Genomic DNA, 115,343 nt, shown 5'->3' with positions numbered 1-115,343 from the left:
AAAGTTTGGGGATTACTCCAGCCACCGTCAGTGATTTAACGCAACACTTAATCAACGATCACCTTGTATGCGAATTGGGTGAAGATATGGATAACACACGCGTAGGCCGTCGCAAAATTTTACTTGGCTTAATGTCCGGTCATTCTTACTATCTCGGTGTTGAACTTTTTGAGCACTCGTTCACGCTGGCACTGTCGGATAATCTCAATGAAATTTTAGTTGAAGAAGCCTTTACGTTGGCGAAAACCGACCCTGTGCGACACGATTTTCTGGTTCAAACCATGAAACAATTTATAAAACAACACGATGATTATCCCATTACAAGCATCGGTATCGCCATCCCTGGTCATTACGACGGATCGTCATCTCACATCCTTACCAATAACCACGCTTGGTGTGATTTTTCGCTCGATTATCTAAAAGAACATTTGGATTATCCCGTATTTTTTGAAAATAACGTTAATGCGATGGCAATTCGCGAGCGTTTGTTTGGTCATGACAAGACGGATGCGAATTTCTTATTCCTGCATTTTCGTCGCGGTATTTTCTGTTCTTATGTTTATCAAGGCGACCTTTATGCTCGGAACAATTACTTTGTGGGGGAAATTGGTCATCTTGTTGTAAACCCTTTTGGAGAACAATGTGAATGTGGAAAAGTAGGTTGTCTTCAGACTTATGCCAGCCAAACTTGGTTGCTTCATAAGGCTTCGTTACTGTTGAACAGTTCCGCAAATACATATCTAAAAGAACTTGTAAGTACTTCTAACGAGCTCTCAATGGACATATTATTACAAGCCTATCACTTGGGCGATTCTGCCGTCATTCAATTGCTTGAAAACGCAATTAATTTCTTGGCAATTGCACTCAATAATATCATCGTTACGCTTGATACAGATATTATTTATCTACATGGACAATTGTTTGATGATGAACAATTGGCAGCGTTACTGTTAAATAAAATTCGCGAACACGATTCAGAGTTTATTTCACGCCAAATGATTCAAAAAGAAATCAAACCGTATTCTAAACTCAATGGTGCACGTGCTGCATGCGCACTTGCAATCAGCGAAACGTTACTTCGCGACTAAAAAAAGAGCCACTGGCTCTTTTTTTATATTTTTAGATTACTGCGTATTACGTTTTCCTTTTTTTGTAGCAATGACCACCAATCCCAGTGCAATCATTACGAGACCAAGATATACTGCATAACTTGAAGAAACTCCGGATGCTGGTAATTGTGTTTCTGACTTATCATCTGCTTTATTCTCTTTCTCAGTATCAGTCTTATTCACAATATTCTCTACAACCGCTTCTTGTTCAGGCGACAGATTTTCAACGTTATCATCAGGTGTTGGTTTCGTAACGTCCTTATCGATTTCGTTAGGTTGCTCTGTTACTTGTAGTATGAGTGCTTCAATCGCTTTTTGAATTTGCGAAACCGCAGTATCTAGTTCGGCTTGTGTCACTCCAACATTTTTCAAAAGATTCGTACCCTCTTCTACCATGGATACGAGCATGTTCCATGATTTATCCGTATAATCCAATGAATTAAAGGATGCTACTTGCTCGATAATTTCAATTAATGGTTGCTTATCGATCGCTTCTATTGGAACACCATAATTAATTGCGAACGTTCCCAACTCATGGGTCGTCACTACGACCTCCCCCTCATTTACTGTAAAGGGCTCCTCTAAAAGGGTATCATCGGAAAGAACGCGATATACAGATTGAACCGTATCATTTTGAACACTTCTGAACAATTGTTTTTGATTTTTCGAAGGAATTTTAATGGTTACAGTATTCTCTTTAGATACTTCAAAAGCATCAATCGCAATATGGTAAACATCTAAGTCCATCCAAGGATTAAGATTTTCCAATTTTTGTTTCAGTACATCATCACGTTGAGTTTTAAGCTGATGATCTTTACTTAAAAGCGATGATGAACCTTCTACGATAATTCCTGTATTTTCATCTACAACCTGAATCGTCTCATGTTCTTGAATCATCACGACATGGATATTATCCAACACAATATCCTTGTATGATCTAAAGTTTGCATCTTTATCGTTTGCATCTTGAAGGTTTGGGGCTTTTGAAGTGGAATATATTCCAAACCATGATTGTCCACTAGGTGATCCTTCAAGCTCAAACTCATATGTTTGTGGTCCATCAGCATTCAGTGTAGCCGGCAATGCAATTTGCGTTTCATTGCCCGTAAATTCACCATCCCCCACTACAAGAGCATACGTACCTTCTGACCCCGCTTCATAATCAAATTGAATACGATAGCGTGTATTCGCATTAAAACGAAGGTTTTGAGGAATTGTTTGGTATACGAGGCGTCGGCGTTGTGTCAGTCCATTTGTTTTTAACGACCAATTTCCTTCGATGACATCATGAATTTCTTTGTTATTCCAGCCGCGTTGTGTATATGGCGCATTTTTTTCTGATAGGTGTGTCCGGTTGTCCTCAACGCCTTCAATATTTCCAACTACAAATGGATAAATACCTTGGGCACTTTCCTCAAAATCTTGGAAGAAGACCCCCTCTTCGATAAATGGATTGCCTTCATTTCGTGTAATGCGTACATCATCAAAATAGGTTGCACCATCGCCGGCATCACGAATGAGTTCCAATGTTACCACACTCTTATCATCCGGGGCCGTAAAATATACAGCCATGTTTTGGAAATAACTCGTGTTATCCACAGTCGCCGCATTAGTGTTATGCGCATACGCTTTAACGTAATTTTTCGCAATAGATCGATGAGTGTAGTTTGACTGTATTTGTTCGGTTGTGCTTACACGTAAGCGTGCTGCAGCATCCGAGCGGTTATCCACCCCAACATACGCAATATAGTTTTTTCCCGGTTCAAGATCCAACAACGTTTGAGACACTATTGTTTCATCTTTATTGTCTTGAATGCGAAGCATATCATTGGAAGCCTGTGACTTCACAACCTCCGCTCCCTTTCCTGTTACATTCCATGCATCTAGATTTTGGTGATTAAATCCTGGATCATTAATATGAGCACCTTCACCATAAGTCACATGATGAGGGGCTTGTTTTCCTTGATAGACTGTATATGCCGTATCCGCTTTCGCTTCCAAGGTTACACGTCCATTTTTGACTGGAACTTCCGCAATTTCTTTTTTACCAGTTTCTGTAAGCTCATAGTACATCACAGATGCTACCTTCCAATCATTTGGAAGTTCCCAAGTCGTTTGTCCACCAGTTTTATTGAAATGGTACAATTTCCCTGACTCGAGGGTGTCACCCACCGCATTCCAATTCCATGGTAATAGATATGCATCCCCATCGAGAATTATACGGTCATTTAATTTCATGGTTTTTGAACGGTATAAATCGCGGTTGTTTGTATAATCATTTGACTTTCGTTCAATTACCAACGTATTTTGCGCCGGATCAGTGAGTTCGACCATCATTTCTGGTGTCCATTTAAAATGAGCACCGTCGGGATTAATCATATCTACAGGTGTACCTTCAACCCATCGTGTTACTTCGTAATGTTGAATGAACTTCGTCGGTACATTATTTTCAAAAAGATTAACCATATAGCCATTATAATCATTACGGCCTTGCCATCCTTCAAAGTCTTTCATATTATAACCACCAAGGAGTGGATAATCTGCAGCACCGGAGTATTTCGGATAATCCGCAATCCAAGCATCTCGTTGATGATTGAAAATGAAACGTGCGACATTTGAATTAATTCCCTTTAAGGTATATCCACCGTAGGTTAAGTCAGCTGCCCAATGCTGGAAGGTTGAATCCGGTTCAAATGCATAACCCCATTCGCCACCAAGACGCCAACCTTGATCATTGATTTCTTTCGCCAATTGATGACTCGCCCATGCATTATTATCACCCGACTGACCGTTGCCCCATACGTCTACGTAAACCCAGTCAAGATTATTCTCATCGCCACCAATTGCATTTTTTAAATCTTCGAAACGTCCTCTACGACCATGAGCTAAGTCATAGGCAGCATCGATATTGATTCCTTGATCAATCCAGTTCCAACCATAATTGTAAGTACCATCTTCATTTTTACGCAAACGGTCTTCGGTAAAGTATTTCGATTCGGGATACGTTTCACTAGCATTCACATGAATCCCAATACGAGCACCATAATCGACTGACTCATCCAATAAATATCGAAACTCTTGAATCCCTCCCATACGTTCCCCAATGTCCGCATAGTTTAAGTGACCAGAATCATGACCTTCACTACCATATCCCTTGAGTAGAATTGATTGCCCCAAACCATCCGTATGAAGGTTCACTTTTTTAATGCCATCAAGTGTCATTAAGAATGGATTTTGCGCATGGGAACCAAAATTCATAGCAATACGATAAGCAACAAGATCTTTAACATGTTCTGCTCCCACTGGGCTGTACATAATCTTTCTAAAGGCAATAGCTCCATCTTGCCAGTTTACCTCTTGATCACCATTTAAATCGGGTGTAATCACTACGCTCACTTCCGGTAGTTCTAAGGTGTCTTCATCGTACATCACATCACGATGATAAATCCATGGAGAACTGGAAAGACCCAAGGAATTAAACGATTTATATTCCTTTGCTTGAGCATGAACACGGACAAAATCTCCAGGTCCACCACCTTTTGAATATTGTGAATTACTATGAATTCCTGCCGCAAGTGTATCGTTTGAAACAAATGCATACATAAAATGATGATTATAATTACGAAGTTCCGCATCTACCGGAACCTTTACATCCCCTGATTTGGTTGTATTCGTAGAAATCACCGAACCCATTAAAGTCGCAGTGTTTTGATCTGACTGTACCGAAACGAGGCTATGGTTTGGAATCTCAATTGTGCGTATTATTGCATCATTACTTGATTGATCTTCGTTATGATTTATAATTTCGGTAATTCTAAAACTTAGGGTATTATCGTCTACCACCAGCTGGGATTCAAGCGTCGCATGAATGTTATGCGCTTGATCTTCAACCTTCATCGTATAGAACGCTTTGCTTTCCGAATTTTTTTGATAGCTAACTTCGGGTACAAGTTCATAACCATTAATTTTTAGTGTATTGATGTGTTCAACTTGGCCTTGCATCGTTTCACCGGATGTCATTGTATAATCGAGGACACGCGGAAAACTTTGATCAATACGAACACGCATTGTGGGCGTATTTAGTACATCCTCAATGGTTCCATCCGTTTGCGGTTCTTCCGGACGTATCGGTACAATTCGTTTAACCTTTAATTGGTAAAGATGAACACTCCCCATGCCACGATCTTTAAAGAAGCCAAGAGCACCTGCATCTTTATGAAATGCACTCATCGTCTCTTCAAATACGGGTTTTCCATCTATAAAGAAGGACAAAGTGGTTTCTTCAACACGCATTTTAATAATATGTTTCTCTTCTGTCTTCAATAAGTCACCTTTATGGGTGCTACTCCAATAATTGGATGTTCCGAAATGCTCAGCAAAATATGCACCATCTTCATCCCCCAACACACCATATCCATATGTCGCATCATCTAAAACACGAGCTGCAAGACCAAAGCGTTTTCCTGGTTGGTCCAAACTTATTTCGGCTTCCATCTCATAATTATCCAGTAATGGTGTTTTTCGTAACGTTAAAAGATTTTTCCCTGCAGACTTAAAATCCAACTTTACAGCGTCATCCTCTTTTTGAACATCTACTTTTCCCGTTGGCACATCAAAAAGTGTTTTGACTTCTTCTGCATCAATTTCCGAAAAATCATAAATCAGTTCATAGGGATCATAAACATCCAAAACGGGACGTTCAAATTCCGGTATACTGGGTTCAATATTATCTTGATTGTTTGATTTCATTCGAATTTTAGTCAACTCCGACCCAAAAGTTCCCAATTTAACGGCAATTTGCTCAGACTTTTCCGAAAGTTGTGTTAACACGTGTGCATCCAACATGGTGTCGAAAAGCAGTATGCGCTCTCCATCATCTGTGGTATTCCAAGCAAGCAACTTGTCATCTTTTAAACTAATCTCGAGCGTGTTTACGCTATTGACTTGCGGACCTGCAATACGCTTTGATGTCATCCATGAGCCCTTCCCGTCGACTTTATATTCCCAAAACCATCCCTCTCGGTCGTAACCGATAGAAACAAAGTTTTCTAAATCAGTATAGAAAAGCATGATGTTGAAACGTGTTTGAGAATTTGATGTTAGCGGTATAAAATCAAACACAACGTTTGCTTCTTTCCCTTTAGAAATCCACTGCCCGGATGGTTGAAATACGGCCGCATTCAGTCCATTATCATTAGACTGCGTCGATTCCAATTGGTCATACCGTACATCTTTATGAATGACTTCCTTCACGATCCCCTTTCTCTCTGATACTGAAATCCATGCTTCGCCTTCATCTGCGAAAACTTGCATTGGATTTCGTGTTAATGAAGTAATCATTAGCATAAATACAAGAAATATGTTCAATAATTTTTTCATTGCGCCTCCCTTTATTATCGATAATCGATAACCTAATGTGATTATAACACCCCACACGATGTAAGCGCTTTAAGGATATTAAGGTATCCTATTAGAATGTTGTGGTTCTACAAATAGCCAAACATTTTAACGTGAATCATAAAAAAGACCGTTTGATGTATATCAGACGGTCTTAAATATTTTATTTATAGGCACATACAGTTACAACTTCATGATTATCTTCTGGATTAAAGGTTTCTCCGTAATCACCGAAGAGTTCTACTCGACTAAAACCTGTTTGCTTGATTTTTTGGATCATCGATTCAGTCTGATACCAATGCACGTCAAACACTTGTAGCTCCTTGGAGATAAGTTTGGTGTTATGCCATAATTCATAGGTTAAAAATTGACGTGTTGTTTGTGTTTGCCAGTTTATATCCTCGTGATGGTCTTCCAAAAATAAGGTATGATCCTTATCCGGATATACCGTCGAACGATGATGACTGCCTGGAACAAAACCGTGTGGATAGATTAAATCAAAGATTAACATTCCCTCAGGTTCAAGATGGTCATAAAAATTTTCTAAAACAGCATCAATCTTTGAAAACAAACAGAATGTACCCGTAGGAACCATAATGACATCATAGAGACCATGATTGACCATATCACATACATCTCCCAATTCGACCTTACTCATAACATCGTGTTGTATGCAGTTTTGTTTACACAGTTCAACCATCTCAGGCGAAACATCGATACCTTGAATGGGTAGTCCTTTTTCAAGATAAGGAATAAGCAAACGACCGGTCCCAGCACCGGCCTCTAAGATTGAACCGGCTTGTTTAATTTTTTTGTAATAGAACTCTAAATCGCCACCCAATGAAACACCCACTGGTTTTGATACATCATAATACATTGCACTTAATTTTGGATATATTTTCATAACCTTACCTCCTCATTGACTTTTTTAAATAATTTGTTTTAGATTTATATCGATTTCATTCGCTTCACTCGGATTATTTTCTTTTATTTTTTCAACAATATTAATACAGTGATCGCCTAAGCGTTCCATAGATGCAAGGATATCCACATACAAACTGCTTGCGACAGGATCTTCACAAATACCATCGGAAATTCTTTGGAAATGACGTTCGCGATACTTTTCATCAATTAAGTCTAAATAATCTTCATCTTGAACCAGTTTATCATAACCGTGAAGCGAATCCGACTTAAGCATCTTAAAACATCTCTGAATCATGTTTAGTACCAATTGATACATCGTTTCGAGATCTAACAAGGCATCTTCGGAAAATGCACCTCGATTTTCAAAAATACGTTCATAAAATTCCACAAGGTTTGTGGTAACATCCCCCATACGTTCAATATTTTTTACAATATCAACTCTGGTGGAATATTGTTCTGCCATACGGCCTTCCATTTGTGTTTCCTTTGCGATGGCAAGAAGGTAGCGCGTTAAATTGTAATCCAACTCATTAACCATTTCTTCTAATTGACAGACGACGTCATAGTCTTCCTCATCGCGCGTTTTTAAATAATCATGGGTCGTTTCAAATGCCTCAACGACGAGGTCTGCCATCTGCATTGTTTGCTTCTGTGCAAGTTGGAAAGCACCATCGGGATAGTTTTTGATTAACTCATAATCCAAAGATTCAATTTTCTCACGTTCTTTAATGCGATCTTCACCCGGTATTAAAATCTTCAAGAGACGAATACATACTGGAATAAACGGAATAATCCCAACCACCCAAATTAAGTTAAAGACAAAGTGATTAATTCCTACCGCCATTTCGGGTGAACCACCCATTTTTTGATTAATAAATAAAATAAAATTTGAATATGGATGGATAAAGAGCATCGTAATTAAGGCTCCAAGTATATTGTAAAGGGCGTGGAACCAACCTGCTCGTTTTGTCGATACCGATCCTCCAGCTGAAGCAAGGATGGCCGTTAACGTCGTTCCCACATTAGACCCAAAAACAAATGCGGATGCCGCAACCATCGACATACCACCATTCGCATATATTTTTTGTACCAAGGCAATAACGGCCATTGATGAATTAATAACTGCGGTTCCTACAGTTCCAGCTAATAATGCAAGCCAAGGATTGTCTGACATTTTAACTAAAAATGCTTCAAATTGTGGAACATCTTGCAAGATGATCAATTGATCACTCATCAGCTCTAAACCTACAAATGTAATACCCAAACCAAATAAAATTTGGCCGATATTTTTGTATCGTTTTTTCATCAATAAAAGAAGTGCTCCAAAAAAGACAAAATAGTAACCCAATGCCTCAATATTTAAACCAATCATTAAAGCCGTTACTGTTGTCCCAAGATTGGCACCAACCGAAATTCCAATGGCAGCCTCAAGACTCATTAAACCAGCACGTACCAAGCTGATTGAAATCACCGTCGCAGCCGTACTTGATTGCATCAGTGCAGTAATTACTGTACCTACTAAAATAGCCGATAATAAATTACCCGTATATCGTTCGATATAGTCTCTAATTTTTGAACCAGCAGCATCTTTAAAACCATCTCCCAATAGTTTAATCCCCAACAAAAACATTCCAAAGCCACCTAATATTACATTAAATGCAATATCAGAAAGTTGTGCAGCTTCATTTGCTAGTAGCATCCTGTACCTCCGTTGATTTTTCTCACATAGTTTCTTACCTTAATCGTACCACTCTGTAAGGCTCTTAATGTGATATTTTGTTAACAAATCAATGGATAATCCTTGGGATTGCACGACAAGTAATTTTTAGATTTTACTGCACCTATAATTATTATCTTTATTTAATAACACCTTATACGGCTGAATGATTTCTTTGCTTTACCAATTCTAACTCAAGAATTCAGTATTAAGAAACGCCGATTTTTTTATAGTCTTAACCATTTCTCAATAATTGGAACTGTTTTTCTCAGCCTGTTATCAAACAAAATTTATCTAATGTCTGTGCGCGAATCCTTGAACGATACAGATATAATATTTGTGAACTTCATCTCTTATATTCTTCTGTCCAAACAAAAAAAGCCTATTCAAATTCATAGATTGAAGATCTTTTTACACGTTCTAATTTGCAGTGAAATAGTTAAGCTTTAAGTATTTTAAATATGATATTCTTGCGAAATCAAATCCATTTTATGTAATATATGTAGATATCGCATATAATAGATAAGAGTGGGAAACTGAGCACTCTTCATGGAGGTTAACTATGTGTACGAATATAACTTTAAAAAGTACTGAGAATCAATTTTTAATGGCTCGAACAATGGACTTTTCGTTTGAACTCACTCCTGAAATGATCCTCATTCCACGTAATTATCCCCTTCATTTTACATTTCACGACACCCAGCCAAAAAATCACTTTGCATACCTTGGACTTGCGAAACATATTGGTACGTATGCTTTGGCCGATGGTGTTAATGAACACGGACTCGCCGCAGCTGCCCTTTATTTTGAAGGCTATGCTGAGTACGAACACAAAGAATATAACAATCTCTCCTTAGCCCCACACGAAGTCGTAATGTGGGCTCTTGCCCATTGTAAAAACATTGATGATGTAAGAACGATGTTTAAAGAACATCCTGTAACACATCATGTTATTGAATTCTTGGGTATTGTCCCACCGCTTCACTGGGTTTTCCAAGATGCAGCAGGCGACTCAATTATTGTGGAACCCACGATTCGAGGAATTGAAATCCACGAAAATAAAATTGGTGTTCTTACAAACAGTCCTGACTATACCTGGCATCTAACCAATGTTCGTAATTATATTGGGTTAGATCCGGTACAAGTAGAACCGCGTGTATTGTATGGTCAAATATTTAAACCATTTGGTCAAGGAAGCGGTACTTTTGGGATTCCTGGCGACCTTACCCCACCATCACGTTTTATTAAAACGCTTTATACCAAACTTAGTACACAAAAAGCATCTTCTGAGAAAGAACTCGTAATTGCAGCGAGTCATATCTTAAACGGTGTCGATATCGCAAAAGGAAGTGTTATTACACAACGTAAAACCATAGACTACACCCAATACACTGCTTTTATGGTCACATCGACCCAGTCATACTATTACAATACTTACGATGACTTTACAACACATGCTTTTTGCATTCATGATTTTGAACTAAACGAAAGTGAAATCATTAAATTATAAAAGGAGAAAATATGGGAACATTCTTTAAACTCAATTGGCTTGTTTTTGTAGTTACAATTGGGATTCTATTGGCAGGATATTATGCTGAAAAGACTAAACATTTGGTAAGCCGCCAACTCGGAATTGAAATGAAAAGTTTTTATGGTTTAATAGGATTGATAGGTATCGCAATTGCTGCATTTAACTATATTGCAATTGTAGTCTTCGGTTCATGGCAAACAATGATCTTTGCCACAGTACTTCTTGTGATCATTGGGTACGGAATTTTATACTTTTTAAGACATCGTAATAAAAATTAGAAAAGAGGCTTAATATGAAATCATCTTATTTCGACGGTTCGATTTGGTCGTATATTAAATTACAAATCGTAAATATTATTATTGCACTATTTACACTTGGCTTGGGTACACCTTGGATACTGGTCCGAACATATCGTTGGGAATCTAAACACGCAGTTATTAATGGACAACGATACCGCTTTAACGGTGACGCTGTAAACTTGTTTGGTCACTGGGTTATTTGGTGGATTTTAACGCTTGTTACTTTTGGGATATATGGAATTGTAGTACGTGTTAAACTCATCTCTTGGCGTATTGAAAATACAGAACTATTGGGTGAGTAGGGAACTTTTTCTACCGAAAGATACTTTTTTACTCAAATCCAATTCTCATAATCGAATTCTAATACACTTCCTCTATTATTCTAGGGAGTGTTTTTATTTGTTATGGTTCTAGTATTTCTATCAAAATACTTACTAAACTTATTGGTACCAGTGATTTGTACACGATAATTAAAAATCATCATAAAATTGTTAGCTACTAGCAGACTTGCTACATATATTAATAAAAAAACTGCAATATGGGAACCAAATGAGTTCACCAATTACAGTTTTTTAGTTTATGGGAAGTTCTATCTTCGTCACAAAGATGCTTTCTACATGCTCTGTAGTAAAGTGCCCTTTGTGCGAATCTACAATTTTACGACACGAAAGCAAACCAAATCCAGATGCTTCATCAGTAATTTGATCGTTTCGTTTTAGATTTTTAATTTCAAGATGACACCAAGCATCACGAATTATAAAGTTAAAACAAATTTCAGAGTGAGGTGCTGCGTATTTAAGAACATTAGAAATAATATTTTCAAAAAGACGATCCATGTAATAAAGGTTTAAATTCATATAACGATCCACTTCAGTGAGTTCACGGTGAATTACAACATCAAAACCATTCAGTTCAAGATCTGCTGCCAGTCGTTCGATAACTCCTTCCATAAAATCTTGTACGTGCAAACGTTCTAACGGTAATTCGCTTGCTTCATTCAGAGATAATGTAGAGAAGAGTGAAAACAATTCATCAGAAATTGTTTTCATTTGTAATGCTTTTTGTTCACACCGACTTGCTAGTAACTCAATATCTTCTGAATTTGATTCTAACTTGATTAGTGTAATATAACCAATTAATGACGTGAGCGGCGTTCTTAAATCATGCGCGAGACTCGTAACAAGTTCCTTTAGTGCGTTTTCAGAGATCACTAATTCTTTATTTTTCTGAGATAGTTCGGTAATCAGTGCATTTATTTCTGCACTGAGTCGGCCTAATTCGTCATTACCTTTATCGCTAATATAACTATTGGGTGTCCCAGCACCAATAATCTCGATTTCATTTGTAAGTTGCTGGACACGCTTGGTGATATTACGAATTCCATAGTAGAATAACACTAGAAAAGTTCCCGAAGCAAGAGTTAGTCCAAGATATGTTGCATAATTTTCAACCTCTGCACGGACGGAATACAACATATCAATGTAGTAATATTTTCCACCCATATAAAGCATCGTTGATTCAAGTGATGTATTTCCTACAATTTCCAATTCTTTACTTACAAATAAATAATCATTAGTATAGAGTATGTTATTATTATCAACATCAACAACGTAAATAATCATGTATTTATGATTTTCGAGCCATAACTCTAAATCTTCAATATTCATCGCCGTGATATTGTTGTCAATAATATAGTGTTGTAAATCTTGTTTATCTCGCAACATCCGATTATGGATACGCTCTTCACCTTTAACATAGTTTGCTATGGATTCAATGGAAACAGATTTGGTTACAACAAATACCAATAGCGAAGCAAAAATTGAACCTAAAGTGATAAGAAATATTTTGAGTCCTAATGTTAGGGAACGCTTCGTAGATTTAATCAATTTTATATCCTCTTCCCCATATATTTTTAATAATTTTCGGATTTTCAGGACATGTTTCAATTTTTTTTCGGAGATTTCGAATGTGAACCATTACCGTATTTGCTGATGAATATAAATACTCATCTTGCCACACATTTTCGTAAATGCTCTGAATTGAAAAGATTTTACCTCGGTTCGTTGCAAGCAGCGATAAGATGCGAAATTCTCTTTCGGTAAGGTCTAGAAGCAATCCATCCTTTAATGTAATCCCTTTTTCAAGATCAATCTTAATTGAGTCTATCGTATTAATTTTTTTCGAATCAACCGGTTGCTCTGTTGCACGATCATATTGAATATAACGACGTAATAACGATTTAACCCGGAGGCTTAGCTCAGAAAAAGAAAACGGCTTGCTTAGATAATCATCTCCGCCTACAGAAAAGCCAACAAATTTATCTTGTTCGGTTGCCTTCGCCGAAACGAAAAGTATGGGAACGTTATACTTATTTCGTATCGTTTCACTGACTTCGAATCCTGTTAAATCCGGCATCATTACATCTAGAATCACCAATTTAATCTGCTCATTAAGTAACTGCAAGGCATGATGGCCATCTGAGGCAACTATAACTTCATATCCGTCAATTTCTAAATAACGTTTCATCAAATCACGAATCTCTTTGTCATCATCAACCACAAGTATCTTTTTCATAAGCGCCTCCTTTTCCCTTATTATATGTTTGTTTTACTTTACTTTATAGGTTATTTAAGAAATTTTAAGATTTTTCAACGTTATTGGATGCTTGATTTGTTATTTCACCTGTTGAACGAAGGCATCGTAGTCTTTATCCCATTGTAATTTTTGTTCATTCGAATATGTGCTTTGAATTGAATAATTCTGAGATATATATTGAATCAGCCGCTGCGTTACTTTCTCCGCACCTTTTACATTTAGATGATCACCTTTATCATAAGTATCTTCATTCCAATTAATGCCTATGGCTTCAGCTTCCAAGTTTAAATCTAAAAACGGAATATTGTTCGCTTGAGCATAAGATAGAACTGCATTATGTTTTTCATAATTCCAATTTCGTGGAGATGGTACACTGACAAGTAAAAGCTTGATATTCTTTTCTTTGCATAGCGTTACAATTTGATCAAGATAATGTTGATTCAATGTGGGAATATCACGACTGGATAATGTTTCATGCATATAAGGGCCTCCTTCATATGCACTTTCTTTTTGATTATAACGCCAACCCTTTAAGGGATTGCGTTTGATTTCCACACCCCGAGCTTTTTGAAATGAAAGAATTTGTTTCCAATTATCATGATAATTTAGAATAGGAAATATATTCGCGAGTGTATTTGTCATTGATTTGTCAACAAGATTCGCGAGGCCTCCTATGTTCGTAAAGACTTGGTTTGTTTCTAAAACGATGAGTTTTGGTTTTTGTTTTTGTAGAATATGGCTGATGGTTTTATGACCATCAGCTAAGTTTTGGGAGGCAACTCCAATATTATAGGATTGCACCCCTAATTTTTCCCAAAATCTCATCGGCATGAAACTGGTATAAGATTCGCTATCCCCAGTAAACAACAGATCTAAACTATGATCCTCTTCTGCAAAAACACCATTAAAAGCCGTACTATTTCCTTTAGCAAAAGCATCAATTTCATAGGGAGCAAAAAAAGGGGTAATCATTAGTAAGATACCAATAAAACCAAGGGTGAACATGATTGATCTAATAATTTTCATAAGTCCTCCTAAAAATTTGCATAAATGAGTTCTACAATTGCATAACCATATCCATAGGCACCAAAAATCACGAGGAATAACATAGCCCCGTAATAAAATACTGTACGATAGAACCATTTCCAACTTGAAATTTCAGACCGAATATTGATGCCTTTTTCTTTGATAAGCCCGACACCTACCATCATTATTAGGCCAATCAGTACAATTACAAAATCATGAACATCCATGCCTTTATTCAATAAAGATCCATCCGTTAATTGCACAATCTTAAAATCTTTAACTATTTTCAAGCACATAGTTACTGCTTTTGATACCCCATGTGACCGAAATAACATCATCCCAACATTTACAATCAGCATGGTGCGCAACCATTTTAATCCGTTCATAGCTTTACTATTACGATTAATTTTAGTTTTAATGAAGAATTTCGAAATCATGGGCTCGAGTAACATTCCAAACGAAATGATGAGAAAATAATACACACCATATGCAAGGTATTGCCATTGTGCCCCGTGCCATAACCCATTACATATCCATACAGCAAGCAATGCCCCTAAAGTTGGAATGAGACGACTGACTTGTTTTCCAATCCGTGGTTTTAACCATTTCGTGATGTTTCGATTCATTTTTGATAACGAGATTGGATAAAAGATATAATCTTTGAAAAAGGACCCCAGAGTCATGTGCCAGCGACGCCAAAACTCCGAAGCAGAACGAGATAAGAAGGGTTGATTAAAGTTCTCTGGGAGTTGAACACCAAATATTTCGGCACTCCCAAGAACCAGATCCATTGTCCCCGAAAATTCAGCATACAGTTGCAGCGTATACGCTAAGACTGCGATAAACAAAATCAACCCACCATTGGTATCAATATTTTTAAATACAGAGCCTACAAACGGATCGAGCCGGTCAGCAATAACTATTTTCTTAATTAAACCCCACAACATCCGTTGAAGACCATAGGTTAATGAATGGTAGGTTATCACGTGTCCTTCTGAAAGTTGTGGCACAACATGATCATATCGTGCAATTGGTCCTTCAATAATCGTTGGAAAGAACGATAAGTATAACAGTATCTTGAAAGGGTTGCGCTCTGCTTTTATTTTCCCAAACTTCACATCTGCCAAGTAACTAATGGCTTGGAGTGAAAAAAAGGAAATTCCTATGGGTTGGACAAATTTTTGGTAAGGTATTGTAATTTGAAAGCCTTTAAGAAGTGTATTTAAATTTTCCCCAACAAAGTTGTAGTACTTAAATACCGTGAGTATCCCCAACGGAACAAGTATACCTAGCCAAAGAAAAAGGGTACGATATTTAGGTTTACATTTGGGCAACAAAAGCCCAAATCCATAGGTTGAAGCTGCAATCAAAAGAAGATAAACTATTAATTCAAAACTCAACAATAGATAAAAAACAATACTACCCGCAAGCATGAATAAATAGCGATATTTCTTTTTAATCAATTGATAACCAACCATCATAATAGGGAGGAAAAGAAAGAGATAGATATAATTGTGATAAGCCATCAGTTCTCTCCGCTGAGTCGATTTACCATTTCCCACATATTTTTTAACGTGTTAAAATTACTTGGTTTAATTTCATCGAATGGAATTTCTACATCAAAATGATCTTCAATTTCCGCAACCAATGTAAGAATCGAGAACGAATCCAAGATCCGTTTATCCACCAATTGCTCTTCTACTTCGTAATTTACATTAGGTTTAATATCTTCTAATATTTCTAATAATTTGTTCATTATTTTTGCTCCTTTATTGAGTTTAAAAAATCAATTTGGACGGATTCTCTAACAATTTCCAGTCCAGTTTCATTACGATAAAAACATACTTGCGGTAGATCTCTACTTAGGAAGAGACTGATACCTTCTGTAATACTGTAGGCTCCAACATTCATAAAAGCCAAGACATCTTCTTGCTCTAAGGTTGTTTCAAAATCTTTTACCAAAACATCTGAAACTGTGCACAATGCCCCACATAGATGCCATGATTGAGTCGCTTTATGTTTCGGATTGACCGCGATGCGATTAATAATTGGTTGTTTCATCCCTAAAAACTGTCCGTAATAATTCATATGGTGAATTCCACCATCAAGAATTGCATAGTTTTTTGTGTCATTATGTTTGATATCTACAACCTTGGTGAGATAAACACCACAGGAAGCGACCAAGATTCGTCCCATTTCCAAAACGATTTCCCCTTGAAAATTGAGGTCATCCAATGCTGTACCGAAGGTTTCTATTGATACTTCTGTTTTATCCGCTTCGAAATAGCGAACTCCTAATCCCGGACCAAATTCAAGACAAGGCAAACTAACCTCATAACGTTTTCGAAGTATTTCTATGTATGCTTTAAGTTCTTCAAGTTCCTTTTTAATCTTACAGATTTTATGTTTTTGTGTTCCTGAATATAACTGAATACCATGCCAGTGTAAAAATGGATAATCATTTTTGTTTTTTAAGATTTGTTCAAGCGTTTTAAGATCAACACCGAACTGATTGCCACTAGTCAAGCGAATGAGAACCTTAATTGTTTTTCGATATCGCCTCGATAATTCATCTAATATCTCTAAATGCCTCAACGATTCGATTGTATAAATGGGCTGTTCATCCATTTTGATGATAGACTCTAAATCGTTAGGGTCCTTATAGACTCCCGAAAGAATAATTTTTCGATTTGGTATTTTTTGTCTTTGACAAATACGATATTCCCCTGGTGAGCAGACCTCAAAGGAATCCACAAAGTCTGACATGATCCCTACTAGAAAAGGATTTGCTTTCATGGCATAACACAGTTGTATAGGTCCAGGCAATGCATTTTTTACTGCCTTAATATGTTGTTCGAGTTGGTCCAAATCAAAAAGATAACATGGTGTTTGAATCTGAGGGTTTGCGTGATATATTTCGTTTAAGTTCATGATTGAATCCCTACCTCCATTTTTAATAATTGTCGATCAATTTTTCCGTTTTTTGTGAGAGGAATTTGGTGTACTTGAATGAAGGTATTGGGAATCATATACTGGGGTAGTTTCGTTTCCAAATATGAAATTAATGCCTTTACATCAACATCACCATGATAAATTCCATATATTTTATATTTCTTTTCATGATACACACAACAAGCACGTGATACAGATGGATGCTCCTCAATTTTTTGTTCAATTTCTTCAAGTTCAATGCGATGACCCATATGTTTAATCTGAAAATCTTTTCTTCCTTTAATACATAATGCTCCACTTTCGTTGTAGTATCCTAAATCCCCTGTGCGGTAAATTATGTCGCGATAATATGGATTTCCCGGATTTTGAATAAATGCTTTTGCAGTTTGTTCTTGATTATTATAGTAACCGAGAGCCAAACTAGGACCACCAACACAGATTTCTCCCATCAAACCGGGTGCCATCACTACTTGGTCATTTTCATCTAACAAAAAGACATAATCATCATAGAAGGGCTGACCGATTGGTAACTCTTTTTCATAATCACAGTCTCGTTCTAGAATATAGTAAGTACAATTACAAGTGATTTCAGTAGGACCGTATAAATTCACAAATTCTGCTTGAGGACATGCTTTGCGCCATTGTTTTAAATGTTTAATTGGCATCCGTTCTCCACTAAACATTATTTGCCTCAAGGTTGTTGGCACACGATACGATAACCCTTTTAATTGACTCACAAGACATAATGCGGACACAGCCCATGTCAACACGGTTGCACCAGAGTCACAAATGTAATCAAGTAGGGTAACAGGATTTGAAAAATACTTTTTCGGTATCAACAATAACGTTGCCCCCGTCATCATCGCACTATAGATATCCTTTACGGATACATCGAAATCAAAAGGTGCTTGATTTGCAATTACATCTTTTGTAGAAAAATTAAATTTATCAGTAAAATCTTTAATAAAGCGGATAACCGATTGGTGCGAGACTACAACACCTTTCGGTGTTCCGGTTGATCCAGAAGTAAATAAGATATAGAGTGGATTTGTCGATACATGATGTTGTAATCGTTGTGCTATCCTTGATTCATCGATAGTGGTTAGAAATACTGCGTCTGTATGAATACAGTTAATCCTCGAGTCTATCTGTTGAACACGTTTGCATTGGTCTTCGTCAACAATAATAGAATGACTTTCTAACGTTTTAAGTATTAGACGAATGCGCTCATCTGGCTGCGAAGGATCTACAATGACATAGGGACATCCTGCATATGCTGAACCAAACATCAAACACAATGTTTGAATACTCTTCTCTTTAAAAATAACAATAGGTTCATTCATTTTAAAATATTGAATGAAAAATGAACCTGCCCTTCGGGATTGTTGATACAGATCTTGGTAAGTAATCCATCCCTTTGGTTCAATCACCGCTCTTTTTGTTGGGTATGATGTTGCACTCATTTCAAGACACTTCAATATATGATTCATATCATTACTCCTTTAGTCCGTGCCAATTATAGCACTTCAATTCTTAACACAATCTTAAGAACGGCTTATAGATTCTTAAGCGAAAAAAAAAGACACACCACTCGTGATATGCTTAGATTAATAAGGAGGTCGTATGAAAAATCATGTCATAATTTATCTCGTACCAATTGCTTCGGATGACAATTTAAAATACTGTATTGAAGATTATATTTATCGCAACCATCTTAGTACATCATGGTGCCTTTATCGTACAGAAAATGGCAAGCCCTTAATATTAAAGAATGATTTTTACTACAGTAAGACAATCACTGAAGATTTTATTGCTCATGCATTCAGTCTCATTCCATTAAGCATCGACTTTCAAAAGAGGATTAATAATGACGCTTATCTTCGTGTTGCGCAGCGATTCTATCATCCTGATGAATTAACATTTGTTGTAAAGGCTGGGATTGATGGTTTTTATAAGACATGGTGCGCTAAAGAATGTTATATCAAATATTATGATTTGCGCATCGAGCAAGATTTTCCGCATTTTTCATCCCTTCCGCTTCTTAATAACACCACGAAGCATTTACACTATATTCCTCTTGAACTTAACTTCAATATATATGGAGGACTACTCACTAGCGAACCCGTAACTTATGAATTTATAACATTCCATAAAGACCACTAAACAACAGTCGTTAGACGTCATTCTATCTTTTACGCTACAAGTTCTGTGTACACATCTTACAAGGCGTAGTGAATTAAATAATCACGATATACCAATCCTTTGACAACCCGAAACACGATTTGTAAGTAAATTTTAAAAGACAAAGTGATGTTTTATATATAGGATTCGAGATGTGCGGATTGAATTATTATTATATATTGGATTATCCGTTCAAAAAACGCATAAACCGGTTCACTTGATGAAATATGTGTTAAGATACATGTATTCGATAAGAAAGGAACTATTATGAAAAAACTAAAATTAGCTTTAATTGGGCCTGGATTTCTAAATGATATCGTCGCTCAAGCTTGGGTTGATGGCTACCTCCCAGAATATGAACTCGTTGGTGTCCTCGGACGTAATGCAATGCGTACGGAGGCTTTTGCAAATCACTATGGTTGCAAAGCGTGTTCAACGATTGAAGAATTAATGGCTTTAGAGCCTGATTACACTGCTGAAGCAGCTTCCGTTAAGTCAGTTATAGATTATACAGAAACAGTTCTTAGAGCAGGCTCAAACCTTGTTGTACTCTCTATTGGTGCTTTTGCAGATGCTTCCTTCTATAACCACATTCAAAGTGTCGCTCGTGAAACAGAAAGAAAAGTTCATATTGCAAGTGGAGCCGTCGGAGGATTTGATATCTTACGTACCGCTACTCTTATGAGTCCTGTAAACGTAAAAATGACTGGTATGAAGTCTCCACGCGCACTTGTACATACTTCACTAAATCGTGAAGGATTAATTGATATTCAAGAACCTGTAGAAGTTTTCTCAGGAACAACCAAAGAAGCAATCGCTGCTTTACCAACACATGTTAATGTATCAGTAGCAATTGCTCTAGCAAGTGCAGGTCCAGAAGACACTACACTCAAGATTAACGCAATTCCTGGCTATGTGGGTGATGAACACCGCATCATGCTTGAAGGTGATGAAATTAAAACTGATTTAAAAATCTACAGTCGCACCAGTCGTGTTGCAGGATGGAGTATTGTTGCTGTATTACAAAACGTTGTTGCACCAATTGTTTTTTAAACATTCCCTTCAACCGCAATTATAATCAATAATTTTAAAAAAACTCGATAATCATCGAGTTTTTATTTTCGTGTACGAAGAATGTCCTTAATCTTTATTTTGTTTCCATAATTTAATGATCCAAAACGATAAATATAAACTGAAATACGAGCGATAATATATGTGGAGAACAGCATGATTGCCATTGAAATTAAGATTTCAATGATGCTTACTGACGTTAACATATATCGAATCGGCATCGTGAAGAGGGAAACAAAAGGAACATACGAACTAATAATTGTTAATTGACTATCCGGTACACGTAAACTTGTCGAAGCAATGAAGAATGCGACAACAAATAGTAATGTAATCGGTGTAATTGCTGAACTAACATCTTCGACTTTTGAAATCAAGGACCCTAATGCTGCAAAGATGTAAAGATAGAGAATATATCCAGCAATCGAGAATACTAAATAAACAAGTGCGGTCGATAGCGTTAATGATCCTTGGACCATCATCAAGATATCTGGACTATAATTGACTTTATTAATCATAAAGCCTATGAATGTAGCGAGTAGAATAGCACCTACCTGTAAAATTCCTACCATCCCCATCGCGAAGACTTTTCCTAAAATTAATATCTTAGGATCCGTACTTGTAATAAGCAATTCCATTGTACGGCTATCCTTTTCACGAGCGACTGATGTAGCGACTGATTGTCCAAAGAAGAGAATCAGCATATACATTGCGAAAAGGATTACATAAGCTACAAAAAATCCTTGTGATGAATCTTTTCCAATCGTTTCGACATCTGAATTTATGGTGACTTGCATAGCTTCATTCGCTTGTTCAATATCAATATTTTTAGCTTTAAAATTTTGTTCAATTGCAATTTGACGAAGCGCATCTTCAATCATACCGCTATCAAAACCAAACATGTCTTGATCAATCGTAAGAATTTTGTAGGATGTTGCATTATGGATTATATAACCTTTTTTTATCTCTTTATCCACAACGGCTTGTTTGAGTGCATCTTCACTTTCAAACTGATTCAGTTTTTCTTGTCCCAAAAGCGTCGCTAATTGATTCGAATTGATGGTTTCATCTTCAATAATATACCCTTGATCATTGTTTACTACTTCACCTGCAATTGGCACAGTTTCTGATTCGTTTTTATCTGGAAATAGTTTCTGTATGGAAGGAATGGAAGTCATTACAATCATAGTGATACAAATAACCAGTGTTGTTGCTTTGACACTTCGCTTACGAAGCATCTCTAGAAGTTCAAATTTAAATACCGTTTTAAATTTACTCATTATGATCCCCCACTTTCCCTACAAAAATATCTTGGAGACTTGGTTCATAGTCAGATAATAACTTAACGTCAATATCCGATTCTACAATGGAGCGCATCCATTCTTTTTTACTCATAGATTCTGGTAGTTGAACAATCACTGATTTGTCGTCTAGGTCAACACGAATATCTTTCTGCGCCAAAATATTCATGAGGTCTTTATGCGTATAATTATGCGCAGCAATCTGAATTTTGTCTTTCCCTAATTCTTTTTTAATTTCTTTAAGGGAACCGTTAAGAACGATTGTTCCTTGATTAATAATTGCGATATCATCGCAAAATGTTTCAACATAACTCATTTGATGGCTGGAGAAGATGATTATTTTATCTTCAGCGATAAATTCAGTTAATGCATCTTGAAAAACTTGGGAATTAACGGGATCTAATCCACTAAAGGGTTCATCTAAAATTAAGATGTCCGGATTATTAAGGAATGCTTGCGTAATTTGTACTTTTTGTTGGTTCCCTTTCGAAAGGGTTTCTAATTTGCGGTCCAGATAATCTTCAATTTTAAATCGCTTTGCCCAATGCTTAACAGAGGTAAGTGCTTCATCTTTTGTTGCACCCCGAAGCATTGAAAAATAAACTAATTGGTCAATTACGCGTGTCTTTGAATACATACCTCTTTCTTCTGGAAGATATCCAATACGATAATCTTCAGGTTTAAATGGTTTCCCATCGATAGTAATCGTGCCTGAGTTTGCTTTGAATACATCCATTAAGATTCGGATTGATGTTGTTTTTCCAGCACCATTTCGACCAAGATATCCAAAAATTTGTCCACTATTCACCTCAAAGGATATATCCTTGAGAACGTGATGCGTATCGAAATATTTATTAATTTGATTAAATTTTAATTTCATAGCTTTCTCCTTCAATAACTGTCTCTAGATTAACACGATAATTTAGGAAATAACCAAGATCTTGCTAATTAACCAAAATTCGGACCTAAATGACATAAACAAAAAAATAATTAATCCTTTGAAATTCGAAAAACATTTCAAAAAAACCACGATTATTAAAATCGTGGTTCAAACCTTTAGTCTTTTTTAGTTTTTGGAATTAAGATAAATCCGAGACCCATTAAGGCAAGACTTAACCATAATCCGGATTGATTATCGCTAACACCTGCTTGAGGAAGATTTTCAGAATTATTTCCATTTGAGCCCGGTTTATTAGGTTCTGTAGGTTTTACAGGTTTTTCCGGTTTCGTTGGATCAACTGGCTTGCTTGGTTCATCGGGTTTCGTTGGACCAACAGGTTTCGTTTCTTTTTCCCATTGTGCATATAAATCAACATTTGCTATCATTGTTAATTTTTCATCCACTAACACATTTTTTCCTGTTCCGTCTGCTGCAGTATTCCACCCAATAAACTTGAATCCATCTTTAATCATCGATTCGGCAGATTTTACAGTAGCATCCGTATTTTTTAAGTATTGCGTTGTATCCGTAGGAACAATACCTGCTGTATTCCCGTTTCCATGGTAGGTTACGGTATATTCTTCAACAACAGGAATGATAATTTCTTCCCATTTTGCATATAAATCAATATTTGCTGTCATACTTATGATTGTATCGATGGCGATATCTTGTCCATTTCCATCAGCTGCACTATTCCAACCAACAAACTTGAATCCATCTTTAATCATCGTTCCTGCATCTAAAATTGTTGCGGAATCATTAGTATCATAAAGTTTATTATCGGTTGGGACAACACCGCCTGTATGTCCATTTCCATGATAGGTTACAGTAAATTCGTCAGCAACGCGCCATACTGCATAAAGTGTTACATTTTGTTCTCCAACTTGAATCGGTGTATGACCATTGAGTGGGAAGTCAGGTTGCGTTGCACCTTGTGTTGTTGACCATCCTGCAAATTTATAGCCAGGACGAGTAGGATGTAATCCATCTTCTGTTTGTTCTTCTTTCGAACTATCGGCTGAAAGGATATCATAATAATTATGAATTTCAGAAGACGCATCTTTTTCATAATATGCTTCCCCTTCATAGTCAGCCATATCCACAAGGTCAAATAATCCACCATTGGCATCGTATTGAATCCATAATAACTCAACAGCACCAATATCTTTTAGTCGTTTTTTACCACGTTGGTCATAATTTCCAAGGGCCTTCGTGTGTGTATATGTATCATCAGCATTTCCTTGAGGTTTAATTGGCAATGTCGGAATAATTTCATCTTCCATACCTGCAATAATATCGGATTGATCAATGCTTAAATGAGGATTTGTGATTCCAAATACATCACGTTTTGCTTGTGCTGCATCTGCAGCAGTACCTTGGTCTGCTTTCAAGATATTATTTCCTTGAGCATTCGTTACAAAACCTGAAATATCTTTTCCACCGCTATTTTCATTAATAACGCCATCCTCGTAAACTTTATTGCCTAGATACAAGGATCCATTTGTATTTACCGCTGCAGTTGCGAACCATCCGGCACCACTCCGTCCGATTGCACCACCTGATTGTTTCCCAGAGGTATCTTCATTACCGGATTCATTATCCACAAAGGTTGTTCCGGAAATATAATTATCCATTTGGGATGAACCACCATTTTTAAAGTACTGGATTGCGCCACCAGAAACATGACCGCCATTCACTCCGTAAGCTTTATTACCATAGAAGGTGCTGTTAGTGATGTTGGTTGTAAGTCCTGGATTACCAGACCCTTGGAACATGATTGCTCCACCGTCATCTTTCGCAATGTTTCCTTCAAATGTTGTTTGGTCAATGGAAACGGATGCGCCATCACGACCATCAATGATATAAATAGCACCGCCATCATAGGTTGGTGCATTTCCACTACCACCTGCTTGATTTTCTTTAAAGTATGATTGATTAATCGATAAGTTTCCTCTGAAATAGTGCAACGACATGGCACCGCCGCCACCACCGAAGATACCGCTATTTACAGATTGATTTTTATTGTTTTTGAAACTTGTATTATCAATTGTTATATTTCCTGTGAAATTTTTTGATGCAATAGCCCCTGTTTCATACCCTGCACCTGTTCCGGTATTATTTGCGATTGTACTATGTTTAATACCAATATTACCTGCTACACCCAAACCAATGGCGGAAGCCCCATTTACACCCGTATTTCCTGTGATTTCGGTATCAATAATTTCGGTATAAGATGATCCCGATTCAATAATGATTGGTGTTACGTTGTTATCGTAAAATTTACTGTTTGCGATAATTGTCTCTCCGGCGCTTCGATTAATGTTTAGAAGCACGTTGTTATTACCAACACCATTCATGTTTAAGTTGACAATAGTAAATTTCTTTGTACTTGCACCTTCAATTTTAATTTTTGATAGCGTCCACTCCACATTACTTGCATCCAACGTTACATCAGCATTTGGTGCTTGGAGTGTTACATCTCCTACTACAAATCCTGGAGCGAGTTTTATGATGTCACCATCTAAAGCTGCACTTAATGCACTTGTAAGTTCCGTGATGTCATTTACCGTAGTAATACCATAAGCTGATGGTGCTACCATAGCACGCGCTTCTTTTTTAGGTTTCTCTACTGGTTCTTTAGTTTCCGTATCCTCTACGACATTCTCTGTCTCGGAATCAGTAACGTGCTCAGTCTCACCTTCATTTTCCTCTATAATTTCAGATTCAGTTTCATCGTTTTCTTCCTCTTGAGTCGCGATGTGTTCTGTATCCTCTAGATTGGTTTCATTAATTTCGGTTTGTTCTTCTAATTTTGGTAATTCTGTGTCATCATTTGCGAATGCGACTTGCACAGAACTTACTCCTAAAAGAACACTTAATGAAAGCGCTAGTGATTTCTTCATAAGTTGGTTATGTTTTTTCATATGACTACCTCCGTAAGAGAATTATATTTATAATTCATAATAGGAATGGTATTTTGTAACCAATGGCACTATTAATGTTATCAAGTAATTTTCATATTCTTATAAATAAAGTACACACAACCTCAAGAAATAAACACCGTTCTTTTACTTGTTTTTCTCGTTTAAAACCATATGTATAAAAAGATAATATTTAAAATAAAAAAAATAACGTTTTACATTTTTTGCGGATTTAGTATGTATAAAATTTTTACTTGTTATATTCCTTTTTTATTAACAAGCATCGCTCCACTACTACATAGTAATGCAATTACATAATTCGTATTCTGTCATACTTATATCTAGCCTAATTCTTAATTATGTATCCAAATTTCATTTTCGTTCTTATTACTTTTTCGATTCGTGTCATTTTATGTCCAAATCTCATTTTTTTTGGACACATTCAAAATACGATTCTGATTGAAGAAAGCAATGACATTTAAAAAGTGTTGACACAGAATTTATATGCATCAACACTTTGATAATTCTAAATTCTACTCAATTCTTTATGAATCTTTAGATTTAGAGAGGATTATTTCTTAATACTACTTTTTACATTTCGAATGGCATCCATAAATATCAATGCATCCATACTATAGGTAACTGAATCAAAACCTTCTGTAAAGCGTTGTCCTATTTCAGCTATGGAACCTGCATATATAAAACAGAATTTTGAAGCTTTTTTGCACACATTCAGAATATGTGTAATTGCTTCAATTACTTTTGGATTATCAAACTGACCAGGCTTTTTCATAGCTGTTGATAAATCATAGGGTCCAACAAAAATGCCATCAACACCATCCAAATTCACAATCTCTTCAATGTTTTCTAGACATCCAAGTGTTTCACATTGTGGAATAATCATTGTTTCTTCATTACTTGTTTGGAAGAAGTTTTCAAGACCTTTCGCAGCAGTCTCTGTTTGCCAGAAATTACTACCTGCGGTAGGTGCAACCCCACGCTCTCCAAGGGGGAAGTATTTACCATATTGAACTACACGTTTTACCTCCGCAACCGTTTGAATATTAGGAATGATTAAGCCCTTGGCACCAACATCCAATGATTTTAAAATAGATTTTCGAGAGCTATCTGGAACACGAACAAACGGATCGATGTTACTCAATTTGGCTGCTCGTATATAGGTAAGCACTGATTCTGGTTCAAATGGGCCATGTTCGGTATCAATAACAACATAGTCTAACCCTGCGTATCCAAGACACTCAATCGCAGAAGCGCTTCCCAGTTCGTGGAATGTACCAAGTGTCTTTTCACCTTTCCCCATCTTACTTTTTATATTATTTTTCATACATCACCTTTACTCAAAATTTAGGGTTACCTTTCCAAATTTTTTAAAATCACACACAATCTCATCACCAGAATATGCACGGATAAATGCGGTGAATGATCCCGATAGGATTACATCGCCAGCATTTAATGCAACGCCATAGGTTTGCAATCGATTTGCTAGCCAAACCACCGCATTTACAGGGTCTCCCGCAACGTCAATCCCTTTCCCTTCATTTACAAATTCTCCATTCTGATATAGTGTCATCTCTATTTCCTTCAAATCTTGTTTTCGAGGATCAATTTTAATCCCCCCTAGCGCATATGCACCACAGGAAGCATTATCAGAAATTGTATCTACAATTTTTAACTTCCAATCTTTGATGCGTGAATCACACACCTCAATTGCAGGTACAATATAATCAGTTGCGTTAATTACATCTTCATAGGTAATCGTACCCGTCAAATCTGATTTCAAAATAAATGCGAGTTCTCCCTCAACCTTAGGTTGAATAAGTGACCCTTTTGCAACTACTGAATCTACTTTCATATCTGAAAATAAGATTCCGTAATCCGGTTCTTTAACCCCTACCGCTTTCATCATGGCATCCGAAGTAAGTCCTATTTTTTTACCTGAAATTTTTCGGCCATTTTGAATCTTACGTTGCGTATTTATTTGTTGAATCGCATAAGCATCATCAATTTCAAACTCAGGATAACGTTGTGAAATTTGTTCAATTGGTTCTCCTACAAGTTCTGATTCGTACAAATCATCAGCCGATTTATTATAGAGTTCATTCATATTTTATTCCTCACTTTCGTTTATTTACATCAAAATTTTAATTAAAATTGGTAGTAGAAATGTTGTGATAATTCCGGCTACACCAATTGCTAACGAACTCATCGCACCTTCTTCTTCTCCCATAAGGAGCGCACGGTTCGTTCCAAAAGCATGTGCAGACGTTCCAAGCCCTATCCCTTTTGCTGTTTTGCTCTTGATTTTAAGTAACGTCAGGACTTGTTCTCCGATAATAAATCCTGTCGTTCCCGCTACAACAACAAAGGCTACAGTTAGCGCTGGGTCTCCTCCCATTGTTGCTGATAAGTCCATTGCAATTGCCGTGGTTGTCGCTTTAGGCGCTAATGATGCGATCATCTCTGGGCTGAGCCCAAATGCTCTACCCATAAGAACTGTAGATACAATTGCTACTACAACCCCAGTCGTAATACTAATAAGAATTGGTACTGCATTTGCTTTTAGTTTATCAAATTGTTTATAGAGCGGTACAGCTAATGCCACAGTGACTGGGCCTAAGAAGAAGGAAATAATATTGCCTCCTTTTGCGTAACTCTCATAAGGAATTCCCGTTATTTTAAGAAATGCAATAATCCCAATGATCGCAAATATTAGTGGGTTGAGTAGTGGGTTCTTTGTTTTCTTAAAAAGGATTTGAAAAAGAATTAGAGCCCCTACTGTCAATGTAACGCCAAATAATGGATTATCAAGAAATTGATAAACAAGTGTCATATTATTTCTCTCCTTTCTTTTCTTTATTCGAAATTAATTTGTCAGCTGTAAGACTTGATACCGTTAAAATAAGTAACGTGGTAACAATAACGATAATTAATAATTGTGGAATAACTCCAGAAAATTTTTCATATACGTTCATTAGATTTACAGCTCCAGGTATGAATAACATCATCATGAGCGAGATTAGCAGACTTGAAGCATCACTTACTGTTTCAAGTTTTACGAGTTTTGAAATTAAAAGTAAGAATAAAATTAACATCCCAAATATTGAACCCGGAATTGGTAATTTTGTCAGTGTAGTAATTAGATTCCCCAACATTAGTGATAAAAGTATCACTAAAAAACCTCGTAGTGATTTCATATTTTCTCCTTTCTATCATCCGCCATTGTCGGACTGCATCCGATAATATTATTTTATCGCCCAATGAAAGCGCTGTCAATTTCGTGAGAAGGTATTTATTGGTATAAATTAATGGAAATTTTTTAATTAAGTTCCTCATATTGAATTATCTAAACCAGTAATTTATAATTTGAAATCTTCAAGCGTTTACACAATTTACGATTAAAGTATGCTAGAATGAAAATAATGAGGTGTGATGATGAAAATAATTAAATCAATCGATAAAGGTGTCGCAATTTTAAACTGTTTTTATGATCATGAGTCCTTGAGTTTAGTCGAAATTACAAATTTGACGTCTTTTTCAAAAAGTTCAACATTCGATATTCTTAATACGCTTGTCGTAAATAATCTACTCGTCCAAGATCCTATTTCTAAAAAATATTCACTTGGAATAAAAAATCTGGAACTGGGTTCGCTCTATCGCACTCGTAACCCTCTCACTAAAATCGCATTACCTTACTGCGAACAATTACAACGAAACTATCAAACAACGGTCCATTTAACCATACCGGATAGAGGTAATGTGGTTTATATCGGAAAATTTGAGGATTATAATCATTCTGTCTCTTTATCCTATATTGGGAATCGGTTACCTATGAGTTGTACGGGTGTTGGCAAAGCAATGTTAGCTTTTCTTGGTGAGGAATATTTGCAAAAATATATTCTTATAAACCCACTTCCTACGCCTACACCAAAATCAATTCAAAATGAGGAAGCATTACGTGCAGATTTATCGAAAATACGTGAAAATGGTTATGCAATTGATGATGAAGAAATGGTTGAAGGGTTAAAATGTATTGCTGCTCCAATATTCAATTCAAATCACGATGTAGTCGGTGCAATCAGTGTATCGAAACTTACCCCCGCAATGACTGATGAAATTCTCCCAAACATCATTAAAGATGTTGTGGCAGCGGCAGAATCAATTTCAAAACGTTAAATTCTTATGATTAAAATCTTATATAATATTTAAACATACCTATGTTATTTAGCATTGATAAATTATATCAATGCTTTTTTATATCATTTTGCACTTTCATTACTTTTTTTCGCATATAACCTTAACAAAACGACCCTTCCGTAACTGATAAGTCTTAAGTCAGTAGTAACACAAGTTATAACTGATATTTAAGCCTATCATTTAGATAAACCCTTTTTTATTTATAGAGTAACTTTTATATCTATTTCTTTTCGAACAAAAAAAAACGAATTCTGAATAGAATTCGCTTTAGTTTATATAATTGGCTGGGCCACCTGGGATCGAACCAGGGAATGTCACAGTCAAAGTGTGATGCCTTACCGCTTGGCTATGGCCCAATATCATTCCTTGTTTGCTTGTTTATTATAGCATAACACGTAGGCAATGCAAGGGGTAAAATGCATTTTTTTGCATAAAAAAATTTCTTTTGAAAAATAACAGCATATTGTGATTTATGTTCAACAACGACCACTGTAATTAAAGTGCAAAACTTTAATGAGAAACGTAATTATACACAATTACGACCAACATGGGTAAGAGAATAAAAAACATATCTGTAGATGCACTTATCAATTCGTTCCGTTGTTTCGCATAATCAACTGTTGGATTTTTCTTATCCTTTTTCCCAATGATAACATTTCCAATTCCAATCAATACGATTCCTAACATAACAATCGAAGCCAAATACTCCAACAAAGTATAAAAACCAACAGGAAATACATGACTCGCACCATAGCTAATTAAAACTAACATCGTTCCAATGAGTAAATAAATAATATTTTTATGATCTTTCATAGATTCTCCTTATATATAGGAAAAAAGGAGACCATCGTCTCCTTTTATTATAACCTATTTAATAACATTTTCGGAATCAATATCGAAGAAATGTCCTTTACTTAAGTTCATAGACAATTCGACTTCTTGGCCTGAAGCATACGCTTGGTTTACTCCAAGGCGTGAAATAAAGTCTTGTCCATCAATAGAGGCATGAACCATTGTTTCAGCACCTAAGAGTTCTGATACTGTAATCGATGCTTTCACAATGGATTCTGGCTGAGCATCAAGTACTAAAGGCTCATCATGTATGTCCTCAGGTCTAATACCAAAGATTACCTCTTTACCTTCGTAACCATTTCCTTGTAGTACTTTATATTTCCCTTCGGGAATTGGCACATTAAGATTAGTACTTGCGATAAAGCGTCCATTTTCAATACGTCCTTTAAAGAAGTTCATCGCTGGAGATCCAATAAATCCCGCTACGAATACATTATTCGGTGCATTATAAACCTCTTTTGGCGTACCAATTTGCTGTACGAGGCCTTTCTTCATAATAACAATACGGTCAGCCATGGTCATAGCTTCAGTTTGGTCATGAGTAACATAGATTGTTGTTGTTTTTAAACGTTGATGAAGTTTTGTAATTTCAGCACGCATAGCAACACGCAACTTAGCATCCAAGTTACTTAACGGTTCATCCATCAAGAACACTTCGGCATCACGGACAATTGCTCTACCTAACGCAACACGTTGACGTTCTCCACCGGACAATGCAGCAGGTTTACGATCTAAATAAGTATCCAACCCTAAAATCTCAGCAGCATTTTTAACCGCTTTATCAATTTCATCTTTAGGTGTTTTACGAATTTTTAACCCAAACGCCATATTATCATAAACTGTCATATGAGGATAAAGAGCATAGTTTTGGAAAACCATTGCGATATCACGGTCTTTTGGTTCCACATCATTTACAAGACGATCACCAATCCATAATTCTCCTGATGTAATATCTTCAAGTCCTGCAATCATACGTAATGTTGTCGATTTACCACATCCGGATGGTCCTACAAAAACAATAAATTCTTGGTCTTTAATTTCTAAATTAAAATCAATAACCGTATCATGGTCGTTTTTATCATAACGTTTATAGATACTTTTCAAGCTAATATTTGCCATACATTCCACCTCTTAACTTTCTTAACCCCATTATAATAAAGCGGTTACAAATATGATATAGTATTGTTGAACAAAGAAATTGTGCAAGGAGACCATATGACTTTTAATGACCTAAAAAAACTCTACCCCAGTGCACGGGTAAGTCAGATAAATAATGCGCAGGATCATGAACTTGTCCTTCATGATGGACATCAATACCTTATGATTGATGCAACTATATTAAATAAAACCGAGAAAGATTTATTACTAATGATGTTTAAAGAACAGGATCAGACTTCACCGTGGTATCAATATTTAATGCATAATGAACCATTAAATATCTCCTCTACGCGCTTACATCATCTCATTCATTTTCATGTAAAGTTTTTAGACCGCAATCATGATTTATGGTTGAAAACATTTAAACATTTTTTTGAAAGTTCTGTTGATGCTTTCTATATTAATAATCATTCTGGTGTTTTGGTAATGAATCAACGTGATTATGATATCGAAGCGCTCAATGGATTTATTGGTGCGCTTGATGATGATTTCTCCACAAACACTTCCTTATATATAGGCTCTGATCGAATGATTAATGATGACTTGCGTTCGCTCTTCAAAGAAGAAACAATGTTATTCCATAAATCAGGCTATCCTGCGCGGATTAATAATTTTTCTACAACGTATTTAAAAACCTATATTTCACCAGCGATACGATTAAGTTCTGTCGCAGGAGCATTACGTCAACAGATCCTATCCCTCGATGATATGGCTGAGACGATTCAAAGTATGTGGGAAAATGAAGGTAATGTGACCTCAACCGCCCAAGCTCTTTTCATCCATCGAAACACCTTAAATTATCGGCTAGATAAGTTTTTTGAGCTGACGGGTTTATCGCTACGACACCTCGATGACCTTCTCTTAGCATACCTCCTTATTATATAAACTGTTCTTTTTGATTTCTTTTTAAGCCATTTTCTTTCATGAGAGAACATTTGGTGTATAATAGTTTATTGTATATAGGAGGTAAACTTACAAATGGATTTATTTGAAGGTTTAAAAGAAAAGATTTCCGGGAAAGATATTAAAGTCGTTTTCCCAGAAGGTGTAGATGCTCGTATTATCGGAGCTGCAGTACGTTTAGCAGCTGATGGTTTATGTCATCCAATCATCTTAGGTAATAAAGAAGTAATTCTTGCGTCAGCTCAAGATTTAGGTTTCTTGATGGATAAAGTAGAGATTATCGATCCAGAAACATACCCAGAAGACAAAAAAGAAGCAATGGTAGATGCACTTGTTGAACGTCGTAAAGGTAAATTAGCTAAAGAAGATGCTTATGCATGGGTTAAAAATGTAAACTACTTTGGTACTATGTTAACTTATATGGGTGAAGCAGATGCAATGGTTAGTGGTGCAATCCACTCAACTGGTGACACTGTGCGTCCAGCATTACAAATCATTAAAACAAAACCTGGAGTAAGCCGTACAAGCGGTGCATTCATTATTTTTAAACGTAATGAATCTTACTTATTCTCAGACTGCGCAATCAACATCAACCCTAATTCACAAGAATTAGCCGAAATTGCAGTTGAAAGTGCTAAAACAGCAGAATTGTTTGATATTGATCCAATCGTATCGTTACTCAGTTTTTCAACAAAAGGATCTGCAAAGAGTCCAGAAGTTGAAAAAGTTGTTGAGGCAACACGTATTGCTCAAGAACTTGCTCCTGAATATCAAATTGATGGTGAATTACAGTTTGATGCTTCCTTTGTTCCTACAGTTGCTCAATTAAAAGCACCTGAATCAAAAGTAGCAGGAAACGCTCGCGTCTTTGTATTCCCAGATCTTCAATCAGGAAATATTGGTTACAAGATTGCTCAACGTCTAGGTGGATATGAAGCTATTGGACCAATCCTTCAAGGACTTAACAAACCAGTATCAGATTTATCACGTGGTTGTGTTGAAGAAGATGTTTACAAGCTTGCTATTATTACTGCAGCTCAAACATTAATTAAATAATAACGGACACTCTTCGGAGTGTTCTTTTATTTTTATTGCGATTTATAAATCATTTATATTTTCGAAACGGCTTTAAAAAGCCTTTAAATACCGAAATCAGAGTCGTTTTGTACCTTTACAAGAACCTTTTAACCAATATTAAAAACTTTAGCAAAATAATTGAAATAAATGCACATTTACTGTTGACTATATCGAGAAGCGTATGGTATATTATTAAGGCGTTAAGGAATACAAACAAACGTAACAGACCTGGAGGTTTAGCTCAGTTGGGAGAGCATCTGCCTTACAAGCAGAGGGTCAGCGGTTCGAGCCCGTTAACCTCCACCATATATGCCGACTTAGCTCAATTGGTAGAGCAACTGATTTGTAATCAGTAGGTTGGGGGTTCAAGTCCTCTAGTCGGCACCATTTTGAATAGAATGGGGAGATAGCGAAGTGGCTAAACGCGGGTGACTGTAAATCATCTCCTTAGGGTTCGGCGGTTCGAATCCGCCTCTCCCCACCATTCTTTTGTCTCGTTAGCTCAGGTGGTAGAGCAACTGACTTTTAATCAGTGGGTCGTAGGTTCGAGTCCTACACGAGACACCATTCAAAATGCGGGTGTAGTTTAATGGTAAAACTCCAGCCTTCCAAGCTGGCTACGGGAGTTCGATTCTCCTCACCCGCTCCAATTTAAATTTAATTCAAAGTTACTGTAACAGTAACTTTTTTTTATTTATTCACACTGGTTATTTAATACTATATAATAACCTGATTGAAGTATCTTTACTTCGTGGAATTTATTATAAAAATAGAATATGTTGCATCTATTAGAATATTAAATAATTTTAGTTTAACTCCATAGAAAGCATAACAATCCAATATCATTCATCGGTTCACTTTTCCATTTTCACTATTATTTTATCGTCCAATTATCGAATATTCTTCAGTCAAAACATTTTTTGATGATTTCATCTCATTGTCGCTCTTTTATTTAAATAAGCGTTATAATATAAATATAGAAAAGGAGTGATTAATATGGAATTAAAAGACTATGGTAAACATCCAAGTATTTTCCAAATTGCCGACCTCGCTCGACAAAATGATCGTTATCGTACGACATTATGGACTGGTGAGCATGTTCAAGTAACACTCATGAGTATCCCTTCTGGGGGTGGCGATGTAGGACTTGAAATTCACGATAATGAAGATCAAATTCTTTTTATTGTTGAAGGAACAGGCTATGTAGAGATGGGATATGAAAAAGATAATCTCACGATTCAACAAGAAGCTCACGAAGGAGCAATGGTTATTGTACCTGTAAATACATGGCACAATATCAAAAATGCTGGTGATACAACAATGAAATTATTCTCCATTTACTCCCCAGTAAAACATCCATTCAATACACAGCAAGAAACGAAATAGATGAAAGACGTTCATTGAACGTCTTTTTTTATTCGCCACACATCTAAGTAGTCGACCTAATTTAAAACATAACCTCATAAATCAACCTCTTAATATAAATTTATCAACAAAATATATTTACTTTCGCCCATGATTTTGTTAGAATAGTTACGCAAGCGAACCTTGCGGGTGTAGTTTAATGGTAAAACTCCAGCCTTCCAAGCTGGCTACGGGAGTTCGATTCTCCTCACCCGCTCCAAATAACTAACCAAACCGATTAATCGGTTTTTTTGTGCTCAATTAGCGAGTTTGAGCGTGTATTTATAAATTAATTTACGAGTGAATTGCTCACTTCAGTGATACGATTGACTTAGCACTTTTAAATCGTTATTATGAAAGTGCTCAAGATATGTGATCGAAAGCAAAAGCAGAACCTTGATTCTGCTTTTTTTATCTTTCACTATTCCCATATCCACGCTATAATAGTCGAAAAGGAGGTTTGTATGATACGTACATGTGATTCAATAGACTTGGATAATGCAATTGAATATAGTTGGTACCACCAGACTAATCCTCAGACGCAATCCTACCCTAAATTCAAATCAAAGTCAGCGTTTTCAAAAACGCTTAAAAACGCGCTCTGTCTCGCTGATTATAATGATGAAAATGACATTATCGGTTTTGGTGCTTTTATGGTCGCAGAAGATGCGCGCTATATACAAACGGTTGCTGGTATCTATACCACAGCTCCTTTTCAGGGAGTTTTAGCTCGTTTTGTTGCTTATCTTAAGAATGCTTTCCCCGGATACCAACTTTTAATGGATTTTCCCCAATCGAATCAAGAAGCCCTCGATGGACTTGATGAATTCAATGCTCAGCTTGTAGATAATTGTACCGTTATGCTACTCGATGTTGAGCGAATCCCTAAATTAAAACAATCTACACTCCATATGGAACCTCTTTTGGAGTCCAATGAATTTCGCTTTAAGCAACACCATGATTTCGTGAACCCCGATATTTTTTGGTCAGCCGATAAAATTTTCCGCAATAAGAAACCATGGTTTGTCTTTATGGAATTAAAAAATCAAGACGTGGTCAGTTCAATTACGCTCAAAAAATATAATCGAATTCACGCTGAAGTTTTTTCTTTTTACGCAAGTATGGAATCTGCATATGAATTTCTAAATCGATCGGTTCGCTATTGCGCAGATCAAGGGGTCGAAGACATTATCTTTTTCGTCGATACTGAAGATGCGATCGCTCTCGCGTCGGCAACAGCCAATGGTTTTAAAGAACAAGATCACTACTATAGTTTCAAACTTGACCTTTAATTATTTCCTGGGTGATTATTAATAAACAAAAAGCACACACAGTCTATAGACCGTATGTGCTTTTCTCATTTTGTAAGGGTTCTTGCGATTGCATGGTGCCAGGCCGCTAATTTTTGTTTGCGTTCTTCATCACTGATCCGATTGTCCCACGCTTTATTTTTATTTTGCCCGTTTAACAAGGTTGTTTTGTCTTTAAAGAACCCGGTTTGGAGTCCCGCTAAAAAACAAGCACCCAGGGATGTCGATTCCGGTGTAAATGACCGTTGAACATTTACATCAAGTAAGTCCGCCTGAAACTGCATGAGGAAATCATTACTCGATGCTCCACCATCAACTTTAAGCGATTTTATTTTAATTCTCGAGTCATCCTCCATCGCTTTCATAATATCGTAACTTTGGTATGCAATTGATTCTAACGCGGCACGTATAATGTGATTTTTGTTGGTACCACGTGTCAGGCCAAAAATTGTCCCTGTTGCATCCATATCCCAATAAGGTGCTCCCAGACCGGTAAGAGCCGGCACAAAATAAACACCCCCACTATCGGGAACTTTTTGCGCAAAATATTCTACATCAGCTGCATCATCAATAATTCCTAATTCATCTCTTAGCCACTGAATTACTGCACCAGCTACAAAAACCGAACCTTCCAATGCATATTCTACCTTGCCGTCTAAAGCAATCGCAATTGTAGTAAGAAGTCCGTTCTTGCTTTCAACAAATTGATCCTTTGTATTCATGAGTAGAAAACACCCTGTTCCGTAAGTATTTTTAACATCACCTGAATTAAAGCAGGTTTGCCCAAATAAAGCAGCCTGCTGATCCCCCACCATACTTGTAATTGGAATTTGGTATCCTTGAATGTTCGTATAGCCATATAAATGGCTACTGTCACATACTTTGGGGAGCATTGATGTTGGGATGTTTAATGCATTTAAGATGGTCTGATCCCACTCTAATGCCTTGATATTGTACAACATCGTTCGCGAAGCGTTGGTATAGTCTGTCGCATGAACTTTTCCACCCGTAAGTTTATAGAGTAACCACGAATCTACCGTTCCAAACAATAGATCTCCACGTTCGGCTAGTTCACGCGCACCTTCTACATGATCGAGAATCCATTTCACCTTTGTTCCCGAAAAATAGGCATCAATAATTAAACCCGTGTTCGCCTTTATATAATCCGACAAACCCGCTTCATGTAATTCATCACAGATAGGAGCAGTACGACGACATTGCCATACAATAGCATTATAAATGGGGCGTCCCGTATGACGATTCCAAACTACAGTTGTTTCCCGTTGGTTCGTAATCCCAATTGTTTCAATTTGCTCGGGACTGATACCTGCACGAGCGAGCACTTCATTAAGCACTCCACTTTGGGTCGCCCATATTTCCATTGGATCTTGTTCAACCCAGCCTTGTTGAGGATAAATTTGGGTTGTTTCTGTTTGTGCTTTTGTAATGAGATTATAGTCTTTATCAAAAATGATTGCTCTGGAACTTGTCGTCCCTTGATCAAGTGTAATAATATAGTCTTTCATGGTCATCTCCTTATTTATTTTATTATACCATTCTCTTATATGAGAATAGGAATTTCTTTAATCTAAAAACATCTTTAAGATGCTAATATTGCATATCATCAATCACGTTTATCCGTTTTAAAAACTATTTTCGCTTTTTTAGCTTTTTTTACTTTACAATGTGTAATATGTTTGTTAATATAGTAAAGCATTAAGGAAGTAACTCGGAGGTTTAGCTCAGTTGGGAGAGCATCTGCCTTACAAGCAGAGGGTCAGCGGTTCGAGCCCGTTAACCTCCACCATTTTTTTTTGCTCAAAATGCCGACTTAGCTCAATTGGTAGAGCAACTGATTTGTAATCAGTAGGTTGGGGGTTCAAGTCCTCTAGTCGGCACCATGTTGTCTCGTTAGCTCAGGTGGTAGAGCAACTGACTTTTAATCAGTGGGTCGTAGGTTCGAGTCCTACACGAGACACCATTTATAATAAATTATAAGTACCTTCAAGGTGCTTTTTTTTTATATTCAAACCATGAATTTTCGTTCATTTTCTTTTTTTGGCATCGAAAGCGATAACATTTTCAATTAATTACACAATGGAAACGAAAAGTGATAAAATGAATGCAGTTTTGTTAAGGAGATCAAACATGAATATACTCAGTCAATTATTTATTATTCTCGCATTCTCTTATGTGGGAGAAACCATTACTACACTCTTCCATTTACCTGTCCCCGGAAGTATTGTCGGACTCTTTCTGCTCTTTGGTGCATTGCAGACCAAACTCATTAAGGTAAAGCAGATTGATGAATCTGGGTCTTGGCTTAAAAATAATATGGCTTTCTTATTTGTTCCTGCGACAGTCGGTATCATGCCTTACTTTGACATAATTCAAAAGTCCTGGATTGATATAACGATTGTTTTGATTTTTTCTACTTTGATTACTTATATCATAACGGGTGTAATCGCCGAATTTTTAAATAAGAAAGGAGTGCACTAATTATGGATGTATTATTAAATAGTCCCCTCTTTGGTCTTGTGCTGACCTTCGGTGTTTATTTAGGCGCACAGAAATTACAGCGCAAATTTAAATCGCCCCTTCTCAACCCACTCCTTATTACTGCCATAACAATAATCGGATTCTTAACCCTCTTTAAAATCGATTACGAGAGTTACAATCAAGGCGGTAAATTTTTAACCGCACTTATCGGTCCCGCAACAGTTGCATTGGCAATCCCCCTTTATAACAATATGGATTTATTGAAAAAATATAAAAAACTTGTTGTTATCAGTACATTAACGGGTGTATTAGTACATGCTATTTGTATCCTTATCTTATCCCTTGTACTACATCTTGATACCCGCATGATTGCAACCATCATTCCAAAATCTGTTACTACTGCCATAGCTGCAGATGTTTCCACAAGTCTTGGCGGGATGACCACGCTGACAATCTGTATTGTCATTGTCACAGGTATTCTTGGGGCAGCATTAGCTCCAATTCTAAATAAAATTTTCAGAATTCAAAACCCCTTAGCTCAAGGACTCGCCTTAGGCACATCGGCACACGCTGTAGGAACTTCAAAAGCAATCGAAATGGGCGAATTGCAAGGTACTATGGCTACGCTCGCCCTTATCATCACAGGTCTTGTGACCGTAGCAATCAGTCCCCTTACGTTAAAAATTATTACTGCTATAATATAAATAGAGGTGAATTATGAAAAAAATTTTATTTGTTTGTCTTGGAAATATCTGCCGTTCCCCTATGGCCGAAGGAATTTTTAAACACCTATATGGTGATAAGTACTCTGTTCAATCCGCAGCTACTAGTTCATGGGAACATGGAAATCCCGTCCATCCCGGTACTGCGAAGATTCTTCATAACATGGGTATCTCTACCGATAAAATGACATCAACCCAAATACAAATATCAGATTTTATGAATTATGACTATATTATTGGTATGGATAAGAGTAATGTGCGCGACTTGCTCAACATTGCGCCTAAAGGGACTGAGCATAAGATCCATTTATTTTTAGATGCAGTGGATTCATTGCAAGGTCATGAAGTACCCGACCCTTATTATACCGGGGATTTTGAAGAGACAAAACGTCTTGTTTTAGAAGGTTCCCAAGCTTGGAATGCATATTTGAGTAAAAAGGAATAAACCTCGGTTTATTCCTTTTTTTAATTTTTAAATGTAGAAATCAATTCACCCATTAAGACCGTTATCGGAAAAATAATCCAACCCGGATGCCATAAATTCATTGTAAATCCTAGAACGAGATAGATCATGGCAGCGATCCCCATCATGACACCGGTAAGGCTTTCTATTTTTTCTTTGCGTTTTAAAGCATCTTGTGACATCGTGACGTCCTTTGTTTTTTCGAAGAATTCATATCGTTCAATTAGTGATGTGATATGTGAATATTTTACTCCTGCGTTAATAAACATCATGACAGCAATTGCGGTAATACACATAAATACAACAGGTGTAAATTGCTCGTTACCGCGAAATTCCTCCAAATAGAAAGCTATTGACACCGCAAGGATACATAACGCTACCCCACTTACAATCATTATAATATATGGTTTTTGATACTGATTTTTTCTATTTTTTAACACTTGATATTGCTTTGGGTCGATAATTCCTTTTTGTGTTACATCTTCATAAGTCGCATAGACCATACCATAATAAACGAAAATAACGACACCAATTAAAACCGCTGCAAAGAAAAAGATCAGATTCTCAAAATAATCTGCTGCACCAAGGCCAATCATGATGGTTCCAACTCCAATTGAAATCATTAATCCAAATTGTTCGATGAACACCATGAATGATTCAACACGTTTCTGTGGTAAATATGCCACATCCTGATAATCATCGTTTATTTCTAACGCTTCTTTCAATTCATCAATACTCCCAAATTCACCAATTACGAGTCCAATTGCTTCCGTTTCTTTTTTTCCCTCTTCAATGTATTGTTTATACTTCATTTCCATCGAGTCACTGATATTGAGTTTAAGTTCTTCTACTTCTTTGGTTTGAGGTAGTGATTTAAACATCACCTCAATATAGTCTAATATTTGATTCATTGTAATTCCTCCTCATCTTGGGTAAATATATCAATAATTTCTTTTACGAGGATCCATTCCTCACATTTTTCTTTATAATACTGGTTTCCTTGTTCCGTAATATGGTAGTAAGTACGTCGACGTCCTTTTGTTTCTTCTCCACCACTATAAGACTCAATGTATCCATTTTTTTCTAATCGTGAAAAAGTAGAATAAAGTGTTGTTTCTTTAATTGTGTACTTTCGTTCGGATAATTCATGTATTTTTTGTCCTATTTCATACCCATACGAATCATTTTCTCTCAGAATAAACAAAACGATCGTGTCATTATACCCTCTCATTACATCACTACTCAGCATTAAACCACCTCTACTTCATCTGTCGTAGTAAATATAACACATCTACTACGACAGGTAAAGTAATTTCCAAATATATTTTTCCACAAAAAAACCAATTGATTGTGACCAATTGGTTAGAAGTCAATGACTACAATTTCTGGACGCGCAAAGATTCGTATCGGAAGTACATCAACTGTGCCACCCACACCAGAAGTAATATACATGCTAAGATGACGATCATGCACCATCCCATATCGATAACGTTGTCCATACTCACTATGATTTGCAGCAGGAGCATAGATCCCAAAAAAAGTAAGCTGACCACCATGGAGGTGACCTGCAAGAGCCATATCAATATCTGCATTCTCATCCAATTTGGGAGCATAATCAGGATTATGCGTAACTAGTAGATTAAGACTATTATCATACTCTGGCAGTTTAATTTTTCCTCGTTTATAATCATCCACTCCAATAATATTCATACCATGATAGCGAACTACTTCATTTTTTAAAACGTGGACATTTGCGCGTTTTAAACCCGCTAAAGATGTTTCCAAGTCACGGTAATCATGATTCCCTAAAACTCCAATTTTAGGAGCTTTAATCTCTTGTAGATAATCAAAAATCCGGTCGTTTCTTCGGTGTTTTTGATGAATATAATCGCCACCCAAAATTACAAGGTCAGGTTCAAGATTGTTCGTTTGATTGACGACATTTTGTGCCGCGTGATCTAGAAAATTTCGCGCACGGTGATCAAATTGAAAATCCGATAAAAATACGATACGTTTTCCACGTAATGATTCGGGAATTTCTTTCTTTACTTTAAAGTCTTTTACATTTATTTGTTTCGTTTTAAGCCAGTAATACTCTATAAAGCCATAAATAATCAAGACTAATATAAAGATTACCATAAATAAGATTATTTTTAGAACCATATTCCACTCCATTCATAAACTTTATAAAAGTTCAGAAACTTACTATATCACTTTCATTGTAAGTTGTCATTGAAAACACCAGTCGCATTTAAATACCCCTTCTGATAAATCGCAAGCAATCCATCATTTAAAAGGTCAGGATTATAAATAAAATCGTTGAGGTTTTTATGAATTAGCGCTGCGTAACCCCCTGTAATGATTTTGGTGCACGTATTGCCAAGTTCTGCTTCCATTTTCTTTGTTAATCCTTCAATCTGCGTAATCAGTCCATACATGATTCCTGATTGAATGCAATCACGCGTATTCGTTCCAATAACCGATTGTGGCACATCAAACTCAACTTCCGGTAGTTGAGGAATATACTCTACTAATGCATTTAAAGATGTTTGTAACCCCGGGATAATGACACCCCCAAGAAATGATCCATCAGAATCAATAACGCTTATTTTTGATGCACTACCAATATCAGCTACAATAATGGGAGATTGAAATTGAGCACTTGCTCCAATTGCAGTCGCAATAAAATCTGCTCCGATTTCTTCGGGTTGATCAAGTTTAATTGTGAAGTTTTGAATCGTTTTAGCTGAAACGACATGGATGTCGCATGGATAGAGCGAACGGAGTACACTTTCAACTTGTGCTGTGATCATTGGAACAACACAGGACAGAACGATTGCACTGGGATTTACCTGTAATGATTCAAATTCATTGTAATAATAAACATCGGGGTTCTTTTTTTCTGTAAGTATCCTTTTGTTTATTTTTTTTTGCGTATCTTCATAACCAATAATCACAGTATTAGAATTACCAACATCAACTGTTAGGATCATAATCTTACCTCGTTTCATAATTACCATACACTATTTTTAATATTTTTTCTATAATACATGATACAAGGATTACCCTTGTATCATGTAGGTAAGACCGTTATCCTCAAGGTCTAATGATAGATTAATCCCTACCAACGCTACTTTTTTGGAAAAGTTTACGCGATAGCGACCAGATTCTGGCAATGCATTGATTGTTACTCCTTTACACATAGATAAATCATCGCTATGAATCTTTATGCTATGGTAATGATTCATTCTTGCGATCGCCATCTCCTTACATAATGCAAGTTGATTCTGACTGTGATTAAGGTAAATTAAACCCAATAAGACAACAACAGAAACCATCATTAAAAACATGAGTAGATATCCTTCAATGGCCTGCTTCATTAATTACGCGTTGTCATTGTCTGCCATTGGTTTAATAATGTCGTTTTAAGTACATCCTTAAATTCATTTGAAAATACAATCATCCCAGTTGCGATTACCGTCACAACGAGTACCAAACCATATTCCTCAAAAAATGCCTTTATACAACTCACCCCCCTTCCATTAAACAAGCCACCACCAATCCCATCAAAAGTAAAAAAAGCAGACCCACTGATGTAAGTGGAATCAACCCCAATGCACTCACTTGGGTCATCAATTGTTCTTTCTTTTGGTTTCGCGAAACGGTTAACCAATGATGTGATTCAAGTATCATCGCATTGAGGCGCGTAGTCGCATCTTGGGTTCCTGTAACGCTAACTCGGTGCAAGATTTTCATAACTTTCCGCACTTCAAAGCTATCATAAGCTTCCATAAATCGATGGTATGGAGTTACCGATGTTGGTTGTTGTTGGATACCTACAATTAAATCTTCGATTGCAGTCCGTAACGATTTCGGAGCAATGTTTTGACTGGTTTTAAGTGCTTGATAAACAGTATTGTAGGCTAGAAGGCATTGGAGTTGTCTTAACCATATTGGAAATTCATACAGGAGCATCGCAAGTTTGTTTTTATATCGACGGTAACTGCGATAATAGATGAGAAATTGTAAGATAAATATGATAACAATTCCCATTAAGAGCACTTTCCCTCCAACAAAAATAAATGGTGTGAGAAGATAAAGCACTTGCTTATGGCGTTTCATATTATTAACTGGTTCCTCTCCCGTAATTCGTTTAAAACAATGATACGATTTAAGTATCACTGCGTCCAACAACGACTCTGCATATTTAAATATAAGAAAAATATAAAGAACTCCAATTATTACCTTAATCAATACATTCCTCCTTACTTATCCACGTGTGTTGAAGACCTTTCGTCGTTTCAATTAAGACAATTTGAATTAAAACTAAAAAGCACGTGACTGAATATTGGTAGAATTTATTATGTACAATCGCGATGGTTTGATTAAGCATTCCGATTGAAAGATAAGCAATGCCAATACTCATAAAGATCAGGATTAAAACTTTTAATCGCATCCCCAATAAATCTTGGTGAAGCTTCTCGGTATATATTTTCCACTGATCTAAATCTTCTTCGTAACTCAAAAGCGCAAGGTCCAAGCCTGCGTTTCCATATGTCTCTGCCATCTCCATAATAACAGCGAGAGTCACAACTAGGTAATGTGATGAGCGTCTCCGATAAGCCTCAATGAGCGTTCCACCTTTTTCCAGTTCATTTAAAATTTCATCCACCCAATTTTTATAAAAGGGTTCAATGGCTACAATACCCTCTAAACAAGGTAAGGCCTTCTCCCACGTTCTAAATAAGGATGCATTATAACTTAGAAATAAATAAAGGGATTGAAACGCCTCTCTATGGTTTTGATACGAACACATGATATGTAATTGCAAAAGTCCACCAAACAAGGTTGAAATTATAAGCATCGTTATCATTGTTGCGTTTAGCTGAAAGAGTACGCCAATGCTACCAGTTGAAACAAGCAAGAGTAAAGCACCTAACCACACTCTAGAGGCCCTGTAGTGGGCCTTAAATACCTTCTGTTTAAACATTGATTGAAAAGCATATCGATAATCTCGCTGGTACCGTAAACCACAGGCTAAGACGATTAGTATGAGGATTACCATTTGACACCATACAACTCCGCTTTTTCTTTAATCATTTCCGGAATCTTAGCTTGAAGTCGTTTTCCTCTAAAACTATAAAGACGATGGTTTCCATCCCGCGTAAATACAATAATTTCTCGCACAAATCGTTGAATACCCAATTCACTCAAACGAATATCGAGATGAATCCCTATATTAATTGCATCACAAATACGTCGTTCACTAAGCCATTCATGGTTTGTTGAAGGAATCATTTGAATAATTCGATCCGGAATTTCCATAGCATTACGAGCATGTATGGTACTCAAAACACTCGCACCCGTAGAAACACATCGGAGTAAATCTACGACTTCTTCGCCCCGCACCTCGCTAAGCAGTAACCAATTAGGTCTTTGCCTTAAACTAGTTTTAATTGCTTGTGCATAATCAAACCGACCATCCACTTTAATTTCCACTGTGTCAAAAAAAGGATAAATTGTTTTTAGATGCAATTCATAAGAATCCTCAATCGATATGATGCGTTCATCACGCTTAATATATCCCGCCAAAAATTTAATTAATTCTGTCTTTCCCGCACCAGGCAACCCGCTCACAAGGATATTACACTTTGACCGAATTGCATATTTTAAAAATTTGAGAGCAGAAACGCTCATATACGAGGATGACTCAATATACATTTCATTTAGCCTTAATTTATAGGATGTTTTTCGAATTGATACACTTAAATATCGCGCCACACTCGGATGAATGATACTGATTCTAAGGTTGTTTAAGTCGGTCTCTAAAATCGGATGCTGTTGATTAAAGGGTAAATTCACAACATTGGATAATCGCGAACAAATTCGCCATAACACTTCATGGCTTGAAAATTCTCGATGAACTACGCGTCCTCGTACAAGATGGTCCAACCATAAATCAATCCCGTTAAAATTAATATCCGTAATTTCATCATCTTCAATAAATGGCGTTAGTGGACCAAAATCAAAGGTCGTTATCAAAATAGGTAATCACCTCTTTTTGTAATTCATTGATTACTTGGGGAATTCCACTACAAATCACAACCGACAATGTACCTCTCCCCATTGCTTTGTGGATTATTCGCTCCAACTTTTGAGGAATTGCAAAGCCTATAACGCTTGGTTGCTTTCCTGTTTCAATTTCGATTCCATCACGATCTCGAACATTAACTACACGCACTCCATTCATAAGTGGAATTACCTCTCCATTTCCATCAAAGTCCCTTATTTTTACACTCAGGTTTACATAATCTCCTGCCCTAAGAATATTGCCTCCCGTATTCACCAACGACGCTTCCGAACTAAGCAATACTTCTCCGGGTTCCAACATCAATAACGCCTTCTCCTGAGCTTCATCAAAATGTTCAAAATCACGTCGATCAAGAATTTTTCCACGATACAATGTATGCCCAAGTCGAACATATCGTCCAATAACCATTTCTTTGTCTTTTATCATCGTTTCGGTGAATAACTTATTTGGCAAATCGATTTCTTCAAGATGATGTTCCTCAAGTTTCTCTCGTTGTGCTAAGTCGGTATTGAGACGGTAGGTCTTTTCATTTCGACATCGAAGACGAACCCCAATTTCCACAATCCCTAAAACTGTGGCAATCAACAATAGGACTCCTAAGCAACGTTTACGTATTATAACCCCTCCTCAATCATTAACTCATCAAAAACAACTGGTATACCCATTATCTTAGTTTTAAATGCCACCCGAAGCAGTTTGGGATAATAGTGATCTTTAATTTCAATCACCTGTCCTTGTCGATCATTTATAAGGTCTACAAACGCCGCTTCAAGTGGTTTATCCGGTTTCATTTCAGAAATTAAAATTTCGAGTGCATTCCGGTATTGATAACGCTTTTGTTGAAACTCTTGTTTAAAAACAATCAAAAAAAGAAACAATGATATAAGCATCATCGCTAACAACGTATAACCATATGCTAATATAACACCTTTCATAAATCACCCATCTCTAATTAAAGCATTGAGTCGGCTGTCCCTAATAAAAAAACAGACTTTCGTCTGTTTTAAATTATTTTGGTTTGACAACAAGATTTACAATTTTGTTTTTGATAACAATCTCTTTAACGACTGTCATGCCTTCAAGATTTTTTTGAACCTGAGCTTGTTCATAAACACGCGCTTTCAGTTCATCTTCAGGTAAATTATTGGGTGCAATAAATTTAGCACGCACTTTACCATTAATTTGCACAACAATTTCTAATTCATCAAGAACAAGTTTACTTGGATCGAATGTTGGCCAAGGTTCATAACTAATATCGCCATGTCCTGCAACAATTTCATACAATTCTTCACCTAAATGTGGTGCAAAACATGCCAGCATTTTTATGAATCCTAGTGCATAGTCTTTATAAAGTGTTTCTGCTTTATATGCTTCATTTACAAAAATCATCAATTGAGAAATAGCTGTATTCATACCAAACGATTCAATATCGTGTGTTACTTTTTGAACTGTTTGGTTATAAACAAAATCAAGAGCCCCATCATTTGTATCTACAATTTTGTCGGATTCAACCATAAGTCGGTATACACGATCTAACCACTTACGAATACCATCAAGTCCACGTGTACTCCACGCAATCGCGCCATCAAGTGGTCCCATAAACATTTCATAGACACGTAGCGCATCCGCACCATGACTTTCCACGATGTCATCGGGATTCACAACGTTACCGCGTGATTTACTCATTTTCTCATTATTATCACCGAGAATCATTCCTTGGTGGTAAAGCTTACCAAATGGTTCTTTCGTATCCACAACACCTAAATCAAAGAGAACTTTGTGCCAGAAGCGTGCATAAAGAAGGTGGAGTACTGCATGTTCAGAACCACCCATATAAAGATCAACAGGCATCCAATGTTTTAGAAGTTCTGGATCACCAATTGCATCATTATTTTCGGGATCAATGTAACGTAAGTAATACCAGCAAGAACCCGCCCATTGTGGCATTGTATTCGTTTCTCGACGGCCTTTAGTACCATCAGCAAATGTAACATCCAACCAATCACCTGCATTCGCAAGAGGGGATTGTCCATCACTTGCTGGTTTATAGTTTTCCACTTCGGGTAGTTCTAATGGCAATTCATCCAATTCAACGGTACGCATCGTACCATCTTCTAAATGAACAATAGGGATTGGCTCTCCCCAATATCGTTGTCTTGAGAATAGCCAATCACGGAGTTTATAGGTAGTCTTAGGCTCCCCATAACCATTATCAACTAACCATTTTTGCATAACTTCAATAGCTTCTTCTTTACCCATACCATCCATAAATCCTGAATTAATGTGAACGCCATCGCCGGTGAATGCTTCAACAGCAATATCGCCACCTTCAAGGACCGGTATGATTTCTAAGTCATATTTTTTAGCAAATTCATAATCGCGAGTATCATGTGCTGGAACCGCCATTATCGCACCTGTTCCATAAGCTGCAAGAACATAATCTGCGATATAGATTGGCACGCGCTTACCATTCACAGGATTAATTGCGTAAGCCCCGGTGAAGACACCTGATTTTTCTTTATTAAGCTCAGTACGTTCTAAATCTGATTTATGCAATACTTTTTCAACATAAGCATTTACTGCATCAATATTCTCTGTGGTTGTAATTTCCTTAACAAAAGGATGTTCTGGAGCAAGAACACAGTATGTATTCCCAAAGAGCGTATCCGCACGTGTTGTAAATACTGTAAATTCTTTATCGTGACCATCGATTTTAAAAATTACATTTGAACCTTCTGAACGACCAATCCAGTTTATTTGCATTTCTTTGGTGGAATCTGGCCATTCAACTAAATCCAAATCTTCAAGTAATCGATCTGCGTATTCTGTGATCTTCAAAACCCATTGACGCATCGGCATGCGAATTACATCAAAACCACCGACTTCACTTTTACCATCAATGACTTCCTCGTTCGCAAGAACCGTACCCAATTCTGGGCAGAAGTTTACAGGCTTTTCATCAACATAAGCTAGACCCATGTCATAAAGCTTGGTGAAAATCCATTGTGTCCATTTATAATAACTAGGGTCAGTTGTTGAAATTTCACGACTCCAGTCATACGACAGACCCAAACTTTTAATTTGATCTGTAAAATGAGCGATGTTTTGTTTTGTAAATTCATTTGGATGATTTCCTGTTTTAAGTGCAAACTGTTCAGCTGGAAGACCAAAAGCATCCCAACCCATCGGGTGCAACACGTTAAAACCCTTCATTCGTTTATATCGCGCAATAACATCAGTTGCAGTGTATCCTCGGGGATGACCTACATGAAGTCCATTTCCAGATGGATATGGAAACATATCTAAGACATAATATTTTGGCAAGTCAAAGTTATGAACATCGGTTTTAAACGTTTCGTGTTCATCCCAATATTTTTGCCATTTTTTCTCAATTTTTAAATGGTTATACATCATTTTTCCTCCTATAACATAAAAAAAAGTACCTACAAAGGACGAATTGCTCGCGGTACCACCTTAATTCCTATCGATATTCGACAGACTCTCAATCCTTTAACGCAGGGGACGTAATTTCCTACTAATTCAGAAATTATGCTCAAAGATGAGTTCGAAAATCGCCATACACTGATTCACACCATCCATCAGTTCTCTTTGCTATCTTGATTCACTACTATTTCTTATCATCGCTTTCTTCAATAATAGTGGAAAAACCTTCAAAAGTCAATCAATCCCAGTCGATCGTAACGATAAAAAAAGGCGCTTTCACGCCTCTTCAGCTTCGGATGCTTGCTTAACTATTGCCATAAGTACAACATTAGCGACAATAAGTCCGGCAGCCAGTAAAAATGGTGGTTTTTGATTTGCTTTATCTATAGCCTTTTGAACTGTTTTTTTCATACGCATCTCCTTATCGTTTTAATCTGGATTCTAATTTATCTAAATGATACACATCCCACAGATTAATGCGTTTAGTCCCAGCGTACTGCTGAGCTTTATTCGTAAAGGTTTCATTTGTTACGACGATTCCAATTTTTGCTTTATGGAATACCAATGCTGATGCCAGTTCAGATATCGATTCTGTCCCAACTTCATTCGTACTGAACACAAGTTTGAATGCGCATCGCATACCATCTTTATTCGCCAATACATTGACACCATGTGCATATTTTTTATCCGGTTGTTCGATGGTTTCATAGCCCAATAAAGGTAAAAGATTCAGAAAATAATTCAAAAATTCTGCCTGATTACGCACTTCTAAAACATGTGCTGGAACTTTAGATTTAAATAACGACTTAAAGAAACCCATATTCAACGCCACCTTTCATTAATCGATAATGAGCCCTAAATATCCAATGAGTGCACTCGCTTGATCCGCTCGAATACGCATCCCCTTAATCAACCCGGGTGTATATACAATTGTATCAAACGTACAAGATGTTAGATCTAAATTATTACAACGTGTATCTGTTAGATTTAATCCCGTTAGTTCACAATCCTTAAATTTCATATTTTTATACTTCGCCATCATTAAAGATGATTCATTGAGACGACATGTTTCAAACACAACATTCTCAAAACTTGATTGCGACAAATTCATAAAATTCATCATTGTATCCTTAAACAAAACGTCTTTAACTTTACTATCATATATTTCACTTGCCATAAGTTTACAAGCCCTGAATTCACAACGATATAAATAGCTTTTTTGAAGCGATTGATTACTCAAATCACATCGATCAAAAATAACATCTAGAAACTCTGCACGATCACAAGCATCAATTTCAAATTCACATTTACTAAACATAACTTGTTCACACTTAACAAGCGCATGATCTTGATAGATGAGACAGGATTCATACCGTGTATTTGGCTCAATCTCAGAAATAAGAACCCTTGATTCTGTAATTACTGTTTCTTCAATAAAATGAGGTCGTTTCATATTGTCTCTTTTCTATAAATGGCAAGGCCGAATTCCAGGCCAACCGTTAACTGTGAGTAAGCATGAAGGCGCTGAATATTCGCCTCGGGTGTTCTATGTGCATAAGGGGTCATGGCAAAGATATTTAAAATATCTTCCGTAGAAGCAAGGTCAATTGGACCTTTAATCTGCATTACATCTAATAATTGAAAGCCTTCATACATTTTGACATCAACTTCATTTTCATAAGGTTCGTCATATACAATTTCTTTTAAAGCCATCAAGTGTTTACCCAGGGGAAAAGCTTGTATAAATATCCCCTCTTTTTCTAAAACACGATGGATTTCTTCAATTTTAAAAGGTGCAAAAACTGAGAGACAGCCATCAAATGCTTCATCCATTACCGGTAAATCATACGTGCTTCCCACCGCTAACTTTAAATTCGGATTACGTTTTGAACCAAAATCCACTGCATTTTTGGAAATATCAATCCCGTAAATAATCCGATTCTTTTGGATCAATGATTCCGTATACCAGCATTCACCACAACCTGCATCCAAAATTCGGTTACAATTATATTTTTCGAATACATTCATGATTTGATCCAATAAAATCTTATAATAACCTTTTTCTAAAAAATCATGACGTGCTCGAACCATCGCTTTATCATCACCGTGCTGCTTTGTTTTCTCTTTTTGAGACATGAGTAGGTTTACATATCCACTCTTTGCTTTATCAAATTGATGTCCCTTTATACAGGTGTATGTTTGTCCCTGTTCTTCCAAATTTTGCCCACAGTTCGGACATTTAAAATATGTCATAACATTCCCTACCTTACTTTAGAATAATTATACCACAGCCATTCGATTTTTATACAAACATACTTAACATATATCGCAACTATGTTTATCTTGCATTTTTTTAAAAAAGTTCTATAATTTAAGGGACTAAGGAGGTCACTATGAAAAAAACGCTACTTGCCCTGCTCGTTTCAATTTTCGTGCTCACAGGTTGTTCTTCTAATAATTTGATGAAAGATTATGAGGGTTTTACCAAGAAGGATCACCATTATGTTACAACCGACGCTGAGACGATCATTAAGAGCTTAGAAGATTCTAAAGAAGGCATCTATTATATAGGTTATGCCGATTGTCCATGGTGTGTTGCTCTGATTCCAGAAATGGAAGCTGTTGTTACAGAATTGGAAGCAAGTTATAAAGAACAAGGTCTTAACCTTAAACCAGAAATTACGGTTTTAGATGTTCAAAGTGCTGAATACAGCGAGAACGAAGATTTAAAGAAACGCTTATCCGATTGGGATAAACAACTCCCTGAAGCGCAACGATCAAATGGTTATGTTCCCTTTGTAGTTGCAATTGATAAAGATGGAAAAATTCAAACACATTTAGGAACTGTTGAAAATCACAAACCTCCAGTAAAACTTACTGAAAATCAAACTAAATTCTTACACCTACGTCTAAGAAATATGTTTGAAGGTATTGATGCTCATCGTCAATAAAACATTTTTAATAAAAGGATACCTATAGCATTAAAACGTGCTTTGATATAAGCAAAGATATAAAACAAAAAATTATTTTGGATACGTTTGGAATTATTTCTACAAACGTATCTTTTTTTTGTTCTATCACAGCTTAATGTATCAATTACATTAAGTTCTTGCTTTCCATCATAAACTATTTCTGCATTATCTATAAAAAAACTCCAAAAGTTAATAACTTTGGAGTTTTAATCATCAATCTAATTATTTTTATTTAATTGGTTTGTGTACAAACCACCAGTCAAGATACTCTGTATCGCCTTCATTTGCTTGAGCTTTACGTTTTTCTGCATCAGCAATGGTTGATGCTGGTGGTACAATTCCATGATCGCCAATAAATTCATTATTTGGCCAGTTTTCAGGGATTGCAACACTATATTTATCAGCCGTTTGAAGTGCTTTAGTAGCACGTAAGATTTCATCAATACTACGTCCTACTTCTTGTGGATAATACATTGTAAGTCTTAAAATACCTTTGTCATCAACAATAAAGACTGCACGTACTGTGTTTGTTCCCATTGCTGAGTGTAACATTCCAAGTTGTGATGCAGCACGACCTAATTCGTCTGCAATAATTGGGAATGGAATTTTAACATTTGCATGTTCGTCAATCCACTCAATCCATTTCATATGTGCATGAACACCATCAATAGATAAACCAATTAATTCTGCTCCAATCGCTTTAAACTCATCAGCAGCTTTTGCGAAGCCGATGAATTCTGTTGTACATACTGGAGTAAAGTCACTTGGGTGACTGAAAAGTACGAACCATTTTCCTTCATACGCATCCGGTAAAGTCATTTGACCTTGTGTCGTTTTTACATTTAATGTAGGGAATTTTTCTCCCAATAGTGGGAATGAACTGTTGTTTTCCATATATATATCCTCCTAATATAGGGCACTTGCCTTATATCTCTATTATAGTGATAATGATTATCATTGTCAATGTAATCTGCGTGATATTTTAAAAGCAATTTATGGTATGCTTATGCTATAGTTATAGAGATTGAGGAAGCCTATGCCAAAGATAATACATAATATTGAAGAAGAAATTTTTACCAGTGCGGAGCATCTTTTTTATTTGCACGATTACGAAGACGTGAGCATGAAAATGATTGCCAAAGAAGCAAATATTGCGGTTGGAACGCTTTATAATTATTATCGTGATAAAGCATCGCTCTATGCAGTCGTTGTACATAAAAGTTGGGCAAATACTTTCACAAGAATCAAGAACTGCATTACGACTGAGGTATCTTTTGATGATAAATTTCGACGTCGTTTAGAGGTTCTCTATTTCGATTCAGAAAAACGACACGGTCTGGGTGTTCACTTTAAGCGGGTACGTGGAATGAATGCAGAAAATTTGGAAAATCTACAAGGTTTTGTTCTAACTAATATCAAAGAAGTATTCAAGGATATGTCAATTGCAAATCCTTGGGCTTTTGATAAAGAAATAATTACTAAACTCATTTATTCGCTCTTATCAAATCTATCTTTTTTAATCGAAAACTACCCTACTTCACAACAAGAGAACATTGATTTTTTATATCACTCTCTTATTGCTTTTTTTCAATAAAAAGCCCGGATTTTTTTTGAGTAACAATTAAGCACCCCCGCGGGTGCTTTTATTATGTCTAAACTAAGATAATATATATCGTATCCTCAACGACAACACGTTAACTCGTGTTTATAAAAACCCGATATAATCACCGTAGCGATATTTTTTATAATAAGTTCTGTTCTATTTATTATCTTTTATTGACAAAAAAACCGCACATTATTTTGCGGTTTAGTATTCAAATTTAAAAGTTAATTACATTTTTATAAAGCGTTGGATCAATTTGCTCTTGCTCCTCTAACATGACCAGCATCTTTTGCATATTTTCTGTAAAGTGTGGCATCGGAAGACATTGTCGTTTCCCTTCGTGATACACTTCGTAGCAAATATACATAAGATCTGACATGTTATTATTGCGCTTCATGGATTCACGCGCAATCCGGCTAGTTTTAAATTTAACCTTCATGCCCCACCCCGAGATTGCAGCAGGAAACTTGTACGGTAAAATTTCTTGTTTAAAGTGATTCATATTAATCCCTCGGCCCCGCGCAATCAAAAGCGTTTCACGTATTGTACGAATGCAATGAGCGAGAGCTTTACTATTTGTCATTACATATTCAACCGAAGCACCCGGAAAACTGAGATTCCCGTAGCGTGCAACAGTTGAAACAATCGCGGCACTCATTGCCATACGAACCCACATCCACTCCAACATATCATGAGGTATTTCAAAAGATAAATCACAGCTTTTAAAAAGTGACATCATTAAATTATAGTTAGGAATACGTGCATGTGTCTTCGATTCAATCATGACATACTCATTGACTACAGCCGTTAAAATACCTTTTTCATCCATCGATCCCCCACCCACTGGATAACCGAGAATATAATTATAAAATCCCATAATCTCATCCAATCGCTTATGATCGGTCCAAACACCTGTAAATAGTAATACCGTTCCATGAATTTTCGCATCACGAAGGCAGTCCATCGCTGCTTTTAATTGCCCCGATGAGACACTGACAAAAATAAAATCGTATTCTTTTTTGGTCGCTGCTTTTATATCGTAATCATAAGAAAGTTCTTTTCCTTTAGGATTTAATCTTCCATCTAATAAGTCAACATGAACACGACTGACATGTTCTTTTCCTGTTCGAAGAAAATGTTCTACATTATGACCAGCGCGCGAAAACAATGATCCGTAAAGCGTTCCAATCGTTCCCAATCCTAGAATTAAAATGTCCATGAGCTATCCTCTCACTTCCTATTATCTCTATTTTAAACGATTTCGCTTTTATTTTCACCTTTCTTATCGTTTTCGCATCCGATTATAGTTCCGATAGAAACGTTGATAACGTCTTCTCGAGATTGGAAGTCGCGTACCATCATTTAAAAAGAGCAGACTTGATGAGACCGCACGCACATGATTTAAGTTAACCATAATCCCTCGGTAACAGTGCTCAAAATTAAATTGTGATAACATTTTTTCCCAAATTGAAAAAATACGACTACTGTAAAACCGTCCTTCTTTCGTTACAACGGCTATCTTACGTCCCTCGGTTTCTACATAATAGATATCATCCATATAAAATTTTCGTGACGGTTTTCCATCAAGTACAATTCCATCTGACCATGGACGGTGTTCTTGTATGATTGTAATTAAACAGTCATACAGTTTTCTAGGACATAATGGAACGTGGTACGTATATCTGAGTTTATTATCAGCTTCTGGTACGTCAAGATAAATAATATGTTGGTCAAGTCCAATTTCTTTTTCTTGTGATTTGCTACTATCTGCAATCACAATTTGATAATGTGGATCAATTGTTCGCACAGAATCAGCTACAATTGGCAATAATACAATTTCTTTACACTGTGAAACAACTTTTTTCGCTAATTCACGATGTGTTTCCGATTTCATACATATGGCAATAAATATCACTTCAATCACCTCATATCTTTCTCCACAAATTTATCGAATGTACATTCTCTTGTAAATGTTGTTTGCTTAAGTGGTATTTATATGCACAAGTGGTATTTTTAATTAAACGTCTTTCGAAATATTGCCTAATCATTCAACTTGACATATCACGACTACAAATGTAATCTATATTTAGAGGTGATTGGATGAAACAAACAAATACCGTATCTGACGCAGAATGGGAAGTGCTTCGCGTTTTATGGACTTTAGATTCCGCGACAAGTCGCGAAGTATCGGAACATTTTAAACAGATTAAGAATTGGGAACCCGCTACAACAAAAACACTTATCAGTCGACTTGTGAAAAAAGGCTTTGTCACAGCCGACAAAGATGATAAAGCCTATATTTATCGTCCAGTTGTATCTGAAAAAGAAGGAACTCATAAACGTATTTTTGAGGCCTTTGACTCGATCTGTGCTCAAGAAATCGGAAATACACTGAATAAAATACTACAGCATTATGACCTATCACACGCTGATAAACAACAGCTATTAGAAACCTTAAATCATAAAAATACGGTTGATGTTGTTGCATGTAATTGTGTATCTACATGTCAGTGTGAGAATGATATGTGTTCTTGCAAGAAAGCATAAATTGCTTTCTTTTTTTATTCTTAAGAGAGTCTTAATAGGTTTTAGTCTTAATCTTTCATATAATAGACGTGAAAGGGGATCCTATGAAAAAATTTAAAATAATGGATACACTCAAAAAAAGCTTTGTTCAGATTAAAGACGATACATTCCGATACGTTTTAATTGTCATTCTTGCTGAATCGATGTCACTCCTCTTGATTAAACAAATTGCTGACCGTGTGTTCAAAATCGCGCTTTTTAGAGCTAATATTAACGGTATTACAAATGAGAATTTTGGTGCACTGATAAAGAGTCCAACCGCACTCATATTTCTAGTTCTAAGCATCATCTTAATCGCGGTTTTTATTCTATTCCAGCTTACAGTGATTATTAAATTTGCGAATCGACCTTATGAAGCGAAGACGATGAAAAAAGAAGATTTTATGAAACCGCTAAAAAAAATATTTTCCTCGCAAATTATACTAATCCTCATTTATATTTTCCTTATAATGCCCAATGCGAATATTGGCCTTACAACAAACATCACTTCTAATGTTCATTTACCCCGTTTTGTTGTGGATGCCGTTTTAGAAAATCCAATTGGTTTAATTGCCTATACAATTGCTATCATTGTCGCATTTATACTAAATATTAAACTTTTTTTCACTCCTGTTATTTTTATCATTGAAGACGATCTCACGTTTATCGAATCCGCAAAACAAAGTTGGGCATTAACGAAAAAGCATAGTTTTAAAATATTCCAACTTGTCATGGTGATTGCACTTTTAACGACGCTCATTACCGTAGTAGGGGTTTTTATTCTTTCGTTACCCATGGCTCTAATTTCGGAAACGAATGTTCAAGGGATGAAAATTGTGGGTACCTTATCGGTCACACTCATTTTCTTCTTTGTCGCATTCATTATCTCTTACTCAAGTATATTCACCCTTCAAGCAACCGTTGTTGCTTACCATGAAATCCGAGACGAAAAACCTTTAACACGTGAAAAAAACTTCACTCCAAAAAAACATCATTTACTTGTTAACATAGGAATGATTGTGGCCTTTGTATTGTTCGGTCTTAATATCTATTTCAATACACCCAGTGATGCCTTAACTTCCACAACAAAAGTAGTATCACACCGTGGCGAATCTGTTCGAGCGATTGAAAACACTTTGGAATCATTACAACTCGCAAACACCTATAATCCTGATTATGTAGAAATGGATATTCAAATGACACAGGATGGGAAACTCGTGGTCTTTCACGACAATACTTTAAAACGCCTGAGTAACCAAAGTGATAATATTCATCTCCTTACCCTTGAAGAAGTTCAAGCCGTCACCTTGTCACATAACGGTCATGAAAGTCACATCCCCACCTTTGATGAATATGTCGCTGAAGCAAAACGCCTCAATCAACCGTTAATGGTTGAACTTAAAACATCCAAATATGATCAGGATGGTTTTATTGATCAAATGATCGCAACTTTAGATAAATATGAAATGCGTGATGTTACTGCATTCCAATCTCTAGATAAAACAGCCATTCTCAAATTAAAAGAATTGTATCCAGATACTTATACGGGATATATATTAGGTTTAAGTATTGGAGGACTGGAACGTATGAATGTTGATTTTTATTCGATTGAAGACTCTTCAATTTCATCTCGAACACTCAATGACATTGAAAAATATAATAAAGATTTATATGTTTGGACCGTAAACGAGGAAGATCGTATGGACTTATACCTAACGATGCAAGTAGAGGGTATCATTACCGATAATGTGCTCACAGCCCAACGTGTCATCGAAGATTTAAAAGCTGCGACACCGTTTGATCGTATTTATAAAGAAATGATTGGTTCACTCAACTAAATGTCTCCAAATCTCGTATTGCTTATTAAGTGTCAAAAGCACACTAAAAGAACAAATTCATTAACTTAAGTTCTTTCAATAGAATGTGAAAGTCTTTAAACTAAGTACGAGAGGATGATTTAGCATGAAGAAAAATTATATTATTGTTTTACTTATCGTTACAAATTTATGTGCGTTCGGTTATATTGGTTGGAAACATTCTCAACCGGTACCCTATAAATCGGAGCTGCGCGTATTTGTAGAGGAAATCGCTCGCATTACTGGCGAAACCCCTGATGATATTAAAAATGAAATTCGAACACTTGCAAAAGATAATAACTTGAATAAGATGGAGGCTGCCCAAATTCGCTTGCGTGATGCCATCTTATCTCAAAATGAACACAAGCTTTTTCAAGACTAAGGACCGCTATAAGCGGTCCTTTTTAAGTTCATTCATTGTTAAACGTAAAGCGCCAGCAATCGTTGCTGCATTATTGCGAGGTTGACCAAAGTGATGCGTCACCTGCTCCATTTGTTGAAGAAAAGCGTTTTGAAAATCATCTGAATTCAAAACTTCTGCTTCAATCGTCTCAGCATAAATATACGTATACTCACGAAGTCCTTGCTCAAACCAATATACCTTATCCGAACTGACTGCATAAGCTTTTAACCAGTCCCAGATAATCTGTTCATCATTCACATTGGGATTATCAATGTGACAATGTTTACAAAGCAATACAAAATTTGACGGGGTGTCCATCCCACCTAATGAATCCGCAAGAATATGACAACGGTCTAACCGTTTCTTGACACCGCAACGCCAACAATGAGTTCCCGCTTGCTGGGAAGTAATGGTTAATCCGAGTGCATCAATATGACTTGCCCAGTACGTAGCGATTTCTTGTTTGGTAGTTTTAATACGTTTTGTCATTTTTCCCTCCACTAAAAATAACACAGAATTCTGTGTTATTTTTTCATTGCTTCAATTGCTTTTTCTAATTTCTCGTGGGGATCTTCCCAGCCTTTAGGTTTAATGGTTTTTCCATCTTCATTGTAGTGTGGCTTACCGTCTTCCCATAATTTGCTCATATTTGCATGTTGAACAATTTCAAATAGCGGTTCCGGTTCAATACCCATCTCCACAAGTGTTCCTAAGGCAAAGTAAATAGTATCAATCATTGCATCGGCCTGTTCAACGATGTCTTCGGCTTCGATAAATTCATTAATCTCTTCTAACATCCAAGCATAGCGTTTCGCTGCACGTTCTGCATCCATCATTACTGGTTCATCTTTAACTGGATGTCCAAATTTTTCATGAAACTCTTTAACTGCATTAAATTCTTTATTCATTCCCATAATAAACTCCTTTGTAGTCTTTGTTTGCTACACCTATCATATCAAAATACCGCGTCTTCGTCATTAAGTGTAACTTGTAAATCGATATCCTAAGCCACCTTTAAAAAATGCATTACATGAATCGAACACGGATTTTTGGCGTTCATTGATGTTTGAAGCATATAGCTTGTTACCCCAGGATAGACGGGCAAGTCAATATCTCCTTGATGGTCTGGAGTATAAATACAATCGTCACCCAAATGTCTTACATAAATAAACCCAGGTCCTGAGTCCGCAACCCCTGTTACATCTAAATCATATTCTTACGCATTAACCTTATAATATCCATTCTTATTATACGAATTCGTTTTTTCTTTCTTATCCAAATTATCATCCACCTGTATACGCTTTCAAATTGATTATACGCAAGTGCCATCACATTCGCAATCGTTTCATAATACTTGGTCCTTTTTTACATTAAAATTACTATTTTCCAAACAAATAAAGCATCTGTCCAAGATGCTTTTTAATAATTTGCTGACGCGATGCATCACTTTTTGAAGTGATAGGACCCTATTTAGAGAGTTTTTTTATAAAAAGGATTTCCAGCGCTTCTTCTTCGAAGCATAAACTGCCTGCGTCTTTGTATTCCAATTTTCGATAAAAATGTTGGGCAGACTCATTCGATAAGGTTGAAGTCATCACGGTATCAAAACCCCTGTTCGTCATTTCGAGTTCCCAAAATTGCACCAGTCGCTTCCCAATCCCTTGATTTCGATAGGACTCCGTCAAATAAAGCATATTCATAAAGGGAATCTGATCCCAAAAATAACTGTATCGCAACCACCCAATGATTTCATTATTTGGATTTTTAGCCACAATTATTTCTTTCTCCCTGAGTTTATTTTTAATAAGTTGCTTCGACACATGTTTATCGTTTTCAGATAAGAAATGTACGTCCGATTCAGTAGCATATTCTATTTTCATAAAATCTCTCTTTCTAAAAATATTGAAACATTCAATGATTCATTAGAAATAATTTATTGATTTCTTTGAAGCATAACGATGGTCTCTACATGTTTTGAGATGAGTGGATAGCTGTCAAAGGAAAATTTCCATTTTACTTTTCTGCTAAATTTTCTTTGAGCGAACATATCCACTGAGGGCTTTTGTATGAGGGAACATATCAACTCTTTTACTGTTTAATTTATACATACAAGTGAAGATTTTAGAAGGTGGTTAATCCGCTTTGCTTTCTGGTAAATAATATACTTTTCCATCCTTCGCAATTAACTGCACATCTTCAAGATATAATTCTGATTGTTCGTATTTAAAACTACTGCCATTACCATAGCTTTGTTCATCTATTATATTTGCTACGCTCTTATCAATTGTACGAAAATTCAACTCATTTCTTATTAAGCCTGGAAAGAAGTGAATTACTCTGTCAAATCCATCTCTCTTGCGGCGAGTTTCATCTATATCAATGTTCAACCTTTTTGCGGCATCTTGATGCCAATTAGTGAGCCTTGTTTGTGTATCAATAACCTGCTGTCTGAATACAGGAAGCAGAGCCACACACTGCTCCCGAGAAACAGCACCAAGATGCAGTGTATATCTTAGGTCAGAAATCTTATACATCACATCTAGTAAGGACTTTTGATACAAATACCAATTCTGAGCCTCATTTAATTCTCTTTCATAAGTCTTGTAATCAATATCTTTCTTTTTCGCATATCCAGCAAGTGTCAGATTAGCCTGTCCTAAAAGTTGAGTACACTCTTCTTCCAAGCTATCAAGCTGAGAAATTTTACTAAGTCGCAACTCATTGTTTTCAAGGATTTCAACTTGAAAGTCTGCTATCGTCTTAACATGGGCTATAAGTGAAAATACTCTACTACGGTACTCATTGTCCTGAAAATCTGAAACCTTAGATATGCTTTCGCTTATTAAGCCAAGCTCAGCATTAATTTGGGTCATGTAATACTGGCCAACAACCATCGATGCTACTCCCATAGCCGTAGCTGCGGTATTGGCTACAACGGCCGTTCCTTTTTGAGCCTCAATTGCTACTAAATTTGCATGACCTTTAATACCGTCTGCACCATGATATATACCTCGAACAGCATTTTCCATTGCATTCGAGTTAGTGAGTTTTGCACCTGCTGGAATTATAGCTCTATATAAAACCTCACTATTTGCTTGTACTGCTTGAATCGCATTATTAGCAGTATTTCCTACTTGTGCTAATTCTGGGACAAGATTGTTTACATGTGCCAGAACTTTACTGCTTTTAATTTCAACTAATCTACTCTCATCAATTATAGATCCAACTGGAAGCATCTCCATTTGGATTGCAAGTCCATCTGGTTTATCTGCCTTATTAATGGGGGAACTAAACGGTGAAATGCCCGAAACAATCGTGCGATTTTCTAGTTTTTTATTATCTGCTCTCTTTTTCATGAATATCGCTAGAAAGACGCTAGCAATAACTACGATGCAGATTCCAATTAATATGTATTCCATATAATGTTAACCTCCCACAATTAACTCCATGTCTTAGTCTTAAGTAGTTCAGCGATATCCTCAGTTTCAGGTAATTGCTCAGTTTCAAGAATTTGCGTTAAATCAAATACCCTCGTTCCCATAGGAGCCCTCGGTGTGATTTTCTTGAAATCAGTCTCATAGAATTTTTCAACAAAGAAGTATCTGTGCTTACTACTTTTTATATCATATCCATGTTGAACACCATCAATAATTGCATCTGCAATTTTCTGTTTTCTTTCGTCGGTCAATTCGCCAAACTCCACTTCATATTGCATACCATTATCAGTATCTACAGCCGTGATACGAGCACTAATCTTGCCAACCGCACGTACGCTTTTATTTTTATACAAGCTCAAATAATCGTGTGCGCGAAAACCACGCTCAGCATTATCATAGTAAATATCCTGACTTACATTAAAATCTAGTGTTGTTCCTGCCAATTGCATCCTCATAAATTTCCATGAATCTGAAACAGCAATGAGGCCATCGTTATAGCAGTAATTCAGATAATCATCCAAAACCTCCTGCATTTCGTAATCCCTATCATCAATTACTTCCTGTATTGCATTTACTATACCTTCAAATGTTGTATTGATATGAATTACTGGTTTACTTTGCGCAGAGTTATATTCCTTTAATTGTTGTTCAAAAATCTTCTTTTTATCTTCTGCCATTAACTCAGGGGCTAGAGTAATCATTACCTTATACTTCTCATCACCAAAGGAATTCAAATGTCTCATAAGTTGTTCAGAATAAAACCAGTCAGACATTTTTGTTTCAACAACAATCTTAAAGCTTTCCTGTGTTATGGTCGCATCAGGAATACTATCAACACTCTTCTCTTGTAAGTTAAATACGATTTCTGGCTCAAAGGAATCAGAGAAAAATTCCGACTTTAAAAAGCGAAAAAACTTATCAGAGGAATATTGATATAGGCGAGATAACAGCAACATCGTATTTGCCGTAGCTACATTTTCTTTTGCATGATATCTCTGAAAATAGTGAATTTTCATTTCTGCTTGTCTCCTCTCTTTTTCTTTCCATAATTTTTTGGAAAGTAATCCTTCCCAAGTAGCCAAACATACTGATCAATTTGCTTTAGGTTATATTTATCTAAGCCATAGAAGGCACGGAAATCTATCAGTATACCTTTGAATTTAACATAGTCCTTCAATTCGCCATCTTGAAAATCCGAGAAGTTATCACGATTTCTAAAATACCGAAGCACCTCATCTACATAGCTATCATAAATCGGATAATCAAGTGGATTGTGATGGCTACAATACTTTGAAGCAAATGAGTAAAAATTCTTCAATGTATCCCCGATATTTACATATTGGATATCTCCAACCAGGGTAACATCACCAGCTTTAAGTCTCATATCGATATCCAGAGCGCATATATGTTTAGCCACCGGGTAGATTGAGAAAATGTTAGTACTATAAAAATCATTAAGCGTTGATGCCTTTAATAGAATATCGATAACGTCTGTATTCATAGGGCATAGCTCAAAGAACAGTTTATTAAGTGCATCCTCCTGCAGGTGGTAGTTCTCAAGGCCGTCCCACTTTGTAAGATAAATCTCAACCTGCTCGATTGAAGGATTAGGAACGTCAATGTCCATTTTCTTTTTACGAGTATATGCACGGTAAGCATACTTTTCCTGCGTAGGCGCAGATGGCTCGGCAGTTCCATCAGAAGCTAAAAACATTCGAAACCTTCTAAGGTGAGACAAGTAACTATTAGCAAGTGATTTAGCATTACCGGTCGAGTTCTCAGAAAGAGCCTTTATTAACTCGTATTTTGCTATATCCTCAAAATCAGTATCAGTCACTGCTTTCCAGAACAGGTCTTTGCTTCCTTTCCTCCAAAGGTAGAAGGTATCTGTATAAGCAGTATTAATTGTTAATTGCGAAATGTTCTGGCTATGTAGGAAGTTCCAGTACAATGCACGCAGCTCATCATAAGGTAAAGCTTTCATTTTGTTTATATACAATTTTATCCCCCCTTTACTCAATATTATTTAATCTATCAAGCCACTTCAATATGCAGCCACTTTTGAAGAAATCTAATAATGCACCATCGCAAAAGCGTTCTGATCTAACAGCACCCATAATAAGCGCAAGCACACACTGTGCATTCAAACTTGAAATATCAGCATTCTTCATAGATTCTGAATCCCATTCAAGTCCGTTATCTTTGAGAATATCTTCATAACGGGTAAGCTCCATATCTTTATTGCTTTCTTCAAAGGCATAAACATCATCGATAAAGTTATCTACCATTTCGGAATAATCTACAAAAGGCATCTGTATCGGATGTTCCAGTGTTCCATCGTATTCATTATCAATCGCCCATTCACCAATGCTATCCGCCTGAATTATAGGTATGTATTTTGACAAAATATCGAATTCACTCATCCTAACCCTCCTCGGTGACATCAATGCCAAATAGTCTCTGAAACTTATCAAAGTTATAAGGGTAAGAGTTATCGCCATCAAATCTTACTGGCTTATGGCCATTACTATATTCAAATTCCAACTCCCACTGTGTTCCATCAAGTACCATGTATCCGAAGCGTTTAGTAGAATATTCCCTGCGCCACTCACCAATATACAGATCTTTAAGTGCAGCAATGTAGCTATTCTTTGTAAATGGCTCCTCATTATCATCCAATAATAAAAGTGGTTCTTCATCTTCCCATAACTTTGTATATGCTTTCATTTCTTCGGATAACTCTACAATATAGGTGCTATAACCGCCAAAGTAACCACCAATGTTAAAGGTGATCTTGCAGATAGCATTTATGTTCGCATCAAAGTCGGCTGCCTTTTCTTCAGACTTTTATAAAGTATATGTTCCGCCAGCCTCAACATAGGCTTGCTTGGCTATATCCAAATATTCACGGCTCCAATAAATGCGGGTATCTTCACTTGGATGAATAACAGTTTTCATGCCATCATACGGGTTTTCCATAGAATTTTTGAGGTGACCTATTTCTTGCTTAAGTCCTCGGATGGAGGTCATTATTTCTTCTTTTGTTTTTCCTTTGAGATACTCTTCATAGTAACTTTCCGGACTAATCATCATATTAGACCGCCACCTTTATTCGTTAGATATTTTTATTTCATCTCCATCTGGTAAAATAAATGCCTGCACAAACTTGACACCTAGCACATCAGCGATGGCTTTCAACTCATCTAAGGTTACCGTTTCTCGTTGTAATTTCTTATTGAAATTCTGTGGAGTCTGTCCAATACGTCTAGCAAGTTCGGAAACACTTATATTCATTTGCTCACACAGTTCTTTAATCATTTTTGCCGTAGTCATACAGCACCTCCAAGTTTACGCTAACAACATTATAAACCGTTTGGTTGATAAATACAATAATTATTAAAATATTATTATAATCAGCAAGCAAAAGAAAATCCACAACTCTATTTCAGAGTCATGGGCTATTTACTTCTGGTTTTCATATTTCAATTTCAATACCAGATTTAAAGGCTATGACAAAATGGTCTTCATAGACTGTAACGCTCTGGATTATCTTCCTCACTAGCTTATCATCATATTCTAAGGTTCGGAATTTGTTCTTGCGGATAAACTCAATCAACTCATTGATTCGTTCGTTCTCTCCACTGAGGGAGGCATCCTCTACCAAAAGAGTCTGACGCTTATCTCGTAGTTTATCAATCTCCTCTGCCATGTGTTCATAGTCTTGGCCTTTATTGGCCAGCTTGATGAGTTCTTTTTGTTTTTCCTCTAGTAAGTTGTTAATCTCTGAAATTTGGTATTCTGTGGTTTCACCAATCACAGCATGAATGTTTTCTCCCAGTGTTTTTATCATATTGTTACCATCTGCAAGTAGCTTATTAATTGCGGTCATGGCAGCGCCATAGAGTTCATCTTCTTTTACGGTTCGGTTCTTACAAACTTCAGAACCTTGCTCGCTTCTAGTCACGCATCGCCGGACAAATTCTTTTCTACCATGAATATTCCAATAGGTTCTCCTATAAATATCGCCACAACCTCCACAGAAGGTAATGGCACTCAAAGCGTACTTGCTACTATAAAATTCGTTTGTTCTTGCCTTCTCCTGTGTAGATATTGCTTCTTCGATGAATCTCTTCCTGCACCTGCAAAAATAACTCTTTAGGAATAATCGCCTCATGGCTATTTTCAACATAATACTGGGGAAGATGACCTTCATTCTTAACTCGTTTCTTGGTTAGAAAATCTACAGTAACAGTCTTTTGTAAGAGGGCATCTCCGATGTATTTTTCATTTTGGAGGATTTTTTTTACTGATTCCGGTCGCCATCTTGGTTTTCCTGCTGCTGTTAAAATATCGTCTTCTTCAAGACCTCGGCCAAATTCATCTGTTCCCAAGGCAATCCGTCTCTTGCATCGATTCCATCACGGTGCTTATTAAAAGCAATAGATTCTAGTTCTGAATCGTTGCGGATGATGAGAACGATATTGTCCAAGGTGTCTTTAATCTTTCCTTGCTTATCCAGTTCAAGTGCTGTCTGCCAATTATCCTCCGTAAAATCAATCGTAGCCTGTTCCATCCGCTCTTTCGTAAACTGGGCTTTTACTTTATCGTCTTGGGTGGCAAATTCGCACATGTTGATAAAGGATGGGATTTTGCTTGGAGGTGTGCTTTCTGTCGCTCGATCATCTAAATGACCAAATCGATGGATGCGAACAAGGTCAAAAGCATTAAGCAGTCTCCCACTTGCAGGATCTGTTGCATAATGGGAATAGGCAAATTTATCATCATAGAGGATGACACCAACACTGGAATCTGCAGGAATATAGTCATAGCGACCAGTCATTGCTGAAGGCTCGTATATATCCTTTAAGAACGTATCGATTGCAGTGCTTACTGAGTAGCTACGACAAAAAGTACCGATAACACCTTCTTTAGAAATCGGATCGGATTATTCTTTTAATGAGCGATTAATAACTTCTGACTGCCTGGAGGATACGGGCCAAGTACTGGTGTCTCGCCAATCATAGTATTTATTTAGAAACATATCAGGATCAAGGAGCGAGCCATCTTTTTCCTCATACACAAAAATACCGTTTCTTGTAGTAGACGGAAAATACATTAATCGTTCAGGTTCATAGGTCGTATCATCAAAAAGGTCGATGCGGATTTCTTTTGCGACCATGCGACTAACAGCAGCATACTCTTCCTCTCCCACATCACGAAAGAGAGGAATGATCATCCTTAGTCTTGGATTTTCCGGAGTATGCTTATGAGTAGAATAAATACAATACTGATAAGGGAAGAAGGTAGAGATTTCTTCCCAGATAGTACTTGTGCCATAATCCATATCCAGCGTGAGAATAGAACGAGATAGAACATTTCCTTTTTTGCGTCTACCATCTTTTAAGTGGCCACCAACAAAACCGCCGACATCTTTAATGGAATCCTGACCGCCTTTTCTCATTTTTCGTTATTCTTCTACGGTTTCAGTAGTACGCTGCGTGGTCTTAACACGGAAGCAGAAGTCCTTCCAACTAATGTCTGTGTTTTTCCATTTCTTATCCATTCGGCTGTTGCCGTATGCTATCTTCATAGAATCTCTACCTCCTCAAAATACTGATTAAAATATCTGACCGGCTGTCTGCGCTTCTTTGCTTTTTGAATTTCAATACTCATGCCTCTTGAGATCACATCACCTAGCACCCAGACCTCTTGGCATTTGCCCATCAGGATAATATCCATAAAAATAGCGAGCTCACGTTCTTTCTCATTGCTGTCATCCATAAACTGTGGAAATAAAAGGTGAGGAGCAAGCGGAATATTGCCCTTATCTAAAGCAAAACGGCAAAATGCTCGTGTGAGCTTATTGTTGTTTTCTATATCGCAACTAAAGGGAGAGCAAATATAGACAAGGGGCTTAAAGGCAGCTTTTGCTGCTGCCTTTTCCTCACGGATTATATTACTAAGTGCTTCATGGGGAGTAGGATCATAATAACCCTCTGCATTTTTCATATTGGTTCCCATATCACACCTCCATCTCAATCTGCGGATAAATACCATCCGCCTTTAACTGTTCATAGATAAAGAGCCTTCCTTTTTGTGTCCACTTAGTATGCACTTTCGTATGTTGGATACCTTTGCTATCTTCATAAATGTGAGTATTGGTTTTTGTATAGCCATTTGGAGCATGCTTTTGATATAACAGCCAAATATCACCCTGTTTGACTGAATACCTTTTTCGTGCAAATACTCATTCATGCGGATTGCACTCCAACCATAGTCTTTAGCAATAACAGAAATATTGACGGCATCCCTGCATTTAAGAACCACATCGTAGTAAGTCGCTATGGGTTTCATTTCTGCTATCTGCTGCTGACCAATCGCAACTGCTGCCATCAGTTCTTTGTTCTTCTCACGCTCTTCTTTAAGAGCGGTAAATGCTGCGATGGCAAGGTCTGGATTTGCGATTAAATCATCCGTGACATAAAGTCTATGTTTGCGAATAGCAGGGAGGACTTCATTGGTGACCCAACGTTTGAACTTTTTAGCATTAGGCATTTTGCTTGAGAGGATGAGACTGTACAGACCAGATTCGTTGATAGCAGTCATCGTTTGATTTCTTCCGATGGCGTCACGAATCGTTACGTCATCCTTGTCCTCTTCATCAATGTGGTCAATTAATGCTTTTCGGGTATTTGCGTAACCGAGAATACCAGCTACATCCTTACCCACAAAATAAGGTTGACCACCAATCGTTGTAGTACGTACAGAGCCGAACTCTGCATTTTTGTAAACTTGTAATTCCATTCGAATTACCTCCTTGTATTTTTTGGAGGTCTTGACCTCCTACCTAGTAGCCTTGGGAGAAGGTCAAATCTGACGGTTTTTATATTCTTGTTCTAATTTCTTTGTTGCCCGCTTTAATTTCTGAGTAATGTTGTTTTCATCAGCACCTATGAAACTGGCATATTCTCGAATCGACATACCGTCAATGCGTACTGCAATGAACATATCTGCCCAGTCCTGCTTTTTGCCAAGAGCGGTACGTATCCATTTGCAGACACCTTCATAATCATCCTGATAAGTACGCTCAATTTCGTCTTTTCTAAAAATCCTGTCGTCCGCAACTTCTTTCATAAGTGGTTCCGAGGTATCGTATTCATCACCATCGTCATTGAAGCGCTCCTTAGGAGTTGTTAAGTGTCTGGTTTCTCTGTGCCAGATGTTGTACTCCGGCTTGTTGAACTTTTCATCGAATGTTTTTTGGATTAATTTTTCCTTTTCAAGATTTTCACCTTCAAGTGAAAGACTGACCCACATCTCCTGAGTTTCTTCCTCATTGAGTTCGATGCTTTGAAACTGGTTCTCATATCTGATTGATAATCTCATTAGATTCTCCTAATCCCGTCCTGGAAGACAGCGGAGAACTAATGAATCTTTGGAAAACAATGACCAACAGAGTTACCTCCTAAAAATATGTATAGGAAATAAAACGGAGGAGCATAAATTTCACCCAACAGCCTGTCATTGGCTATCTTCGAATCATTTATGTATCCGCCGTCTTCTGCTGGCCAGCTTTAGACGAATTTATATTTTTGTAAGGCTTGTCCCTTACCTTTATAAATATAATAGGTTTCAAAATTTCACGACCAACTCGTTGAGTTGGGACAAATTTGTCTATTTATCAGTCTTTTCTAAATTTGGGCATAAAAAAAGAACCCCTTTCGGGGTCCTAAACCAACTCATCGAGTTATCAACTTATTTATTCTTTTATTTCACTACCTAGTTCGTGAATACCACATTGCTCTAGAATACCATTGAAATCATCAAGCGAAAGCCCTGGCATAGTATCCATAATACGAATATAAGTCTTATCGGGATCTTTATAATAATCTAGTTTATTATTTGATTTATCAAACAGCTTTTGCGTAATCCTCGTGCATAACTGCATACCAACACAGATGGCCATCAACAAGTTCGTTGTCATATTGTTGGCTTTATCATTTTTTATTCTACCATGATAATTTTTGTGGATTCCTGTCTCTTCATTAAACTTATCAGGATAATTCCACTTTCTATTTTCCATCAAAAACCACAGACAATTACATAGTGTTTTGGTAGGGTCACCAAGCAACTTAATGAGTTCAATTTCTTCCTCCTCATTATAAGAAGCTAGCTGTTGAGAAAATGCTTGATATGTTTCTTCAGGTTCATTCAGTAAAGGGGATTGATACTTAGGATGAAACGTAAGAAGTCTACTATCAATGCCTTCAACCTTCTTAAGGACCGTATACCCAAGCAAGTCTTTGTAAGTATTAGTGTATGTTACAAAATTCTGTTCACGAATATTGATAACACATTTAGAGAGATTTTTCTTTGCCTTTGGCGTTAAAAAGAGTTTTCCATCTTTTTGTGTAACATATTGGCTTTTGGCAAGTACAAAGTATCCGTCAGCGTATACAAAATGTCTCTCTGTTATCCAGTTCTGTAGAGTTGAATCTGAATCAATTATTTTCAATGCTTCAACTGGAGTTAATCTAACAAAATCTTGATTACTATTGATTTCTTCATATACATCATTGTAATTAGAGAATTCTGATATGATATCCTCTAAACCAACTTCAATCAATCTATATTTTACTGATAGCCTTGACGTTATAAAGAAGCTGCTTAAATCCTCAATCAAGGTGTCACAAGAGTATATTGTATTTTCACCAGATGCTTTATACTGCTCAATAAACTCTAACGCTTTCCTTTTGAAGCAATTTTTGGGCATCAGGACTCTAGGAGCTAATCTATGTGCTTGCCATTCCAACCATCGAACTTCATTTTCTTTTGTGTTCTTACCCTCTGGTGGTGTAAAGAAAGTCTCGGATTGTCGGCATAAAATTGGATATAATTTTTCAGATTCATTTTTATTTTTAACCTTAAGAATTTGAAAATATGTCTTATCTTTTTCCCAGTGTAGTGCTTCATGAATGAGCGTATTTCTTTTCGATCCTTCACCATATAAAGACTCGGACAAAGGGTCAATTAATACTGTTCCAGCACTGAAGGAAGTTGATAAATATTTACCTGTTTCCCTGTCATATATATCAACATCTGCATCCAAAAGTAAACAACATCCAAAAACATCTAGGTCGCTTGATAAATAAACTTCTTGAACAGTAAGCCCCATATCCTTAAGAATGTCATCAACCGGAAGAGGCATCGGTTCAACCAATGCCTGTTTACAGTATTTAGTCAGAAATTTTGTAGCATAGTCATCAAGGCGATTCTTTCCAAGAATTAGAGCACCAGATTTTTTATTGATATCGAATACATCACTTGGAGTTATCTTCCTCTTCATAATCTACCTGTTCTCCTTTTTCAATATGATCCAAAGGCAACTCTGACAATAACTTTCTTGCCTCTTTCCAGGTAGGGTAGAACTCCTCCACAAGTGAATTGAATCTATGGGTGTGATTCTTTTCTAACAAGTGTACCAGTTCATGGATAACAACATATTCAAGACATTCTATTGGTTTCTTGGCTAGCTGTAGATTAATCCATATTCTTTTTTTATCAATATTGCATGTACCCCACTTAGTTTTCATATTCTTAATTTTGTACTCATTAGCATGGAGGTTTGTTTTTGTTTCACACCTAGAAACTACCCCATCCAACACTCGTTTAAGTTCTTCTCTGTACCATTCATTGAATGCCCTCTCCCTTGATTCTTTAGTTGATCTTTCGGGAGCAGTCAATATTATCTTGTTTGGTAGTTTTGAAATTTCGTATTTGTTTCCTTCATAGACAACTTGTAGCCGATATGGCTTTCCCCACAGGAAATGGGATTCTCCTGAAACATATTCTCTCTCAGTTTGACGCGCCTGTGACAGCATCCTGTCTCTTACCTTAGTGATTTCTGGCATTTTCTTTAATACAAAGAGCCTTATCTCTTCATCAGGATAATCGCTAGGAGTACTAACTGTCACACTGCCTTCTGGTGGATTCACCCTGATATAGAGATTTTTAAGATTTTTCTTTTTTATAATTTCTATTGGCAACCCACCAATTATTTCTTCATTACACATCGTATTCTGCCTGCCTTTCAGCTATTTCGAAGACCGTAGCAGTTTCCTGCGTTGCTTCATCTTCGTCATAACCATATACCAATAAATTTTCATATATAGCAAGCCTTATGTTTTGTTGTTTTTGAAAATTCCTTTTCCAATCAGGACGTAATGCACTATGGACAGCACTATCAATATTTACTGCTAAAGTCTCGTCTTTATTAAAATAATCAAAGAAAGCTCTTCTAGCTTCACTAGTCTTAACGGTATCAGGATAATCCAAGCTGTCTTCAGGGTGCAAAATCGCTTGGGCCAACTCAACCACTTGCCGTAAATATTCCTCGTAACTCATAGCCTCTATTCGTCTCTGGTCGATTAGTACTTGGAGCATTTCTGATAACTTACCATAATAAACTTGGTTAGATGACATCTTCTTTACAATTTCATGCTGCAAGTTATTTTCGATGATTTCTGCTTTAGCATTTTCATTACCTGGAAGACCTTGTACCAGGGCCTCTATTGGTGTTGTTGAAGTGTTTTCAAGTAACAATTCCACCAACGACATATTCCCGAGTTCGCTTACAACTGTAGAATCTTCTGCACGTATGTAAGTATCAAGGACATATCGCATATCAGCCTCATATGGTTTTAAATCGATATAATCACAGCTTGCTAGTTTAACCATTTCTTTTATTTTGTTATAGCCTGAAATATTACTCCTTAGCCTGCTAACTTGCCCCTCTGAATAGCCATAATCACTCACAAGTTTATCACTGCAGTTAGCAAAAGAGCGTGTTAGCGAGGCTGTAAGAGTATATAAAATATCTCTGCGACCAGTGTTTTCATCATCTTCACTGTTTTCACCACAAAAATACTCAATATAATCCGTATCGTCTTTAGGATCGCTTACATTTTCTAATAGATCTTTCAGCGATGCAATTGCACCCACCATCTCAGATTTAGCTTCGTCATAGCGATTCTTTATAAGTCCCTCAACATCTTCCTTATCAAAGCTATCGAAAGCTTCAGTAGTATAATCAGCCACTGCAAGCTGAACATTACGAAACAAGTCCATGTAATCTACGATATAGCCATAGTCCTTATCTTCGCCATCTGGTCTATTAACTCGGCAGATAGCCTGGAAAAGGTCATGATCCCTCATAGATTTATCAATATATAGATATGTCGCTGTTGGAGCATCAAATCCTGTTAAAAGTTTATCTACCACGATAAGAAGTTTCATCTTAGCAGGTTCTTTTTTGAACTGCTCTTTTACTTCCTTCTCAAATTCAGACAATTTTTTGCCCTTAAGCATACGCTCATAAATAGACTTCTTATATTCTTCTTCGCCCTCTTGACTTAAATCACTCGTAGCTGTCCTAACACTCGCGGTTGAAGGCTCAAAGGAAGTTACAACAGCACACTTGTTAAAGCCGTTGCTCGTGAAAATATCCCAGTATCTGCAAGCCTCGTATATACTATTTGCCACAAGCATGGCTGTACCACGCTCATTTTTCAGACGAGGTTTTAAATTCATGTCGAAAATGATATCGCTAGCTATTTTCTCAAGTCTTTGTTTTGAACTATATAATTTGTTGATTGATGTCCAACTTTGTTTCAGCTGTATTTTTGCTCTATCTGTAAGACCTAAAGTTTTATTATCAAACCATAAATCGACCTTGTCTTTACTAGATAAGTCTTGGTCAACATCTCTTGCTTCATAACGTAAATCAAGAACAACACCATCTTGAACACCTTCATCAAATTTATACGTATGGATGTATGGTCCAAAAGTCTCAAGACTGGTCGCTTTATCTTTTTTAAGAAGTGGAGTACCTGTAAAACCAATAAGTAATGCTTCAGGCATCAGTACTTTAACAGCCTCATGCAATTTTCCCGAGTTAGTACGATGGCACTCGTCAATAAAAGCTATAATATTTCCTTTTGCTTTAAAGTCTGCTGGGAGGTCTTTTAGCAATTCTTTACGATATTGATCGACATCAGATTGTTTACCTGCATTGTGTCCGTATTTATGAATCAAAGAGCAGATAATAGAATCATCGTTTTTATTCAGAATCTCTCTTAAATCAGCACTACTTTTTGTTCTTCGTACTTTTTCATTTACATCAATGAACAGGCTTTCAATTTGGTCATCAAGCTCATCTCGGTCGGTGATGATTACCACTCGGCTATCTGCTACGTTCTCAATAACCCACTTAGTAAGCCATACCATAATTAAGGACTTACCTGAACCTTGTGTGTTCCAGATTATACCGCCTTCGCCTGCAAGAATTTTTTTCCTAGCAGCAATATTTGCAAAGTATTGATTATGTCTTGCAACCTTTTTCACTCCAGCATCAAAAATAATGAAATCATGAATCAGCGAAAGAAATCTTTCTTTTTGACAAAGGGAAACTATACCATCTCTTAGCTTATTCTTTTCTTTAGATTGTAAAACCTTGACAGTTGCAGAAAGGTCATCGGTAGCTTTGATATCTTCTTTCCATTTCAGAAAATACTTTTCAGGTGTTTCAGTAGTGCCATACTTCAGTCCCTCTGCCTCGTTACCTGCAAAAATTAATTGAACAGTGCTAAAGAAGTTTTGAATGTACTCCTTCTTTTGGTTTGTAAGATTCTGGCGAATTCCCTCACCGATACTCACACATGAACGCTTTAATTCAAATATACCAAGAGCGATGCCGTTTATATACAGCACCACATCCGGGCGTTTTCTCTCTATTTGATTAAAGCAGAGAGCACTTACTTCCTCCGCAGCATAGAAATCATTGTTATCAACATTGTTCCAGTCGATATAATGAACTGTTTGACGATTTTTATTCTCGTCTTTAACACCTTGCTTGCCATAGCGAAGTAAGGAATAGACTTCTTTATTGATTTGGTAAAGGCTATCCACTTGATTGCTCGCTTTTGAAACAAGCTCAGTTACAGCTTTGGAAATCTGATCTTTCGTATAACCACGTTTTTCAAGATTCTTTTTCAGCAAATCTTCTCTGATAGGTTTGTTATTCTGATCCTCCAGATTTCCGAGATACGTATAACCTAGACCACCGTCTTCCTCTTTATCTATTAACCAGTGAAGGACCTTGTTTTGCAATTTTCTTTCTAAATCAACAGACATAGCCTTTACCTCCTCATATTTTAAGGCGCACACGGCCTGTTAAGAGGTCGTCCATTGCACCTTCTCTAATTTGAATCATCTTTGCTTTTTCCATTTCAAGAGATTCTATTTCTTCATCCATTGCTGTTAGGATAGAAGATATGGCTTGTTGTTCTTCAATATCAACTGGAATTTTAAATTCAAAGAGTGATATATCTTTAGCTGATAAGTTTGGTTGAGATGAGCCTGTATTGGCAGCTTCTATTCTATTTTTTATAATTGATGAAGACATCAATTGAGCAAGAAATAAAGGGTTGATTGTTTCTTTGGCTCTCACAATACAAAGAGATGATGCAGGTGCTCCCTCATCAAAATCTGCTAATGCAAACTTTCCAAGTGAACCACGCAAACAAAATAAAATGTCATTTTTTATAATCTTTCCACCTCCCAACAAACAATAATGCTCTTTGGATATGTAATCCATACCGTCGAACAAAACTTTTCCGTTGCTGAGATGACCTGCGTTCACAAATGGAACACCATAAGATGTAAACGCAGATTCTGATGGATAATTTACACCTCTGTCGCCATTAAGAATAGTAGTTACAGTTCCAAGGTTAACTTCTTTCCACTCACCATTAAACCCATCAAGCCTTGTTCTACCACTGACTAAGTCCTCTAAAGCCCCGTCACGGATTGCTTTTTTCTTTTCAATTAGTTCGGTGAGATTGTCGATATGCTCGTCAAAATCTGATAGCACCGAAGAGATAGTTTGTTGTTCTTTAAGGCGTTCTGGCAAAGTCACTTCGATATTCTTTAAAGTTTTTCCATTTAATTTGGCTCTCGTTCCACCAACAAGAACAGCGGAAAAGTCGACTGTTTTAAGTAGATATGCTAAAAATCTAGTATCTGCTTTCGAATTGACTCCCGCTAGAACATGAGCGTGATTATTAACCCATATCTTTCCGCTAGTATATGTTACTGGATAGTTCTGGAGATCATTCGCCCCGTCTTCAGCAATCAGAACAAACTCTCCATCATGTGTATACCCACTTACATAATCTTGAATTCCATTTGCTCCATAGTAGGGGATATTGCCTGCTTTTCTTTGATTTTTAGTTACAGGAATTCGCAGATTGTCAAAAATATCAGCTACATCATTAATTTTATATTCTTTCCAGTCAGAAGGATAAGTTACCATGTATACCCCATCCTTTCTAAAGCGGATTTCACTTTGGCATTTAACTGAGCTGTCTTTTCTTCCACCTCTCCTAAAGTGTGCTCATAGCGTTTGGCAATTAAGACAACTTTTGAGGCAAGATTATTCAACACTTGATCAATCGCATCAATAATGTCGCTTTCAAGCCTTGCCATCCACTTTTTATCAAAGAGTAAATGCTTTACTTCATCAATTGTTAGTTCTCCATATTTAGCAAGTACTAAATCATCCAGCTCTTTTTGAGCTTCTTTAATCGCTTTATCAGCTTCTTCTTTTTCAGTTAACTTAGCTTGGTAAGAAAGAAGAGCATTATATTCTTCAACATATGTTTCAGGCATTATTGCATTGTCATTTGCTTCTTTTAATGCATTTCTAAGCTTAGCCTTTCCAAATGAACCATTCTTGTTTCTAAGCTCATATGTCTTCAGCTCACTATTAGCTTTGACGATTTTTTCCATTTCCGATATATTGCCTGCATCAAATAATTCAATAAGTTTTGTAATGTCATCTATTACTTCAGAAGTCTTTTTACTTTCAAGTTCTTTTATCTGTTTATTCAGATTTGCTTTAGGTATACCGTCACCTTTCTCATTCAAAGCATTTATAAGCAAGCCTTCGTCACCTGATTCTTCTTCTCTCATTTCATCCAGTTCAGATTCAAGCAATGCAGATTTTTCGATTAGCTCATTAAGAGCCATTAACTCAGTTTCGAAATACTCCTGTTCAATAATGTCTCTCGAAATTAAAGCACCTTCAAACGACTTCATTTTTGAAGTATCATCGACCTTTATTTCTTCTCCATTTTCATCTTTAGCTTTCTTTTGAGCGTATACATATTCAATCTCACGTCCCGCATCATATCCGCTCGCTTTTATTACATATACATCATCTTGCATTTTCTCATTCCAATAGTTAAGCAAGAAGTCGTACACATCGTAATTGTCTAGAAGTTTTGCCGATTCAAAATCACTCAAAATTTCAATGCCCAAGCTTCGAATTAGTTCTTTTGGGTTTGTATCTGTATTAATGTTGAGTAATGAATCTCTTACTTTATTTTTCCACATCTCGAATAAAGAACTGCATTCCGTTTCCTTTTCAACCTTTATATTTTCATCTTCAGAAATGACTTTTTCAATTTCATTTGGTTTTATAGCAAGATTATAGACATTATGTTCTTCATCAACACAAGTGAATATCTCTTGTCTTAACTGTGGCGATATTTTCCATAGTCTCTCTAAAGAGTTAATATCGACTTCTGGAATACCACCCTTAAGATGAGACGCAATGTTTTGAGGTAATGTATTATCTATTTTTTGGATATAACGAGGCACATTAAGGTTTCCTTCGTTCTCTTCTAAAATCTCTTTATACGTAATAAAGCGAGAGTATCCCTCAATTTTTTCTTGGTGAATAAAGGTTTGCACAATTTTCTCAATATCCTGTTCACGAAGACGGTTCTTATTTCCATCTTTCTTAAACCCATCGCTCGCATCAATCATAAAGATACCTTCACGTTTATCAGCGTTTTCTTTATCGATTATGATGATACTAGCAGGGATTCCTGTACCATAAAATAAGTTTGCCGGTAGCCCTACTATACCCTTGATATATCGTTTCTCAAGAACAGCTTTTCTAATGGTTTCTTCTGAGTTTCCTCTAAAGAGAACACCGTGTGGCAGAATAATCCCTGCCTTACCATTGCTATCCAATGCTTTTAGAACATGTAGAAACCAAGCATAATCACCATTCTTTTCTGGTGGAATGCCATAACCATCAAACCTCTTATATTTATCTTCAGATGGTTTAATTCCATCAGTCCAGTCTTTATCAGAAAATGGTGGGTTCATGACAATAAAATCAAATTTTCTAAGTCCACCAAAATCATCAGTATATTGTGGATTTGCCAATGTATTCCCACTTTTGATTTCCCTGTTCCTTTGTTATGTAGGATGAAGTTCATCTTTGCTAAACCAGCAGTATCAGGATATTTTTCTTGTCCAAATATTGTTACTATGGAATCACCATTATCATCAGTTGGTGCTTCATCTGCTGAACGAATAAGTAATGATCCACTCCCCGCCGCAGGATCATGGAGGGTCCATTTCTTTCCTGTCTCTTGTTTAATATTGCCAATACCAATAAGTCTAGCAATAATACGTGACACCTCACTAGGTATATAAAACTGTCCCTTACTCTTACCAGACTCCTGAGCGAATTTCATCATGAAGTATTCATATGCATCCCCAATGATGTCATCTCCACTGGCTCTGTTGCTTTTAAAGTCAATCGCAGGATTTTGGAAAATAGCTATAAGACCAGAAACTTTATCAACTAGTTCTTTACCAGAACCTAGTTCATCTGGATTGTTAAAGCTTACGTCAGGAAGTGCACCTGCTAGCTTATTATCTTCTAGAAACTTTTGAAGAATTACATCAACTCTTTCGCCAACATCTGGTTTACCTTTTGCAGCAATCAAGTCGTCAAATGAGGCACCTTCATTTACTGTAAATTCAGCAAAACGTTGCCCTTTATATCTGTCTGATACATACTTGAAGAATAACAATACAAGCACATAATCTTTATACCTTGAAGGTTCTACTCCACCTCTTAATTTATTGCAAGCCTCCCATAATAGGGAATACAATTCTGATTTTTTTACAGCCATTCATTTAACCTCTCTCATCTCTTAATTGTTTTATATTTAGTATTCAGTTATATCTATTCCTGCTTTTAATAACCTTTCGTATCTCTCGTGAGAAATTAGCACTGCTACAGGCTTTCCGTTTTTCAAAACAAAAGCAGTTTTATCTTCATCTGATAAACCTGTGATCAATTTCGAGGATTGCCCTCTAAGAAAATCTGACATGTTATAAAACTCCATTGGTTGCTTTTGGACTTTATCTTCCTTATCCATACCTAAATCCACCTTTTCTTTTTATTATAATATATAGACATTGTTATTTCAACCTTTATATACACTTAAAAAGTAATTACTTTCAACACCTTTTTAAACTTTATTACTACCAGAATATAATAGCAATCTTGTCAATTCACCATTATTTTGCCAACCACCTTATCAACTCACCTACTCAATAAGCATACCGGCTGGTAATTTTTCTAATTCACCAATCTTCGATAACTTCCCTCAAAGCAAAAATCCGTGATTATCCTTCCGGCTTGGGGCCAGGTCTCAAATCACGGAAAGCCTTTATTTACTTATCTTATTACACGCTTACTTATCAACCCTTGACATCAATACCACCGTCTCAACGTGCGTTGTTTGTGGGAACATATCCACAGGTTGAACTTTCTCCACAACGTATCCACCCTCGATAAAACTTCTTAAGTCTTTCGCCAGTGACATCGGATTGCAGCTTACATAGACAATTCGTCGTGGTTGGGAAGCAATTGCTGCTTCAATAAATACAGGATCAAGCCCTTTACGCGGTGGATCAACCACTAAGACATCAATCTCAATGCCTTCTTTAACCCATCGGGGCATGATTTTCTCAGCCTCACCAACTTCGAAATGTACATTTTCAATTTGATTCAAAGCAGCATTTTCGTTGGCCATGCGAATCGCATCTTCGACAATCTCAACCCCATATACAAACTTGGCCTTTTCGGCTAAGTTTAAAGTGATTGAACCAATTCCACAATAAGCATCCACAACAATATCATTGTTGGTTACTTCGGCCATATTGATGGCTTCTTGGTAGAGGACTTCCGTTTGTAGCGTATTGACTTGGAAAAAAGATTTCGAAGAAATCTTAAACACTTTTCCGAGTAATTGATCATGATAAACATCTTCGCCAAACAACACCTTTTGTTCCTGACCTAAGATGACATTTGTTTGCCTCATATTTATATTCTGAACAATACTTACAGTTTGTGGTAGGGCCTCCACAAGGGCGTTCACAAGCGCGTCTTGCGACGGTATTGTTTCACCGTTCGTTATAAGGACTATCATCAATTCATGCGTGTAATGACCGTAACGGACCATTACGTTGCGAATGAGTCCAGTATGACTGGCTTCATCATATGCTTGGATGCCAAATTTACGCAATGTGTTACGAATCACTAAAATCGCATCATCCAAGACTTCTTCTTGAATATAAAAATTTTCAATCGGAACCAAATCATGCGAGCCCCGTTTAAAAAAGCCTGTTTCCAACACACCATCAATCATTTGGACAGGAATGGTCGCCTTATTCCGATAATGCCAGGGCTGTTTCATTCCAATAGTAGGAAGGACTTCAATATTCGTTAAATCAATGACGCGACCTAAGATTGATGCCACTTGTTTTTGCTTAAATGCACATTGAAGTTCGTAATCCATGTGCTGCAAGGGCATCGTTCCAACTCGCGTTCCAACTTTATCCACCAGTTCAACACGTTGTGGTGATGGATTATCAATACTGATAATACGACCATAAGCAAAACGCTTTGCGACCTTCGTGACACTCAATGTTATCGTTTCACCGGGAATCGCATTTTCCACAAAGATTGGAAATCCCTCCACCTTTACTACACCAAAACCTTCAAATGTCAGGTCCAAAACTTCAAGCGTGAGCCGCTCATTCTTAACTACCGGTATTTTTTTCATATCCATCACCTTTTCTCCTTTTAGAATATCATAAATACTTTCCGTTGACACGAGATAAAGCATACAAGATGCATCTCTATGCATTTGCTTCTATAATAGAATAAAGGAGCGTGATAGATATGGAAATTACAAAAAAAGGAGTTCCCACAGCATTAAGAGGAACACAACCTGAAATTGGCAAAAAAGCACCACAATTTAAGCTTAAAAATCTTAACGATCAAATGATTGGCACCGAATCACTAAAGGGGCATGTTGTACTTGTGAGCGTCTTTCCAGATATTAATACACGTATTTGTGACTTGCAAACACGTCATTTCTTTAAACTTGCAAGTGAGCTCAACGACGTAAAAATCGTAAATGTATCAAACAACTCTAAAGAAGACTTTACTTCTTGGTGTGCTACTAATGGCATTGATAGTGAAATGTTACGAGATGAAGATCATGCCTTCGCAGATGCTTATGGTATTTGGATCCCGGAATTTGAAGTGCTTGCGCGTTCAATTTTTGTCCTTGATCAAAACAGCAATCTGATTTATTCAGAAATTGTTCCCGAAATGGCACAAGAACCAAACTATGAGGCAGCAATCGCAGCAGCGAAATCAGTTCTTTAACTCAGTATCCATAGTTTTAATCGAATAAAAAACACGTGCATTGGAAACCAACGTACGTGTTTTTTTGTATGTATTCGTTTTATTTCTTTTTCTTTGAAACAAGATACAATGCGCCACCAATAAGAACGATGCCAATACCCACATAAATTGCTGTTTGGGTTGGAGTTACACCGGTTCCCGGTAATTTACCACCCGGTTTCACAGTTTCTTTTTCAAGAATTGAAACGGGAAGTTCAGTTTTTTCTCCATTGGTCGTTGTATACGCAATGGTCGTATTACCTGCTTTTAAAGCTGTAAAGGTTGCAGGACTGTTGAAGGTAGCCGAGAAGAAATCTTGACTGAAACTCCATCCTTCACCTTTTGCTTGATCATCATGATTTGGTGTTAAAACAAAAACGTCACCGACATACACCTTCTCCGGTAATCCTGTAAGTTGAAGTTTTTCAACAGGTTCAGGTTTTGGCTCTGGTTTAGGGTCTGGTTTTGGTTCCGGATTTTTCACTTCAATAACCATCGTATCACCTAGGTATTTTGTAAAGATACCGTTTGTTACATAACGATAGTCATCTTGTTGATGCGCTTTGTTTGAAATTGAGTTTGCAAAGATAAGCAAATCAAGTTTTTCATTCTTTAGTTCAATCGCTTGGATTGAGTTTTTATAGCCATCAATGTGTTCTTGGGACATAAAGCCTTCAATAGGTTCATCACCCGTTGTTTTAATTAACACTTTCGATCCTTCTGGTGCTTTCACAATACTATTTCCACCATGACCGTACATAATAAAGTCTTGGTCTTGTACGTATTTTGAAGTAATCAAACTTGCTTCGGGATACGTTACTGTTGTGAGTGCATCATAGGACATGTCATAGTTTGCCTCGATATCAAGTCCAAGATTTTCGACTGCATCCAAAGCATAACCACCGTATCCAATGTAAGGTTTTCCTTCACCAACAACATCAAGTTCGAGACCATTAAGTCTACGGTTACCAATAATAATATCTGCATCCTCGAGACTGTGTGTTATATCAAAGCCTAGTTGTTGTTCCCAAACAAAGTAATCCCAGTTGAGTGAAGTATTTAAACGATTGGTATAGTTTGTAAATCCGTAAGGTTCTCCGGTATCACGTTTAACTTTATACGTTTCCACTGCACCTGGAACATAGAGTGTTGCGGATTTAGTGATAACTTGTGCCGTCGGCATTGTGTTGGTACGCGTTGCTTGCAAGATATAAGAATCTTGAATCAAAGCAAAGGTTGCTTCTGACATTACGAAATCACCTTGGAAATCACCTGAGGTAATAAATCCAACGGATTCTCCCGTTTTAAGCAATTCATTGATCGCTTGAACGCCCGCCACACTGTTATTCGAAACAATTACGATTTCCCCTTCGCCATCAACGTGTGTTGGTGTTTCTGGTGTCGTTTCTAATTGTGTAAAGGTCGCAGAATCGAATGCACCAATTTTGGTAATCACATCCATATTAAATCCACGTAATTCAGAGAATGCTGTAAGGGGTTCTGAGTAGAGGTCAGTCCAACCTTTAATTACAATATTATTGTAAAGTGCAGCATTCGCCATATTACGTTTCGCTTGATGGAGGTCAATTACCATCGTTCCTTTTGGATACGTGGTTCCATTGACCTCGAATTCAGCTTCAAGTACTTTAACCTTCACATCATTTCGTAAAAGGTATTCCATCATCTCGGTTGCTGAATGTAAGTTTTTCTGTATTGATGCTTCCATAGGAATGACATAGTATTCAGGGAAGAAATTATTGTTTTCTTCATAACGGGCACGGAAAGTATCCGCCTCAGCACCTATTTCATCTTGCTGATTTACATAGTATGGACGAATTTCATCCGCATCAATATTTTTAATACCTCGATCCCAACCCTTAAGTTGGTTTGTGTAGAATTCTTGTTTGTGCATTCCCACATAGCGTCCGTTGTTGAGCAAGGCGTATTTTACCGCTTGGGTTGCATCTTCGTTTCCATAAGGCACCTCAACGGTATAGGCTACAACACCATGAAGCATCGAGTATTGTGGTGTATAACTAGAGGACATGTCATCGAATGGTTCCCATTCATAACCACCATTATTTGCCTTTAAATAGTCTCGCATTGGCATTTGGAAACTGTTAATGGAATTATTATTGGTAATTGCTACACCACCAAATTCTTCACCTTGTGAAAGTGCATTCTCAATAAAGAGATCGTATTCCACATTTGGTTCGTGAGTTGGCGAGCAAGGTTCAATTTGGAATTGATTATAGAAACCGTGAATCTCATAGAGGTTTACAGGATTCCATGTGGAGATAAGACGTGCCATGGCTTGCGTTTCCGGTTGCGTTTGGTATGTATTGTCTCGGTTTAAGTCAAATCCATTACCATTAGTTCGAACATTCGCTGCCGCTGCATCTGCATTTTCTGCAGGGACAACAATAAAGAATACATCTTTAAGCATATCTTTAATGTTTAAATCGACATTTTCCATGTCATAAAATTTTGCAAGTTGTTCTTCACTTAAATTTGCTGCGGCATCTTCGCTATCTGGATGTTCTTCACTCGTAACTCCATCACGGATGTAACCCACACCGGTGACATCGTCTTCAATTAATTCAGACCATTTAATACCACGTGATGCTTTTTCATTCGCAACTTGTTGTTCTCCTTCAGCTGTCAACCCATTAACACGACGATATTGAACACTTCCATCAGCATTCTCAATCATTACAGATAAGAATTCCATGATTGCATCAATACCGGGGTTCTCATCGGAATGAATGTTGTTGTAGAGGATTGGAACTTTGTACTCAATCGCTCCGGATTCAATATCATTAATCACTGCTTGTGGATCTTCTTCAGCACGTTCATTAAGTGCTAAGTGGTCCGTTAACGTTTCTGCTGTGTCTGCAATAAAAATCGCATTCAGCGGACGTCCCATAGCAGTGCGACCAAACTCTCTTACTTCCGCATGAATACCTTTAGAAAGTGCTAATGCAGCAAGATCTGCAAGGCGTTGGTCAATTTCATTATAAAGTGTGTAACTGTTGTATGGTTTAAGCTTTATAGATGTTGAGGCAATAACAGCATCATCATCAATCAGTTTGAGGTCATACGACCCTGTATAGTCAAGCAATGCATTTCTAATTTGGGCACGATCACGACCATCGATTCCATTGACGCCAAACATTAATTCATTCTTAAATGTAAGTTCGAGTCCATCAGGAATTACCTTCGTATCGATGTTTCCAAAAAGAGGTGTCCCCGCTACATTTTTCGTTGTACTGAAAACAGTCCAGTCACTGAGCGGTGCTCCCATGTATTGGTAAGGAAAGTCATCCTCATTAAGACCGCCTTCCTCACGTGTTAGCGTCCATGTTGCTGAATCAGCTATCGATTGAAGTTCCGTCGATGTTTTCCCTTCAAACATTACGGTTGCCTTAAATTCTTTTGATTCTGTCATGGATATAACTTCAGACTCACCCGTTGTATTGGTAAAAGTTACCACTGGTTGAGTATCACTATAAATTGGACGTGCACTACTAAAAACGAGTCCAAACGATAGTACAAAAATGGTTAAGCATTTTAGGATTCTATGTTCATTTCTTTTATTCATTATTTTTCTCCTCTTTTTTTAAAAATAATATGTGAACATCCAACACTTAAACCTAATTCCACCTCCCTTTTTTTATATAAAATTCTTGTGAGATAATACCTCACGCTAAAGAAATTGTAACCGATTACATTTTCTTGTGTGGGACATTTGTGTGAACTTTCCATGTATTAAACCGACATTATTTTTGTCACTAAATGCGTCAATTTAAAGTAAAAGCAATATAAGAAAGGGTGTGGGCGCAAATATGAATTAAACCTTGTCAACGGGTGCAAGATTGTCGTAAAGCATAAAAAAAATAACGAAAACATGATTCTCGTTATTTTCTTTTCATTATAAGGACTCTTTTCTCAAAAAACTCAATGATTTCTTCAATATATGCGACCGTTACGATACAACTCATATAAATGGGGATGGTCCACCAGCTATCATTGCCGAAAATCATCGTCACAATCATGAGGATTTGAGCAATGATTACAATAACAGTATTCAGTTGGTCTTTCTTTATTACCAACGCTTTTGCATAGCTTAAATCTGATTTAAGTAATAGATCAACCGGAATCTCATAGTAATCTGATATTTGAACTAACATTAAGGCATCCGGGTAGCGTTTGCCCTGTTCCCAGTTCGATACTGCTTGCCGTGATACATTAAGTGCTTGGGCTACCGTTTCTTGGGTTAGCTGTCGTTCCTCGCGTAATCTTCTTAAATTCTCGTTAAGTTTCATAAAGCCTCCGTTCGCATTCATCTTATGAACTGTGTCCCAATTTGTAAAGACACATTCTGTTGCATTAGAGTTTTTCCAACAGCATTACACCAATTCCAAGAATTCCGGTTAAAAGCATGATTTTGGTTGGATCCAATTTAAACTTCCTTAATCCAATCATCGCAATAACAAAGAGAATCCCATTCACCCAATCGAAATCTGCAAGGTTAACCGCACCTTCACCAAAAAATGCAGTCAGTAGGATTGTAACCCCCGCTGACGCAATTAAAGCAACAACGGTTGGACGAAGTCCATCTAGAACATTTTGAACGATTGTGAGGTTACTAAACTTGTAATAAATCATTGCAAGAAAGAGTACAATCACGATTGATGGAAAAATATTTCCAAGTGTTGCGGCGATAGCACCTTGAATTCCAGCTACACGTAAACCGACAAACGTTGCCGAATTTAACGCAATCGGTCCAGGAGTCATTTGTGAGATGGTAATCAAGTCTGTAAATTCGGTCATTGTTAGCCAACCGTGTGACACCACTACTTGATTTTGTATCGGCGCAAGTGCTGCATAACCGCCGCCAAAACTCACTAAGCCAATTTGAAGAAACGATACAAAGAGTTCCCATAAAATCATTGTGATACCTCTGACTTTCCACCCTTATTAACCGCACCAATAACACCTGCTGCTATAACAATATAAAGGACATTGATTTTAAGGAAGTATGCAGCTATAAACGAGGTGACCATAATCACAATCGGTAAGCTTCGTTTTAATTTGAAAATTTGTGAAGCCATCGTCATCACTACATCCACAATCACTGCAGCAACACCCGCTTGCATTCCATGAAGTGCCGCATTTACAAAAGCATTCGCTTTAAACTCTGCGTAAAAATGCGAGATTATCGTCAGTAAAATTAAGGGTGGTAAAATAGTTCCTAAGATTGAAAAAAACGCACCCAAAATCCCATCGATTTTATAGCCCACTAAGATTGAGGCATTGACCGCAAGCGATCCCGGAGAGGATTGCGCAATCGCCATCAAATCCATCATCTCTTCTTCTTCAATCCAGCCTAATTCTTCGACAAATTTTGTCCACATTAAAGGAATGATGACATAACCACCACCAAACGTAAATGCACTTAAATGAAACGATGATTGAAATAATTTCCAATACACTTCAGGTTTTTTCATAAAATACTTCCTTCCACTATATTCTATTTTATCGCGGATGCTTTTGTAATTGCAAATTTAAAAGGAGGGGTACCTAGGACTCCCCTCCTTCATGAATTAAATCCTCATAGATTAATTCAAGCTTCTTCACGTTTTCTTTTTCATCAAATCCTTCGCGAATGAGTCGTTCACGGGTACTCTTACGTTTATACTCGAGGTTTCCTACAATGTAATCCGACCATTCTTGCGGATTATCAATAGGAAGAAAATGAAAATCATCCGTTAGTGCACTTTTAGCGTCAATAGTATCTGCCGCAAAACACAATAGTCCTGCAGCTTGCGCTTCTACGAGAACATAAGGCAAGCCCTCAAAGACAGATGGTAAGAGAAAGACATCTAAAATTTGAAGCACGTCGGGTATATCATCCCGCAATCCTAAAAACTTAACGTGTTCTTCAATCCCATAAGCACGCACTTGTTCTTGAACTTCACCGAGCAATTCCCCTTCGCCCGCCAATGCGAGGATTGCATCAGGAATCGTTTTAAGAATTTCGTTAAATACCTCGATTAAAAACTTGTGGTTTTTTTGGAAATTAAAGCGTCCTACGTGTCCAAATACCAATTGGTCTTCGACATTCAATTCTTTGCGAAGGCGTTTCCGTGTCGCTTCATTATATTCATATTGCTTTAAATCAATGCCATTATTAATAATAATATAATCTTCGTTTGGATATAGAAAATCTCCCGCCTCTTTTGAACAGGCTAAGAGTACATCTGCGTATTTAGGTATTTGCTTCATCAGTTGATCTTTATATTTTATAAGGATCTTATTGTCAACAAAATGACGGCTTCCATGTGAATGCGAAATCATATAAGGAATCCCAATTTTTTTTGCATGCTTAAACAACAGTGGATTCAATGCATTCATATGACTATGCATAATATCATATTGCTCTTTTTCGATAATTTTCATAATTGTTCTTCGAGTTGGATTTTTCTTTAAAAAATCATCGGGCGTAAGCGGAATACGGTATATTTTTCCCCCACGAGTGATAACTTCTTTATCGTAGTACCCCTCTTTGCAACCAAACACAAGAAAATCAATGCGAACTTTTTTAGGGTCAACATTTCTAAATACACTCATCATATACGCTTCAGTACCTGCTTTTTCAAGCGTGCCACCGTGCGCAAACAATACTTTTATTGGTTTCATAGACACCTCAAAAATAATCCTATCATTTAAGTTTTATGATTGCAATCCACATCAGTACCTCATTAAACCGCTTAAGCCTTTATTTGGTGATAAAAATCGATAAATTGGTTTATAACACCATCAATAAAGGTTACTGTTCCTTCGTCAATCAAGACCCCTTTATCATCAAATTTTGTGTGGACCGCCCCAATAAGAATATCGTTTCCTGGCAACAACCACATTGGCATCGTATCCAGCACAGTATAGAGGTTCAAATAACCGCGTGCTCCAGCTGTCTGACCCATTGAGCAAGCCGCGATTAGACCCGGTTTGTCTTTCAATCCAGGTTGAGTTCGACTCACCCAATCAATCGCATTTTTTAACACTCCGGACATTCCATGATTATACTCTGGGGTAATCATCATTACTGCATCCGCTTCATCTATTTTTCGATTTAGTGTTTTCACCTTTTCAGGTGTATCTTGCGGATTATCCAAATCTCCATTATAGTTCGGAACATCAATATCAAGAATTTCGATTTCCATCCGATCGGCATAGCGTTTTTGGATATGTTTTCCAAGCATCATATTATAAGAACCTTTTCGTAAACTGCCCACCATCATCACTACTTTTATCATAAAATTCACTCCTTTTATAAATAGTATACGTGATTTTAGGGGGTCATATCTGGAATATGCATAAAATGTCAAATTAATGTGATAAAATTGTGTTTTTCAATTGATATTATCTTGCTCTTTCTATATGATAGTCTTAGCGTTTTTAGAAGGAGGTCGAAACGATGAATCTAAAGCGATTTGTAGGCGATAAAGACTTTTACAAAAAGGCTTTATTCATTGCAATTCCGTTAATGCTACAACAACTTATCAGTACGTCTGTAAACTTACTTGATAACTTGATGATCGGTCAGCTCGGTGACCATGCATTGTCGGGCGTTGCGACCGTAAATCGTTACTTTATTATCGCTGTTTTTGGAACCAATGGTGTGATTGCTGCATCGGCTGTATTTATGGCACAATTCTTCGGGGCAAGAGACGAAGAACATATGAAGCAAACATTCCGTTTCTCAATTCTAACATCTATGTTGATAATGAGTACATTCGTCATCCTCGCATTACTTTTTCCAGGAAATATTATCCGGTTCTTTGTTAAGGATCCAAAAGTAATTGAGCAAGGTATGAGGTATATTTACGTGTGTGCGTTGGCATTTATTCCCAACTTATTTACATTGGCCATTGCTGGTTCAATGAGAGCAACCGGTGATTCAAAAACACCGCTTGTTGCTAGTGTTATTTCAATGATTACAAACTTCTGTTTTAATTATTGTTTGATTTATGGTAATTTTGGTGCACCGCGTCTAGGTGTTCTTGGAGGTGCGATTGGTACCTTTATAGCACGTTGTGTGGAATTAACCTTTATCAGTTATTTCTTAGTTACCGGAAATTATGCGTTTAAAACCCGCATTAGAGATTTATTCGATATTTCGAAAATACTTGTTAAGCGAATTACCGTTAAAGCATTCCCACTTGCTTTAAATGAAGTTCTATGGGCTTCTGGCATGGCTCTATTATTGCGTTTCTATGCAACACGTGGTGCCGAAGTAATCTCCGGTTACTCGATTGCTACCACGGTTTCGGATATGTTTTTTACGATGAATGCCGGTATGTCGGTCGCAATTACCATTCTTGTGTCACAACCCCTTGGTGGAAACCGCTTGGATGAAGCACGTGAAAATGGATATCGTTTAATTGGTTTTGGTGTATTACTCAGTGCTGTCTTTGGAACATTACTTTTAGGATCTACCTTTGTTATTCCCAAGATTTATTCCGTATCTGCGGAAGCGATGTGGACCGCTCAAACATTCTTAAGAATTCAAGCACCGTTATTTAGTATCTATGTCATTAATACAACATGTTACTTTATTCTTCGTGCAGGTGGCGATACACGTTCAACACTCCTACTTGACTCAGGGTATATGTGGTGTGTTAACTTGGTTGCAGTTGGCATCGCAACGTATACCACCGATTTAAGCATTCTTTGGTTATATATTATTGGACAGTCAACAGATGTCCTTAAGATGGTTCTTGCTTTACGATTTGTAAACAAGGAAAAATGGATTGTAAACCTTGCTGAGGAAGAAAAACAAGAAGAAGCCTTTATACTCGAATTCGAATCATAGTCCGATACATTTGTATCGGATTTTTTTATAGAAAAAGACACGACTGAGTCGTGTCTTACGTTTCATTTAAGCACTTGGTTTGGGTTTATCTTCTTTGGTTAAGTCAAAGGAAACAACCTTTGTCCCATTTGTAGTGATTTTTACGCGAGCACCCGGCATTAAGAATGCAAGCTCATCATTTAAAATCAAGTTTGCTTGGTAAATAACCTCATCACCTTCAAGGCGCATCATATAATATGTGTTGCCATCAATAATTACTTGACGGACATCTGATACGATGCCATCTTTTTCAACAATTTCCTCAGGAACGATTCCGACCTGACTTCCCATTGCGTTTAAATAATTTTTCTCAGAAAGTAGATACGTGTCACCTACCGCAGATTTTGTATAGTCTTGATAATTCACCATTGAGAATCCACGCACAACGCTTGATGTATCTTTTAAAGACATGACATACGTTGGGAACCCACCAACATTTTGAAGGATTGGTGTTGTTGGGGTATACCCTTTTTCTTGTATCGACCCAACTGATGTCATTTCAGCGGCCGTTATAGAAACACCTGGAAGATCCATTTGTAAAGTTTCTCCCGTACGCTTGTTCATAAATAATAATCCTGTTGTTGAACTTGAATCTAATTTAATAGGTCGAATTCCTGTAAAAATATAGATTTCATCATCGATTGTAACGTAGTTGTAAGATCCTTCCTGTTGATCTACAGCCATTACCCCTTGTTGTTGCATGAAGGAGTTAAAATAACCACCTTTTAATGTAAAGTGATCTTTTGCGTGTGATAACATCATATCGGTAGGATATACTGAATCAACCCATTCCGGTATTTCATCAAGGTTATATCGCGATGTTTCACCCGAAACGGCATCCACAACAATTAAAGAATCCATATCTTTCGCACCCCAAATACCAACGCGTTTCGTAATGGATTGCACAATCCAGTAAGGATGACCTTTATCATCGATTTCAAAATTCCAATCATCCAGATAACTAAATTTGTGATGTAAGGCCACATGACGTCTTAAATCATATTGTAATGGCGCCCCTGGATAATATTTTATTGGTGTCGGTAACGTTACAATTTCTGCTTTCGCATTCATATTTCCGTCACCTGTCGTCACAAGCACATAATAGGGAACGCCTGTGGAAAAGTTTGTATACTTTTTGAAAGTATCCGCGTAGACAAAGGGCGCTACACGAGCCATTTTGCCTTGATAATTAATCTGTGTAAATTCATTTGTATTAATATCAAAACGGGATGATACTTCACTAAGTTCCCCCATCTTTTTCTCTGCCGAAAGAATCGCGGAATCCTTATCAACATAAGAGACTTCAATATTGTGATCTTCACCATAAAGATCTTTAAACTCAACGGGTCTTACTTGACCTAAAACATTTGCATAACGTTTCGCATTAATCATTCGGGATGACGTGACACTTCCAATTAAGAAAATAATGACAAAAGCGCCTGCTATAATTCCAAATGTATTAAAGAATTTTTTATAATTGTTTCGATCAATAAATAAAATTCCTGCGATCACCAAAATAAAGGCACTCAAGTAAAGCATCGAGCCGATATCCATATAGTGATACGTATTACCAAACCAGACATCGAGAAGTATAAAAACGATGACGACAATCCCGATTTGTATTGATTTTCGTTTATTCATTGTAAAACCTCCATCTTCTTATATATTACCGATTTATAAGGCTTTGTGCAAATAAAAAGCTAGTCGGAACTAGCTTTATTCATGAATCGTACACATACCATCGGAACACATCATCGCATCATTTTTTTGTGCATTTAAGGTTTCCACATGTTGCAGTGCTGATTTAAATGTTTCTACAGGTTGTGCTCCAGAGAGCGACACTTGATCATCGATGACAAAATGAGGTACTCCGCGAGCTCCAATCATCTGTGCCCACTGTTCGTCTTGACGAACACTGAGTCCGAATTCATCGGATTCAAAAGCATTTTTTATGCCTTCCGCATCAAGCCCAACTGTGACACCCAATTCAATTAAGGCATCAAGATCATTTAAATAAACACCTTTAGAAAAATAAGCATCCATTAACTTTTCGCTGTATTCATTACCAAGACCTTTGAATTTCGCATATTGAAATACTTTATGCGCATTAAATGTATTCGTATACTTCATAGCATCAAAATCATAGTTTAAGCCGACTTGTGCAGCCATCGCGCCAACTCGTTCATTATTTAAACGTGCTTCATCAACAGAGATGTTATATTTTTGAGCCAACATCTCGTGGATGTTTAAATCTGGATTGTCTCTATACTGTGGATCCAATTCAAAACTCATAAATTCCACTTCAATATCTTGTCCTAATTCCTTAATCGCTTGTTCTAAATGTCTTTTACCCACATAACAAAACGGGCAAACAAAATCTGACCATACTTGTACTTTCATATCATTCACCTCTAATGTACTTATTGTATAGGTTATGCGAAAGGTGTGCCAACAATATGCCCCCCATGGTATAATCAAGTCAAGGAGGCAATATGAATCAAACAATTAAACAACAGCTGAATCACCGTACAATTCGCCAGTTTACGCAAGAACCCATTTCACAAGAAATTATCGATACACTGGTGAAGGTGGCACAATCAACATCTACAAGTAATTTTATGCAATCTTACTCAATTATCAGTATTACCGATCCCGAAAAGAAAAAGGCCATCGCACAAATTGGTGGTCAACCTTATATTGCGGATGTCGGACATCTCTTTATCTTTGTGATTGACCAACATCGTAATGCACAAATCGCAATTGAAAAAAACGTCCAAGATTTAGATGTCCTTCAAACCTTTGATCGGATGATGGTCGGTTACACCGATGCCATACTCGCTGCGCAAAATACGATGGTTGCACTTGAAAGTCTTGGGTTAGGAGGGGTCTTTCTTGGAAGCATTCTAAATGACGCCAAAGCAATGATTGAATTACTAGATCTTCCAGAATACGCATTCCCAGTATTGGGCTTGGGCTTTGGCTATCCAAATCAAGCACCACAATTAAAGCCGCGAATGCCACAACATCTTATGCATTTCGAAAATACATATGCTCATAGCGAGACACTTACAGAAGCTATGAAAGAGTATGATGCTACGGTGACAGAGTATTATGATCTTCGTGATGCAAACAAGCGAATTGATAGTTTTACTAACCAAATTCAAAGCAGTATGGGACGTAAGCATCCCGGTCGTATGAAATTGATGCAATATATGCAAGAACAAAATCTCGCAAAAAAATAAAATAAAATAAAAATCTATCTCCCTTTCGGTTGATAGATTTTTTTCTAATTTAAGTACTCATCCAAGGTAAGACCGCTATTATAAATATCTGTAGCCGCATCGACACCGACATAACGCAAGTGCCATGCTTCGGGTTGATATCCCGTAATATGCTCTTTCCCAGATTGATAACGAACAATAAAACCGAAACGATGAGCGTTTCGATGAACCCATAGAGATTGATGCGTTTCTGAGAAAGCAAACATATCTCCTCCCGGTGTCACCACATCGATAACCAGACCCGTTTGGTGTTCAGAATGACCTGGACGCGCCGACATTAAATCTGCCTGTTCTTGCCCATGAAGTGATACATAATTCGAATACAATTCTTCTTGGAAATCATATCCACGATAAGAAGATGTTGTTAAAAGCCATAATCCCGTCTCATCGTACAACGCATCCACCATTTTAACAAATGCTGCTACTGTATTGGGTGTTGCTTCATACCCTTCACTCACAGCATATGCTGCAGGAATATAACTAAGATTCGGTACAAAGTCACGAGATAATGCACGATGTTTATTCACCAAAACTAATTCCGAATGCGAATCAACTATCGTTGGTGTAGATCCACTATCATAATCAGCCGGACTTTCGTGTTGTTCTTGATTCTTCGTTTCATTCTCACGATTCTCATGATCTGTATCCGGTGTTTGTTCAACAGGTTCTTCTTGAATAACTACCGAAAACTTACGTTCAGCTTTATTAACATTATCATCGACACTGTAAAGAACAGCATAGGTTCCCGGAGTACTATAATTTATCGTTCCTTTGACATTAACTTTTAAGGGTGCTGTCAGAACACCAAAAGCATAATCCTTTGCGATTGCCGTCACTTTTTTATCATCAACAGCTAGGGTAATTTCATCTTCGTTAATTTCTTTACCATCATGCATAATAACGATTTTTGGTTCTTTTGTATCTTCGGTTTGAATATTGAGGACAACATCACGTTTTATATTTTCTTTTAAGAATACTCTAAGTTTTAAATCCCCTTCAACAAGTAAACCCTGAGGTTCTATTTCAAGTTTGCGTTTTTTAATTATTTCATCATTGTGGTCCTGAACTGAAATTTCCCCTTTTTCCGTAACAACCATTATTTCATATTCCGCCTCTTTTGGATCAACAACTATTTTATCGTGAATGGTTGCCATCGTCACGTCACTATCCTTCTCCACAAGAATATTACGATCATCTATTGCTCGAATCGTGGCGCCCGACATCATATAGGCCATAATCAAGAGCCCAATTAAAGTTATACCGAGCGCTCCACTCATGATTAAGTACTTTTTCTCTTGTAAATTTTTTTTCATCTTACATCCCCTTAATTCCAATATACGCTTAATTATCTCATTTTATTTCTTTCATATCCACTTATAACTATACAATATCCTGTATTTATCCTGATAAAAAATTAAAGATATTTTATAGAACCTTTCATTTTCACTTTTTAACCAAACACTTGTAGAATTCAATGCATCAATTGACCAAATGCATACTTAATTGTAGAATTCATCTGTAAGCGTATTCAAAGGGAGGATACAATGAAACATACACGAACTATTATTTGCACTGGGCTCGCGCTCGTACTCGGTTCTAATGCTCTAACCATCCATGCTGAAGAACCAACACAATTTAATCGCACACGTCCACTTTTTTTTAATGCCGAAAGTAAACCGGTAAACATTGATTTAGCATCGAATCAAATTCAAACACTATCAACGGGTCAACGTAAATTTCTGACACCCTTGTTAAAAAATGATGGCCGATTTGAAAGTTCCGACAATGCGATTGCAACGGTTTCAGAACAAGGTCTTGTTACTGGTATTAAAGAAGGTAATGTTACCATTTTTGTGCACTCAGACAAAGAATCTGCACCTAAACAAGCCATCGAATTTAAAGTTACTTCGGATGACGTCGATGCAAATTATCAACTCATGGCTACGCGTTGGCAAGAACGCGCAGTGGGAAATGAATCCATCAACCTTAATGACGACCATATCAAGGCCTATATCGACGTTGTTGATGGAAAAGCAGATGAAGCATTTGCAACCCTTGACCTCACCGAAAATGCTCCTTTCCCATGGGGTAACGATGATCAAAAAACGGTTGCGGCGCATAACACTCGACAATTTACAAATTTAAAATCGATAACAATTGCCTTTGGAACCTTTGGCAGTAAGTATTATCAAGATGAACAAACTCTAAATTTTATCGTCCAACAGTTAGATTTTCTCGTTAATGATGCAATGTATGGCAGTCCATTTACCATTAAAACACACGGAAACTGGTGGGATTGGCAAATTGGTATTCCGATGCGTCTGCTTGATATTCTATCCATTGTTGGCAATTATATTGAACATGATGATGTCCTTCGTTATCTCAAGGGCATTGAGACATACAATACCAATCTAACAACTTTATTAAACGGTGCACCTGCAACCGGAGCAAATAAAACAGATGTCGGTTTAATTACTTTAGGGGTCGGTATCATGAAACAAGATGCTGCATTATTGGATTATGTAAAACAAGAAATGCCAGAAGTAGTACAGTATGTATCACATGGTGATGGCTTGTATAAAGATGGCTCTTTAGTTCAGCACAAAGATATTGCATATCTTGGAACCTATGGAAATGATCTTGTGAAAGGTATTGGTAAAATTGCCTCTATCGTAGCTGATACACCATGGGCCATGGATCCTGCAACCATGCAGAATATTTATACACTCATTGATGAAGGATACATCCCTTTGATGTACAAAGGAAAAATGATGTCGATGGTCAATGGCCGCAGCATTTCTCGAGCACCTTACATGAGTCCAACGGCTCAAGAATTTGATACTGGAAAAGAAAGTATCGCCAACATTATGCTTATTGCAGATGCAGCCCCAGAACCTCTTAAATCAACTTATAAACAACACTTAAAAGAATGGATTATTGCTTCTGATCGTTATCATGATTATTTCAGTCGAACTCGTGATTTTGAATCGTTGATTAAAGCTAAACAAATCTTCGAAGATGATCAAATCCCATCTTTGGAATCAACACAACATGTTAAAATTTATGGTTCAATGGATCGTGTAGTAAATCGAAATCACGACTATACCGCTGCCTTAAGCATGTTCTCTAAACGCATCTCAAATTATGAATCAATTAATAATGAGAATATGCAAGGATGGCATACTGGTAGTGGCATGCTTTACCTTTATACCGATAATGATATCAATCAATACGATGGAACCTATTGGGCTGCAGTTGATAAATATCGTCTTCCTGGAACTACGGTAGACACACGTCCCCTTGCAAACAAAGCACTCCATCGAAAACTTTCCAAACAAGCTTGGGTTGGTGGTTCATCCACTGGAGCAATAGGCAGTGCCGGAATGTTTTATAATTCAAATACATTTAATAATGGTATGGATTTACGCGCTCAAAAATCATGGTTCTTCTTAGATGATGTTATTGTCGCACTTGGGGCAAATATTACAGGAACATCCCCCAATTCAATCGAAACGACGATTGAAAATCGTAAAGTAGACGATCATGCCGTAATTAAACACAACAATTCTGTCCTCACAGAACTTAATACACTAACACTTGAAGATGGCGATACTCTTATTCTAGACAACGGTGATAAAGGGACTTTTGGCTACTACTTTCCACAAACTACCGAAGTAACCCTCTCCAACGATAAACACAGCGGAAAATTTGTAGATCAAAACTTAATGTTCGATGATAAAACGGAATACCATTCAGACTTTTTCAAACTCGGAATAAACCATGGACAATCCGTGACAAATGGATCCTATGAATATGTTATAATTCCAAATCGTGACGAAACAGCCATTCGTGACTACGCGAACACAAACACTTTAGAAATACTTCAAAACAACAACCTGATTCAAGCAATCAAAACAGATACCGTTTTAGCTATGAATGTATGGGGTGTAGAAGGCGCCGATATTGAAGGAATTCACGTCGACCGTTCTGCATCCGTAACAGCACAAGTAAAAAATAATCGTTCCTTGTTGATTGCAGTAAGTGATCCAAAACATGTTGAAGATGAGATTATCTTAACACTCAATCGCCCTTATCAATCCGTGACACACATGGACGACAACATTACACAGAACGAAAATCAATTTACGATTAATACCAAAGAACTTGAAGGAGCTTCAAGCCTTATCGAAGTACGTTTGGATACGCAAGCTCTTGAAGATGAGACGCAACAACGTATTGAAAACCTTATAAAAACGATTGACACCCTCAATTTAACAGCATACACGGATGCTTCACGCGATGTTCTCATCGCTACACGTACACTTGCGGCCACAACATTAACAGACCCTAATCGAACCCTAGAAGATCTCGAACAAATACTGTTTGATTTACAAACGGCCTTCGATTCTCTCGTACTTTTAGATATTGAAGATCCTATCGAAAAACCAAGTACTGCTCCTCAAAATCCTGATAAGGAAGTAATCGATTCGCCTTCAAAACCTGATGTGGAAATTGAAATTGTTGATGGAGATTCAAAAAATACAGAGGTAGAAGTCGAAAAAACTAAAGCTCCAAAAACTACGACTTCAGGTACTAATCCCCTAACAACTACGGCCTTACCACAAACAGGCATTCAAACACAATCCCATTCCTTTATGGCTTTAATGTTTATGGGTATTGGAATTATATTAAAACGTAAAGAAAAATAATCTTATCCCCGCATTAACAGGTTTTGTTAATTATATATAATAAAAACAGCATCTTGAAGGAAATCCGACATGATGCTGTTTTTATTTTATTACCATGATATCGCTTGATATTAGTCTTTAATTTTCAACCAAATTTCGGTCACAAGCGAATCGTCACAAGGATCATCGTCGGAATAAACTTCTAAATCGACTGATTCATCAATCTCATACTCACACGTTGGTAAGAACTCACGAACAATCTTTGCCCATGTATCTTGAACTGCTTGTGGCAATGGACCAACAGCATCAAATACAAGCCAACGACTTTTAACCATCTCAACATTCACCAAATCTGCTTGAGGGTCACACGACGTTCCAATTAGGTAAGTCATCATCCCATCATCACCCTGCTGGCAGAGACCTACAACTCCCTTAATTTTTTGGTCATTACGTCTAAATAAGTCTAGATCACGTTGATCCGAATTAATCTCATTCCAAAATTGAGGAATTTCTCTTAAATTCGACCCATCCTCATAACAGAATGTTTTTTGATACCCCGCAATATTTAAAGCAGGTTTTTCGATGATACGCATTTTCATTATCTCAGCTCCTTTTGTCATTTTTTTGAAATTCAACGGAAATGTCGTTTGTAACGAACCTTCTTGGCGTCTAATTTCACTTGGAGTGTAATGATGTTGTTTCTTAAATGCTTTACTAAACGCCTCAGAAGTCTCATAACCAAAGCAAACAGCCAGATCGATAACCTTACCTTGTTCTTTGATTAAAAGCGTTCCTGCATGGGTTAAACGACGTTTACGAACATAATCCATGACTCCAATTCCCGCTAAAGACGAGAATAAATGATGAAAGTAATATGGAGAATAGCCCGCTTGTTCTGCAATCATTTCTAAACTCAAAAAATCTTCAAGATGACCCTCAATATAATCAACTGCATGTTGTAAATGCTCAAGTGTATTCATATTACGACCTCCATATACAGTATAAATGATTGGATTTATTCAAAACGGTCATTTCTTGTGATAAATAAATAACCCTCCGAGAAGGGTTATTTATTGAGTTGAATATTCATCCATTCGACCATTGTTTCCAAAATTTCTGGATACATCGTTTCATTAAGGATTTCATGATATAGATTTGGATATGTGATTAATTGTTTGTTTTTTGAACTTATATTTTCATAAAGCCACTGTCCAACTTCCACCGGAACCACTTTATCTTCCTCACCATGACAAATGAGAACAGGATAACGATAACGTGATACATTCTTTGCTACAAAATCAGGTGCTTTAATTAAAAATTCACGCATAAACCCTGCGGTTGCCTCATGAAGCACCTCTGGATCATTTTTATATGCGGTCACAACTTCAGGTACAGAACAAATATCATCCTCGACAACGTTTCGAATATTGACTTTCTTAAACGATTTACCGACAACATTTAAAACTTTTCCCATTCTACCTCGAACCGGAGGGAGTGGTGCAACTGCAGGTCCAGATAATATTTGGCCTTTTAATTCATAAGGATGGGCAATACCATACATTGTCGTCACCAAGCCACCCATACTGTGTCCTAGCATAAACACAGGTACACCAATATTTTCATCTTTTACAAACTTAACCATCTCATTACAATCAGAAATAAAGGATAAATATGAATCTAGATGTCCTTTGGGGGAGTCTGTACGACCATGACCTCGTAAATCATAACGATATACACTAAATCCTGATTCATTAAAATATTTCGCAACATGGTCATAACGACCTAAATGCTCCGCAAACCCATGATTAATCAACACAATTGCTTTGGGTTTATCAACTAAATCAACTGCATAACGCAGTGAAACCTCATCACTAATCTTTAAATAAGATTCCATGTTTATCTCCTATCTTTAAGTTCCTGAATAACAGTTGGATTGACTGCACACATAAACTCATAATTTTGATCTTTCAATATAATCTTATTATCGCATGTATCGTAAGTGAATGCACCACCTACAGCTCGAAGAATAATTGTGGCAGCAGCTATATCCCATACCTTCAAGCGTCGTGATAAGTACACTTGATGACGACCTGCGGCTACGCCACATATTTCAAGAGAAGCAGCACCCATATAACGTACGGACATAAATGCATCATTCGCTTGAACTGCATCACCAAACATGACGTCGAGTGTTTTTGTATCTGAATATACCACGGCGTCATCGAGGCTCTTTTCTTGTGGTAACATTGGAAGTTTAACATCATTAAGATATGCACCCTCACCTTCAACACCCACATACATTTCGTCGCGACTTACGTCATAGACAATTCCAAATACAGGGGCTTGATCTTCATAGTATCCCACTGAGATGGCAAAGTTACGTTTCTCAAAAATAAAATTTGATGTCCCATCAATCGGATCAATAATCCATAAGTTATCGAGTCCCTTCGATTCAACCATCTTTTCCTCAGTAATAAAATTTTGGGCTGAATAGGCAGCATTAATTTTATCCACTAAAAATTGTTCAGTACCTTTATCCACATTGGTTACAAAATCATTTCGAGCTGATTTTGTATCAATATTTAAATCTTCTTTCATATGCTCGCGAACATACTCCCCTGCTTCATACACAAGTTCTTTTGCGAATGCTAATTTTGATTGCATAGACTTCTCCTTATACTAATGCTTTTAGACTCTCTTTAATGATTGGGTTAGATGCTGCAATAAAGACACGCGGTTCATTATCAAAATACAGGTCATCTTCTAAATCTCCAAAATGATAGGTTCCCCCAACACATTGGAGGACAATAACGGCTGCAGCAAAGTCCCAAATTTTCAAACTTGGAAATACATATGATTGCCAACGCCCTGCAGCAATATGACAGACTTCAAGCGCCCCCGAACCTAAAAATCGATGTGTTATAAATAGCGGTTTTAATTCATGTGGTGTTAATTTGAACAGACCTGGTCGATAAACATCACCTGAAATGATTGAATCTTTCAATTCAGTCTCTTGATTCAACATCTGAAGTTTAACCCCATTAAGATAAGCGCCTTCACCCATAATCCCTACAAACATTTCATTAGCCATGACATCATAGACGACTCCAAAAATGGGTTTCCCAAGATGATAATAACCGACAGAAATACTAAAGTTTTGTTTCTGGTAAATGAAGTTTGTCGTACCATCAATAGGATCAATAATCCACAGATGTTCCATACCTTCTTGTTCAACCGTTTTTTCTTCTGTTAAGAAGTTTTGATTTTCATAAGCCGCTTGAATGCCAGCAACGAGAAACATTTCAGTTTGTTTGTCCACATTGGTCACAAAATCAGATCGTGATGATTTTAGATTTACATCAATCTCTTCGTTCATCATTGCTTTAATACGTTCGCCTGCTTCACGTACGAGCGTAATTGTAAACTCTGCTTTTTTATTCATATCAACGCCTCCGTCTTATTATTATAAACCTTTCCGATCAGATATGTATAGTAAAAAAACCCTACATCCTTTTAATGGGACATAGGGCTTCTTTTTTAGTTCACGAATTCTTTTAAATTCAAATTATCCACGAATAATTTCGCTGATAACGGAATCTTCTTCTTCAATTGTGTTGCGCTCAATACGTGCTTCACGTTTTATTGCTGCAAGTTCTTTAACCATTTCGGTTGACTCACGGTATAACTCAGATCCTGTTCCCGCTGGAATTTTCTTACCAATGATAACATTTTCTTTAAGTCCCATAAGTGGGTCAATCTTCGATTTGATTGCTGCATCAGTAAGAACCTTTGTAGTTTCTTGGAATGAAGCAGCTGACAAGAATGATTCTGTTTCAACAGAAGCTTTCGAAATACCAAGTAACACTGGACGATAACGTGCAGGGTTCTTGCCTTCCATGAGGATATCTTCATTAATTTGGGTCATGTTATCAACGTGCATTTGAACACCTGGAGAAATTCCTGTGTCTTGTCCGTCAATTACGATAACCTTACGCATCATTTGGTTAACCATAACTTCAATGTGCTTATCTGAGATTTCGATACCACCACTTTGGTAAACTTTCTTAACTTCTTTAAGAATGTATTTTTGAACATCCAAACGACCAGCATATTCCATAAGTTTCTTAGGATCTACGGAACCTTCTGTAAGTTTTTCACCTGCTGCAACTTCAGAACCAACTTTCAACCAAGCACGAGCGGGTTGATGTGGTAATGTATGATGCTCAACGGATGTTTTGTCGTTTGAAACGGTGATGATATATCCAAATCCATCTTCAGCATTACGGATATCCGTAATACGTCCAGCGATTTCAGAAATAGCCGCACCAAGTTTTGGTGAACGTGCTTCGAAGAGTTCTTCAACACGTGGAAGACCTTGAGTGATATCTTCACCACCAGCAACCGCAACCCCACCGGTGTGGAATGTACGCATGGTTAGCTGTGTACCAGGTTCCCCGATTGATTGAGCAGCAACGATACCGACTGCTTCACCAACCTCAACAATTTCACCTGTAGCCATGTTACGTCCGTAACATTTTTTACAGATTCCATGTTTTGATTCACATGAGAATACAGAACGAATACGAACTTGTTTGATACCAGAATTTACAATTCGTTTAGCAACAAATTCATCGATGTATTCATCTTCTTCAATAATAACTTCTTTTGTTTTTGGATCAACAATTGTTTCTTTAATGTAACGTCCAACAAGACGATCATGTAAGGATTCTACAACTGTATTTGATTTACGGTCAACAATTTCTTCAACAAGGAAGCCATTGTCACTGAAACAATCATCTTCAACGATTGTAACATCTTGCGCAACGTCAACAAGACGACGTGTAAGATATCCGGACTCCGCTGTTTTAAGCGCAGTATCGGTAAGTCCTTTACGCACACCATGGGTTGAAACGAAGAATTCACTAACGTTTAGACCTTCACGGAATGATGAGTAAATAGGAACCTCAATAATTGATGATTGATAGCCAGCTTTTGATTTAGATTGAGTAGGTTTACCCATTAAACCACGCATACCGGATAATTGCGTAAAGTTTGAAACGTTACCACGAGCACCTGATGTAGCCATCATGTTAATTGGGTTTTTACGAGCAAGCTCGGCCATTAATTCAGACCCAACACGACTCTTAATACCATCCCAAAGTGTCATCAGTTTACCTTCCCACTCTTGAGCAGTTAAACGACCACGTTTGTATTGTTTCATTAATTTTGCAGCTTGTTCTTTACCTTCTTCAACATATTTTTCCTTATTCGGTGCAACGTTGATGTCGCTAAGTGCAACGGTCATCCCTGCAACTGTTGAATAACGGAAACCAAGATCTTTAATATTGTCTAAGATTTCTGCTGTTTTATCGATTGAGTAACGATCAAAGATTTCTTTGATGATTTTCTCGAGATCTTTTTTCTTGAAATCATTATTCAATGGCATTGCACTGATGATTTCGCGAACATCTTGTCCCATAGCAACAAAGAATTTATCAGGTGTTGCTTTAAAGTTATCAGCAGATACTTCATTTAAGTATGGGAAGTCACTTGGGAACATATCATTAAAGATAAGTTTACCGAGCGTTGTCACTAAGTACATTTCATTTTGTTTTGCACTGAGTGTTGATTTTTTGATTGATGATGCACGAACACAAATACGTGTATGTAAGTGAATCAAACCATGTTCGTAAGCAAGTTGTGCTTCGTTAATATCGCGGAATGCTTTCCCTTGGTTTTCACCAAAGCGACGCCATTTAGCGCCTTCTTCCATATCACCACGAGCTTCACATTGTAAGGCTTTTTCTTCAAATTCTTCTGGGGTTTCTTCCATGTTTAAGTAGAAGTTACCAAGAACCATATCTTGTGATGGCGTAACAATTGGTTTACCATCTTTTGGACCAAGAATATTTCTTGAACCAAGCATCAAGAGTTCTGCTTCTGCCTGTGCCATTTCTGATAATGGAACGTGTACCGCCATTTGGTCACCATCAAAGTCCGCGTTAAACGCAGGTGTTACGAGTGGGTGAAGACGAATTGCACGACCTTCAATCATTTTTGGTTTAAAGGCTTGAATACCAAGACGGTGAAGTGTAGGGGCACGGTTTAAGAGCACAGGGTGATCTTGAATTACTTCTTCAACAATATCCCAAACACGTGGGTCTTGACGTTCAATCAGTTTTTCAGCAGCTTTAGCATTATTACTAATACCACGTACTTTCATTTCATTAACTACAAATGGTTTAAAGAGTTGAATTGCCATCTCTTTAGGAATACCACATTCATACATCTTGAGATCTGGTCCAACAGCGATTACTGAACGACCGGAGAAGTCTACACGTTTACCAAGTAAGTTGGCACGGAAACGACCTTGTTTCCCTTTAAGACTGTGTGAAAGTGATTTTAGCGGACGTCCACCAGCACCTGTAACAGGTTTTGAGCGACGACCATTATCGATTAACGCATCTACAGCTTCTTGGAGCATACGTTTTTCATTTTGAACAATAACTTGTGGTGTTCCCATTTCAAGTAATCGTTTTAAACGATTGTTACGTGTAATAACGCGACGGTATAAATCATTTGCATCTGAAGCAGCGAAACGACCACCATCAAGTTGTAACATTGGACGTAAATCTGGTGGAATAACTGGAAGTTCAGTCAGTACCATCCATTCTGGCATATTATCAGAATTAATAAATGCTTCTACAGTTTCAAGACGTCGAATTAACTTCTTACGTTTATCCCCTTTAGCAGTTTCTAATAACTCAAGAATTTCATTACGTTCTTTTTCTAAATCTATATTTTCAAGCAAGGATTTGATACCTTCTCCCCCTGCTTGGGCTACGAAACCGTTTGGTCCGTATTGATTGATATATTCGCGATATTCGCGGTCATCAATAATTTGTTTGTATTGTAATCCAGATTTCTTTGGATCAACAATAACCCATTTAACAAAGTATACAACTTCTTCTAAAATTTTAGGCGTAATGTTTAATAATAAACTCATACGTGATGGAATACCACGTAAATACCAAATATGTGCTACTGGGGCAGCTAAAGTAATATGTCCCATACGTTCACGACGTACAGCTGATTTCGTTACTTCAACACCACAACGGTCACAAATAACTCCACGGTAACGTACCTTCTTGTACTTACCACAGTAACATTCCCAGTCCTTTGTAGGACCAAAAATCTTTTCACAGAATAATCCGTCTCGTTCCGGTTTTTGTGAACGGTAATTAATTGTTTCTGGTTTCTTTACTTCGCCATGAGACCATTCTAGAATGCGCTCAGGGGATGCTAAAGCGAGTTGAATTGCGTCAAAATTATTAATACTCATGAGATTACCGCCTCCTTCTACGCTTGCTCATCAAGGTTAAGTGACTCAACCTCATTAGTTTCTTCGATTTCCACAACGATTTCTGGTTGTGGAACATCTTGGGATGGTGCTGAAGCAACTTCTTCATCACCATCTACAAGACTTTCTTTGATTTCTTCTCTATTTTCATCCAAGAATTTTACATCAAGTGCAAGTGCTTGGAGTTCATGTTTAAGTACTCGGAATGATTCTGGAATTCCTGGTTCAGGAATATCTTCACCATTTTGAATAGCGGCATAGGTCTTCGTACGTCCATTAACGTCATCCGACTTAATTGTAAGGATTTCTTGAAGTGTGTTCGCTGCACCATATGCATAAAGTGCCCAAACTTCCATTTCTCCAAATCTTTGTCCACCATTTTGTGCTTTACCACCAAGTGGTTGTTGTGTAACAAGTGAGTATGGACCTGTTGCACGAGCATGAAGTTTATCGTCAATCATATGGGATAACTTAAGCATGTACATAACACCCACAGAAATACGTTCATCATAACGTTCTCCTGTTTGTCCATCGAAGAGTACCATCTTACCATCTGGAGAGACATTACCTTCTTTCATGATATTGAAGAGTTCATCCGTCTCAATACCATCAAAAACACTTGTCGCAAATTTAATATTTAAATTCTTAGCTGCAATACCAAGGTGTAATTCTAAGATTTGTCCAATGTTCATACGACTTGGAACCCCTAGTGGGTTAAGCATGATATCAACTGGTGTACCATCTTCCATGTATGGCATATCTTCTACAGGAAGAATCTTAGAGATAACCCCTTTATTACCGTGACGTCCAGCCATCTTGTCACCTTCATGGATTTTACGTTTTTGAACGATGTAAACCTTAACAGATTCACTTACTCCAGGTGGTAAGTCATGACCTTCTGAACGGCTAAAGATTTTGATATCTTGAACAATACCCGATCCACCGTGTGGTACTTTGAGTGAGTTATCACGTACTTCACGTGATTTTTCACCAAAGATTGCAAGCAATAATTTTTCTTCAGGTGAGATTTCGCTTTGTCCTTTAGGTGTAACTTTACCTACAAGGATATCGCCTTCTTTAACTTCTGCACCAATCATTACGATTCCGCGTGCATCAAGATGACGACATGCGACTTCACTAACGTTTGGTATATCTCGTGTTATTTCTTCAGGTCCGAGCTTTGTCTCACGAACTTCAAGAGTATATTCCTCAATATGAATTGAAGTATAAACGTCTTCTTTTACAAGGCGCTCACTCATGATGATCGCATCCTCATAGTTATAACCGTTCCATGTCATAAATGCGACCGTAACGTTTTGTCCAAGAGCAAGTTCACCATTTTGCATCGATGGTCCATCCGCAAGAATATCTCCATCTGAGACTTTTTCACCAAGAGCTACTAAAGGTTTTTGGTTAATACATGTACCTTGGTTTGAACGTCTGAATTTTTGTAATAAATATGTACGTTCCTTACCTGATACGCCGTTTACAATAACGCGGTTGGCATCGACATAAGAAACAATTCCGTCTTCATGACAAATTACTGCACTTCCTGAGTCTTTCGCAATACGGTGTTCAATACCCGTACCAACGTAAGGTGAGTTAGGTTTTAAAAGTGGAACAGCTTGACGTTGCATGTTGGCACCCATAAGAGCACGTGACGCATCATCATTTTCCAAGAATGGAATCGCTGCTGTCGCAACAGAAACAATTTGTTTAGGACTAACGTCAATCAATTCAACAGTATCACGGTGTGCAAGAATGTTTTCACCACGGTAACGAACAACAACTTCTTCGTTCACAAGTTTGTGATCTTGAACTTCATTCGCTTGGGCAATAACATATTCGAACTCATCGTCCGCTGAAAGATAGATAATTTCTTCCGTAACGGTTCCATCTGGCGTAACAATTCGATATGGCGTTTGAATAAATCCATATTTATCAAGTTTTCCATAAGATGTAAGGTTAGAGATCAAACCAATGTTTGGTCCTTCAGGTGTTTCAATCGGACAAATACGACCGTAGTGTGATGTATGAACATCTCGAACTTCGAAACCAGCACGGTCACGAGTAAGTCCACCCGGTCCTAAAGCTGAAATACGACGTTTATTTGTAAGCTCAGCAAGTGGGTTCAATTGGTCCATAAATTGTGACAATTGTGATGAAGAGAAGAACTCTTTAACCATCGCTGTCAGTGGACGAACGTTTGTAAGATTTTTAGGTGTTAAGTTTGATGAATCTGAAGAGATTGACATACGTTCCTTAACAACGCGTTCCATACGGCTTAAACCGATACGGAATTGGTTTTGGATTAATTCTCCAACTGTACGAATACGACGGTTACCTAATTGGTCAATATCGTCTTCATTACCAACACCATCAATGAAGTTTAAGAAATATGAGTATGTAGCATAAATATCTGATGCCACAATTGTCGTTTTTTCTAGTAATGGGTCAATACCAACAATTTTAACAATTTCTTCTTCGTCATCTTCTTGAGCAACGAATAATTCTTGCATTGCGGCACCAACTAACCATAATGTTACAGGTCCATCTTCCAATGATTCAACAATCAGTTTTTCATTTGTTTTATTAATTTTAGGTACATTGTAATTTGGTGTGAAACGATCAGCAACTAAATTACCTTTTGCAGACATCATATCTGCTCCAGAAGCATCAAGAATTCGTCCAACTGTGTATAAACGTTGTGAGTAGTTCAACACTGCCCATACGTTATCTTTCGTTACAACAACTTCTTTTGCCATAATACCAGTGTAAATTTGAATATCTTCACCCTTTAAGGTTTCAAGGTCTTGAGCTGTAAGAACAGTTCCACGCTCAAATTCAAAATCATCACCATCAACATCTTTTGATAAGATACGTCCAACTAAATGAATATTTCCATCAACCGTAATGTCACGAACATCTGGTGCTGAGAAAATATTCTTAAGTGGGAATACGTTCATGTATCCACCTTCGCGTAATACATCACGTAATTTTAAGACATCATCACGACGTGTAATGTGTGTCCCTTTTTCAAATACAACATTTCCATTAATATCTTTAATGTCATTTGTAAGAATCGTTCCGTTTACACGATTGTAAACTTCGAGTTTTTTATGAATTTTATAGCGACCTGCTTTATTGAGGTCATAACGGCGTGGATCTAAGAACTTCGCGTTCATTAAGTTGATAGCACCGTCTGTTGTAGGAATTTCATCAGCACGTTGGTTTTCATACATTACGCGTAATGAATCTTCAAACGTAACAGTCTTATCTAATACTAATGAGTTAACAATCTCAGGATAGTTTCCGAAGAATGCTGTATAGAGTAACGCATATAAAGTTAAGAATTCACGTTTTTCGCTATCAATTTCTTCCCATTCATCATAAACAGGTAAATTCATAGCATTTAAGAACGTTTTGAATGAGTGTGTATCGAACGCATCTTCACCTTCTTGTAAATCAAGACTTAAACCAAATGCCTTGAAAAGAATTGTTGAAACAATCGTACGTTTACGGTCAACTTTCATGTTAACAACGCGACCATTTGCGGCTTTACGGTCATCACTCATAAATTCTAACCAAGTACCACGACTTGGAATCAATTCGGACATGAATGTATCACGGCCAGTTTTATCATCATTTTCAGATTTAAAATACGCTCCAGGAGAACGCACAATTTGCGAAACAATAACTCGTTCCGCTCCATTAATAATAAAGGTTCCAGTTTCTGTCATTAAAGGAAGATCTCCGAGGAACACCTCTTCTTCTTTTTCAATCACTTCACCAGTTTGTTTGTTAATTACTTCTAGACGCATTGTTGCTCGAAGAGGCGCTGCATAGTTTGCTTCGCGTGATCGGCACTCATCTACGTTATATTTAGGTTCACCAAATGAATAATCCATGAACTTTAATTTTACATTTTCATTATAGCTTTGAATAGGATAGATTTCGTTAAAAACTTCAAAGAGTCCCTCGTTTTTAAACCATTCATACGCATCCGTTTGAATTTCTACCAAATTAGGCAATTCTAAGGTTCCACTAACTTGAGAGTAATCACGACGGGTAGCCTTATTACCAAATTTCTTTACACTATATACTTGGTTTTTCTCCATTTATGCCATCCTTTCCTGTACTTTTTAAACAACCAAAAAAACGCGCATAAATCCACTATTATGCAATTATATATATTATCACTAATGTGGACTATAGTCAACGTTTTGAGGCACAATAGATGTAATATCCCTTTTCTTTCTTCAATAACTCGCAATTACCAAATAATTCTACACATTTCGCTTGCGCAGATTTCGCTCCATGTGACTTACGAATCACAAAGATAAACATCCCACCTTCGTTTAATACATCGTAAGCATTATCGAATAAAGAATACATTTTTTCCTTACCAACTCGAATGGGCGGATTACTAATGACATAATCATACATCCCATCCAGTCCGTCTTGAATTTTATTAATTCCGTTCACATTATATTTTTCATAGTTTATATTGGCGAGTTCAACCGAGCGTGGATTCACATCAACACCCGTCATTTCGATATTACTAAAGAAATGCGAAAGAATAACTCCAACAACCCCAATACCACAACCTAAGTCCGCAACCTTCCCTTTAAGGGGTTGGTTTACGCAAACCTTCAGTAACGATTCGGTACCACGATCGAGACCATCTTTCGAGAAAACCCCATCATCCGAGATAACCGAAAAATTAATGTCTAAAAACCGGAAAGGGATATCTCTCCGGTTTTTCTTTAAATTAGAATTGTCTGTAAAGTAATGACTCACAGAATATCCTTCTTAACGTGTTAATTATTTAACTTCTACAACTGCGCCAGCTTCAACGAGTTTAGCTTTGATTTCTTCTGCTTCTGCTGGTTTGATGTTTTCTTTAATTGCTGTTGGTGCTCCGTCAACTAATGCTTTAGCTTCCATCATACCTAAACCTGTGATGTCGCGTAATGCTTTGATAACTCCAACTTTTGAACCTGAGATTTCTTTCAAGATTACTGAAACTTCGCTTGGTCCTTCTTCTTCGCCAGCGTCTGCTGCTGCTGCAACTGCAACTGGTGCTGCTGCTGAAACTCCGAATTCTTCTTCGATTGCTTTTACTAATTCATTTAATTCTAAGATTGTCATTTCCTTTAGGGAAGCGATTAGTTCTTCTGATGTTAATTTTGCCATCTTAATATTTCCTCCTATTTAAATTAAGCTTCTGTAGCTTCTTCTTTTACTTCTTCTACAACAGGTGCTTCTTCAGCAACTGCTGCTTCTTCAACAACTTCTCCGCCTTCTGCACGTTGTTCAGCAACTTGTGATACAGCGTAAGCAAAGCTTCGGATTGGTGATTGGAACATACCAGCCAACATAGCAACCATGCCATCGTGGTTTGGTAATGCTGAGAGTTCTTTGATTTCTTCTTGGTCTACTAAGTTACCGTCAACGATACCAGCTTTAAGGATTAACTTTTTGTTCTTCTTAGCGAAGTTAGCTAATACTCGAGCAGGTGCAACAGCATCTTCTCCAAACGCAACACCGTTAGGTCCTGTTAATTCGGATTTTAAACCTTCAAAGTCTGTGCCTTCGACAGCGCGTTGGAACATTGAGTTTTTATAAACTTTAAATTCAACGTTTTCTGCACGAAGTTGACGACGTAGTTCAGTCATTTGATCTACGGTTAGTCCACGGTATTCAACAACAACTGTTGATCCGGCGTTCATTACTTTTTCTTGAATCTCTGCAACAACAGCTTTTTTATTTTCTAAAATTTCTGTACGCAAATGATTCACCTCCATTCGATCTCGGAAATCAAATTAAACCAAAAAAATAAACCCATACAAAAGACAGGTTCAAAAGTTTTATACTTTCACCTCGGTAACGTAATTAAGGTTTCCCCGTTACTGTCTTTGGTTAATTGATAACATAGATATTCTACCAACTTTAATAAAAAAGTCAAGAATTAAATCATTTATCGTATTTTCACTTTGATTTTTTGTACACCGGCTCCTAATAGATTGCAATTCTTAATCCCTTAAAAGAATCAATCACGATTTTGGTTTAAGTGTTTTCGTATATAACGCTTGCTACATTTCGTGCCACTATCATTAAACGTAGTACCTCGTATCAAGGAATGCACTCTGAGCTAAAAGGCATTCCTGCATCACCTTTTTGAAAATGAACAAAGCGATTCAAATTCAGATTTTAACCCCGGCTTAGCGGTTTGGAAAAAGAATCTAAAAACTGCCCCATGATCATTCTCTACCTTAATATTAATATTATGTAAATCCGCAATCCGTTTCGCAATCGCAAGTCCAATACCGATTCCAGATTCATTATCTTTGGACGAAGTATAGAAGCGATTAAAAATGTGCTCGTAGGTCTCATCCGCAATTCCTGCGCCACGATCTCGAATCACCATCTCGACCGTGTCGTTTGTTTTATTTAATGAAATTGAGACCTTATCATTTGGTGGTGAAAATTTAATTGCATTATCCATGACAATCATCAACATTTGACGGATGCGTGCATAATCCCCTTCAAACATGTAAATTTCGGGCTTTATGTGTACTTCTAAAGTTACATCATTTGCTTTCGCAATTGTATTCATGCTCCGTACACTATCTGTCATAACATCATTTAACGCAAACACTTCATAGGTGAGCTTAAATTCAGTACGATTCAATCGAGATAAATCCAATAAATCGTCCACAAGTTTTTGAAGCTGTGCCACTTCTAAAAGCATTTGGTTGAAATACAATTGTTGTTCATTTTTATCATGGATGATACCATCGTTAAATGCCTCTAACGAACCTCTAAGAACTGTTATCGGCGTTCTCAATTCATGCGAAATGTCCGCAAAAAAATCTTGACGCAATTGATCAAAATTCATTCGCTCAGTCTCGACCTCTTGAAGCCGCAATGATAAGGTATCTAATGTTTTCGATAATCCCCCAATCTCATCGTTTTGATTAATATGTGTTTGAACCTGATAATCGCCTTCAATCATTTTTTGAGAAACTTCGTCCATAATCAAGATTGGTTTAACAAATTTCTTTGATAAAAAGAACGCAACAACTACCGCAGTCATTAAGGCAAACCCCATACCTATCGCCAGAACAAGATACCCTTCTTGTACTGTTTCCTGGATCCCTGAAACAGCACTGTGCAAAAGAACGGCCGCAATAACTTCTTCATTTGAATTTCGCACGGGAACCCCAACTGAAATGGATTGGTTATTCAGTAAGGGGCTGAAGCCTTCACTTTGAATTGTATTTCCTGCCAACGCTTCTCGGATCATAGTTTCCCCATCAAGTGGAATCGATTCAAAATCAACCGCCTTGCTGCCATGCCCCACACTCACAGTTTGCATCGTCGCATCAATAATCCATACCTCACTCATCGCAATTTTATCAACAACTTCTAAATATTGATTAAAATCCCGTTCCCGATTCATGCCGTGATTTTGGTGCCGATTGTTACGTGTAACATCTTCTACTTGGCGACGCTCTAAATAGGTTGAAAGCGAGCTTGCAATTGTATCCGCGCGTTCAACTAACTCTACCTGGGTTCGTTTGATTATATTTTTGCGATACATATTTGTAAATATGAGTCCTAAGACTAGCACAAAAATGACCAGCGGAATTGTGAAATAGGCAATTAATTTTTGGGTAAGTTTATGTTTCATGATTGTAAACCTCAAATTTATATCCGATACCCCACACAGTGCTAATATCCCATGTTGGATGATTATGATGATTAATCTTCGCACGCAAACGTTTAATGTGCGTATCCACCGTACGATAATCCCCAAGGTAGTCATCGCCCCAAACAAGATCCAACAGTTGATCACGCGTATAGACGCGCTCAGGATTTTGCATCATTGTCCACAAAATTTCAATTTCTTTTTTCGTTAAAGAAACAGGCTTTGAATCAATCATTGCTTCAAATTTATCTAAGTCTACAGTAATGTTCTCAATTGTTTTTTGATGAATCGATGCGTCGTTTCCCACCCGTCTCAAGATGGCTCTCACACGTGCCATGAGTTCTCCGGGAATAAATGGCTTAACAATATAATCATCGGCTCCCATATCTAAACCCATAATGCGCTCATAATCCTCACCGCGAGCCGTTACCATAATAATTGGAATATTAGAGGTTTTCCTTATATTCTTGCATACTTCAAATCCATCGATAAAAGGCATCATGACATCTAAAATCACAAGACAAAAAGAATGCTTTGCAAATAGGTCTAACGCCTCTTCGCCATTGTAGGCTACTTCAACGTTAAAGCCAGCATCTTCACAATATTTTTCGATTATACTCAAGATCGTAGGGTTATCATCCGCGATTAATATTTTATCCATATAGATCACCTGTCTCAATTATATCACGGGACTTTTTTTCACTTGTGACAAAACGACACGATTTCGCCATACTTTCGCGATAGACTAGCGATAGAAAGGAGAATATTATGAGCAAAAAAATTATGATTACGACAATTTGTTTAACACTCTTTGGAGGTTTAAT

105 protein-coding genes, 10 tRNA genes, 2 pseudogenes and 2 other annotated features (2 of these 119 only partly in view) are annotated in these 115,343 nt (G+C 37.1%); of the genes and pseudogenes, 33 read left to right on the top strand and 84 right to left on the bottom strand.

From position 1 onward, the window contains the following. Window positions 1-1,088: the 3' portion of an ROK family transcriptional regulator gene (locus tag B096_RS0106665; RefSeq protein ID WP_018579969.1), read on the top strand. The gene continues 91 nt to the left of window position 1, outside the view; the window shows 1,088 of its 1,179 coding nt (coding positions 92-1,179); its start codon lies off the left edge, out of view; it ends in the stop codon at window positions 1,086-1,088. A gap of 36 nt (window positions 1,089-1,124) precedes the next feature. On the opposite strand, the gene B096_RS0106660 is transcribed toward B096_RS0106665, so the two are convergent. The 3 genes from B096_RS0106660 to B096_RS0106650 form a co-directional block, all read right to left on the bottom strand. Next, complete coding sequence (locus tag B096_RS0106660; protein WP_018579968.1) at window positions 1,125-6,488, bottom strand: endo-alpha-N-acetylgalactosaminidase family protein; 5,364 nt, start codon at window positions 6,486-6,488, stop codon at window positions 1,125-1,127. A 181-nt stretch (window positions 6,489-6,669) separates the two neighbouring features. Continuing rightward, window positions 6,670-7,410 (bottom strand): class I SAM-dependent DNA methyltransferase, encoded by a 741-nt coding sequence (locus tag B096_RS0106655; RefSeq protein ID WP_018579967.1) that lies wholly within the window; start codon window positions 7,408-7,410, stop codon window positions 6,670-6,672. A 24-nt stretch (window positions 7,411-7,434) separates the two neighbouring features. Continuing rightward, on the bottom strand, window positions 7,435-9,129 hold the full coding sequence (locus B096_RS0106650) for a Na/Pi cotransporter family protein (protein ID WP_018579966.1): 1,695 nt from the start codon (window positions 9,127-9,129) through the stop codon (window positions 7,435-7,437). 580 nt (window positions 9,130-9,709) lie between these two features. Here B096_RS0106650 and B096_RS0106645 point away from each other — a divergent pair. The 3 genes from B096_RS0106645 to B096_RS0106635 are packed head-to-tail and all read left to right on the top strand — an operon-like array spanning window position 9,710 to window position 11,279. Beyond that, complete coding sequence (locus tag B096_RS0106645) at window positions 9,710-10,657, top strand: linear amide C-N hydrolase (RefSeq protein WP_018579965.1); 948 nt, start codon at window positions 9,710-9,712, stop codon at window positions 10,655-10,657. An 11-nt stretch (window positions 10,658-10,668) separates the two neighbouring features. Next, the gene (locus B096_RS0106640) at window positions 10,669-10,956 is read left to right on the top strand and encodes a hypothetical protein (protein ID WP_018579964.1); all 288 of its coding nucleotides are present in this window, start codon (window positions 10,669-10,671) and stop codon (window positions 10,954-10,956) included. Between the two features lie 14 nt (window positions 10,957-10,970). Continuing rightward, window positions 10,971-11,279 carry a DUF898 family protein gene (locus tag B096_RS0106635; protein WP_018579963.1) on the top strand — a complete coding sequence of 103 codons (309 nt, stop codon included), beginning with the start codon at window positions 10,971-10,973 and terminating at the stop codon, window positions 11,277-11,279. Window positions 11,280-11,549: 270 nt separating this feature from the next. Here B096_RS0106635 and B096_RS0106630 read toward each other — a convergent pair whose 3' ends face one another. The 7 genes from B096_RS0106630 to B096_RS0106600 all read right to left on the bottom strand — a co-directional run bounded on the left by B096_RS0106630 (window position 11,550) and on the right by B096_RS0106600 (window position 19,040). Further along, on the bottom strand, window positions 11,550-12,863 hold the full coding sequence (locus B096_RS0106630; RefSeq protein ID WP_018579962.1) for a sensor histidine kinase: 1,314 nt from the start codon (window positions 12,861-12,863) through the stop codon (window positions 11,550-11,552). Beyond that, window positions 12,856-13,551: a response regulator transcription factor gene (locus B096_RS0106625; protein WP_018579961.1), complete on the bottom strand. Its 696-nt coding sequence runs from the start codon at window positions 13,549-13,551 to the stop codon at window positions 12,856-12,858. Before B096_RS0106625 ends, B096_RS0106630 begins: the two co-directional genes overlap by 8 nt. Window positions 13,552-13,650: 99 nt before the next feature. Then, on the bottom strand, window positions 13,651-14,598 hold the full coding sequence (locus tag B096_RS0106620) for an SGNH/GDSL hydrolase family protein (RefSeq protein WP_018579960.1): 948 nt from the start codon (window positions 14,596-14,598) through the stop codon (window positions 13,651-13,653). An 8-nt stretch (window positions 14,599-14,606) separates the two neighbouring features. Beyond that, window positions 14,607-16,124, bottom strand: coding sequence for an MBOAT family O-acyltransferase (locus B096_RS0106615; RefSeq protein ID WP_018579959.1), 1,518 nt, complete (start codon window positions 16,122-16,124; stop codon window positions 14,607-14,609). Then, window positions 16,124-16,354, bottom strand: coding sequence for a phosphopantetheine-binding protein (locus tag B096_RS0106610; protein WP_018579958.1), 231 nt, complete (start codon window positions 16,352-16,354; stop codon window positions 16,124-16,126). Before B096_RS0106610 ends, B096_RS0106615 begins: the two co-directional genes overlap by 1 nt. Next, window positions 16,354-17,529, bottom strand: a complete 1,176-nt coding sequence (locus B096_RS0106605) for an alanine racemase (protein WP_018579957.1) — start codon at window positions 17,527-17,529, stop codon at window positions 16,354-16,356. Before B096_RS0106605 ends, B096_RS0106610 begins: the two co-directional genes overlap by 1 nt. Then, a complete protein-coding gene (locus B096_RS0106600; RefSeq protein WP_018579956.1) occupies window positions 17,526-19,040 on the bottom strand; it encodes an amino acid adenylation domain-containing protein in 1,515 nt (504 codons plus the stop codon). The genes B096_RS0106605 and B096_RS0106600 overlap by 4 nt, the downstream gene beginning before the upstream one ends. 133 nt (window positions 19,041-19,173) lie before the next feature. Here B096_RS0106600 and B096_RS0106595 point away from each other — a divergent pair, with 133 nt between their 5' ends. Both B096_RS0106595 and B096_RS0106590 read left to right on the top strand, forming a co-directional pair. Beyond that, complete coding sequence (locus tag B096_RS0106595; RefSeq protein WP_018579955.1) at window positions 19,174-19,713, top strand: 4'-phosphopantetheinyl transferase superfamily protein; 540 nt, start codon at window positions 19,174-19,176, stop codon at window positions 19,711-19,713. A gap of 285 nt (window positions 19,714-19,998) precedes the next feature. Beyond that, the gene (locus tag B096_RS0106590; protein ID WP_018579954.1) at window positions 19,999-20,784 is read left to right on the top strand and encodes an aspartate dehydrogenase domain-containing protein; all 786 of its coding nucleotides are present in this window, start codon (window positions 19,999-20,001) and stop codon (window positions 20,782-20,784) included. Window positions 20,785-20,846: 62 nt separating this feature from the next. Here the strand turns inward: B096_RS0106590 and B096_RS0106585 are convergent, their stop codons facing one another. From B096_RS0106585 to B096_RS0106555, 7 genes are all read right to left on the bottom strand, one after another. Next, entirely contained in the window at window positions 20,847-22,079 is a 1,233-nt protein-coding gene (locus tag B096_RS0106585; protein ID WP_018579953.1) for an ABC transporter permease, read from the bottom strand. Next, the gene (locus tag B096_RS0106580; RefSeq protein WP_018579952.1) at window positions 22,072-22,980 is read right to left on the bottom strand and encodes an ABC transporter ATP-binding protein; all 909 of its coding nucleotides are present in this window, start codon (window positions 22,978-22,980) and stop codon (window positions 22,072-22,074) included. The genes B096_RS0106585 and B096_RS0106580 overlap by 8 nt, the downstream gene beginning before the upstream one ends. Before the next feature lie 176 nt (window positions 22,981-23,156). Continuing rightward, the gene (locus tag B096_RS0106575) at window positions 23,157-25,964 is read right to left on the bottom strand and encodes an InlB B-repeat-containing protein (protein WP_018579951.1); all 2,808 of its coding nucleotides are present in this window, start codon (window positions 25,962-25,964) and stop codon (window positions 23,157-23,159) included. A 568-nt stretch (window positions 25,965-26,532) separates the two neighbouring features. After that, the gene (locus tag B096_RS0106570; RefSeq protein WP_018579950.1) at window positions 26,533-27,306 is read right to left on the bottom strand and encodes an HpcH/HpaI aldolase family protein; all 774 of its coding nucleotides are present in this window, start codon (window positions 27,304-27,306) and stop codon (window positions 26,533-26,535) included. 9 nt (window positions 27,307-27,315) lie between these two features. Continuing rightward, a complete protein-coding gene (locus B096_RS0106565; RefSeq protein WP_018579949.1) occupies window positions 27,316-28,086 on the bottom strand; it encodes a 2-keto-4-pentenoate hydratase in 771 nt (256 codons plus the stop codon). 24 nt (window positions 28,087-28,110) lie between these two features. Beyond that, a complete protein-coding gene (locus tag B096_RS0106560; protein ID WP_018579948.1) occupies window positions 28,111-28,812 on the bottom strand; it encodes an LrgB family protein in 702 nt (233 codons plus the stop codon). A 1-nt stretch (window position 28,813) separates the two neighbouring features. Continuing rightward, entirely contained in the window at window positions 28,814-29,176 is a 363-nt protein-coding gene (locus B096_RS0106555) for a CidA/LrgA family protein (protein ID WP_018579947.1), read from the bottom strand. 235 nt (window positions 29,177-29,411) lie between these two features. On the opposite strand from B096_RS0106555, the gene B096_RS0106550 reads away from it, so the two are divergent. Continuing rightward, window positions 29,412-30,155, top strand: coding sequence for an IclR family transcriptional regulator (locus B096_RS0106550; RefSeq protein ID WP_026254142.1), 744 nt, complete (start codon window positions 29,412-29,414; stop codon window positions 30,153-30,155). Between the two features lie 302 nt (window positions 30,156-30,457). Here B096_RS0106550 and B096_RS0106545 read toward each other — a convergent pair. The 3 genes from B096_RS0106545 to B096_RS0106535 form a co-directional block, all read right to left on the bottom strand. Beyond that, window positions 30,458-30,532: transfer RNA gene (locus tag B096_RS0106545), tRNA-Gln, on the bottom strand. 154 nt (window positions 30,533-30,686) lie between these two features. Beyond that, window positions 30,687-30,989 (bottom strand): hypothetical protein, encoded by a 303-nt coding sequence (locus B096_RS0106540; RefSeq protein WP_018579945.1) that lies wholly within the window; start codon window positions 30,987-30,989, stop codon window positions 30,687-30,689. Window positions 30,990-31,043: 54 nt separating this feature from the next. Continuing rightward, complete coding sequence (locus B096_RS0106535) at window positions 31,044-32,147, bottom strand: ABC transporter ATP-binding protein (protein ID WP_018579944.1); 1,104 nt, start codon at window positions 32,145-32,147, stop codon at window positions 31,044-31,046. 96 nt (window positions 32,148-32,243) lie between these two features. On the opposite strand from B096_RS0106535, the gene B096_RS0106530 reads away from it, so the two are divergent. The 10 genes from B096_RS0106530 (at window position 32,244) to B096_RS0106485 (ending at window position 36,862) form a co-directional block, all read left to right on the top strand. Beyond that, window positions 32,244-33,071, top strand: coding sequence for a helix-turn-helix domain-containing protein (locus B096_RS0106530; protein ID WP_018579943.1), 828 nt, complete (start codon window positions 32,244-32,246; stop codon window positions 33,069-33,071). A gap of 93 nt (window positions 33,072-33,164) precedes the next feature. After that, window positions 33,165-34,145, top strand: coding sequence for a phosphate acetyltransferase (gene pta / locus B096_RS0106525; protein ID WP_018579942.1), 981 nt, complete (start codon window positions 33,165-33,167; stop codon window positions 34,143-34,145). A gap of 251 nt (window positions 34,146-34,396) precedes the next feature. Beyond that, window positions 34,397-34,472, top strand: a tRNA-Val gene (locus tag B096_RS0106520). A gap of 5 nt (window positions 34,473-34,477) precedes the next feature. Next, window positions 34,478-34,553: transfer RNA gene (locus tag B096_RS0106515), tRNA-Thr, on the top strand. 13 nt (window positions 34,554-34,566) lie between these two features. After that, window positions 34,567-34,650, top strand: a tRNA-Tyr gene (locus B096_RS0106510). Between the two features lie 7 nt (window positions 34,651-34,657). Beyond that, a tRNA-Lys gene (locus B096_RS0106505) sits at window positions 34,658-34,733 on the top strand. Between the two features lie 8 nt (window positions 34,734-34,741). Beyond that, a tRNA-Gly gene (locus B096_RS0106500) sits at window positions 34,742-34,815 on the top strand. Window positions 34,816-35,162: 347 nt separating this feature from the next. Beyond that, window positions 35,163-35,552 (top strand): cupin domain-containing protein, encoded by a 390-nt coding sequence (locus B096_RS09670; protein ID WP_018579941.1) that lies wholly within the window; start codon window positions 35,163-35,165, stop codon window positions 35,550-35,552. Window positions 35,553-35,716: 164 nt separating this feature from the next. Then, window positions 35,717-35,790: transfer RNA gene (locus tag B096_RS0106490), tRNA-Gly, on the top strand. Between the two features lie 244 nt (window positions 35,791-36,034). Beyond that, entirely contained in the window at window positions 36,035-36,862 is an 828-nt protein-coding gene (locus B096_RS0106485) for a GNAT family N-acetyltransferase (protein WP_018579940.1), read from the top strand. Window positions 36,863-36,927: 65 nt separating this feature from the next. Here the strand turns inward: B096_RS0106485 and glpK are convergent, their stop codons facing one another. Then, entirely contained in the window at window positions 36,928-38,406 is a 1,479-nt protein-coding gene (gene glpK / locus B096_RS0106480) for a glycerol kinase GlpK (RefSeq protein ID WP_018579939.1), read from the bottom strand. A gap of 205 nt (window positions 38,407-38,611) precedes the next feature. Between glpK and B096_RS0106475 the strand changes: the two genes are divergently transcribed. From B096_RS0106475 to B096_RS0106450, 6 genes are all read left to right on the top strand, one after another. Next, window positions 38,612-38,687: transfer RNA gene (locus B096_RS0106475), tRNA-Val, on the top strand. Window positions 38,688-38,705: 18 nt separating this feature from the next. Continuing rightward, window positions 38,706-38,781, top strand: a tRNA-Thr gene (locus B096_RS0106470). A gap of 4 nt (window positions 38,782-38,785) precedes the next feature. Continuing rightward, window positions 38,786-38,861 (top strand) — tRNA-Lys (locus B096_RS0106465). Window positions 38,862-39,028: 167 nt separating this feature from the next. Next, complete coding sequence (locus B096_RS0106460; RefSeq protein WP_018579937.1) at window positions 39,029-39,379, top strand: CidA/LrgA family protein; 351 nt, start codon at window positions 39,029-39,031, stop codon at window positions 39,377-39,379. Window positions 39,380-39,381: 2 nt separating this feature from the next. Then, window positions 39,382-40,083: an LrgB family protein gene (locus B096_RS0106455; protein WP_018579936.1), complete on the top strand. Its 702-nt coding sequence runs from the start codon at window positions 39,382-39,384 to the stop codon at window positions 40,081-40,083. A 13-nt stretch (window positions 40,084-40,096) separates the two neighbouring features. Continuing rightward, a complete protein-coding gene (locus B096_RS0106450) occupies window positions 40,097-40,546 on the top strand; it encodes a low molecular weight protein-tyrosine-phosphatase (protein WP_018579935.1) in 450 nt (149 codons plus the stop codon). A gap of 20 nt (window positions 40,547-40,566) precedes the next feature. Here B096_RS0106450 and B096_RS0106445 read toward each other — a convergent pair whose 3' ends face one another. The 16 genes from B096_RS0106445 to B096_RS0106370 all read right to left on the bottom strand — a co-directional run bounded on the left by B096_RS0106445 (window position 40,567) and on the right by B096_RS0106370 (window position 52,352). Beyond that, window positions 40,567-41,475, bottom strand: a complete 909-nt coding sequence (locus B096_RS0106445) for a permease prefix domain 1-containing protein (RefSeq protein ID WP_018579934.1) — start codon at window positions 41,473-41,475, stop codon at window positions 40,567-40,569. Then, window positions 41,472-41,795 (bottom strand): PadR family transcriptional regulator, encoded by a 324-nt coding sequence (locus B096_RS0106440; RefSeq protein ID WP_244264579.1) that lies wholly within the window; start codon window positions 41,793-41,795, stop codon window positions 41,472-41,474. Before B096_RS0106440 ends, B096_RS0106445 begins: the two co-directional genes overlap by 4 nt. A gap of 131 nt (window positions 41,796-41,926) precedes the next feature. Next, window positions 41,927-42,727 (bottom strand): metallophosphoesterase, encoded by an 801-nt coding sequence (locus B096_RS0106435; protein WP_018579932.1) that lies wholly within the window; start codon window positions 42,725-42,727, stop codon window positions 41,927-41,929. 53 nt (window positions 42,728-42,780) lie between these two features. Then, complete coding sequence (locus B096_RS0106430) at window positions 42,781-43,575, bottom strand: type III pantothenate kinase (protein WP_244264578.1); 795 nt, start codon at window positions 43,573-43,575, stop codon at window positions 42,781-42,783. A gap of 51 nt (window positions 43,576-43,626) precedes the next feature. Further along, window positions 43,627-43,944, bottom strand: coding sequence for a hypothetical protein (locus B096_RS0106425; RefSeq protein ID WP_026254141.1), 318 nt, complete (start codon window positions 43,942-43,944; stop codon window positions 43,627-43,629). Next, on the bottom strand, window positions 43,944-44,096 hold the full coding sequence (locus B096_RS10015) for a hypothetical protein (protein WP_003775800.1): 153 nt from the start codon (window positions 44,094-44,096) through the stop codon (window positions 43,944-43,946). Before B096_RS10015 ends, B096_RS0106425 begins: the two co-directional genes overlap by 1 nt. Continuing rightward, on the bottom strand, window positions 44,093-44,818 hold the full coding sequence (locus B096_RS0106415) for a hypothetical protein (RefSeq protein ID WP_018579929.1): 726 nt from the start codon (window positions 44,816-44,818) through the stop codon (window positions 44,093-44,095). The genes B096_RS10015 and B096_RS0106415 overlap by 4 nt, the downstream gene beginning before the upstream one ends. Beyond that, complete coding sequence (locus B096_RS0106410) at window positions 44,811-45,629, bottom strand: hypothetical protein (protein ID WP_026254140.1); 819 nt, start codon at window positions 45,627-45,629, stop codon at window positions 44,811-44,813. The genes B096_RS0106415 and B096_RS0106410 overlap by 8 nt, the downstream gene beginning before the upstream one ends. Further along, window positions 45,623-46,606: a CpaF/VirB11 family protein gene (locus B096_RS0106405; protein WP_018579927.1), complete on the bottom strand. Its 984-nt coding sequence runs from the start codon at window positions 46,604-46,606 to the stop codon at window positions 45,623-45,625. Before B096_RS0106405 ends, B096_RS0106410 begins: the two co-directional genes overlap by 7 nt. Then, entirely contained in the window at window positions 46,590-47,240 is a 651-nt protein-coding gene (locus B096_RS0106400) for a CpaB family protein (RefSeq protein WP_018579926.1), read from the bottom strand. Before B096_RS0106400 ends, B096_RS0106405 begins: the two co-directional genes overlap by 17 nt. 29 nt (window positions 47,241-47,269) lie before the next feature. Next, window positions 47,270-47,590, bottom strand: a complete 321-nt coding sequence (locus B096_RS0106395) for a hypothetical protein (protein WP_018579925.1) — start codon at window positions 47,588-47,590, stop codon at window positions 47,270-47,272. A 73-nt stretch (window positions 47,591-47,663) separates the two neighbouring features. Then, window positions 47,664-50,069 carry a leucine--tRNA ligase gene (gene leuS / locus B096_RS0106390; RefSeq protein WP_026254139.1) on the bottom strand — a complete coding sequence of 802 codons (2,406 nt, stop codon included), beginning with the start codon at window positions 50,067-50,069 and terminating at the stop codon, window positions 47,664-47,666. Window positions 50,070-50,100: 31 nt separating this feature from the next. After that, window positions 50,101-50,306 (bottom strand) — a binding site (T-box leader). 69 nt (window positions 50,307-50,375) lie between these two features. Continuing rightward, window positions 50,376-50,510, bottom strand: a complete 135-nt coding sequence (locus tag B096_RS10225) for a hypothetical protein (protein WP_018579923.1) — start codon at window positions 50,508-50,510, stop codon at window positions 50,376-50,378. Between the two features lie 10 nt (window positions 50,511-50,520). After that, the gene (locus B096_RS0106380; protein ID WP_018579922.1) at window positions 50,521-50,919 is read right to left on the bottom strand and encodes a restriction endonuclease; all 399 of its coding nucleotides are present in this window, start codon (window positions 50,917-50,919) and stop codon (window positions 50,521-50,523) included. A gap of 18 nt (window positions 50,920-50,937) precedes the next feature. Further along, window positions 50,938-51,552, bottom strand: a complete 615-nt coding sequence (locus tag B096_RS0106375; RefSeq protein ID WP_018579921.1) for a pentapeptide repeat-containing protein — start codon at window positions 51,550-51,552, stop codon at window positions 50,938-50,940. Then, entirely contained in the window at window positions 51,549-52,352 is an 804-nt protein-coding gene (locus B096_RS0106370; RefSeq protein WP_018579920.1) for a putative RNA methyltransferase, read from the bottom strand. The genes B096_RS0106375 and B096_RS0106370 overlap by 4 nt, the downstream gene beginning before the upstream one ends. A 140-nt stretch (window positions 52,353-52,492) precedes the next feature. Here B096_RS0106370 and B096_RS0106365 point away from each other — a divergent pair, with 140 nt between their 5' ends. Further along, complete coding sequence (locus B096_RS0106365) at window positions 52,493-53,050, top strand: thioredoxin (protein WP_018579919.1); 558 nt, start codon at window positions 52,493-52,495, stop codon at window positions 53,048-53,050. 249 nt (window positions 53,051-53,299) lie between these two features. Here the strand turns inward: B096_RS0106365 and B096_RS0106360 are convergent, their stop codons facing one another. Beyond that, entirely contained in the window at window positions 53,300-53,965 is a 666-nt protein-coding gene (locus tag B096_RS0106360) for a peroxiredoxin (protein WP_018579918.1), read from the bottom strand. A 142-nt stretch (window positions 53,966-54,107) separates the two neighbouring features. Here B096_RS0106360 and B096_RS0106355 point away from each other — a divergent pair, with 142 nt between their 5' ends. Next, window positions 54,108-54,665 carry a TetR/AcrR family transcriptional regulator gene (locus B096_RS0106355; RefSeq protein ID WP_018579917.1) on the top strand — a complete coding sequence of 186 codons (558 nt, stop codon included), beginning with the start codon at window positions 54,108-54,110 and terminating at the stop codon, window positions 54,663-54,665. Window positions 54,666-54,891: 226 nt separating this feature from the next. On the opposite strand, the gene B096_RS0106350 is transcribed toward B096_RS0106355, so the two are convergent. Together B096_RS0106350 and B096_RS0106345 are read right to left on the bottom strand one after the other, a co-directional pair. Beyond that, window positions 54,892-55,893 carry a ketopantoate reductase family protein gene (locus B096_RS0106350; RefSeq protein WP_018579916.1) on the bottom strand — a complete coding sequence of 334 codons (1,002 nt, stop codon included), beginning with the start codon at window positions 55,891-55,893 and terminating at the stop codon, window positions 54,892-54,894. Between the two features lie 63 nt (window positions 55,894-55,956). Next, complete coding sequence (locus tag B096_RS0106345) at window positions 55,957-56,568, bottom strand: LytR/AlgR family response regulator transcription factor (protein WP_018579915.1); 612 nt, start codon at window positions 56,566-56,568, stop codon at window positions 55,957-55,959. A 206-nt stretch (window positions 56,569-56,774) separates the two neighbouring features. On the opposite strand from B096_RS0106345, the gene B096_RS0106340 reads away from it, so the two are divergent. From B096_RS0106340 to B096_RS0106330, 3 genes are all read left to right on the top strand, one after another. Next, a complete protein-coding gene (locus tag B096_RS0106340; RefSeq protein ID WP_018579914.1) occupies window positions 56,775-57,221 on the top strand; it encodes a CopY/TcrY family copper transport repressor in 447 nt (148 codons plus the stop codon). A gap of 83 nt (window positions 57,222-57,304) precedes the next feature. Continuing rightward, window positions 57,305-59,077: a glycerophosphoryl diester phosphodiesterase membrane domain-containing protein gene (locus tag B096_RS0106335; RefSeq protein ID WP_018579913.1), complete on the top strand. Its 1,773-nt coding sequence runs from the start codon at window positions 57,305-57,307 to the stop codon at window positions 59,075-59,077. Window positions 59,078-59,201: 124 nt separating this feature from the next. Continuing rightward, complete coding sequence (locus tag B096_RS0106330) at window positions 59,202-59,477, top strand: hypothetical protein (RefSeq protein ID WP_018579912.1); 276 nt, start codon at window positions 59,202-59,204, stop codon at window positions 59,475-59,477. Window positions 59,478-59,483: 6 nt separating this feature from the next. Here B096_RS0106330 and B096_RS0106325 read toward each other — a convergent pair whose 3' ends face one another. The 24 genes and pseudogenes from B096_RS0106325 to rlmD all read right to left on the bottom strand — a co-directional run bounded on the left by B096_RS0106325 (window position 59,484) and on the right by rlmD (window position 81,930). Further along, window positions 59,484-59,987 (bottom strand): HNH endonuclease, encoded by a 504-nt coding sequence (locus B096_RS0106325; protein WP_018579911.1) that lies wholly within the window; start codon window positions 59,985-59,987, stop codon window positions 59,484-59,486. A 35-nt stretch (window positions 59,988-60,022) separates the two neighbouring features. Continuing rightward, window positions 60,023-60,412 (bottom strand): pyrophosphohydrolase domain-containing protein, encoded by a 390-nt coding sequence (locus B096_RS0106320; protein WP_018579910.1) that lies wholly within the window; start codon window positions 60,410-60,412, stop codon window positions 60,023-60,025. A gap of 552 nt (window positions 60,413-60,964) precedes the next feature. Beyond that, window positions 60,965-61,378: a GNAT family N-acetyltransferase gene (locus B096_RS0106315; protein ID WP_018579909.1), complete on the bottom strand. Its 414-nt coding sequence runs from the start codon at window positions 61,376-61,378 to the stop codon at window positions 60,965-60,967. A gap of 252 nt (window positions 61,379-61,630) precedes the next feature. Further along, on the bottom strand, window positions 61,631-62,917 hold the full coding sequence (locus tag B096_RS0106310; RefSeq protein ID WP_018579908.1) for a hypothetical protein: 1,287 nt from the start codon (window positions 62,915-62,917) through the stop codon (window positions 61,631-61,633). 20 nt (window positions 62,918-62,937) lie between these two features. Further along, a complete protein-coding gene (locus B096_RS0106305) occupies window positions 62,938-63,951 on the bottom strand; it encodes a hypothetical protein (RefSeq protein ID WP_018579907.1) in 1,014 nt (337 codons plus the stop codon). After that, entirely contained in the window at window positions 63,948-64,919 is a 972-nt protein-coding gene (locus B096_RS10195; protein ID WP_026254137.1) for a hypothetical protein, read from the bottom strand. The genes B096_RS0106305 and B096_RS10195 overlap by 4 nt, the downstream gene beginning before the upstream one ends. Before the next feature lie 28 nt (window positions 64,920-64,947). Next, the gene (locus B096_RS0106295; protein ID WP_018579905.1) at window positions 64,948-65,358 is read right to left on the bottom strand and encodes a DUF6508 domain-containing protein; all 411 of its coding nucleotides are present in this window, start codon (window positions 65,356-65,358) and stop codon (window positions 64,948-64,950) included. 1 nt (window position 65,359) lies between these two features. Next, window positions 65,360-65,662 (bottom strand): hypothetical protein, encoded by a 303-nt coding sequence (locus B096_RS10000; RefSeq protein WP_018579904.1) that lies wholly within the window; start codon window positions 65,660-65,662, stop codon window positions 65,360-65,362. Window positions 65,663-65,782: 120 nt separating this feature from the next. Further along, window positions 65,783-66,028 (bottom strand): hypothetical protein, encoded by a 246-nt coding sequence (locus tag B096_RS09995; RefSeq protein WP_018579903.1) that lies wholly within the window; start codon window positions 66,026-66,028, stop codon window positions 65,783-65,785. Window positions 66,029-66,043: 15 nt separating this feature from the next. Beyond that, the gene (locus B096_RS0106280; protein ID WP_018579902.1) at window positions 66,044-66,268 is read right to left on the bottom strand and encodes a helix-turn-helix domain-containing protein; all 225 of its coding nucleotides are present in this window, start codon (window positions 66,266-66,268) and stop codon (window positions 66,044-66,046) included. 142 nt (window positions 66,269-66,410) lie between these two features. After that, window positions 66,411-67,109 (bottom strand): recombinase zinc ribbon domain-containing protein, encoded by a 699-nt coding sequence (locus B096_RS09660; protein WP_244264588.1) that lies wholly within the window; start codon window positions 67,107-67,109, stop codon window positions 66,411-66,413. Further along, window positions 67,006-67,326, bottom strand: coding sequence for a recombinase family protein (locus tag B096_RS10190; RefSeq protein WP_244264577.1), 321 nt, complete (start codon window positions 67,324-67,326; stop codon window positions 67,006-67,008). Before B096_RS10190 ends, B096_RS09660 begins: the two co-directional genes overlap by 104 nt. Continuing rightward, window positions 67,278-67,775: a hypothetical protein gene (locus B096_RS10080; protein ID WP_208853746.1), complete on the bottom strand. Its 498-nt coding sequence runs from the start codon at window positions 67,773-67,775 to the stop codon at window positions 67,278-67,280. Before B096_RS10080 ends, B096_RS10190 begins: the two co-directional genes overlap by 49 nt. 105 nt (window positions 67,776-67,880) lie before the next feature. Then, entirely contained in the window at window positions 67,881-68,396 is a 516-nt protein-coding gene (locus B096_RS10075; RefSeq protein ID WP_026254135.1) for a hypothetical protein, read from the bottom strand. Between the two features lie 125 nt (window positions 68,397-68,521). After that, window positions 68,522-68,956: a DUF7768 domain-containing protein gene (locus tag B096_RS0106260; RefSeq protein WP_018579901.1), complete on the bottom strand. Its 435-nt coding sequence runs from the start codon at window positions 68,954-68,956 to the stop codon at window positions 68,522-68,524. A gap of 1 nt (window position 68,957) precedes the next feature. Next, window positions 68,958-69,739: pseudogene (locus B096_RS09650) on the bottom strand (phage antirepressor KilAC domain-containing protein). A gap of 63 nt (window positions 69,740-69,802) precedes the next feature. Next, window positions 69,803-70,321 carry a hypothetical protein gene (locus B096_RS0106250; RefSeq protein WP_018579900.1) on the bottom strand — a complete coding sequence of 173 codons (519 nt, stop codon included), beginning with the start codon at window positions 70,319-70,321 and terminating at the stop codon, window positions 69,803-69,805. 373 nt (window positions 70,322-70,694) lie between these two features. After that, on the bottom strand, window positions 70,695-72,281 hold the full coding sequence (locus B096_RS0106245) for a hypothetical protein (RefSeq protein ID WP_018579899.1): 1,587 nt from the start codon (window positions 72,279-72,281) through the stop codon (window positions 70,695-70,697). Then, entirely contained in the window at window positions 72,256-73,008 is a 753-nt protein-coding gene (locus tag B096_RS0106240; RefSeq protein ID WP_018579898.1) for a M48 family metallopeptidase, read from the bottom strand. Before B096_RS0106240 ends, B096_RS0106245 begins: the two co-directional genes overlap by 26 nt. Then, window positions 73,001-76,126: a type I restriction endonuclease subunit R gene (locus B096_RS0106235; RefSeq protein WP_018579897.1), complete on the bottom strand. Its 3,126-nt coding sequence runs from the start codon at window positions 76,124-76,126 to the stop codon at window positions 73,001-73,003. The genes B096_RS0106240 and B096_RS0106235 overlap by 8 nt, the downstream gene beginning before the upstream one ends. 13 nt (window positions 76,127-76,139) lie before the next feature. Beyond that, window positions 76,140-77,306 carry a restriction endonuclease subunit S gene (locus B096_RS09990; RefSeq protein ID WP_018579896.1) on the bottom strand — a complete coding sequence of 389 codons (1,167 nt, stop codon included), beginning with the start codon at window positions 77,304-77,306 and terminating at the stop codon, window positions 76,140-76,142. Next, a pseudogene (locus B096_RS09640) lies at window positions 77,300-79,989 on the bottom strand (N-6 DNA methylase). The gene B096_RS09990 and the pseudogene B096_RS09640 overlap by 7 nt, the downstream one beginning before the upstream one ends. A gap of 36 nt (window positions 79,990-80,025) precedes the next feature. Next, the gene (locus tag B096_RS0106220) at window positions 80,026-80,238 is read right to left on the bottom strand and encodes a type II toxin-antitoxin system Phd/YefM family antitoxin (RefSeq protein WP_018579895.1); all 213 of its coding nucleotides are present in this window, start codon (window positions 80,236-80,238) and stop codon (window positions 80,026-80,028) included. Between the two features lie 318 nt (window positions 80,239-80,556). Continuing rightward, the gene (gene rlmD / locus B096_RS0106215; protein ID WP_039736945.1) at window positions 80,557-81,930 is read right to left on the bottom strand and encodes a 23S rRNA (uracil(1939)-C(5))-methyltransferase RlmD; all 1,374 of its coding nucleotides are present in this window, start codon (window positions 81,928-81,930) and stop codon (window positions 80,557-80,559) included. A 119-nt stretch (window positions 81,931-82,049) separates the two neighbouring features. On the opposite strand from rlmD, the gene B096_RS0106210 reads away from it, so the two are divergent. Continuing rightward, complete coding sequence (locus B096_RS0106210) at window positions 82,050-82,541, top strand: thiol peroxidase (protein WP_018579893.1); 492 nt, start codon at window positions 82,050-82,052, stop codon at window positions 82,539-82,541. A 79-nt stretch (window positions 82,542-82,620) separates the two neighbouring features. Here the strand turns inward: B096_RS0106210 and B096_RS0106205 are convergent, their stop codons facing one another. The 6 genes from B096_RS0106205 to B096_RS0106180 form a co-directional block, all read right to left on the bottom strand. Beyond that, window positions 82,621-86,160 carry an LPXTG cell wall anchor domain-containing protein gene (locus B096_RS0106205; protein WP_018579892.1) on the bottom strand — a complete coding sequence of 1,180 codons (3,540 nt, stop codon included), beginning with the start codon at window positions 86,158-86,160 and terminating at the stop codon, window positions 82,621-82,623. Between the two features lie 316 nt (window positions 86,161-86,476). Further along, window positions 86,477-86,884: a helix-turn-helix domain-containing protein gene (locus B096_RS0106200; RefSeq protein ID WP_018579891.1), complete on the bottom strand. Its 408-nt coding sequence runs from the start codon at window positions 86,882-86,884 to the stop codon at window positions 86,477-86,479. A 64-nt stretch (window positions 86,885-86,948) separates the two neighbouring features. Beyond that, the gene (locus B096_RS0106195; protein WP_018579890.1) at window positions 86,949-87,512 is read right to left on the bottom strand and encodes a chromate transporter; all 564 of its coding nucleotides are present in this window, start codon (window positions 87,510-87,512) and stop codon (window positions 86,949-86,951) included. Beyond that, window positions 87,509-88,069: a chromate transporter gene (locus B096_RS0106190; protein WP_018579889.1), complete on the bottom strand. Its 561-nt coding sequence runs from the start codon at window positions 88,067-88,069 to the stop codon at window positions 87,509-87,511. The genes B096_RS0106195 and B096_RS0106190 overlap by 4 nt, the downstream gene beginning before the upstream one ends. Before the next feature lie 73 nt (window positions 88,070-88,142). Further along, complete coding sequence (locus B096_RS0106185; RefSeq protein WP_018579888.1) at window positions 88,143-89,261, bottom strand: glycosyltransferase; 1,119 nt, start codon at window positions 89,259-89,261, stop codon at window positions 88,143-88,145. Between the two features lie 71 nt (window positions 89,262-89,332). Then, complete coding sequence (locus tag B096_RS0106180) at window positions 89,333-89,878, bottom strand: NADPH-dependent FMN reductase (RefSeq protein ID WP_018579887.1); 546 nt, start codon at window positions 89,876-89,878, stop codon at window positions 89,333-89,335. Between the two features lie 161 nt (window positions 89,879-90,039). Here B096_RS0106180 and B096_RS0106175 point away from each other — a divergent pair, with 161 nt between their 5' ends. Next, window positions 90,040-91,437 carry an MATE family efflux transporter gene (locus tag B096_RS0106175; RefSeq protein ID WP_018579886.1) on the top strand — a complete coding sequence of 466 codons (1,398 nt, stop codon included), beginning with the start codon at window positions 90,040-90,042 and terminating at the stop codon, window positions 91,435-91,437. Between the two features lie 66 nt (window positions 91,438-91,503). On the opposite strand, the gene B096_RS0106170 is transcribed toward B096_RS0106175, so the two are convergent. Then, window positions 91,504-93,117, bottom strand: coding sequence for a hypothetical protein (locus tag B096_RS0106170; RefSeq protein WP_018579885.1), 1,614 nt, complete (start codon window positions 93,115-93,117; stop codon window positions 91,504-91,506). 75 nt (window positions 93,118-93,192) lie between these two features. After that, window positions 93,193-93,876 (bottom strand): DsbA family oxidoreductase, encoded by a 684-nt coding sequence (locus B096_RS0106165; RefSeq protein WP_018579884.1) that lies wholly within the window; start codon window positions 93,874-93,876, stop codon window positions 93,193-93,195. 92 nt (window positions 93,877-93,968) lie between these two features. On the opposite strand from B096_RS0106165, the gene nfsA reads away from it, so the two are divergent. Continuing rightward, window positions 93,969-94,718, top strand: coding sequence for an oxygen-insensitive NADPH nitroreductase (gene nfsA / locus B096_RS0106160; protein ID WP_018579883.1), 750 nt, complete (start codon window positions 93,969-93,971; stop codon window positions 94,716-94,718). 44 nt (window positions 94,719-94,762) lie between these two features. Here the strand turns inward: nfsA and B096_RS0106155 are convergent, their stop codons facing one another. Further along, window positions 94,763-96,070, bottom strand: a complete 1,308-nt coding sequence (locus tag B096_RS0106155; protein ID WP_018579882.1) for a D-alanyl-D-alanine carboxypeptidase family protein — start codon at window positions 96,068-96,070, stop codon at window positions 94,763-94,765. Window positions 96,071-96,301: 231 nt separating this feature from the next. Between B096_RS0106155 and B096_RS0106150 the strand changes: the two genes are divergently transcribed. After that, complete coding sequence (locus tag B096_RS0106150) at window positions 96,302-99,466, top strand: polysaccharide lyase family 8 super-sandwich domain-containing protein (RefSeq protein ID WP_018579881.1); 3,165 nt, start codon at window positions 96,302-96,304, stop codon at window positions 99,464-99,466. A gap of 110 nt (window positions 99,467-99,576) precedes the next feature. Here the strand turns inward: B096_RS0106150 and B096_RS0106145 are convergent, their stop codons facing one another. The 11 genes from B096_RS0106145 to B096_RS0106095 all read right to left on the bottom strand — a co-directional run bounded on the left by B096_RS0106145 (window position 99,577) and on the right by B096_RS0106095 (window position 115,180). Continuing rightward, a complete protein-coding gene (locus B096_RS0106145; RefSeq protein ID WP_018579880.1) occupies window positions 99,577-100,425 on the bottom strand; it encodes an AraC family transcriptional regulator in 849 nt (282 codons plus the stop codon). 86 nt (window positions 100,426-100,511) lie between these two features. Continuing rightward, window positions 100,512-101,339 (bottom strand): alpha/beta hydrolase, encoded by an 828-nt coding sequence (locus tag B096_RS0106140; RefSeq protein WP_018579879.1) that lies wholly within the window; start codon window positions 101,337-101,339, stop codon window positions 100,512-100,514. A gap of 2 nt (window positions 101,340-101,341) precedes the next feature. After that, on the bottom strand, window positions 101,342-102,109 hold the full coding sequence (locus tag B096_RS0106135; protein WP_018579878.1) for an inositol monophosphatase family protein: 768 nt from the start codon (window positions 102,107-102,109) through the stop codon (window positions 101,342-101,344). 10 nt (window positions 102,110-102,119) lie between these two features. Continuing rightward, window positions 102,120-102,887, bottom strand: coding sequence for an inositol monophosphatase family protein (locus tag B096_RS0106130; protein ID WP_018579877.1), 768 nt, complete (start codon window positions 102,885-102,887; stop codon window positions 102,120-102,122). A gap of 123 nt (window positions 102,888-103,010) precedes the next feature. Continuing rightward, window positions 103,011-106,787 (bottom strand): DNA-directed RNA polymerase subunit beta', encoded by a 3,777-nt coding sequence (rpoC, locus tag B096_RS0106125; protein ID WP_018579876.1) that lies wholly within the window; start codon window positions 106,785-106,787, stop codon window positions 103,011-103,013. A 17-nt stretch (window positions 106,788-106,804) separates the two neighbouring features. Continuing rightward, entirely contained in the window at window positions 106,805-110,923 is a 4,119-nt protein-coding gene (gene rpoB, locus B096_RS0106120) for a DNA-directed RNA polymerase subunit beta (protein ID WP_018579875.1), read from the bottom strand. A 97-nt stretch (window positions 110,924-111,020) separates the two neighbouring features. Beyond that, entirely contained in the window at window positions 111,021-111,605 is a 585-nt protein-coding gene (locus B096_RS0106115) for a class I SAM-dependent methyltransferase (RefSeq protein WP_018579874.1), read from the bottom strand. Between the two features lie 24 nt (window positions 111,606-111,629). Then, window positions 111,630-112,001 (bottom strand): 50S ribosomal protein L7/L12, encoded by a 372-nt coding sequence (gene rplL, locus B096_RS0106110; RefSeq protein ID WP_003775867.1) that lies wholly within the window; start codon window positions 111,999-112,001, stop codon window positions 111,630-111,632. A 23-nt stretch (window positions 112,002-112,024) separates the two neighbouring features. Continuing rightward, on the bottom strand, window positions 112,025-112,597 hold the full coding sequence (gene rplJ, locus B096_RS0106105) for a 50S ribosomal protein L10 (RefSeq protein ID WP_018579873.1): 573 nt from the start codon (window positions 112,595-112,597) through the stop codon (window positions 112,025-112,027). A 33-nt stretch (window positions 112,598-112,630) separates the two neighbouring features. After that, window positions 112,631-112,745 (bottom strand) — a sequence feature (ribosomal protein L10 leader region). Between the two features lie 232 nt (window positions 112,746-112,977). Continuing rightward, entirely contained in the window at window positions 112,978-114,501 is a 1,524-nt protein-coding gene (locus B096_RS09635; RefSeq protein ID WP_018579872.1) for a sensor histidine kinase, read from the bottom strand. Beyond that, the gene (locus tag B096_RS0106095) at window positions 114,491-115,180 is read right to left on the bottom strand and encodes a response regulator transcription factor (protein ID WP_018579871.1); all 690 of its coding nucleotides are present in this window, start codon (window positions 115,178-115,180) and stop codon (window positions 114,491-114,493) included. The genes B096_RS09635 and B096_RS0106095 overlap by 11 nt, the downstream gene beginning before the upstream one ends. 107 nt (window positions 115,181-115,287) lie before the next feature. Here B096_RS0106095 and B096_RS0106090 point away from each other — a divergent pair, with 107 nt between their 5' ends. Continuing rightward, window positions 115,288-115,343: the start of a hypothetical protein gene (locus tag B096_RS0106090; protein WP_018579870.1), read on the top strand. The gene runs 250 nt beyond the window's last position; the window shows 56 of its 306 coding nt (coding positions 1-56); its start codon is at window positions 115,288-115,290; its stop codon lies beyond the right edge, outside the window.

It is taken from the genome of Erysipelothrix tonsillarum DSM 14972 (assembly GCF_000373785.1).
Lineage (GTDB): Bacteria > Bacillota_I > Bacilli_A > Erysipelotrichales > Erysipelotrichaceae > Erysipelothrix > Erysipelothrix tonsillarum.
The sequence above is the reverse complement of the archived record's forward strand: the minus strand, read 5'-3'. Positions and strand labels throughout refer to the sequence as shown.

Bases quoted from the DNA above. Each gene is read 5' to 3' on its own strand.
- B096_RS0106305 (WP_018579907.1), bottom strand. From the start codon at position 63,951: ATGAAAATTCACTATTTTCAGAGATATCATGCAAAAGAAAATGTAGCT.
- B096_RS0106130 (WP_018579877.1), bottom strand. From the start codon at position 102,887: ATGAATAAAAAAGCAGAGTTTACAATTACGCTCGTACGTGAAGCAGGC.
- B096_RS0106095 (WP_018579871.1), bottom strand. From the start codon at position 115,180: ATGGATAAAATATTAATCGCGGATGATAACCCTACGATCTTGAGTATA.
- B096_RS0106655 (WP_018579967.1), bottom strand. From the start codon at position 7,410: ATGAAAATATATCCAAAATTAAGTGCAATGTATTATGATGTATCAAAA.
- B096_RS0106595 (WP_018579955.1), top strand. From the start codon at position 19,174: ATGAAAAATCATGTCATAATTTATCTCGTACCAATTGCTTCGGATGAC.
- B096_RS0106610 (WP_018579958.1), bottom strand. From the start codon at position 16,354: ATGAACAAATTATTAGAAATATTAGAAGATATTAAACCTAATGTAAAT.
- B096_RS10000 (WP_018579904.1), bottom strand. From the start codon at position 65,662: ATGAAAGCATATACAAAGTTATGGGAAGATGAAGAACCACTTTTATTA.
- rpoC (WP_018579876.1), bottom strand. From the start codon at position 106,787: ATGAGTATTAATAATTTTGACGCAATTCAACTCGCTTTAGCATCCCCT.
- B096_RS0106450 (WP_018579935.1), top strand. From the start codon at position 40,097: ATGAAAAAAATTTTATTTGTTTGTCTTGGAAATATCTGCCGTTCCCCT.
- B096_RS09995 (WP_018579903.1), bottom strand. From the start codon at position 66,028: ATGATGATTAGTCCGGAAAGTTACTATGAAGAGTATCTCAAAGGAAAA.
- B096_RS0106210 (WP_018579893.1), top strand. From the start codon at position 82,050: ATGGAAATTACAAAAAAAGGAGTTCCCACAGCATTAAGAGGAACACAA.
- B096_RS0106585 (WP_018579953.1), bottom strand. From the start codon at position 22,079: ATGAGTAAATTTAAAACGGTATTTAAATTTGAACTTCTAGAGATGCTT.
- B096_RS10080 (WP_208853746.1), bottom strand. From the start codon at position 67,775: ATGACTGGTCGCTATGACTATATTCCTGCAGATTCCAGTGTTGGTGTC.
- B096_RS0106310 (WP_018579908.1), bottom strand. From the start codon at position 62,917: ATGGAATACATATTAATTGGAATCTGCATCGTAGTTATTGCTAGCGTC.
- B096_RS0106635 (WP_018579963.1), top strand. From the start codon at position 10,971: ATGAAATCATCTTATTTCGACGGTTCGATTTGGTCGTATATTAAATTA.
- B096_RS0106260 (WP_018579901.1), bottom strand. From the start codon at position 68,956: ATGGGAACCAATATGAAAAATGCAGAGGGTTATTATGATCCTACTCCC.
- B096_RS0106340 (WP_018579914.1), top strand. From the start codon at position 56,775: ATGAAACAAACAAATACCGTATCTGACGCAGAATGGGAAGTGCTTCGC.
- B096_RS0106535 (WP_018579944.1), bottom strand. From the start codon at position 32,147: ATGGCAAATATTAGCTTGAAAAGTATCTATAAACGTTATGATAAAAAC.
- B096_RS09635 (WP_018579872.1), bottom strand. From the start codon at position 114,501: ATGAAACATAAACTTACCCAAAAATTAATTGCCTATTTCACAATTCCG.
- B096_RS0106175 (WP_018579886.1), top strand. From the start codon at position 90,040: ATGAATCTAAAGCGATTTGTAGGCGATAAAGACTTTTACAAAAAGGCT.
- B096_RS0106565 (WP_018579949.1), bottom strand. From the start codon at position 28,086: ATGAATGAACTCTATAATAAATCGGCTGATGATTTGTACGAATCAGAA.
- nfsA (WP_018579883.1), top strand. From the start codon at position 93,969: ATGAATCAAACAATTAAACAACAGCTGAATCACCGTACAATTCGCCAG.
- B096_RS0106250 (WP_018579900.1), bottom strand. From the start codon at position 70,321: ATGAGATTATCAATCAGATATGAGAACCAGTTTCAAAGCATCGAACTC.
- B096_RS09660 (WP_244264588.1), bottom strand. From the start codon at position 67,109: ATGAGGCGATTATTCCTAAAGAGTTATTTTTGCAGGTGCAGGAAGAGA.
- B096_RS0106550 (WP_026254142.1), top strand. From the start codon at position 29,412: ATGATGAAAATAATTAAATCAATCGATAAAGGTGTCGCAATTTTAAAC.
- B096_RS0106200 (WP_018579891.1), bottom strand. From the start codon at position 86,884: ATGAAACTTAACGAGAATTTAAGAAGATTACGCGAGGAACGACAGCTA.
- B096_RS0106335 (WP_018579913.1), top strand. From the start codon at position 57,305: ATGAAAAAATTTAAAATAATGGATACACTCAAAAAAAGCTTTGTTCAG.
- B096_RS0106455 (WP_018579936.1), top strand. From the start codon at position 39,382: ATGGATGTATTATTAAATAGTCCCCTCTTTGGTCTTGTGCTGACCTTC.
- B096_RS0106320 (WP_018579910.1), bottom strand. From the start codon at position 60,412: ATGGGAATGAATAAAGAATTTAATGCAGTTAAAGAGTTTCATGAAAAA.
- B096_RS0106570 (WP_018579950.1), bottom strand. From the start codon at position 27,306: ATGAAAAATAATATAAAAAGTAAGATGGGGAAAGGTGAAAAGACACTT.
- B096_RS0106560 (WP_018579948.1), bottom strand. From the start codon at position 28,812: ATGACACTTGTTTATCAATTTCTTGATAATCCATTATTTGGCGTTACA.
- B096_RS0106360 (WP_018579918.1), bottom strand. From the start codon at position 53,965: ATGGAAAACAACAGTTCATTCCCACTATTGGGAGAAAAATTCCCTACA.
- B096_RS0106445 (WP_018579934.1), bottom strand. From the start codon at position 41,475: ATGAATCAAATATTAGACTATATTGAGGTGATGTTTAAATCACTACCT.
- B096_RS0106145 (WP_018579880.1), bottom strand. From the start codon at position 100,425: ATGAATACACTTGAGCATTTACAACATGCAGTTGATTATATTGAGGGT.
- B096_RS0106440 (WP_244264579.1), bottom strand. From the start codon at position 41,795: ATGAGAGGGTATAATGACACGATCGTTTTGTTTATTCTGAGAGAAAAT.
- B096_RS0106600 (WP_018579956.1), bottom strand. From the start codon at position 19,040: ATGAATCATATATTGAAGTGTCTTGAAATGAGTGCAACATCATACCCA.
- B096_RS0106195 (WP_018579890.1), bottom strand. From the start codon at position 87,512: ATGATTTTATGGGAACTCTTTGTATCGTTTCTTCAAATTGGCTTAGTG.
- B096_RS09670 (WP_018579941.1), top strand. From the start codon at position 35,163: ATGGAATTAAAAGACTATGGTAAACATCCAAGTATTTTCCAAATTGCC.
- B096_RS0106625 (WP_018579961.1), bottom strand. From the start codon at position 13,551: ATGAAAAAGATACTTGTGGTTGATGATGACAAAGAGATTCGTGATTTG.
- B096_RS0106645 (WP_018579965.1), top strand. From the start codon at position 9,710: ATGTGTACGAATATAACTTTAAAAAGTACTGAGAATCAATTTTTAATG.
- B096_RS0106605 (WP_018579957.1), bottom strand. From the start codon at position 17,529: ATGAACTTAAACGAAATATATCACGCAAACCCTCAGATTCAAACACCA.
- B096_RS0106430 (WP_244264578.1), bottom strand. From the start codon at position 43,575: ATGAAACGAGGTAAGATTATGATCCTAACAGTTGATGTTGGTAATTCT.
- B096_RS0106460 (WP_018579937.1), top strand. From the start codon at position 39,029: ATGAATATACTCAGTCAATTATTTATTATTCTCGCATTCTCTTATGTG.
- B096_RS0106620 (WP_018579960.1), bottom strand. From the start codon at position 14,598: ATGAAAATTATTAGATCAATCATGTTCACCCTTGGTTTTATTGGTATC.
- glpK (WP_018579939.1), bottom strand. From the start codon at position 38,406: ATGAAAGACTATATTATTACACTTGATCAAGGGACGACAAGTTCCAGA.
- leuS (WP_026254139.1), bottom strand. From the start codon at position 50,069: ATGATGTATAACCATTTAAAAATTGAGAAAAAATGGCAAAAATATTGG.
- B096_RS0106170 (WP_018579885.1), bottom strand. From the start codon at position 93,117: ATGAATAAACGAAAATCAATACAAATCGGGATTGTCGTCATCGTTTTT.
- B096_RS0106350 (WP_018579916.1), bottom strand. From the start codon at position 55,893: ATGGACATTTTAATTCTAGGATTGGGAACGATTGGAACGCTTTACGGA.
- B096_RS0106530 (WP_018579943.1), top strand. From the start codon at position 32,244: ATGACTTTTAATGACCTAAAAAAACTCTACCCCAGTGCACGGGTAAGT.
- B096_RS10075 (WP_026254135.1), bottom strand. From the start codon at position 68,396: ATGAGAAAAGGCGGTCAGGATTCCATTAAAGATGTCGGCGGTTTTGTT.
- B096_RS0106650 (WP_018579966.1), bottom strand. From the start codon at position 9,129: ATGCTACTAGCAAATGAAGCTGCACAACTTTCTGATATTGCATTTAAT.
- B096_RS0106580 (WP_018579952.1), bottom strand. From the start codon at position 22,980: ATGAAATTAAAATTTAATCAAATTAATAAATATTTCGATACGCATCAC.
- B096_RS0106555 (WP_018579947.1), bottom strand. From the start codon at position 29,176: ATGAAATCACTACGAGGTTTTTTAGTGATACTTTTATCACTAATGTTG.
- B096_RS0106485 (WP_018579940.1), top strand. From the start codon at position 36,035: ATGATACGTACATGTGATTCAATAGACTTGGATAATGCAATTGAATAT.
- B096_RS0106355 (WP_018579917.1), top strand. From the start codon at position 54,108: ATGCCAAAGATAATACATAATATTGAAGAAGAAATTTTTACCAGTGCG.
- B096_RS0106370 (WP_018579920.1), bottom strand. From the start codon at position 52,352: ATGACATATTTTAAATGTCCGAACTGTGGGCAAAATTTGGAAGAACAG.
- B096_RS0106325 (WP_018579911.1), bottom strand. From the start codon at position 59,987: ATGACAAAACGTATTAAAACTACCAAACAAGAAATCGCTACGTACTGG.
- B096_RS0106375 (WP_018579921.1), bottom strand. From the start codon at position 51,552: ATGAAACGACCTCATTTTATTGAAGAAACAGTAATTACAGAATCAAGG.
- pta (WP_018579942.1), top strand. From the start codon at position 33,165: ATGGATTTATTTGAAGGTTTAAAAGAAAAGATTTCCGGGAAAGATATT.
- B096_RS0106165 (WP_018579884.1), bottom strand. From the start codon at position 93,876: ATGAAAGTACAAGTATGGTCAGATTTTGTTTGCCCGTTTTGTTATGTG.
- rpoB (WP_018579875.1), bottom strand. From the start codon at position 110,923: ATGGAGAAAAACCAAGTATATAGTGTAAAGAAATTTGGTAATAAGGCT.
- B096_RS0106245 (WP_018579899.1), bottom strand. From the start codon at position 72,281: ATGAAGAGGAAGATAACTCCAAGTGATGTATTCGATATCAATAAAAAA.
- B096_RS10225 (WP_018579923.1), bottom strand. From the start codon at position 50,510: ATGAAAAAAACAGTTCAAAAGGCTATAGATAAAGCAAATCAAAAACCA.
- B096_RS09990 (WP_018579896.1), bottom strand. From the start codon at position 77,306: ATGGTAACTTATCCTTCTGACTGGAAAGAATATAAAATTAATGATGTA.
- B096_RS0106410 (WP_026254140.1), bottom strand. From the start codon at position 45,629: ATGGTAATCCTCATACTAATCGTCTTAGCCTGTGGTTTACGGTACCAG.
- B096_RS0106180 (WP_018579887.1), bottom strand. From the start codon at position 89,878: ATGATAAAAGTAGTGATGATGGTGGGCAGTTTACGAAAAGGTTCTTAT.
- B096_RS0106240 (WP_018579898.1), bottom strand. From the start codon at position 73,008: ATGTGTAATGAAGAAATAATTGGTGGGTTGCCAATAGAAATTATAAAA.
- B096_RS0106220 (WP_018579895.1), bottom strand. From the start codon at position 80,238: ATGGATAAGGAAGATAAAGTCCAAAAGCAACCAATGGAGTTTTATAAC.
- B096_RS0106205 (WP_018579892.1), bottom strand. From the start codon at position 86,160: ATGAATAAAAGAAATGAACATAGAATCCTAAAATGCTTAACCATTTTT.
- rplL (WP_003775867.1), bottom strand. From the start codon at position 112,001: ATGGCAAAATTAACATCAGAAGAACTAATCGCTTCCCTAAAGGAAATG.
- B096_RS0106150 (WP_018579881.1), top strand. From the start codon at position 96,302: ATGAAACATACACGAACTATTATTTGCACTGGGCTCGCGCTCGTACTC.
- B096_RS0106280 (WP_018579902.1), bottom strand. From the start codon at position 66,268: ATGACTACGGCAAAAATGATTAAAGAACTGTGTGAGCAAATGAATATA.
- B096_RS0106540 (WP_018579945.1), bottom strand. From the start codon at position 30,989: ATGAAAGATCATAAAAATATTATTTATTTACTCATTGGAACGATGTTA.
- B096_RS10195 (WP_026254137.1), bottom strand. From the start codon at position 64,919: ATGAAAGCTTTACCTTATGATGAGCTGCGTGCATTGTACTGGAACTTC.
- B096_RS0106435 (WP_018579932.1), bottom strand. From the start codon at position 42,727: ATGGTTCTAAAAATAATCTTATTTATGGTAATCTTTATATTAGTCTTG.
- B096_RS0106190 (WP_018579889.1), bottom strand. From the start codon at position 88,069: ATGAAAAAACCTGAAGTGTATTGGAAATTATTTCAATCATCGTTTCAT.
- B096_RS0106235 (WP_018579897.1), bottom strand. From the start codon at position 76,126: ATGTCTGTTGATTTAGAAAGAAAATTGCAAAACAAGGTCCTTCACTGG.
- B096_RS0106295 (WP_018579905.1), bottom strand. From the start codon at position 65,358: ATGAGTGAATTCGATATTTTGTCAAAATACATACCTATAATTCAGGCG.
- B096_RS0106395 (WP_018579925.1), bottom strand. From the start codon at position 47,590: ATGAAAGGTGTTATATTAGCATATGGTTATACGTTGTTAGCGATGATG.
- B096_RS0106365 (WP_018579919.1), top strand. From the start codon at position 52,493: ATGAAAAAAACGCTACTTGCCCTGCTCGTTTCAATTTTCGTGCTCACA.
- B096_RS0106380 (WP_018579922.1), bottom strand. From the start codon at position 50,919: ATGGGTTTCTTTAAGTCGTTATTTAAATCTAAAGTTCCAGCACATGTT.
- B096_RS0106575 (WP_018579951.1), bottom strand. From the start codon at position 25,964: ATGAAAAAACATAACCAACTTATGAAGAAATCACTAGCGCTTTCATTA.
- rlmD (WP_039736945.1), bottom strand. From the start codon at position 81,930: ATGAAAAAAATACCGGTAGTTAAGAATGAGCGGCTCACGCTTGAAGTT.
- B096_RS0106315 (WP_018579909.1), bottom strand. From the start codon at position 61,378: ATGAAAATAGAATATGCTACTGAATCGGACGTACATTTCTTATCTGAA.
- B096_RS0106615 (WP_018579959.1), bottom strand. From the start codon at position 16,124: ATGGCTTATCACAATTATATCTATCTCTTTCTTTTCCTCCCTATTATG.
- B096_RS0106135 (WP_018579878.1), bottom strand. From the start codon at position 102,109: ATGCAATCAAAATTAGCATTCGCAAAAGAACTTGTGTATGAAGCAGGG.
- B096_RS0106660 (WP_018579968.1), bottom strand. From the start codon at position 6,488: ATGAAAAAATTATTGAACATATTTCTTGTATTTATGCTAATGATTACT.
- B096_RS0106140 (WP_018579879.1), bottom strand. From the start codon at position 101,339: ATGGAATCTTATTTAAAGATTAGTGATGAGGTTTCACTGCGTTATGCA.
- B096_RS0106640 (WP_018579964.1), top strand. From the start codon at position 10,669: ATGGGAACATTCTTTAAACTCAATTGGCTTGTTTTTGTAGTTACAATT.
- B096_RS0106590 (WP_018579954.1), top strand. From the start codon at position 19,999: ATGAAAAAACTAAAATTAGCTTTAATTGGGCCTGGATTTCTAAATGAT.
- B096_RS0106330 (WP_018579912.1), top strand. From the start codon at position 59,202: ATGAAGAAAAATTATATTATTGTTTTACTTATCGTTACAAATTTATGT.
- B096_RS0106345 (WP_018579915.1), bottom strand. From the start codon at position 56,568: ATGAAATCGGAAACACATCGTGAATTAGCGAAAAAAGTTGTTTCACAG.
- B096_RS0106425 (WP_026254141.1), bottom strand. From the start codon at position 43,944: ATGAAGCAGGCCATTGAAGGATATCTACTCATGTTTTTAATGATGGTT.
- B096_RS0106185 (WP_018579888.1), bottom strand. From the start codon at position 89,261: ATGAAACCAATAAAAGTATTGTTTGCGCACGGTGGCACGCTTGAAAAA.
- B096_RS0106155 (WP_018579882.1), bottom strand. From the start codon at position 96,070: ATGAAAAAAAATTTACAAGAGAAAAAGTACTTAATCATGAGTGGAGCG.